Source organism: Agromyces bauzanensis (assembly GCF_014645655.1).
Taxonomy (GTDB): domain Bacteria; phylum Actinomycetota; class Actinomycetes; order Actinomycetales; family Microbacteriaceae; genus Agromyces; species Agromyces bauzanensis.
Window position 1 is genome coordinate 1 of the sequence record NZ_BMMD01000011.1, and the last position, 112924, is coordinate 112924.

Genomic DNA, 112924 nt, shown 5'->3' on the forward strand with positions numbered 1-112924 from the left:
CAGGACGGCGTCATGGACGCCGTCAAACTCGAGCGGCTCCACGCCGAACCGCGCGCACAGCTCGGCGTTGAACGCCGGAGTCGCCTTGACCCAGCGACCGTCGATTAGCATCTCGGTGTAGCCGTGCCAGGGGAACAGGTCGCTGCCTTGCATCTTCTCCCGCAGCGTGTCGGTCTGCAGGTGGTTGCGCACATCGGCGAAACCGAGTCGGGCGGGAATTCCCGCCGCGCGGGCTGCAGCCGTCAGAAGCACGGCCTTGGGCACGCAATACGCGCGCGTGGTCGTGGCCACGACGCTCGCGCGGAAGTCGCCGTCTGCCGCGGGAATCATGTACGGGTCGTACCAGATGCCGTCGCGCACGGCCANAGGAAGGTCGTCTCGGGTGATTCTGCGCTCATCACAACTCCTACGTCGTACGAGCGCCCTGGCAAGGGCGCCAATCAGCGCCACGCTACCAGACAGTCCGCTCCATGATCGTGGGCCCGAGTTCTGACCGTACGTGACCGACACTTGACGATGGATGACCGGATCGAGATCGAGACTGCTCGCTGTCGGGTCCTGGCAGCACGAGCGCCACAGCGCCGCAGCGCGGCCTAGATGCTCCTGTTTGCTCTCAAGCGGCGTGGGGTGGGCTGAGCCGCTCGCCGCAGCCCGCAAGACGCATCCGACCGCGTTCCGACGTCTTCCGGGGCGTGTCCTCATTAATGCCGAATGGCGCATGCCGTCCCGCGCGCGGATGATGTGAGAGATGTCAACGGCACCGATGGATACGAGGAGCGGGGACGCAGGGGGCTCCTTTCCCGGGCCGACGGCAGCAAGGGGCGACGGCCTCAGGGTCACCACCCTGAGGCCGCGTCGCACGCTCGGCTGGAGCATCGGATTGCCGGTGGTGGCGCTGGTGCTCCCGCTGCTTGCGGTCGAGCTGTGGCTGATCGATCCGCACGGCGGGTGGCCCATCGTCGCCGCCACCGCAGTCGTGATGGCGGCGCTCATCGTCGCCGCGTGGATCTCGTACCAGCGCACCCAGGCCGAGGTGAGCGGCTACGGCATCGTGGAACGCGGGTTCTTCGGCGGCACCTACACCGTCCCGGCGCGAGACATCGTGGGCGTACTGCGCATCCAGCTGTACCGCGGCAACAGTCTGGACACCAGCCAGGAGCTGTTCGTGGTCAATCGCGACGGGCGGGGCGCGTTCCGCATGCGCGGCCGGTTCTGGGACACCGAGACGATGGACCGGGTCGCCCGCATCCTCGGTGTGGAGGAGACGGTGCGGCCTGAGCCGGTGACGCTCGCCGAGCTGCGGCGCACCGACCCGAAGCTCCTCTACTGGTTCGAGCGGCGTTCCCTCAGCCGCTGAATCGTGGGCGGCGGCAGCGGCGCTTCGGCCAGCTCAGCGCACCCAGCGCGTGGCAATACCGAGCAGCGGCGCATCCGGGCGGCTCGACGGCAGCTCGTGGAAGCCCAGCCGTGAGTAGAACGCCCGGGCGCCCGTGTTCGCCGCGTCCATACCGAGGTGCACGGTGGCGACGCCGCGATCGGCGAGCGCGGCCCGCAACGTGTTGATGAGCCGCCGCCCGAAGCCCTGGCCCTGCAGCTCGGGCAGCAGGTCGATGTGCAGGTGCGCGGGATACTCGTCGACCTCGGCGATGAGCATGCGGTCGGGATCGGAGCCCGCGGCGACCAGCTGCTGCTCGGTGAAGCCCGGGTTGCGCCCGGTCGGCGGTCCGGGCGCCGGATGCCGCTCGCGGAAGCCCGGGCCCCATTCGCGCTTCCACCACTCGACGAACGCGCGCGTGTCGGCCACGCCGAGCACGTAGCCGAGCACGCGCCCGCCGCTGCCGTCGTCGACGACGAACGCGAGGTCGGGTGCGTACTCGAGGTACGGCAGCGCGAACACCTCGGGCATGAGCGAGTCGTCGGAGTAGACGCCGGTCGCGTCGCCGCCGCCGGCGGCGGTGCGCAGGCAGATCTCGAGCACGTCGTCGCGGTCGGACGGGCGGTACGGCCGGATGCACGGTTCGCTCATCGGCGACGCCGCGTGCCGAAGATGCCCTCCAGGACCCCGGTCAGCACCTTCTGCGTCGTGCGCGAGCCGAGCACCTCCTCGAGCGGTGACTTCTCGCGACGGCTCGACGAGCTGCGCGACCGCGGGCGCGACGAGCCCGACGTGCGCTTCATGAGCCGGTCGTACTCGGCCTGCGCCGCCTTCCGCTCCTTCTCCCGCTGCTTCTCGATCGCGGCCTGCTGCTTCGCGAACTCGGCATCGGCCTTCGCCCTGGCCTCGGCCTCTTCCGCGGCGGCGGCCGCGGCCGCGGCGGCGTTCATCTTCGCCGTCAGCAGCTCGTGGGCCGACTCACGGTCGATCGGCGCGCCGTACGTCGCCTGGAGCGCGGATGCTGCGACGGCCGCGTCGATCGCGGCATCCGGGCTCGGCGACATCGACGCCTGCGGCGCCCGCAACCGGGTCCAGGCGACGGGGCTCGGAGCGCCCTTCTCGTTCATGACCGTGACGATCGCCTCGCCGGTGCCGAGGATCGTGAGCGTCTCCTCGAGGTCGTAGCCCGAGTGGGGGTACGTCGACACCGTGGCCCGCAGCGCCTTCGCGTCGTCGGGCGTGAACGCCCGCAGCTGGTGCTGCACGCGCGAGCCGAGCTGGGCGAGCACGTCGCCCGGCACGTCCTTCGGGGTCTGGGTCACGAAGAAGACGCCGACGCCCTTCGAGCGGATGAGCCGCACGGTCTGCACGACCTGCGCGAGGAAGTCCTTCGAGGCGTCCGTGAAGAGCAGGTGCGCCTCGTCGAAGAAGAACACGAGCTTGGGCTGGTCGAGGTCCCCGACCTCGGGCAGGTCGTTGAAGAGGTCGGCGAGCAACCACATGAGGAACGTCGAGTACAGGGCGGGGCGGTCGGCGACGCCCGGCACCTCGAGCAGACTCACGATGCCACGTCCGTCGGACGCCACGCGGAGGAACTCCGCGGTGTCGATCTCGGGTTCGCCGAAGAACACGTCGGCGCCGGCCTCGGCGAACGCGACGAGCTCGCGCAGGATGACGCCGACGGTCGCCTTCGAGAGCCCGCCGAGGTGCTCGAGCTCGGCCTTGCCCTCGTCGCTGACGAGGTACTGCAGCACGGCGCGGAGGTCCTCGAGGTCGAGAAGCGCCATGCCCGCGTCCTCGGCCCAGTGGAAGACGAGCGCGAGGCTCGACTCCTGCGTGTCGTTGAGGCCGAGCGCCTTCGAGAGCAGCAACGGACCGAAGCCCGCGATCGTCGCGCGGATCGGCACGCCGCGACCGATGCCGCCAAGGGAGAAGAACTCGACGGGGAAGGATGCCGCGCTCCACGCCTGTCCGATGCCCTCGGTGCGCTCGAGGAGCTTCTCGCTGGGCGCACCGGGTGTCGCGAGGCCCGAGAGGTCGCCCTTGATGTCGGCCGCGAACACCGCGACGCCGTGTGCGGCGAACTGCTCGGCGAGCACCTGGAGCGTTCGGGTCTTGCCCGTGCCGGTGGCGCCGGCGACGAGCCCGTGTCGGTTCGTCATCGCGAGCGGGATGCGCACCGGGACATCCGGCATGGCCTCGCCGTTCACGAGCGCGCCCATCTCGAGCGCGGCGGCCTCGAACGCGTAGCCGTCGCGAATGGCGGCGACCTGCGCGTCGTCGAGGGGGCCGGATGCCGCGGGTTGAGGAGGCGACGAAGGAGCCGTCTCGAAACCCGCCTGCGCCGCGCCGGGGTCTCGAGACGCGTCCGGCTCCGCCGGGCGCTCCTCGACCCGCGATGCCGCCTTCGCAGCCCGCTGCGCGAGCGCCGCCGCCTCCTCCGCCTTGCGGATCGCCTCCTGCGCCTGTGCCTGCAGCGCCTCCGCCGCCGCGGCCGCTGCGGCGGCCGCCTCCTGAGCTTGCTTCACGGCGTTGTCGGACATGAGCCGATCCTAGCGACGGGCGGCGCGGCATCCGCTCGGCCCTGCTGCTACGGCTTCAGGCGCACCTTCGGACGGAACTTCGGCTCCCTCGGCGGCACCGGCAGCCCCAGGCGGACGGCCGAGTTGAGATAGAGCCAGGCGATCGCGGCGTACTCGAGCAGCGCGACGATCACGACCGGCACATCGGCCGCCGGCGCGGCTGCCGATGGCGCGAACACGGCGATGAACATCGTCGCCACGCTCATCACCGTCAGCACGAGGAAGAGGATGCCCAATCGTCGGCTCAGGGGCGGCCGTGCGGTCATCTGCCACCACGGCCGCGGAGGGTCGACCGGCTCGCCTCGGCCGCGGAAGATCCGAGCGCCGAGGAGGAGCCCCGCGACATCGGTGATCGCGCCGGCGATGATCTGGGCGAGGTATGGCGCGCCCATCGCGCCCACCACCCCTCCGACGATCCAGCCGGCGAGCAGCACCCCGAGGACGTAGAGCAGTTTCCATTGCCAGCGAGTGATGCGGAGATCCAGGATGCGCTGCATCGGCCCCCTGCCTTCCGTCGTCGTGGGTCGCGCCACCATACTGTGTCGGCAGGATACTGCCGAATCTGCGCGCGAACGAGCGACCGGCTCTTGCCGCCCAGCGAACTCGGCAGTATCCTGCCGCAACATGCCGAGTGAACACCGGTCGGGTGCGGTCCTACGGTAATCCGGCAGGATCCCGCCGAAAGGAGCTGTCCGATGGATGAGGCCTCACGCACCATCGGCGCGCGCATCCGCGAGGCGCGGAAGTCGGCGGGTCTCACCCAGGAACAGCTCGCCGAACTCGGCGGCACGTCGACGCGCACGGTGCGCGACATCGAGAAGGGCACGGGCACGACGGGCCTCGGCATCGTCGCCGGCGTGGCGGAGGTCGTCGGCCTGCGGCTGACGGTCGAGGGATGACCGAGGACCTCGAACGGCTGCGCTTCACCGCTGCTGCCGACGTGTACAAGGCCGGCGTCCTCGCCGGTCGCATCGAGCGGCGTCCCGACGGTTCGAACGTGTTCCGGTACCTCGTCGAGTACCTGAACCGCGCGCGCGACGACGAGCAGCCGCGATCGATCGCGACCTCGCTCCCCGTCGACGACCGCGAGGTCGTCACGCCCGGGGGTGCGCTGCCGCCGTTCTTCGCCGGGCTGCTGCCCGAGGGTCATCGCCTGTCGGTGCTGCAGCGCGCGGTGAAGACGAGTCCCAGCGACGAGCTCAGCCTGTTGCTCGCCGTGGGCCAGGACGTGCCCGGCGACGCGCAGGTCGTCGTCGCGGGCACGGCCCCGGCCGACCCGGCACCCCTGATCGGCGCCGTCGCGCCTGACGCCATGGACTTCGTCGAGCTCGTCGAGGGCATCGACCGGCACGCGATCCCGGGCGTGCAGCGCAAGGCCAGCGCGTCGATGATCAGCACGCCGCTCGCCACGCGCGAGGGCCGATTCATCCTCAAGGTGTCGCCACCGGAGTACCCGCTGCTGGTGCAGAACGAGGCCGCTCACCTCCGGGCGGCGAAGGCGCTGAAGGTGCCGGTCGAGCGTTCCACGCTGGTCCACGACCGGAACGAGGTCACGGGCCTGCTCGTCGAACGCTTCGACCGGGTTCCTCGGGCCGACGGCTCGTGGGACCGGCTCGCCCTCGAGGACGCGACCCAGGTGCTCGCGGTGCCGCCGGCCTCGAAGTACGCGATCCCCGCCGAGGAGGTCGTGCGGTCACTGGCATCCGTCGCCCCGGCGCCGCTCGTGGCGACACGCAACCTCTACCTGCAGTTCCTGTTCGCCTGGCTCACCGGCAACGGCGACCTGCACGCGAAGAACCTCTCGGTGCTCGAGACCCGGCCGGGAACGTGGACGGTGGCGCCGATCTACGACGTGCTCTGCACCCTCGTGTACGACGACACGTCGATGGCCCTGCCGATCGACGGCCGCACCCGCAACCTCCGCGCACGGCACTGGCACGCCTTCGCCGCAACCATCGGCCTGCCCGAACGCGCGGCCCGCTCGGCCGAGGCGGTGGCGCTGAAAGCGGCGGCATCCGTCGACCTCGCCGCGGTCGGCTTCGAGGGGTCGCCGCTGAACGGCGCCCTGCGCGAGCTCCGGCTGCGCCGCGGGGAACTCGCCTGACCTACGAGGGATCGATGGGCGGGATCGCCTCCCCCGTCTCGATCCACGACTTCAGGCTCGAGAGCACCATCGGCCAGCTCTCCACGGTGTCGGCGTGCGACGGATGCCCCGGGCTCCACTCATCGTTCGTGAACGTGAGCTTGGTGAGCCCGATGGCGGCCTGCTCGAGACGCCAGGTCATGCGGCTCGTGAGCTCGGCGTGGTTCTCGCGGGAGAGCGGGCCGGGGTGCTCGATGAGCCGCAGGATGTCGCCGGGATCGGCCTGCACCACGTCGCCGTAGACGTGCACGGTCTCGTCGCCGCCGACACCCGGCCCGACGTACTCGAAGTGGCCGCCGGGCACGAGGTCGCCGCGCAGCACCGATCCCCACATCACCGCGCGGTTGCCCTCGTCGCCCGTGATCGCGTTCCACACGACCAGCGGGTCGGCCTTGATGTAGATCGTCATCGCGAAGTCCTGCATGTCCGTCTCCTTCTCCATGCGTCGAACCTACGGATGCCGCGTGCCGCGCGTCTTGGAGAAACGCGACATCGGTGGTGCCCACGATACTGATCGCATGCCGACCAGGCGCACCTGACCCGCGAGTTCCGCGCCGTGATCGGCGAGACGCCGCGCCGGTACGCGCGCCGCGCGGCCGCAGGGGGTCCCGAATCCGCGTCCGCCGTCCTAGGGTGAATGGCGTGAGCCCCACGACGAGCAAGGCCACGACGCTGGAGATCGACGGCCGCGAGGTTCGGATCTCGAGCCCCGACAAGGTCGTCTTCCCCGAGCCGGGGATCACGAAGCTCGACCTCGTGCGGTACTACCTCGCGGTCGCCGACGGTGCGGTGCGCGGCGTCGCCGGCCGGCCCATGGTGCTGAAGCGGTTCGTGAAGGGCATCGAGGCCGAGGCGTTCTTCCAGAAACGGGTACCCGAGAACCGTCCCGAGTGGCTCGAGACCGCCACGTTGCACTACGCGTCGGGCACGTCGGCCGAGGAGGCAGTGGTTCGGGATGCCGCGGGGCTCGCCTGGGTCGTGAACCTCGGATGCCTCGACCTCAACCCGCATCCGGTGCGCGCCGACGACCTCGACCATCCCGACGAGCTCAGGGTCGATCTCGACCCCATGCCGGGCGTCGACTGGGCGCAGATCGTCGACGTCGCCATGGTCGTTCGCGACGTGCTCACCGACCACAGCCTCGTCGGCTGGCCGAAGACGTCCGGATCGCGCGGCATGCACATCTACGCGCGCATCGAGCCGCGCTGGAGCTATCGCGACGTGCGAATCGCGGCCGAGACCCTCGCCCGCGAGGTCGAACTGCGGGCGCCCGGACTCGCGACGGCACGCTGGTGGAAGGAGGAGCGCGGCGAGAGCGTGTTCGTCGACTTCAACCAGAACGCCAAGGACCGCACCGTCGCCTCGGCCTATTCGGTGCGTCCGCTTCCCGACGCGCGGGTCTCCACCCCGCTGGAGTGGAGCGAGGTGCGCGACAGCCATCCCGAGCGCTTCACGGTGCCGACCGTGCTCCGGCGCTTCACCGAGAGCGGCGACGTGGCAGCCGGCATCGACGATGCCGTCGGCGGCCTCGAGGGGCTGCTCCGGCTCGCCGAGGAGCTCGGTCCGGCCGAGAAGCCGCCGAAGTCGTCCGATGGCAGCGGACGACGGCAGTCCACGATGCCGCTCATCGAGATCGCCCGCGCCAAGACCAGGCCCGAGGCGTTCGAGGGACTCGAGCGGTGGAAGGCGAGGCATCCCGACGTCGTGCCGCTCCTCCAGCCCGCCGACGTGCTCGTCGACGGCATGCGCGGCTCGAGCTCGCTGTGGTACCGGATCCGGGTGAACCTGCAGCACGTGCCCGAGGTGCAGCGACCGGCGCAGGGGCCGCTCGAGGTGGACTACGACCCGTGGGCGGCGTACCGCAAGCCCGAGCGATCCGAACGTCCGGAGCGACCCGAGCGCCCGCAGTCGTGAGCGACCTCGGACCCGTCGATCCCGGACACGCGGCCGACGCCGCATGGCTCCGCCGCTGGCGGCTGCGCCAGGTCGGGGACCCGCACACCACCGCGTCGAGCACGCTCATCGCGGTCGTCACCGACGACGGCGCACCCGCGGTGCTGAAGATCGCGCACACCGAGGAGGAGGAACGCGGCGCCGAACTCCTCGTCGCCCTCGACGGGCACGGTGCGGCGCGGGTGCTCAGACGAGACGGGGAGGCCTCGCTCATCGAGCGTGCCACCGGGCCCGGCAACCTCGTCGAGCTGGTGCGGTCGGGCCACGACGACGAGGCCACGGTCATCCTCTGCGGCGCGGCGACGGCCGTGCACGCGGCATCCGACTCCGTGCTCGACGGCGACGCGCCGCCCCGACTCATCGAGCTGCGGACGTGGTATCGGCACCTCTTCGCGTATGCCGACGAGCTCGGACCGCTGCACCGGCGCGGTGCCGAGTTCGCGGCGGAGCTGCTCGACGGCCCGCGCGACGAGGTCGTGCTGCACGGCGACCTGCACCACGGCAACGTGCTCGACTTCGCCGAGCGGGGGTGGCTCGCGATCGATCCCAAGGGGCTCCTCGGCGAGCGCGCGTTCGACTACTGCAACCTGCTCTGCAACCCGTCGCACGAGCGCGCCCTCGCGCCCGGCCGCCTGGAGCGCCAGCTCGGCATCGTGGTCGCCGAGACCGGCCTCGAGCGGGGGCGTCTCGCGCGGTGGCTCGTCTCGTGGTGCGCGCTCTCGTCGACGTGGTTCGTGCTCGACGGGGATCCGGTGCACGGCGAGTCCGCCGCGGAGATCGGCGAGCTCGCGACCACGCTCGTGGAGTGACGACACCTCGCCCCGCCCACGTCGCCGATCCTGGCACGGAGATCAACGCGTGATGACCACGGGTTCCGCGGTGGCCCACGCCCGCACGAGCTCCCTGCGCACGGTCACGCCGGTGCCCGGGGCATCCGGAACCCTGAGCTGCCCGCGGTGCTCGCCCTCGCCGAGCACGAACGGCTCGGTGAGGTCGTCGGCGAAGTACCGCGACGAGGCCGACGTGTCGCCCGGAAGGGTGAAGCCCGGCAGCGCGGCGAGTGCGACGTTGGCGGCCCGCCCGACGCCCGTCTCGAGCATGCCGCCGCACCACACGGGCACGTCACGCGTGCGGCATGCGTCGTGCACGCGGAGCGCCTCGAGGTAGCCGCCCATGCGGCCGGGCTTGATGTTGACGATGTCGGTGGCACCGCGCTCGATGGCATCGACGGCCGTCGCGACGTCGAGGATGGACTCGTCGAGGCATACGGGCGTCTCGCAGGCCTCGGCGAGCCGCACGTGCGTGGCCAGGTCCTCCTCGGCGAACGGCTGCTCGATGAGCAGCAGCCCGAACGCGTCGAGGCTCGCGAGCAGCGGGATGTCGGCGGCGGTGTACGCCGTGTTCGCGTCGACCTGCAGCATCGCGTCGCGCCCGAGGAGCTCGCGCACGGCGCCTACTGGGATGAGGTCCCAGCCGGGCTTGATCTTCAGCTTGATGCGCCGGTAGCCCTGCTCGACGTAGCCCGAGACCTCGTCGAGCAGCTCGTCGAGGGTCGGCGCGATGCCCACCGAGACGCCGCAGTCGACCCACTCGCGCACGGCGCCGAAGCACTCCGCCATCGAGCGCCTCTGCGTGCGCAACTCGGCGTCGAGCACGGCCGCCTCGAGCGCGCCCTTCGCCATGCGGTGCCCGGCCACGAAGGCCAGTGTGCGGGCGACGGATGCCGCGAGCGGCACGCTCCCGATCGAGCCCGCCGCGCCGCCCGACGCCGGCCCCGAGGCATCCGGAACCTGCTGCTCGCGGTCGTCGACCCAGATGCCTGCCTCGTGGGACGGGTCGTCGATGAGCACGCCGCTCATGTGCCCGTCGTCCTCGACGCCCTGCACAGGCGACCGCAGCAATGCGGGTGCGAGGTACTGCTCGATGACGGATGCCGCACCGCCGACGTATTCCGAGGAGTAGAACGGATCGCGGCCCGCGACGCACTCGCCCCAGCCCTCGCCCGCGTCGGTCACGGCGTGCACGAGGAGCACCTCGCGCACGGTCTCGCGTCCGAACGAGGTCTCGAAGGGTCGCACGAGCGGCACCTCGAGGCGGTGGAGCTCGATGCGTTCGAGGGTCGGGGTCGGGGTCGGGGTCATCATGGCCTCCCGGTCTGGGTCGTCGACGCCTCCAGTCTGGCGCAGCCCGACCCTCCTCGCCGCCCCGCGTCAGGCGCGCACGAGCTCGTAGAAGCGCCAGAATCCGAAGCCGTCCTCGAGCACGTCGACGCCCGCGAACCCCGCTTCAGCCGCGTAGCGTCGCAGCGTCGACGGGCGCATGACCGTGCCGGTGGCGGCGCTCGGCCGGTGGAAGAGCCCATCGGGACGGCAGCTGAACAGGCTGAAGCCGTACATCACGCGGTCCAGGCCCTCGGTGTCCGGCGTGAACTCGTCGCCGACGGCCTCGTCCATGATGACGACGATCCCGTCGTCGCCGGTCGCCTCGTTCATCGCCGTCAGCACTGCCTGCGGGTGCGGCAGGTCGTGCAGGCACTCGAAGCCGACCGCGGCGTCGAAGCGTCCGTGGGCTGCGAGGTTCGCGGCATCCTCGACGTGGGCGTGCAGGACGCCGTCGGGCCGATCACGCAGCAGCGCCTACGCGCGTCGCAGCCAGGCCGTGCCAACGGTGACGTCGCCTCCGGTCAGTCGGAGGAGCGAGATGCGGAGCGCGGTCGCCGCCAGCCGAGCCCGTCGAGCTCCGTAGCCTCAGGCATGCCTGTATGGTAACGCGGTCGCCCCGGCCGGCGCGGGCGAAGGCATGGCTCAGGGTTCCCGGTCGGCGTCGTCGCGTGTGAGGACGTAGTCGCCGTCGGCGTCGAGCTCGACGCGCAGGCCGGGGTCGCGCGAGAGAGCGGCGAAGGCGTCCCGGGAGGCGTCCCGGAGGCGCGCGGCGACGCGCGGATCCTCCATGCGCACGCGCTCGTAGTCGGCCACGAGCGGCAGTCCGCCCTCGGCGCGCCACGCCGGCACGGGGCCGCGGGCGAGCGCTCGCGTCGAGCGCGGCGAATCGAGCCGCCACCGCACCTCGAACCGGTCGCTGCGATCGGCGCCCGTGATGGCGTCGCCGAGCTCGCCGTAGAAGTCGGGCAGGAACGCCGTGACCTCCGCGCCGAGGCGCACGAGGTTCATGCGGGCGTTCCGGCGGATGAGCGGGTCGTAGGTCCAGCGCATCTCGGTGACCCCATGCGCGAGGCACACGGCCCGCTGCCGCAGCTTCAGGGCGACACCGATGCCCCGGCCGCGCGCGGCGGGGTCGACGGCGTTCATGTGCGAGTGCAGGTGCAACCCGCCCGCCCAGCCGAGGAAGCCGAGGGTGGCGCCGAGGGGTGTCCCGGTCCCTGAGCCCGTCGAAGGGAGCGGCACCGCCACGAGCACGGTGTTGCCCGCGTGGTCGAGCGCCTGCACCATCGCCCGGTCCGGGCCGCGGCCCGCACCCCAGGTCGCGCCGAACCGGGCGAGCACGCCGTCGAGCTCGTCGGGATGCGCCGGGCGCGTGCGGATGCCGGCGCGCTCGTCCGCGGCATCCGCTGATTGCTCCGCGTCGGCGACGACCGACGCCGCCACCTCGCCCGCCGGCTCCGTCACGCCGACCGGTCTTCCACGTGCCAGGGCTGGCCGTATCCGCCGTCGGCGACGGGCCGCGCCATGAGCTCGAGGAACGGCGCCGCGTCGAACGCCTCGGGGCCGAGCACCCCGCGTCCCTCCCACTCGCCCGTCGCGAGCAACTCCAGCGCGATCACGGGGTTGAGCGCCGTCTGCCACACGACGCACTGCGACTCGTACTCGGCCATCGTCCACTCGTTGTCGGACACGTGGTAGAGGTACACCTCCCGTGGAATCCCGTCGGTGCCGGTGCCGGTGACCAAGAGGCCGGCGCACGTCCTGCCCGTCATGCGGGGGCCGATCGTCGCCGGGTCGGGCAGCGCCGCGGCCACGACGTCGCGCGGCGCGACGTGCACGGGCCCGTCCTCGCTGCGCACGCGGATCGGTGTCGTCGAGTCGAGGCCGAGCAGGTGCAGCGTGCGCAGCACGTTGATGAACTCCTCGCCGAGGCCGTACTTGAAGGTGACGCGCTTCGCGTCGACCCAGCGCGGCATGAGGAGCACCTCCTCGTGCTCGACGTTCACGCACTCGACCGGCCCGATGCCCTCGGGGAACTCGAAGACCTCGGGCTCCGAGAAGGGCGGCGTGGTGTACCAGCCGGCGTCCTCCTCCCAGATCACGGGCGGGTTCAGGCACTCCTCGATGGTGGTCCAGATCGAGAACGACGGGACGAAGACCTCGTTGCCGGCCTCGTCGCGCACCACGAGGTTCGCGCCGTCGCGCACGCCGAGCTCGTCGATCTCGCTGAACAGGTGGTCGGCGGCATAGCGGGCGAACACGTCGCTGAGCCCGGGCTCGACCCCCATGCCGACGAGCGCGAGGCGCCCCGCGGCATCCCAGTCGGTGGTCTGCGCGAACTGGTCGTCGCCGAGCTTCACGCCGGTCTGCGTGTAGGGATCGGTCGGATGCGGCTCCGACAGGCTCATGGCCATGTCGAGGTAGTCGGCCCCGGCGGCGAGCGCACCGGCGAAGATGGACGGCACGAACTTCGGCTCGACGGCGTTCATCACGTGGGTCGCGGCGTGCTCGCGGGCGACGGATGCCACGACGTCGGGATCCGACGCGTCGATCTGCGCCGTGGCGAAGCGGGCGGCAACGTCGTTACCGTGCCGGGCCCGGATCCAGTCGACCGTCCGCTGGGCGCGGGATACGTCGTAGTCGCTCACGACGACGAGTTCGAAGAAATCACGACGCGCCGCGATCTTCGCGATGGCGTCTCCGACGCCACCGGCGCCGACGAGGAGGATCCGCATCCCATGACGCTATCGCGGCCGGACTCGAAGAGTCGACGGACGGGTGTCGTGGCGTCGGGCGGATTCCGCACGAACTGTCGCCAGGCGCGGGCTACTGGCTGCGGGATGGTCGTCCGCCCCGCGACATCCGCCGAGCGTGCACTCCCTGCCCTCGCATGGGCGACTACTGCACTCTCGCGAGACTCCGCCGGCTACGGGCGCGTCCAGCCACGCAGTTCGCGCGCATCCGAGAGTTGACGCACGATCACCTCGAAATCCGAATGCCTGTTGACCCGAATGACCAACCAGCCGTTGCCCGCGAGTTCGTTCAACCGGTCGACGTCCTTCGCCCACTGCCCGTCGTCTTCGCGATGATGGTCGCCGTCATATTCGAGCAGCACCTTCCAGTGCCGGAAGACGAGGTCTCCGCGGGTCGAGCGTCCCGACCGCAGCGTGATGACGCCGTTCGACTCGGGCTCGGGGAATCCCGCTTCGATCACCCGGAGTCGCAGTTCAGTCTCCTTCGGCGACTCGGAGCCGACATCGAGATGCTCGCGTGCGGCTCGCAGCCCGCGGCATCCGCGGCGCTTCCCGTACCGCTCGATCGCCTCGTCGATCTCGTCGACGGCGGCGAGGGGTGCTGGACGGCCGAGCAGCCGATCACCCGCTTGGATCAGTTCGAGCTCGCTCAGGACCGTCGACAGCTGGCACCAGGCGTCGCTCGCCGCGACGAGCGGGAGCGCGCGGGGTTGCCGCGTCGGCGGCGCCTCGACAGTCCGGTGCCCGACGACGTTCCACACGCGTGGCGGATACTTCCCACCCCAGACCGTGAGGTGGAGCGTCTTGGACGACTCCAGACGCCGTGGAAGCGGGAGACCCCAGAGTGCGGCCGCCGTGACGTGGCTGAATGCCCACTCCCCATGGGTCATGTGCAGCTGGAGGGCATGGCAGCGCGCCATGAGCGACGTCTCCTCCGCGCGCGGGAGCCGCACGCCGCGCACTGGGATCACGAGATCCGACCCGCGAAGGCGCTTGACGGTGAGGCCCCGGGCGCGGGCGTCGTGCGTGGTGAACGGGGCGAGTGAGAAGTCGAGCGGGAGCGGGCGGCGCGGACTCATGTCCAGAGTCTCCCGTCCGCGAGATTCGGTGCGTCCTTCCCCGCGGAACCTGTCAAGGCTCCTCGTGGATCCCGGATGTTGAGGACGGGTGCGCGCTTGGGCCCGGGCGGCGGGCGCCGGGCTGCAAACAGTCGATCACACACAGGCGGGGCGGCGGGCGACGGGCTGCGGGCGCCGGGCGCCGGGCGGCGGCGCCCTCCGAGGTGGAGTGCACTCTCAGCGAGAGTGCACTCGGCGTCCGAAGAGGGGCGCGAAGTGCACACTCGGCGAAGGTGGGGTGGCGTTCGCGGGACGGGCGCGCGAGCGCCGGGCAGCGAAATCGAGAGTGCACTCGCCGCCCGAAAGAGGGCGCGGAGTGCACTCTCGGCGAGGATGGACGGCGAGGATGGACGGCGAGGATGGACGGCAACGACGGGCCGACGGGTCGCCAGAGGCGCGGGCTCGCGGCATCCGATCAGCAGAACCCGGCGATGCCCTCCCACGCGGCCCCCGGGCTCGCGACCCCCTCGCGCCCCACGGCCGCCTCGATGAGCCCGTACGGGCGGTCGGCCGCGAAGAACACCTCGTTCGGATTCTCGAGCCCGAACGGCGCGAGGTCGACGACGAAGTGGTGCTTGTTCGGCATCGAGAAGCGGATCTCGGCGATCTCGGGGTGCGCCTCGAGCACCGCGCGGCCCATGTCGAACAGGGTCGCCTGCAGCGCGGCCGAGTACCTCGCCGCGAACGCCTCGAGGAGCAGCGACCGCACGTTCGCGTACACCGCGTCGTAGTCGACGTCGCCCCGACCGTACCGCCACCTGGCGGCGACATCGGTGGCGAGGATGCGGTCGGATGTCTCGGCGAGCGTCGTGTACCGATCCTTCGGGTAGCCCTCGAAGCCCGACTGCGTGGTCTTCAGCACGGTGAGCTCCCGGAGCCCGGCGATGACATGCCGGTCGTCGCCGTCGGCGACGACGACCGCGGTGCGCACCTCCTTCCCGCTGCGCACGAACGCGTGGTCGTGCTCGGCGCCGTCCACCGGGATGCGCTGCCACGCGAACTGCTCGGCCTCCCAGCGGCCGCCGGTCACCCAGTCGAACGAGCCGGTGAAGTGCTCGGCGAGCCGCAGCAGGAACGCCTCGGGCGAGCCCACCCCGTCGCGCGCGAAGGCGAAGATCGTGTTCTTCTGCGTGTCGGTCGGCACGACGTGCGAGTTGTCGCCCGCGAGATGGGCCGCCGCGAAGTCGCCGCGAAGCTGCGACGTGACGTTGAGGTCCTCGATCTCGTGGCGGGCGGTGTCGCGCGTGACCTTCACGACGCGCACCTCGGCCTTGCCGTACTGGTTGGCTCCGAGGACGATGGCGGGCTCGGTCATCTCAGCTCCTTCATGGGGTGGAATACGAGAGCGGGCTCAAGAGGAGCGGCACGTGCACGTGCCGTCCGTCGTCGGTGACGAGGAACGTGACGACGGCCTCGGGGTAGGTCGTCGCGACGTTCCGGGCGCGGTACCACGCGCCCGTGTCGAAGCGGATGCGGTACTCCCCCGCGGGCAGGTCGTCGCCGCCGAGCCGCAGGACCCGGCCGTCGACGTCGGTCGTGGCCTCGGCGAGCACCCGCCACGCGGCCCCGTCGCGGCCGGAGAGCTCGACGTGCATGCCCACGGCGGGCACGCCGGTGGCGGCCTCGAGCACCTGCGTCGTGATCCTGGAACTCGTCATGTCGTAGCGTCTCCGCCCGTCGGCCGGAACGGGGCATCCGTCATCGCACCGCGTCCCGGCCGGTGAGCCGCACCTGGCGGTTCACGTCCTTGGAGAGCAGGTACCGGAACGGCCCGGGCCCGCCCGCGTAGCACGCCTGCGGACAGAAGGCGCGGAGCCAGGCGAAGTCGCCCGCCTCGACCTCGACCCAGTCGCCGTTCAGCCGGTAGACGCCCTGGCCCTCGAGCACGAAGATCCCGTGCTCCATGACGTGCGTCTCGGCGAACGGGATCTTCCCGCCCGGCTGGAACGTCACGATGTTCACGTGCATGTCGTGCGCGAGGTCGTCGGGGTCGACGAACTGCGTCGTGGCCCAGGCGCCGCCGGTGTCGGGCATCGGCCGCTGTGCCACGTCGGCGTCGCTCGTCACGAACGAGCCGGGCAGCCTGATGCCCTCGACGGGTTCGTACGCCTTGCGGATCCAGTGGAAGCTCGCGAACTCTGCGCCCTCGTTGGCGATCGACCAGGGCGTGCCCGGCGCGAGGTAGGCGTAGCCGCCCGGTCCGAGGACGTGCGTCTCCCCCTCGATCGTGAGGGTGAGCTCGCCCGCCGTCGCGAACACGACGCCCTCGACGCCGAGCTCCAGCTCGGGCCGTTCGGCGCCGCCGCCCGGTCCGATCTCGACGATGAGCTGCGAGAACTGCGCCGCGAACCCCGCGACCGGCCGGGCGAGGATCCACGACCGGGTGTTCGTGAAGCCCGGCAGCCGGCTCGTGACGATGTCGCGCAGCGCCCCCTTCGGGATGACCGTGTACGCCTCGGTCACGATGGCCCGGCTGATGATGAGCTCCGTCTGGTCGGGCAGGCCGCCCTGCGGCGTGAAGTAGCTCATGGCGTCTCCTTCGCAAGTCGGGGGTGGGCGGGTCGGGGGTGGGCGGGTCGGGGGTGGTCGAGCCGGGGGTGGGCCAGTGCGGTGATCGCGGACTCGTCGAGCCCGGTGTCCGCCGCGACCTCATCGCTGGAGATGGCGCCGCACCGGACGCCGCGCAGCACGAATCCGGCGAGTGCGCGCACGGTGGCCGGCTCGTCGAGCACCGCGGGGTCGGATGCCCCGGCGGGTCCGGCGACCCCGGCCCCGACGCCCCCGGCGACGACGTACTCGCGAAGGCGACCGGCCGCCTCGGGGTACCCCTCCCGGTAGAACGCGTAGGTCGCGAGGAACCGCGTGGGCAGCTGATGGGCGTGCAGGTCCCAGCCCTGGCTGAAGCCGCGTTCGAGCGACCGGCGCACGAGACGCGCGTGCAGCCGCCACGCCTCGGCGGCGCGGTCGCCGATCGGCAGGACGTTCGTCGACCCGTCGGAGAGGCGGATGCCGGTGCCCGCGACCGCAACCTGCATGATTCCCTTCGCGAGGTCGGCGGCCGGATGCTCCATCGACTGGTAGGGCCCCGCGATCTGCAGTGCCGCGCTGTAGTCGTAGGTGCCGTAGTGCAGCCCGCTGATGCGCCCGGGGGCCGCGAGCGGCAGCCGGGCGATCGGCGAGCTGCCGTCGGCCCCGAGGATGAGCTGCGGGGTCTCCATCTGGACCTCGAACCTGAGCCGGCCGTCGGGCAGGCCGTGCGCGCGCTCGAGCGCCGCGGTGACGTCCGCCATCGCCTCGACCTGCGCGACCGTCGAGACCTTCGGCAGCGTGAGCGCGAGGCCGTCGGGCAGGTAACCCTGCTCGAGCAGCGCGGTGACGAACAGGTCGAGGGTGCGGATGCCGCGTGCCCGCGTTCCCGCCTCGAACGACTTGAACCGGATTCCGATGAACGGCGGCGCGAATCCCGCGCCCTCGGCGGCGGCGACGCGCTTCGCGGCGCGGACCGCGTCGGCGTCTTCCGCGTCGTCGCCGCGGCCGTGGTAGCCGTCCTCGAAGTCGATGCGCAGGTCCTCGATGGGCTCGCGCACGAGCTTCTCGCGCACGCGCGGCGCGACGGCGGCCGCGAGGGCGTCGTCGAGCCCCGCCGTGACGGCGACCGCCTCGACGCCGCCGGCCGCGGCGACCGCGGCGAGCGCGGCACGGCCCCACACCGCGGGGAGCTCGGGCGCATACCGGTCGGCGGGCACGTACACGGTGTGCACGGGCTGACGTGATCCGTCGTCGCCGGGGTAGGCGCGGGCGAACAGCTCGTCGGTCTCGGCGAGGCGTGCGTCGACGGCGGCGAGGTCTCGGGGCGTGAGCGCGGTGCGCATGCTCACTCCAGCAGCTCGTAGGCCGGGAGGGTGAGGAAGTCGACGAGGGCGTCGGCGAGGCAGATCTCGGCGATGAGTCGCGCGGCCGGCTCGAAATGGGTGGTGAATCGGTCGGGCGGCACCTCCTCGCGCAGCCGCTCGGCCTCCTCCACGAGGTCGGGATGCGCGACCCACGACCCGTCGAAGCCGTCGTGCGCCTCGCGCTGCTCGTCGGCGCGCACCTTCTCGATCGCGGCCGCGGTGACCTCGGGATCGGCTCGATCCGGCACGAACGCGGCCATGCCGCCCATCGCCGCGGCGCCGCGGCGGTGGCAGGTCTTCACGAGGAGCTCGGCGTACGCGCGCATGAACGGCGCCGACATCGAGACCGATGCGCGATCGGGCACGACGAACTCGGGTCCCGCGTCGCGGAACACCTTGATGAGGCTGAACAGGTGGTCCCAGCCGCCGGCGTTGAGCCCCGAGGCATGGTCGCGCAGCTCGTGCAGGATCTCGTCCATCTCGAACGCCGCGGGGATGGTCTCGATGAGCACGGTGGCACGGATGCTCCCCGCCGGGAGCCCGAGGTGGTCCTCGGTGAACGTGAACACGTCGTTCCAGAGCCGTGCCTCGAGGTGGCTCTCGAGCTTGGGCAGGTAGTGGTACGGCCCGTGGCCGTTCGCGAGGAGCTGCCGGGCGGTGTGGAGCACGTGCAAGCCGAAGTCGACGAGCGAGCCCGACGCCCTGACCCCGTCGACGAGCACGTGCTTCTCGGGCAGGTGCCAGCCGCGGGGCCTGGTCACCACGATGGGTCGTCGGATGTCGCCGCGGTGCGCGTACGCCCTGCCCTCGGGCGACGTGTCGGCGAGCGTTCCACGTGCGGCGTCGCGGAGGTTGCGGATGCTCCACACGATGTTCTCCCACGTGGGGCTCGATGCGTCCTCGAGGTCGGCGAGCCACCCCCGGGCGCCGGAGTTCAGGGCGTCGATCGCCATCTTCGCCGGGTTCGCGGGACCGGTGATCTCAACGCGGCGGTCGGTGAGCGCCTCGGGCGCCGCCGGCACGTACCAGTCGTCGGGAGCGAGGATCTCCTCGCCGCCCGCGACGTCGGCGGCACGGGCGATCTCGATGGTCATGCGGTTGCCGCTCCCTTCCGGGGGTGTGGGTCCACACGCTCAGCCTCATCTTCGCGCACATGCGCACGCGGCGTAACCGGAACATGCCATGGAGCCCGGCGTAGACTCGCGAGACAAGGGGAGTTCGACCATGGATCACATCGCCGTGACGGTCAACGGGCAGCTACGCCCGTTGCGCGGGGTCTCCGCGCACACGGCGGCACTCGACTGGCTGCGCGAGATCGGCCTGACGGGGTCGAAGGAGGGCTGCGCCGAGGGCGAGTGCGGCGCCTGCTCCATACTGCTCGCGACGCCCGACGAACACGGCGGCACCAGGTGGACGGCCGTCAACGCGTGCCTCGTGCCGGCCGCGGCGCTCGACGGCCAGGAGGTCGTGACCGCGGAAGGCCTCGGCACTCCCGAGCACCTCCATCCCGTGCAGGCGCGGCTCGCCGAGGCCGGCGGGTCACAGTGCGGCTACTGCACGCCGGGCTTCGCGTGCAGCATGGCTGCCGAGTTCTACCGCGCGGACCGGGTGCCCTCGGGCGCGCCGGACATCGCATCGGGGGGGGATGCCGCGGCCACGACGATCTCGGCGGATGCCGCGGCCGACGCCGCGCACGGACCCAACGGGTTCGACCTGCACGCCCTCAGCGGCAACCTGTGCCGGTGCACGGGCTACCGCCCGATCCGGGACGCCGCCTACGCGCTGGGTGACCCCGAGCCGGACGACCCGCTCGCCGAACGGCGAACGCGGCCCGCGCCTGAGCCCCGCACGACGCTCCTCGAGGTCGACGGCGAGCGGTTCATCCGTCCGTCCTCGCTCGACGAGGCGCTCCGGGTGATCACCGAGGAGCCCGACGCCGTGGTGGTCGCGGGCTCGACCGATTGGGGGGTCGAGGTGAACCTCCGCGGCCGACGCACGCCGCTGGTGCTCGCGATCGATCACCTTCCCGAGCTGCGTGCCGTCACGTTCGGTGACGGCGTGCTGGAGATCGGCGCGGCCCTGCCGCTCACCGACGTGGAGCGCCGCCTGGACGGCCGCGTACCGCTGCTCGACGAGCTCTTCCCGCAGTTCGCGTCGCCCCTCATCCGCAACCGCGCCACGATCGGCGGAAACCTCGGCACCGCCTCGCCCATCGGCGACACCGCGCCCGCCCTGCTCTCGCTCGAAGCCCGCGTCGTGCTCGTCTCGGGCGAGGGCGAGCGGGAGGTCGACCTCGCGGAGTTCTTCACGGACTACCGGCAGACGCTCCGGCGTTCCGACGAGCTCATCCGCGCGGTGCGCATCCCGCTGCCGCTCGCGCGGTTCACCGCGTTCCACAAGGTCGCGAAGCGGCGCTTCGACGACATCTCGAGCGTGGCGGTGGGCTTCGCCCTCGAGCTCAACGGCGACATCGTCTCATCGGCGCGCATCGGGCTGGGCGGCGTGGCCGCCACGCCGCTGCGCGCCCGGGCGACCGAGGCGGCCCTGGCGGGACGCCCGTGGGATCTCGACACCGTGCGGGACGCGGCATCCGTGCTGGGCTCGGAGGGCAGCCCCATGTCGGACCACCGGGCGAGCGCGGAGTACCGCTCGCGCATGCTCGCCACGGCGCTCCTGAAGCTGTATCGCACCCGGCGGGGAACGCGCGCGGAGGAGCCGGCATGACCGAGCTCGCCGAACGCCCGGCGCACCCCGCCGTGGGTCAGCCGCTTCCCCATGAGAGCGCGGCGCTGCACGCCACGGGCGCCGCCGCGTACACCGACGACCTCGCCGCCCGGCGGCACGACGCGCTCACGGCGTGGCCCGTGCAGTCCGAGCAGGCGCACGCCCTCGTGTCCCTCGACGTGCGCGACGCCCTCGCCGTGCCCGGCGTCGTGCGGGTGCTCACCGCCGCCGAGGTGCCAGGCGTCAACGACGCGGGCGCCAAGGGCGACGAGCCGCTCTTCCCGAGCGAGGCGATGTTCCACGGGCACGCCCTCGCGTGGGTGCTGGCCGAGACCACCGAGTCCGCGCGGCTCGGCGCCGCCGCCGTGCGGGTCGCCTCCGAGCCGCTGCCGTCGATCATGACCGCGGCCGAGGCGATCGAGGCGGGATCGTTCCAGGGCATCCCCCGCACGATCCGGCGCGGCGACCCCGAGGGGGCACTCGCTGCCGCGCCGCACGTCTTCGAGGGCACCACGCTCATCGGCGGACAGGAGCACTTCTACCTCGAGACGCACGCGTCGCTCGCGCACGTCGACTCGGAGGGGCAGGTGTTCGTCGAGTGCAGCACGCAGCATCCCACCGAGGCGCAGCACGTCGTCGCGCACGTGCTCGGCGTGCCGAGCAACCGCGTCACCGTGCAGTCGCTCCGCATGGGCGGCGGGTTCGGCGGCAAGGAGGTGCAGCCGCACGGCTTCGCCGCGGTCGCCGCCCTCGGCGCGACGCTCACGGGCAGGCCCGTCCGGGTGCGGCTCACCCGCACGCAGGACCTCACGATGACCGGCAAGCGGCATCCGTTCCACGTCGAATGGAGGGCGGGGTTCGACGACGACGGGCGCATCCTGGCCCTCGCCGCGACGCTCACCTCCGACGGCGGCTGGTGCCTCGACCTCTCGGAGCCCGTGACGGCCCGCGCGCTCATGCACGTCGACAACGCGTATTGGATCCCCGACGTCGTCGTCCAGGGCCGCATCGCGAAGACGAACAAGACGTCGCAGACCGCGTTCCGCGGTTTCGGCGGTCCGCAGGGCATGTTCGTGATCGAGGACATCCTGGGGCGGGTGGCGCCGATCCTCGGGGTCGACGCGGCAGCGCTGCGGGAACACAACTTCTACGTGGCCGGCCAGACGACGCCGTACGGACAGCCCGTCCGCCACGCCGAACGATTGCACGAGGTGTGGAGGCGTGTGCGTCACGAGAGCGCGTTCGACGAGCGGCGCGCCCGGATCGTCGCGTTCAACGCCGAGCATGCCGACACGAAGCGCTCCCTCGCCATCACTCCCGTGAAGTTCGGCATCTCGTTCACGCTCACCGCCTACAACCAGGCCGGCGCGCTCGTGCACGTCTACCAGGACGGTTCAGTGCTCATCAACCACGGCGGCACCGAGATGGGGCAGGGTCTGCACACGAAGATGCTGCAGGTCGCGGCGACGGCACTCGGCGTCCCGCTCGAGTCGGTGCGCTTCGCGCCGACACGCACCGACAAGGTGCCGAACACGTCGGCGACGGCCGCGTCATCCGGTGCCGACCTCAACGGCGGCGCAGTCAAGCACGCGTGCGAGCAGATCCGCGACCGGATGGCCACGGTCGCCGGCCGGATGCTCGGCATCGACGCGCGCGACGTGCGCTTCTCCCGCGGCCGGGTGTCGGGGCTCGGCACCACCGGCCCGTCGGTGACCTTCGCCGAAGTCGTCAGCGCCGCCCACGAGCAACGCGTGCAGCTCTTCGCCGCAGGGTTCTACCGCACCGAGGGGCTGCACTGGGACACCGAGGCCATGCAGGGCTCGCCGTTCAAGTACTTCGCCTACGGCGCCGCCGCCTGCGAGGTCGAGGTCGACGGGTTCACGGGCACGTACCGCATCCGCCGGGTCGACATCGTGCACGACGTGGGCGACTCGCTCTCGCCGATCGTCGACCTCGGCCAGGTCGAGGGCGGCTTCGTGCAGGGGGCCGGATGGCTCACGCTCGAGGACCTGCGCTGGGACGAGACCGAGGGACCCGGGCGGGGACGACTGCTCACCCGGTCGGCCAGCACGTACAAGCTGCCGAGCTTCTCGGAGATGCCCGAGGTGTTCAACGTGCACTTCTTCGAGCGCGCCACCGAGGATGGCGTCGTCTACGGCTCGAAGGCCGTCGGCGAGCCCCCGCTCATGCTCGCGTTCAGCGTGCGCGAGGCCATTCGCGAGGCCGTCGCAGCGTTCGGCCCGGCCGGGCACAGCGTCGAGCTCGCCTCGCCCGCGACCCCCGAGGCCGTGTTCTGGGCGATCGAGGCCGCACGCGGCACCGCAGCGACGGCCGGCACGGTCGATGCTGCTGCCGGGCGATCGGACGCCCCGGGGCGTGCCGGTGCGGCCGACGCCGAGCGCCGTCTGGTGCCCTTCGACCGCTGACCGGGAGGCGAGCCGTGGATTGGGTGGACGCCCTGCAGCGCCTCCGGGCGCAGCGCACGCCGTCGGTGCTCGTCACGCTCGCGATGGTGCGCGGGCACGCGCCGCGCAACGGCGGGGCCAAGATGGTCGTCACGACCGACGGGCTGTTCGGCACCGTCGGTGGCGGCAACCTCGAGGCCACCGCGATCGCGCGCGCTCGCGAGCTGCTCGCCGACGGGGCATCCGAGCCCGAACTGCTGACGCTGACCCTCAGCGACAAGGCCACGACCGAGTACGGCGTGCAGTGCTGCGGAGGAGAGGTCACCATGCTGCTGGAACCTGTGCGCGTCGTGCCGACGGTCGCGATCTTCGGCCTCGGACACGTCGGGCTGGAACTCGCGCGCATCCTCGCGCGGCAGGCGCTCAGGCTCGAGTTGATCGACTCACGGCCGGCGATGCTGGCGCCCGATCGCCTCGGCGTGCCGGGCGAGCGCGGCATCCTCGGCGACGCGGTCGCCGACGTGCACGTGCATCACCTGCCGGTGCCGGAGTCGGCGCTCGCCGACCTGCCGCCGGGCGCGCACGTGCTCATCATGACCCACGACCATGTCGAGGACCTCGCCATCTGCGACACCGCGCTGCGCACCGACGGGTTGGGCTCGATCGGGCTCATCGGCTCGCGATCGAAGTGGGCGCGATTCCAGGCGCAGCTTCGGGATGCCGGACACGACGACGAGGCGCTGGGGCGCGTGACGACTCCGATCGGGATTCCGGGCATCCGCTCGAAGGATCCCGCCGCGATCGCCGTGAGCGTGGCCGCCCGGGTGCTGCAACTCGTCGAGGAGACGGTCGCGGTCAGAGGCCCAGCCGGGTGACCACGGGGATCGCGTACGGCGCGACGTTCAACAGGCGCGAGGCCTTCGCGAGCCGCGTCCCGAGCGTGTCGAGCGCGAGCGCCGCCGCGAGTGCCACGATGAGCTGGGCGGGGATCACGACGACCGCGTAGGCGGCGACCCGGGCCGCGCCGGTGGCGTGATGTGCGCCTGCGCGCGAGCCGCGTTGCGCGCCGAGACCTCCGCCAGCCGCGCCAGGCGCTCGCGCTCGAGCGGGGCAGCGAACGCGGCCCACATGAGCAACGCGGCGCCCACTCCGACGAGGATGCCGCCGATGGTGTCGGAGATCCAATGCGCGCCCAGGTACGTGCGGCTCGCGGCCATGAGGAGCGTGTACGCCGCCCCGACCACCCACACCCACGCGTGCGGCACGATGATGCCGAGCGCGACGGCGATGGTCGCCGCATTCGCCACATGCCCCGACGGGAATGACCCGAAGTCGCTCATCACGATGATGTCCTCGGGCCGCGCCCGTCCGAACAGGTTCTTCAGGAGCTGCACGACGCCGGCGCTCACCACCGACGCGACGATGAAGTAGAGGGCGGCCCACGGACGCCTCACGATGAGCAGGGCCACGGCCACCGCGATCGGCACGACGAACACGCCGACGATCCCGCCGCCCAGGCCGTCCATGAAGTACGAGATCACGTCGCCGATCGGCCCGCGGAGCTCGAGGACGTCCTCGGCCCACTCCTCATCGAACTCGAACGGCAGGTCACCGGACCGCACCGAGACGACGAGGCCGAGCAGGGCCGCCGCGATCACCGCCGAAACGCCGCTCACGACCGGGATGCGCCGGCCGAGGCGCTGCGCCTTGGCCTCGCGCTGCTCGGGTCGCAGGTCGTCGGCGACCGTCGGCGTCGCATCGTGGCCCGTGGCCTCCTGCGCGGTGTCGGGCGCCTGAGCGGGCGGCGTCGTGGGTTCGTCGCGTTCCGTCATCTCACCACGTTAACGAATGGCCGCGAGCGGATGCCGCGGCACGCGGCTCGCGGCATCCACGCGGCTCGCGGCATCCACTCGGCACGCGGCATCCGCTCGCCGTCAGTCGCTGAGCGGCGGCACGGTCTTCGGTCGCACGAGCGCCCACAGCGCGGCGATGGCGGTGACCGCCGCGAGCAGCATGACGAATGCCATGGGCACGGCGCTGCCGACGCCGAGCAGCCCGATGAGCGGCGAGATGAGGCCCGCGAGACCGAAGTTCAGCGCCCCGAGGAGTGAGGCGGCCGTGCCTGCCTCCGCACCGTGGTGCGCGAGCGCGAGCACCTGGACCGCCGGGAACGAGAACCCGCACGCGAGGATGTAGATCCAGAGCGGGATGGCGGTGCCCCAGAAGCCGGCGCCGTTCGAGTCGAGCACCATGATGGCGATCGCCATCGCGAGATGTACGAACGTGGTGGCCGCGAGGATCCACTGCGGCGGCACCGGGCCGCGCATCAGCCGTGAGCTCGTCTGCACGCCCGCGATGACGCCGATCGAGTTCACCGCGAAGAGCAGGCCGTACTCCTGCGCCGTGAAGGCGTACACCTCCTGGAACAGGAACGACGAGGTCGAAAGGTACCCGAACAGGCCCGTGAACGTCATGCCGCCGATGATCGCCGCGCCGAGATAGACGCGGTCGCGGAAGAGCGCGCCGTACCGGTCGCGCAACGTCGAGTGCCCCGCGACGTGCCGGCGCGACTCGGGCAGCGTCTCGACGATGAGGAACGCGACCGCGGCAACCACGACGAGTCCGTAGGCGCCGAGCACCCAGAACACGCCGCGCCAGTCCATGACCGCGAGCAGCTGCGAGCCGATGACGGGCGCGAGCACCGGCGCGAGTCCGTTCACGAGCGCGAGTCGCGAGAGCATGCGCACGAGCGGCCTACCGCCGAACAGGTCGCGCACCATGGCCATCGCGACCACGCCACCAGCGGCCGCGCCGAAGCCCTGCAGCAGGCGGAACGCGCTCAGCCAGACGATGTCGGGCGCGAGCGCCGCGCCGACGGATGCCGCGATGTGCAGCGCCGTTGCGAGGATCAGCGGGAGCCGGCGCCCCACCTTGTCGCTCCACGGACCGACGATGAGCTGGCCGAAGCCGAAGCCGACCATGGTGCCCGTGAGCGTCAGCTGCACAGCGGCCGCGGAGACACCGAGCTCGTCCTGGAGCACAGGGAACGCGGGCAGGTAGAGATCGACCGTGAACGGCCCGAGGGCCGTGAGCGCGCCGAGCACGAGCACGTAGACGAGGCGCTGGCGACGCGTGAGCAGGTCGCCTGGGTGCGCCGGCGCCGTGTAGTCGTCGGGCCGGATGATGGGGATGGAGGCGGTGGAGGACATGCGTGGTTCCCGGGCGTGCTGGAGTGCGGCGGCGCGCGCCGTCGGGCGCCGGGAGACGGAAACGACGGCGTCCGAGCGGGAGCGCCGTCGTTGGGCGATCTCGGCCAGGTGGCCTCGAATCGATTCGACTGCGGTTCAGTCTAGCGGCAGCGCCCGGTATGAGATCAAGTCCACCCCGGGGTCGGCGATCAGCGCCGCGAGCGCCGCTTCCGCAGCGCCGATCATGAGCCGATCCTCGCCGAGGGCTGCGACCCGGATCGAGACCTCCTCGAACGCCGCGGCGACGGTCTGCGCGCCGACGGCCTGCTCCAGGTCGGCGAGATCGCTCTCGGCGACGGTCGCGAGGAAGCCGCCGAGCACGACCAGCGACGGGTTCAGCACGTTGACGGCGTTCGCGAGCGCGGTCGCGAGGATGCGTCGCTGCCTGGCGAGCTCCGCCGCCACCTCGGGCGCGGCGGATGCCGCGAGCGCGGCGGCGAGCGTCGGCTCGTCGGCGCCGGTGAGCCCGACGACTTCGAGCAGGCGCGTCCGTCTGACCTCGTCCTCGAGTACGCCACCCTCGGCGCGACGGTCGTCGGGGTCTGCGATGCCCGGCCGGTTCTGGCCGAACTCCCCCGCGTAGCCGCCCGTACCGCCCACGGGCCGGCCGTGCACGACGAGTCCGCCGCCGATGCCGCTCGCGCCGCCGTTGAGGTAGACGAGGTCGTCGACGCCGCGCCCGGCGCCGAAGAGGTGCTCGGCGTGCGCGCCGAAGCTCGCGTCGTTGCCGACGGCGGCCGGCAACCCGGTCGCCTGCTCGACCAGCGCGCGGAGCGGGGCATCCGTCCACAGGAGGTGGGGCGCCCAGCGCACGAGGCCATCGGAGGCTCGGACCAGCCCGGGCACCGCGAGCCCGACGCCCACCAGCCTGGCCCGGCGCAGCTCACCGGCGACCCAGCGGTCGCGCGTGGCGGCGACGAGGTCGGCCGTCTCCTCGGGGCTCGGCGGGTGATCGACCTCGATGCGCTCACGAACCGAGATGCGGCCGTCGAGGCCGACCGCGGCCATGGTGACGGCATCGACCTCGGGGTTCACGGCGAGCGCCTGCACGTTCGGGTCGGCGGCCACCACCGGCGACGGGCGCCCGACGCGGTTGGTGGGATCCGGCGGCTGCTCCACCGCGAGTCCCAGGTCGACGAGCTCGGCCACGAGCGTTGCCACGGTGGAGCGATTGAGTCCGGTGAGCGCGGTGATGCGAGCACGCGACATGGCTCCCTCGAGGTGCACGAGACGCAGCACTTTCGAGAGGTTTCGACGATGCACCCCATCGAAGGTCCCGCCCCGGTCGTTCACGCGTCCACTCTAGGGGCGCCGCCGCAGCGGCGATTCCCGCAGTCCTACCTGCACGACCCGATGGCGTCGGTCGTGCCGCCGGTGCAGCGGCTCGTCGGCTACGGACGAGTCTCGCTCGAGCCCGGCGAGGAGGCCGAGGTGCGGTTCACCGTGCCGGCCGTCGATCGAGCCCGTGGTCTCGGCCGGCGGCCCGGCCTCGACGAGCATCGGCAGCGATCGTTCGATCATGTCCATCGTCGCCGAGCGAGATGCGGAAATGCCCGGGCTGGTCGAACGGCGTGCCCATCGAGGACGTGCTCAGCCTGAGGTGACGAGCACCACGGCGACGGCTCGCCCGGCGCACGGTCGTGAGTCGCGGAGTCATCCACTGTGCGAGCGGGATGTCGTCGTAGCCGACGATCGACACGTCCTCGGGCACCCGGAGGCCGAGCTCCCGTGCCGCCTCGATGGCGCCGAGCGCCTGCAGGTCGCTGCCCGCGAAGATCGCCGTGGGCCGGTCGGGCGACGACCGCGGCTCGCGCGCCCGGTCGCGCCCTCCGCTCATGTGGAAGTCGCCGAAGCGATCCAGCCGGGCCGGATCTCGAGGCCCGCGGAGTTCGTCGCCGAGCGGAGCCCGTCGAGTCGGGCCAGCGAGCACATCATGTCCTCGGGGCCCGTGATCGCGGCAATGCCGCGGTGCCCGAGTTCGATGAGGTGCCGTGTGGCCATGAGCCCGCCCGACCAGTTGGCCGAGCCGACCGAGGGGCGCATCGGGCGACGGGTCGCCCGCGGGGTCGACGATGGCGAACGGGATGGCGCGCGAACGCAGTCGTTCGCGGTACTCGGGCGCGAGGTCGGAGCGGCGACTTGCGCGCGGGTGTGCCGGCAGGTTATGTTTTCTATGCCAACAAATCATCGACGACGCTGAGAGGCGGATCATGGCCAGCGCCCCGACCCGTGACGACAAGTTCTCCTTCGGCCTCTGGACGGTCGGCTACAACGGCACCGACCCGTTCGGCGGCCCCACGCGGCATCCGCTCGACGTCGTGCACGTCGTCGAGAAGCTCGACGAGCTCGGCGCCTACGGCCTCACCTTCCACGACGACGACCTGTTCGCGTTCGGCTCCTCCGACGCCGAGCGGCAGAAGCAGATCGATCGCCTCACGGGCGCACTCGAGGCCACCGGCATCATCGTGCCGATGATCACCACCAACCTCTTCAGCGCCCCGGTCTTCAAGGACGGCGGCTTCACCTCGAACGACCGCCAGGTGCGTCGCTTCGCACTCCGCAAGGTGCTGCGCAACCTCGACCTCGCCGCCGAGCTCGGCGCGAAGACGTTCGTGATGTGGGGCGGACGCGAGGGCGCCGAGTACGACGCCGCCAAGGACATCCGCTCGGCCCTCGAGCGTTACCGCGAGGCCGTCAACCTGCTCGGCGAATACGTCACCGACAAGGGTTACGACCTGCGCTTCGCCATCGAGCCGAAGCCGAACGAGCCGCGTGGCGACATCCTGCTGCCGACGGTCGGCCACGCACTCGCCTTCATCGACTCGCTCGAGCGCCCCGACCTGGTGGGCCTCAACCCCGAGGTCGGCCACGAGCAGATGGCCGGCCTCAACTTCGCCGCCGGCATCGCGCAGGCGCTGTACCACGGCAAGCTCTTCCACATCGACCTCAACGGCCAGCGCGGCATCAAGTACGACCAGGACCTCGTGTTCGGCCACGGCGACCTGCACAACGCGTTCGCGCTCGTCGACCTGCTCGAGAACGGCGGTCCCGGCGGCGGCCAGGCCTACACGGGTCCTCGCCACTTCGACTACAAGCCTTCGCGCACCGAGGACGAGACCGGCGTCTGGGACTCCGCCGCCGCCAACATGCGCACCTACCTGCTGCTCAAGGAGCGAGCCGCGGCCTTCCACGCCGACCCCGAGGTGCAGGCGGCGCTCGAGGCCGCGAAGGTGTTCGAGCTCGCGCAGACCACCCTCGGCGAGGGCGAGTCCTACGACGACCTGCTCGCCGACCGCTCGGCCTACGAGGACTTCGACCCGAGCGTGTACCTCGGCGGCAAGGGCTTCGGCTTCGTGCGCCTGCAGCAGCTCGCCACCGAGCACCTGCTCGGCGCCCGCTGACCCGTCTCGTCCCCTCCCCCTCCCCTCCTCCCTTCCACCCTTCCACCCTTCCACCCGCCGAGTGTTAACGTTGGCCGCGCGCGCCCCGGAAAAATCGGTAACACTCGGCGGGCAACGTTAACCCTCGGCGAGAAATTCACGATCGGAGTCGACCACCAATGACCCTCGTCGCAGGCGTCGACTCGTCGACGCAGTCCTGCAAGGTCGTGATCCGGGATGCCGCGACCGGGGCGCTCGTGCGCTCGGGTCGCGCCGCGCATCCCGACGGCACCGAGGTCGACCCCGCCGCGTGGTGGGGGGCACTCCTCACCGCGTTCGCCGACGCGGGCGGGTTCGAGGGCGTCGAGGCCGTGTCGATCGGCGGGCAGCAGCACGGCATGGTCGTGCTCGACGCCGAGGGCCGCGTCATTCGCGACGCCCTGATCTGGAATGACACCCGGTCGGCGCAGGCCGCGCGCGAACTCATCGACGAGGTGGGCGCCGACGAGTACGCGCGCCGCACGGGCGTGGTGCCCGTCGCGTCGTTCACCGCGACGAAGCTGCGCTGGCTGCGCGACGCCGAGCCCGAGCACGCCGCGCGGGTCGCGGCCGTCGCCCTCCCCCACGACTGGCTGACGTGGCGCCTGCGCGGGTACGGGCCGCGAGGCGAGTCGCCGCTCGGGCCCGCGCTCGACGAGCTCACGACCGACCGCTCCGACGCGAGCGGCACGGCGTACTGGGGCTCGGCCGGCTACGACCGCGACCTCCTCGTGCGGGCGCTCGGGCACGACGCGATCCTCCCCCGCGTGCTCGGCCCCGGCGAGGCCGCCGGCCGCACGCCCGACGGCATGCTCGTCGGCCCGGGTGCGGGCGACAACGCGGCCGCGGCGCTCGGTCTCGACGCGGCATCCGGCGACGTCGTCGTCTCGATCGGCACGAGCGGCACGGTGTTCGCGGTGACGGATGCCCCCGTCGCCGACGTCTCGGGCACGGTGGCGGGCTTCGCCGACGCCACCGGCCGGTACCTCCCGCTCATCGCGACGTTGAACGCCGCTCGCGTGCTCGACGCCACCGCGGGCCTGCTCGGGGTCGACCACGCCGAGCTCGGACGCCTCGCGCTCGAGGCGGAGCCCGGGGCATCCGGAACCGTGCTCGTGCCGTACTTCGAGGGCGAGCGCACGCCGAACCTGCCCGACGCGACCGCCTCGTTCACAGGCCTCACGCTCGCGAACACGACGCGCCCGGCGATCGCCCGCGCCGCGATCGAGGGCATGCTGTGCGGGCTCGCCGACGGGCTCGACGCCGTGCGTCGCCAGGGCGTCGAGGCCGAGCGCGTGCTGCTCATCGGCGGCGCCGCGCAGAACCCGGCGGTCCGGCGCATCGCCGCGCAGGTGTTCGACGTGCCCGTGGTGGTGCCGGCACCCGGCGAGTACGTCGCCGACGGCGCCGCGCGGCAGGCGGCATGGGTGCTCACGGGCGATCGACCGGGCTGGCCCGTCGAGGTCGCCGAGGAGGTCGCCCCCGAAACGCGGCCCGAGATCCGCCGGCAGTACGCGGAGCGCGCCCGGGCTGCCGGGGCCGCGGCGGGCGCCTGACCGAAGAGGATCGACCCATGCTCCGGCGCGCCGCCGGGGCGGCCGGTCGACGACGGGCTCGCCTTCGCGGGGCTCATCGACACGTGGGACGCGATCGACGAGGTCGTCATCATGCCCGTGTCCGACAAGGAGGAGAACGCGCTGACCCGGCTCGCGCGGGAGCGCGGCCGCATCCCGACGATCCGGCTCGCGTTCGAGGCGGCCCTCGCCGCGAACCCGAAGGCGACGGCGCGTCGAGTCCCCGCCGCCGCCCGGTCACACGACCGTGCGCGCGAGCTCCGCGCCGGCTCGCTCGAGCCAGCGCAGGGGCTCCGCCATCGCCGCCGCACCGTCACCCGCGAGCTCGGCGAGGGCCACGGATGTCGCGAACCCCCGCGGCTCGGCCGTGATCGCGCCCGCCACCAGGGCGGTCGGCACGCCCGCGCCGCGCGCGAGCGACGCGACCACCGTGGGCGCCTTGCCCGCCTCGGACTGCCCGTCGAATCGCCCCTCCCCCGTGATCACGAGGTCGGCCCCGGCGATCGCGGCAGGGAGCCCCACGGCCCGAGCCACGAGTTCGGCGCCGCCGCCCATCTCGGCTCCCCAGGCGAGCAACCCGAACCCCGTTCCTCCCGCGGCGCCGGCGCCGGACGCCGTGGCGAGCGGCCGCGCCTCGTCGGGCATGAGCCGGGCGAGGCGCGCGAGGTGCCGCTCGAGCACCTCGACGGTCGTGGCATCCGCGCCCTTCTGCGGCGCGAACACGGCCGCCGCGCCGTGCTCGCCGAGCAGCGGGTTCGTGACGTCGCCGAGCACGAGCGCGCCGCCCGGCGGCAGCGGCCGGAGCCCCGAGAGGTCCACGTGCCGGAGGGCGCCGAGTCCGCGATTGCCGAGCGCGATCGGTTCGCCGGCGGCATCCACGAACCGTGCGCCGAGCACGGCGAGCGCGCCCGTGCCGCCGTCGGTCGAGGCGCTGCCACCGACGGCGAGCACCAGTCGGGAGACGCCGGCGTCGAGCGCCGCGGCGATGGCCTCGCCGAACCCGGCGGTGTGCGCGTCGAGCGGGGCGAGCGGGTCGAGCAGCGTGATGCCCGACGTGGCCGCGAGCTCCACGACGCCCGTGCCGTCGGGCAGCCGCAGCCAATGCGTCGCGACGGACTCTGCGGCGGGCACCGGCCCGCGCACGGCGACGGGCGTGCGCGTCGCGCCCGGCACGGCCGACTCGAATGCGTCGAGGGTGCCCTCGCCGCCGTCTGCCATGGGGCGCAGCGTCAGCTCGTCGGCCGGTCGCACCGTGCGCCATCCCGCGGCGATGGCGGCAGCGGCATCCGCAGCGCTCGCCGTGCCCTTGAACGAGTCGGGAGCGACGACGACGCGAGCGACGTGCGTCACGACTCGTCGTAGGTCGGCGCGGGCACCCGCGACAGCCAGTCGAGCGCGCGACCGAGGAGCTCGCGATGCGCCGCCGACTCGTAGGAGCGCACGTCGTGGCCGAGCGCGTCGTAGACGAGCCGGGAGTGGCCGAGCTCGCGAGCCCAGATGAGCGGATGCCGCATGCCGTCGTCCTCGTGTTCGGCGATCGGCTCTATCACGTCGTCGAGGCGCAGGCCCGAGTAGCGCTCGTCGAACACCGTGAAGTCGGCGAGGCCGTCGGCGATGGGGTGCGAGCCGACGACGTGCACGAGGGACTCGCCGATCGGCGGATGCCACGACACGCCCTCGATCCAGCGTGCGCCGAGCGCGTGGACGAAGGCGGGCAGCTCGGGCAGCGTCGCCGCCGCGGCGTGCACGGCGAGGATGCCGATGCCGCGCTCGAGGGCGGCGTCGAGGCCCGCGGATGCCGCGGCGATCTCGTCGTCGCGCGCGGGCCCGGGATCGGCCGCGCCCTCGGGCAGCGGCGTGTTCGGGTTGCCGGCGTTCACGACGACCAGGTCGGCGTCGCCGAGGTTCGCCAGCGTGCCGAGCAGGTCGTCGCTCACGTCCACGCGGTAGCCGGCGCCGGCGACGATGCCCGCGAGCGCGGCGCTGGTCTCGGCGTAGGGATGCCAGGGATCGGCGTAACGACCGGAGCCGCTGAGGACGACTGCGCGCATCTCGCCTCCTCCGCTCCTGCGTCGATCGTAACCTGCCATGGTGGTCGCCGTCATCGCTCGATCACCAGCGCCCAGTCGAACGCGCCCGCGTCGTCGGGCACGGTCGCGAGGTACCGGGCGCCTGATCTCCTCCGCGAGGAGCGTGCCGGTCTGCTCGGGCACGGACTCGCCCGCGAACCGCGCCTCGCACTCGCCCGGTGCGTCGGGTGCGGCATCCGGGGCGACGAGCACGCCGAAGTCCTCGAGGCGGATGCCGCAGAGCTCGTCGAGCTGGGCGAGGAACCCAGCGCCCGCCATCGACCGGCGCCACCACAAGGAGAGGATGCCGTCGGCGCCACGCCCGATCGCCTGGGCGCTGAGCGCGGCCAACGGTCGGTTCGGTGCAATTCGTACCAGCACCATGGGCCGGTGGCCATTCCTCACAGGTCGCCCGGCGACGCGCGCGGTAGAGTCGAGGCGACCGAGGGGTGGCGGAATGCGGGAGGACGGATGACCGACGACGGCGTCGGCACCGGCCGGAGCGCGCCCGCGACACTGCACGACGTCGCGCGCGAGGCCAATGTCTCGCTCGCCACCGCCTCGCGTTCGCTCAACGGCAGTACGCGACGCGTCAACGAGGAGTATCGCAAGCGCGTGCTCGAGGCCGCGGCACGGCTCGACTACTCTCCCAACCTCTCGGCGCAGGCCGTGGCTCGGGGCACGACCACCACGGTCGCGCTGCTCGTCGCCGACATCGCCGACCCGTACTTCTCCTCGATCGCGGCCGGCGTCGTCGCCGAGGCCGACACCGATCGCCTCATCGTGACGATGGCGGCGACCGAACGCGACCCCGAGCGCGAGCTCGAGCTGGTGCGCACCCTGCGCGGACAGCGTCCGCGGGTCATGATCCTCGCGGGCTCGCGCCCCGCGACCGACCCCACCGAAGGTGCACTCGCCGAAGAGCTCAGGGCCTACGAACGTTCGGGCGGGCGTGTCGTGCTCATCAGTCGCAATGAGCTCGGGCTGCGCACGCTGCTCGTCGACGACCGGGGCGGCGCCGAGGCGCTCGCCAGGGAGCTCGTCGCCATCGGCTACCGCCGGTTCGCCGTCATCACGGGCGCCGAGGGACTGCGCACCGCGGCCGACCGCGTCGACGGATTCCGCGACGGACTCGCCGCGACGGGCGGCACCCTCGACGACGACGTGATCCGCGATGCGTTCACACGCGACGGGGGCTACAGCGGCATGCGGGCCCTCCTCGAGCGGGGACTCCACGGCGTCGAACTGGTCTTCGCCGCCAACGACGTCATGGCGGTCGGCGCGCTCTCGGCGATCCGCGAGGCGGGTCTCGTGCCCGGCACGGATGTCGCGGTCGCGGGCTTCGACGACATCCCCACGGTGCGCGACGTCACGCCCGCGCTCACCACGGTGCACGTGCCGCTCGAGGAACTCGGCCGCCGTGCCCTGCGCCTCGCGCTCGGCGACGGGGAAGCCGCCGACGAGGGCGCCGTGCAGACCGAGGTGGTGCTGCGCGAGTCCACGCCGCGAATAACCCGCTGAGCCGCACGCCCGCGCGCTGAGCAGGACGCCCACGGCCGGTCCCGAAGTCCGCTCACCCGCGGGTCGAGGAGGCCGCCCGCGGCCGTTTCGAAACCCGCTGAGCCGCGGCATCCGTTCGGGGCATCCGCTCGCCCGCGGCATCGCGGTGCACAACCGGCGGTCATACGATCCGCCGCGCTGCGCAGTGCCCGCACAGGCCGGCGCGCACGATCGGATATCCGCCGGAATGGACGACCCAACCGGGCGGCGAGTGGATGCCTCGGGACCTGTGTTGCGCCATCGACTTCGCGGCGCTCACCCGCGCCGTCGAGGCGGGCGGGTACACGGGCGACATCGAGGTGGAGATCTTCAACCAGGAGATCTGGGATGCCCCGTGGCCCGAGGTGGTGGCCCGCACCGCCGAGGCGTTCGACACCGCGGTCGGCCCGCACCTCGCGGCATCCGTCACCGCCTGAGTGCTGCCGGCCGGCACGCCCCTGCGCCAGAATCATCACCTCTGCGCCACTTCGGCTGGCGCGGAGGCCGCGCAAGTGGCGCGGGCTGGCGCGGGAGCAGACAGACGGTGGCGCATGCGCGGGCGCCCACCGGCACGGCACGCTCAGCCGCGGCTCAGCCGATGCGCGTGATCGCCGGCATCACGTAGGATCCGTCGAACATCGCGGCGCGGGGCTGGTAGACGCGCAGCATCGGCCGGAAGTCGCCCTCGGGCGTCGGCAGCCAGTTCGCTGCGGCGATCTCGTCGTCGGGGCGCTCGTGCTGCATGCGAATGGCGAGCGAGCCGTCGTCGCCCATGACGATGCCGGGCGTGCGGTCGCCGATCGAGTACCGCCGGATCGGATTCGCGACGAGATAGAAGTCGGGCATCGAGTACATCGTGATCGACCAGAACGCGTCGGCGGGCGGCAGCTCGGCGAGCCGCAGCTCATAGGCGTGCGCACCGTTCAGCTGCTCGCCGGCGGCGTCGGCGTAGACGCCCGCGTAGTAGGCCTCGTACCCGTGGTTGCCCCAGAGCCCGCCGCGGGCGGAGCTCGCGCGCACCTCATACGACTTCTCGCGGTCGGCGATCTTCCACTCGGGCGCGTCGATCGTGCCGAGCCCGAGGTGGTCGACGTTGTAGTCGAAGACGTGCGGCATGCCCTGCCACCCGTTCACGGGGGCGTCCCCGCCCTCGCGCGCGAGTTCCTCGACCCGGTTGCGGCCCGCCGCGAAGGCGTGCTCCAGGTGCTCGTCGAGGTCGCGTGCCACGACGCCGTACGGGTTGCCGGGGTCGGTGAGGCCGTAGTCCGCGAACCGGGCGAGGTAGGCGCGATCCGCCTCGGACGGCGGGAACGCCTGGCTCCATCGCCGCAACAACTCCCAGAAGCGCAGGTGCTCGGTGATGCCGGACGCCTCGTGCGGGATGCCGCGCAGCGGCCCGTTGCCGTCCATCGGGGTGAGCGTGAGCTGCGCCTGCAGTGCGCGCACCCGCGGCACGTCGTCGTCGCCCTCGACCGCGAGGCGACCCACGATCGTCGTGATGTCCGTGGGCGACGCGATCACCGGCACACCGTCGGGCACCTCGCCCGACCAACCGGGCGGCGTGATGAGGAAGGTGCCCTCGGCCGTTCCGGTGGCGCGCCGACCGACGTAGGCGAAGTTGTTCGTCCACGCATCGACGAACTGCAGCACGTAGTAGGCGCCCCCGGTGTCGGGCACGTGCAGCACGAGCGGTCCGCCCGACAGGTCGAGCTGCGCGATCGAGTAGATGGTGTCGTTGTTGACGCTGACGAACGGTTCGTCGGGCGTGGCAAGCGACGTGCCGTGGGCGAAGGCGTTGAACCCGGCAGCGGGCAGCGCACCCATGCCGTGCTCGGCGATCGCGTGCAACGATGACACGTTGTAGACGAGCGGATAGCCGAACACGTACACGTCCACAAGGTGGCGCTCGGTCCAGTCCATGGAACCTCCCCCGTTCCGGCGCCCACCGGAACCGGGCACTCCCTCACAGGCTAGCGGCGCGCCGTCGTTCCAGCGAGACGTAGAACGCCGCGTACACGGCGGCCGAGACGACCATGCCCACCGCGAACATCGCGGCGCTCGGCCGCTCCCACGCGAGGTCGCCGAATCGCACCGCGATCACGATCAGGATGCACGCGAGACTCACGAGCTGCGCCTGGAAGACCCGCCGGAATGCCGACCACCTGGGGTCCCACAGCATCCACACGTTCACGAGGCCCGGGAGCGCCAGCACGGCGCCGACGATCCGCGCCGAGAGCGGGGCGACGTCCCACGCCCACGTGTCGACGAGGATCGACGGCACGGCGAAGAGCACCAGCCCGGTGAGTGTCGCGGCGGCGCCCACCAGCGCGAGCACGTACCGCCACGGCGGCGGGATCGAAACGTCCGGGGCCTCGGGCTCGCCGTCGTCCTCGCCCCGCTGCAGGATGATCGCGGCGAGCACGAGCACCGGCGTCGTGACGTAGAGCACGACCCATGTGATGAACGACAGGTGCCCGAAGTGGAAGCGGTCCCAGTGCAGGAACGTCGCCGCGCTCGCGAGGCTCGCGAACACGAGCACCGCCGGGAACCCGTGCCGCACCCGGTGCCACTTGCGCTGCACGGCGACCTGGGAGAAGAACCAGATGCCGCCCGCGTACGCCGACCCGAGCAGCATGGCCGTGATCGGCGGCTCGATCGTCCACGCGAAGTGCTGCTCGGTGCCGCCCGGCAGCACGAGCAGCAGGAACGCCGCAACGACGAGGAACGGGATGATGACGTAGGCGAGCACGCGCGTGTACGCCCGAATGCGGTCGAGGGCGCCCGCACGGTGCCGCTCGGCGGCGCCCGGGCCTCCACCTGGGTCGGGTGCGATGCTGCTCATCGGGTGCCTCCTCGGGTCGGGGCGGATGCCGCGGGGCGGCGATGTCAGGTCACGGGTGCCGTGGCGTCCGCGGTGCTTCGCTGCATCGCGTACGCGACGGCGTCGTCGACATGCAGCCGCCGCCCGCGCACGCGAGCTGCCTCGAGCGCGTCGCCGTCCGGGCCGGCGAGGATGCCGTCGACGAATTGCTGGTGGAAACTGAAGGACGGTGCGTTGTAGGTACCCGTGCGCTCACGCACGACTTGCGCCGCTCCGAGGAGCATTCCGGCGCGCTCCACGTCGCCCACGCCGGCGGCGACCGCGGTGAGGCCTTCGAGCCCGTAGGCGACGCCCTCGTCGTGATGCAGTTTCGCAGAGAGCGCGAGGCTCTGTTCGAAGCAGTCGCGCGCGACCGCGAGATCGCCGAGCAGGACCTCGGCCCACCCACGGTGGTGCAGGGCGATCGCCTCGCCCAGGTCGTCGCGCTGGCGCCGTGCCACGGCGAGGCTCTCGTCGAAGCGTGCGAGTGCCGCCTGCACGTCGTGCGTGAGGAGGGCGACGCGGCCGAGTGTGACGAGGGCCATCGCCTCGCCCCACGTGTCGCCGGCCTCCCGGAACAGGGCGACGCTTCCCTCGAGCGCGTCGTCGGCCCGGGCGGTGTCGGGTTCGCGTGCACCGAGGAGAGCGAGGGCGAGGGAGATGAGCGCGAGCGCCTCACCGGATCGCTCGCCCTCGCGCCGGAACAGTGCCGCACTCTCACTGAGCCCCGGCACGAGCCAATCGTCGGGGTCTTGCCAGAACGCGTTCGCTCGGTCGAAGTAGAGCGCCGTGGCACGGGTGAGATCATCGAGCTCGTCACCCGAGTCGAGCACCTCGCGCATCCAGCCCAGCACTTCCCCGAGGTGTCCGTCGACCCACCAGTAGACGTAGAGCGTCCACGCGAAGTGCGCGGCCGTGGCCCACTGACGCGTGTCGAGCAGGTGCCGCATCGCGGCACGGATATCGTCGCCCTCCTCGTGGAGACGCTCGATCCACCCGAGCTGGCCGGGGCCCTCGAGCTCGAACCGCGATTGCGCTCCCAGTCGCACGAAGTACTGGGCGTGACTGTCGCGGAGCGCGGCGGCATCCGGCCGTGTCCCCAACCGCTCGAGCGCGTACTCGCGCACGGTCGAGAGCATGGCGAACACCGCCCGGTCGCCGCGGTCCTCCTGTCGCACGAGGCTGCCGTCGACGAGCGCGCCGAGGTCGTCGAGGATGTCTGCATCGGGGATGCCCTCTGCCATCCACTCGGCGGCCTCGAGCGTGAAGCCGCCCGCGAACAGCCCCAGCCTGGTGAGCAGGTCCTGCTCCGACGCGCTGAGGAGCTGGGTGCTCCATTCGATCGTCGAACGGATCGTGCGCTGGCGCTCGGGCAGGTCGCGCACTCCACCGCCGAGCTCGAGCAGGCGCTCGTCGAGCCGCTCGAGCAGCTGCGCCGGCGTGAGAACCCGCCCGCGCGCGGCGGCGAGCTCGATCGCGAGCGGTACACCGTCGAGCGCGATGCAGATGCGCTCCACGTCCTCGACGTTCTCATCGGTGAGCTCGAAGTCGGGCTTCACGGCGCGAGTCCGCTCGACGAACAGGTCCACCGACGGTGCGGCGAGTGCGCGCGCCACGTCGGGTCCGCGCCGCAGGTCGGGCATCCCGAGCGGGCCGAGCTCGACGCCGTGCTCGCCCGTCAGCCGCAGGAGGATGCGACTCGTGGCGAGCACCGTGAGGTCCGGAGCATCCGTGAGCAGCGACCGGATCGCGGGGGCCGCGTCGAGGACCTGCTCGAGGTTGTCGAGCAGGAGGAGCATCCGGCGGTCGCGCACCGCCATGCGGAGCTTCTCGTCGAGCGTGCCGTCGCCGATGTCGCGGATGCCGAGGGCGTTCGCGATGGCCGCGGGCACGAGTTGCGGGTCCGTCACGGGTGCGAGGTCGACGAATGCGATGCCGCCGTGGAACCGGTCGCGCACCCGGCCTGCGGCCTCGATCGACAGTCGGCTCTTGCCGATGCCGCCGGCGCCGGTGATGGTGACGAGGCGCACGTCGTCGTCGGTGAGGAGGCTCACGACCGTCTCGAGTTCCCGCTCCCGGCCGACGAGGGCCGTGAGCGCCGCCGGCAGCTCGACCGTGCCGCCCATCCCGGCGTCGGGTTCGCCCGGCGCTCCGGTCGCCCGGGTGAACCGCTCGGCGAGCAGCGTCGCGAGGTCGCCGCGCACGAGCTCGGCGAGATGGTCGGCGTCGTTGAAGTACGCGTACGAGGCGCGATCGTCGCCCTTGATGCGAGCGAGCAGTTCCACGAGGCGCGGTTCGCGCTCGCCGTCCTCCTTCACGTAGACGAGCTTCGGCAGCTCCGGCGGTGCCAGACGATACTCGTCCTCCAGCCCGGAGACGTCGTCGCCGGGCGCCACCCACCCGTACCTCGCGCCGTAGAGTCCGAGGAAGATGTCGCTCTGCGCGAGGTAGGCGCGGTAGAGCTCGCGCGGTGGGTGCGGACGGGCGCCGAGTTCGAACATGACGGGCGCGAGGTGGAGCTGCTCGATCGCCGCACGGACGGCTCGGCGTTCCGGCGCGAGCTCCCGCAGCGTCGAGCTCACGAAGACGCGCAGACGCTGATCGGGAGTGCGGATGGCCGGGTCCGCCGGACTCATGCCTGAAGTCTGGTCCACGCGGCGCGCCGGTGTAAACCCCAGTCCGGGCGGGATCGCCGCGCTGGTGTCGCCCGGAGCGCGGCGGTACACTCGCCGCGTGGCGGCCCCGGCCGCCGCATCGTGCCGCTCCGAGAGGACGAACGCGTGGACGCCCGTGACCATCGGCAGCCGGCGATCCTCGTGGTCGCCGCCGACCCGGGCGCACGCGCCGCGGTGCTGGAGCCCCTCGGCCGACGGTACTCGGCCGACTACCGGATCCTCGACGCGGATGTCCCCGCGCGCGCCGTCGAGGTCATCGACGAGCTGCACGCGGCCGGCGGCGACCTTGCGCTCGTGCTCGCGGACGACGCGTCGCCCGTCGCGGGCCACGAGACCGCGTTCGCCGCGGCCCGTCGGCACTTCCCGGACGTGCGGCGCGGCCTCGTGATCGAGTGGGGCGCCTGGGCGGACCGCACGACCGCGCAGACGGTGCTCGAGCTGATGTCGCACGTGCAGATCGACTACTACGTCCTGCGCCCGGTGCACTCCCCCGACGAATCGTTCCACCGGGCGGTGACCGACTTCCTGCGCGAGTGGGAGGCGGCCGTGGGCAAGCGGCACCGTGGCTTCACGGTGATCGGCGACGACGTGCAGCCGCGCACGCACGTGCTGCGGAGCCTCCTCGCCCGGGGCGGCGTGCCGACCGAGCACCTCGAGCCCGACGCGGCCGACGCGATGGCGCTCCTCGCGGAGGCGGGCGTCGACTACGGCGGTGCGCCGCTCGTCCGCACCGCCGACGGGCGGGTGCTCGTGGATCCCGACGACGCGGCGCTCGCCCGCGCGTACGGCCTCGACACGTCACTGCCCGACGGGACGGTGGACCTCGCCGTCGTGGGCGCCGGACCCGCGGGTCTCGCCGCGGCGGTGTACGCGGCATCCGAGGGGCTCGACACCCTCGTACTCGAGGGCGAGTCGATCGGCGGTCAGGCCGGGTCGAGCTCGCTCATCCGCAACTACCTCGGGTTCTCACGGGGCGTCTCGGGCTCGGAGCTCGCGCAGCGCGCCTACCAGCAGGCGTGGGTGTTCGGCGCCCGATTCGCGCACACCCGCCGCGTGGCCGGGCTGCGCATCGTCGACGGCGGCTTCGAGCTCGACGTGGCGCCCGACGGCGACGTGGTGCGCGCACGCGCGGTCGTGCTCGCCACGGGCGTCAGCTACCGCCGGCTCTCGGCGCCCGGCCTTCAGCCCTTCGTCGGGGCATCCGTCTTCTACGGCGCCTCCTCCGTGGAGGCGCGTGCCCAGTCGGGTCGCGACGTGCTCGTGGTGGGGGGCGGCAACTCGGCCGGCCAGGCGGCGCTGCACCTCGCCCGCTACGCCCGCACGGTGTCGCTGGTGGTGCGCGGCGACTCGCTGGCCGCCAGCATGTCGCGGTACCTCATCGACCAGTTGGATGCCGCGGGCGTGGGGCTGATCACGGGTTCCCGGGTCGTCGATGCGGGTGCGGCCGAGGCCGACCGGCTCGACCACGTCGTGCTCGAGCGCGTGGACTCCGGCGAGCGCCTCGAGGTTCCCGCGGCGGCGGTGTTCATCACGATCGGCGCACGACCGCACACGGAGTGGCTGCCGCCCGAAGTGCTGCGCGACCGCTGGGGCTCGGTCATCACGGGACCCGACGTGCTCGCCGAGGGCGGGCGGCGGGCGTGGCTCGGCGACGAGGGCGGCCCGTCGCCGCTCGAGACGTCGGTGCCGGGCTGCTTCGCGGTCGGCGACGCGCGCCGCGGGTCGGTGAAGCGCGTCGCGTCGGCGGTCGGCGAGGGCTCGGTCGTCGTGTCGTCGGTGCACGCGCACCTCGGGCCGCACGCGGGCGGCTGAGCGGGCCGGGCCGCGAGTTCGCCGGGTCGGCGTCCCAGGCCGCCGGCGGGCTCCCCACTCAGGCTCGCTCGCTACGCTGGGTCGATGTCGTTCGATCCGCGAAGCATCCCGGTCGATCCCGCCGCCTCGTCGGCACTTGCCCGCCACGGACTCGAGTACCGACTGCTCGACCCCGACGACCACGACGCGATGCATGCCTGGATCGAGGCCGAGCATCGCGGCTTCCACCATGCGCGGCCGCGCGACGTGGAACGCGACCACGGTCTCACCGTGGCGGCAGAGCGCCGCGTGCACGGCGTCTACGATCCGCAGGCCGCCGAACCGGCCGTACCCGTCGCCACGGTCGCCGGCTGGCCGACGGGCCTCAGCGTTCCCGGCGGGCGGAGTGTCGACGCCTGGGCGGTGAGCGCCGTCACGGTCGCCGCGACCCATCGACGACGGGGCATCGCCCGGGCGCTCATGGAGGGCGAGCTCGCCAATGCGCACAATGCCGGCGCCGCCGTCGCCATGCTCACCGTCACCGAGGCCACGATCTACGGCCGCTACGGCTACGCGCCCGCCGCGAGGGCCGCGACCGTCACGGTGAATCGGCAGCGCGCGCACTGGGTCGGGCCGGATGCCCCGGGCCGCGTGCACTTCGTCGAGCCCGCCGACCTGCGCGAGACCGCGGCGGCGATCACTCGGCGCGCCGTCGCCCGCACGCCCGGAGAGATCGACCGGTGGCCCGGCATCCTCGACCGGGCGCTCGGCCTCGTCGACCCCCAGGGCGACGCCGCTCGTCGCGTGCGCACCGTGCGCTACGACGACGAGCACGGCCAGGCACAGGGGTTCGTCGCCTACCGCATCACACGCGAACCCAACGAGCCCGGCGTCGTCGAGTTCGACTTCCTCGTCGCCGCGACCGACGACGCCGAACGGGCCCTCTGGCAGTTCCTCGTGGAACAGGACTTCGTCACGGGAGTGCGTGGCCGGCTGCGTTCGGTCGACGAGCCGTTGCCCTGGCTCCTCGAAGATCCGAGGGCGGTCACGCTGACCGATGTCGTCGACCACCTGTGGGTGCGCATCCTCGATCCCGTCGAGGCGCTCGGCGCCCGACGGTACGGCATCGCGGGCACGCTCGACCTCGAGATCGCCGACCCGCTGCAGCACGCGAGCGGCCGATTCCGGCTCGTCGTCGGCGAGCGCGGCCGTGCCGAGGTGGAGCGCCTCGACGACACCGCGGCTCCGGCGCGCCAGGCGCTGAAGCTCGGCGTGCAGGAGCTCGGCGCGGTCTACCTCGGCGGCGTGCGGCCGTCGGTGCTCGCCCGCGCCGCGCGCATCACCGCGCCCGCCGCAGGCTCGCTCGCGCTCGCCGACCGCATGTTCGCGGCCGATCGCACGCCGCACCTCAGCATCTGGTTCTGACGCCGACCGACGGCCGGGCGGCGCGTGGCGTCACCCCATTTCGGGGGTCATCGTGAGAGCGCTCCCCCGAACACCCCGCATGAGCGCGGCATCCGCCGGACCGACCGGTCGGTGAGTTACCCAAATGTGATGAACCCATTTGTTCGGACCACTCACAATTGCGCGAGTATGGCTGTGCCGCCGCCAACGATGACGACGGCACCACGAGGGGTCGACCTCACCTCACAGAAGGGGAGCGCCATGAAGTCATCTTCACTGGTCTCTGCCGTCGCACTCGCGGGGCTGTCCGCGCTGGTGCTGGCAGGCTGTTCGGGCGGCGCGGGAGACGGCGGGGGCGACGCGGCAGCGACACGCGCCTGCGTCATCCTTCCCGACGCTGCGTCATCGCCGCGTTGGGAGAACAACGACCGTCCGTACCTCGAAGACGGCCTCGAGGCCGCAGGGTTCGAGACGGATATCCAGAACGCCCAGGGCGACGTCAACAAGTACGCCACCATCGCCGACCAGCAGCTCAGCCAGGGCTGCGGCGTGATGCTGCTCGTCGACTACAACGGCGCTGGCGCCGCGGTCGCCGAGAAGGCCACGGCCGAGGGCATCCCGGTCATCGCCTACGACCGGCCGATCGAGGGCGCCGACTACTACGTCTCATTCGACAACCTCGAGGTCGGCCGCCTCGAGGGCCAGTCGATCGTCGACGGCCTCGCCGCCGCGGGCAAGGACCCTGCCACCGCGATCGTCGTCTACATGGGCGGAGACCCGGCCGACGGCAACGCGAAGATGTTCCACGACGGTGCCGTGGAGGTCATGGAGGCCGCCGGCATCACGCCTGCCGCAGAGCCCCCGGGCGTGTGGGACGGCGAGAAGTCGGCGACGAACTTCGAACAGGCGCTCACGTCGCTCGGCGGCCAGGTCGACGCAGTCTGGGTGGCCAACGACACCAACGCGGCGGGCGTCATCACGATCCTCGACAAGAACGGCCTGACCGTGCCGGTGTCGGGCCAGGACGCGTCGATCGCGGGTCTGCAGAACGTGCTGCTCGGCAAGCAGACCGCCACGGTGTACAAGCCGATCAAGCTCGAAGCAGACGCCGCGGTCGAGCTGGCCATCGCGCTCCTCGAGGGCGAGACGCCGACCGCCGACCAGGAGCTCGACGACGGCACGCCGTACATCGCGGTCACGCCGGAGCTGGTCGGGCCCGACCGCGTCGTCGAGGTCGTCGACGCCGGCGACGCCGACCCCGCCGAGCTCTGCCAGGGCGAGGTCGAGGCCAAGTGCGCTGAGTACGGCATCGAGTAGCTCGCTCATCCACCGGGGCTCCGGGCCGAGGCGCACCAGCGTCCGGTCCGGAGCCCCGATACCCCTCCCGGTGCGGGCCGACGAGTGCCACACTGAGAACCGAGACAGCGTCGTCGAAAGGAACCGGCATGAATGCGAGCGTGAACGCGGTCGCGCCGATCATCGAACTGCAGGGGGTCGTCAAGAGCTTCGGTCCCGTGAGCGTGCTCAAGGGAGTCGACCTCAAGGCCTATCCCGGAAAGGTCACCGCACTCGTCGGAGACAACGGCGCCGGCAAGTCGACCCTCATCAAGGGCCTCGCGGGCGTGCAGCCCTACGATTCGGGCTCCGTGCGCTTCGACGGGCAGGAGGTCGCCCTGCACACGCCGCGCGACGCTGCGCACCTCGGCATCGAGGTCGTGTACCAGGATCTCGCGCTCTGCGAGAACCTCGACATCGTGCAGAACATGTTCCTCGGCCGCGAGGAGACGGAGTTCGGCACGTTCGACGAGGGGCGCATGGAGCGCCAGGCATCCGACACCCTCCGCTCGCTCTCGGTGCGCACTGTGAAGTCGGTACGGCAGAAGGTCGCGTCGCTGTCGGGCGGGCAACGGCAGACGGTCGCGATCGCCCGCGCCGTGCTCAAGAAGGCTCGCGTCGTCATCCTCGATGAACCGACGGCGGCACTCGGCGTGGCGCAGACCGAGCAGGTGCTGAACCTCGTGAAGCGGCTCTCCGAACAGGGCGTCGCGGTCATCATCATCAGCCACAACCTCGCCGACGTCTTCGCGGTGGCCGACCACATCGACGTGCTCTACCTCGGGCAGATGGTCGCGTCACTCGAGGCCGCCGAGACCACCCGCGACGACGTCGTCGGCTACATCACGGGCACCAAGGTGCAGCAGGGAGCGAACGCATGAGATCGCAGACGCCCTCCCCTGGCGTGGTCGCTCCCGACACCTCGGTCACCGATGTCGCATCGGACCTCATCGGCAGCGGGCAGGAGGGCTCGATCGGCGACCAGGTGCGCGGGTACTTCCAGCGCGTGCGCAGCGGCGAGATGGGCGCGCTGCCCGCCATCGGCGGATTCGTGGTGCTGACGATCCTGTTCAGCTTCCTCAGCCCGTTCTTCCTCACCGAACGCAACTTCGCGAACCTCCTGACCCAGGCGGCCACGCTGGTCATGCTCGGCATGGCGCTCGTGTTCGTGCTGCTGCTCGGCGAGATCGATCTTTCGGCCGGCGTCACGAGTGGCATGACGATGGCCCTGTTCATCGTGCTCGTCAACGTGTACGCCGTGCCCTGGATCCTCGCCCTCGCCGTCGCGTTCGCGGCCGGCATCCTCACCGGCACGTTCATCGGGTTCTTCGTCGCGAGGGTGGGCATTCCATCCTTCGTCGTGACACTGGGCCTGTTCCTCGGGTATCAGGGCATCACGCTCATGGTCATCGGCGCTGGCGGCCTCTACCGCGTGCAGATCCCCGAGATCAGGGCCATCCAGAACGCGAACCTGCCCGTCTGGGCCGGCTGGGCGATGCTCTGCGTCATCCTTGCCGTCTCGGCGGCGACCTCGTTCTGGGACCGGGCCCGTCGCACGAGAGCCGGCGTGCCGAATCGCACGATCACGCTCGTCTGGATCAAGCTCGGCGTGATCGCGGTCATCGGCGGCGCCGTGGTCGCCATCCTGAGCCGAAATCGCGGGCAGTCGGTCGGCGTCGTCGAGGGAGTGCCGATCGTGGTGCCGATCGTGCTCGTCATCCTCTGGATCGGCACGTTCGTGCTCGACCGCACGAAGTTCGGCCGGTACCTCTACGCGATCGGCGGCAACGCGGAGGCGGCGCGACGATCGGGCGTCAAGGTGATGCTGGTGCGGTGGAGCGCGTTCATCGTCTGTTCGACGCTCGCCGTCGTCTCGGGCCTGTTCTCGATCAGCAAGGTCGGTGCGGTCGATGCGGCGGCGGGTCGCGAGATCGTACTCTCGGGTGTCGCCGCGGCGGTCGTCGGCGGGGTGAGCCTCTTCGGCGGCCGCGGTCGCCTGCTGCACGCCGCGGTGGGCGCGCTCGTGATCGCGGTGATCACGAACGGCCTCGGCCTGCTCAACCTCCCCGCGGGCGTGAACCTCGTGGTCACGGGCGGCGTCCTCATCCTCGCTGCGACGGTGGATGCGGTCTCCCGCGTGCGCGCGGCGGCTTGATCCTGCGAACCTGACCGCGCGCGGTCGGGCGGATCCCGCGGCGAGCGCGTCGCGGCATCGCGCCTCGTGATGCGGTGCGTGGTACGGCAGGGACGCGTCGTGCGCGCCGGACGGCGTCGCGGTTCGCGCATGAAGGCAGTGTCTCCTCCGACAAGCGGGTGCCGAGGTGCCGACGTGCCGGGGTTCCGCGACGTGCGAAGGAACTGTCGTCCGCGTGATGCCGGAGATCCGCCGCGGACCTCAGCTCACAGCACGTCCTCAGCTCACAGCACGTCCTGGCGGGGGAACACCACCTTCTCCACGATGATGATGAGCGACGCCGCGACCGGGATCGCGACGAGCGCGCCGAGCACGCCGCCGAGCGTGCCGCCGGCGATCGCCGCGATCACCACGAGCGCGCCGGGCACGGCGACGGCGCGGCTCATGATGCGCGGGCTCAGCACGTAGGCCTCGACCTGCATGTAGACGAGGTAGTAGATCGCCGCGGCGAGCGCGGTCGCGGGCGACGCGGCGAAGCACACGAGGGTGATGATGATCGCGCCCGTGAGCGTGCCGATGAGCGGCACGAGCGAGCCGAGGAACGCGATGAAGGCGAGCAGGATCGGCGCCGGGGCGCCGATGATCGACAGGTAGATGAGGCTCAGCACGCCGTTCAGCCCGCCCAGGCTCAGCTGGCCGATGACGTAGCGTCCGACGGAACCCGTGATCTCCTCGGACACCGAGCGGAAGCCGGGCCGTGAGCTGGCCGGTACGAAACGCGCCGCGTAGCGCTTCATGGAGGCGAGCGACGCCAGGAAGTAGAGCATGAGGATGAGCACGATCGTCGCGCCCGTGAAGCCGCCGAGGATGCCGGCGCCCACGGCGAGCAGTCCGCCAGTGAGGCTGCCCAGGTTGTCGGGATCGGCCAGCCAGTCGCCCCCGGCCGTGATGGCCTGCTGGATGGCGTCGCCGCCCACGAGCGAGTTCAGCCAGCCGACGAAGTCGCTGTCCCTGACGCCTTCGACGATGGCGTCCCAGTCCTCGATGAGGATCTTCGTCTGCTCGATCACGATCGGCACGAGGGTGGCGATGAGCCCGACGAACAGCCCGACGACGGCCACGACGACGAGCAGGATGGCGAGCCAGCGCGGCAGGTCGCGGCGCTGCAGCCAGCTCACCACGGGGTCGAGTCCGAGCGCGAGGAAGAGCGCGAGCGCCACGTAGAGGATGACGGTGCCGAGCTGCCCGACGATGCCGCCGAGCAGCAGCGCGACGAGCACGCCGAGGGCGCCGACGAAGCCGATCCTGAACGCGCGGATCCGGATCTCCGGACCGCGGGACTCGGCGTTGCCCGTGACCTGGGCCGCCGGAGGCTCCTCGCTGGCGGCGAGGCGTCGCTTTCGTGTCCACATGCGACTGACGCTACGCGTTCGCGACGGCCGACGTGCGCGCCGCGCCGAGCCCGATTCGGGCCTCACCGTGGCGACTCAGAGCCCGCCGCCGGCCGGTGCCGCGACGACCGCGACGACGACCGCGCTTGCCGCGCCCATCGAGGATCATCGAGCGGATGACGTCGCGCAGCCCTCCGAGCAGCACCAGGCCGAGGAAGTAGACGTCGGTCGGCGGTCCGACCTCCTCGCCACGGGCCTGCTCGGGCGAGATGTACGCCGCGGTGCCCATGATGGCCCACGACGACGTAGCGACGCTCGTGACCTTCGTGCAGCAGGACGCCCGCATCGTGCACGCCCACCAGGCCGGGGTGGCTCATGACGCTCAGCAGCCGGATCTCCCGCTCGCGCCGCGTGAGATCGGCGACCGTGCCCGAGTCGTCGCGGAACACCTTGATGGCGACGTCGCGGCCGAATTCGGTGTCGCGCGCACGGTGGACATCGGCCATGCCGCCCGAACCGAGGTGCTCGCGGAACTCGTCGCGGAGCCGCGGCGGCGGGTCTCGCGACGATCACCGGGTGCCGGCCGCGTCCTGCCCGATGAACGGCAGGAGCGGGGAGCCCGCGCCCGGCGTGCCGGGCCGGCCCGCGGCATCCGTCGTGACGAACACCGACGGGTCCGACGTGCTCGTGCCTCCGCCGGCCGAACGCGCCGTGACGATCCAGGCATACGCGGTGCTCGGCTTCAGGCTCGCCCAGTCGACTGAGGCGACCTCGCCCGAGGCCACAATCTCCTCGCCGAGGACCGCGGTCGGCACGTAGAGCGCCACGGCGTCGGTGCTGAAGCTGGTCACCCGGCTCGTCAGGTCGATCGGCAGCACCATGTCGTCTTCGCTGCCGTCGTAGCGGTGACGGTCGTCGTACTCGGTCGCCCCGAACTCGTCGAGGAGCGGCGAGTACGTGTCGACGTTCATGATCGCCCGGTCCACGTCGATCTGCAGCATCCGGAAGAAGCTCGCGCCGAACCGGAGCTGGGTGTCGGGTGCGTAACCGCCGATCTCGGTCAGGCCGAGGCGGCCGGCCGACACGGTGTAGAACTGGTAGTCCGCGAGCAGCTCGACCACGCCGTGGTCGATCTCGCCGACGTTCGCCTTCACGTTGGTTCCCACCCCGTGCTCATGGCCCGCGAGGATCAGGAACACGTTGGGGTTGTCGGCGACGACCCGGTTGTAGAGCATCGAACCGTCGGGCGCCGTGAACGGGGCGTTCCGGCCGTCGGGCTGCGTGCTCGGCGCGAGGTAGTCGTGCGAGAGCAGGATGCCGTTGCGGTCGGGGAACTGCTTGAACACGCCGTCGGCCCACTCGGCCTCCTCGCGCGTCACGCCGTACGAGAGGCCGACCACGACGAAGTCCAGGCCGCCGGCCGAGAACAGGTCGTAGTGGTTCTGGTTGTCGCCGTCGCGCCACGGGCCGCCGTATTCCGCCTGCTGCCACGCGTCCGCGGCCGCCCGGTACCGGTCGGGCCCGAAGTAGCGATTGTAGATCGCCCCCGGGCCATTCTCGGTGCCCGACTGGTTGTCGTGGTTGCCCGCGATCACGCCGTTCGGCACGCCGGCGTCGTCGAGCGTCGCCTGCGCGTCCGACGACACCTCGAACTCGCCGGCGACCTGCTGCTCCATCTCCTCGCTCGCAGGCTGGCGGATGTTGTTCTCGATGAGGTCGCCGGTGTGCGCGACGTAGGCGATCTTGCGGGATTCGGCGTTCGCGGCGATCCAGTCGGTGACGCCGGCATACGCCGACTCCCAGATGGCACGCTCCTCGGGCGTCTCCTGCTCGACGGCGCCCTCGGAGAGGTACTGGGTATCGGTGAAGTGCGCGATGGAGAGGTCGTATTCCGCGGGGTCGGCGAAGCCGTTCGGGGCACCGGCTTCGAGGTCGTCGGCGAAGGGGTCCTCGCCGGTCACCATGACGTGCACCTGCTGCTCGTCGAGGTAGCGGTCGTCCACCTCGGCCGTGAGCTCGATCTCCCCCGCGGCGGCACCGCGGGCGCTCGCGAGCGCGTCCCACGCGGAGGTCTCCAGGTTCCACGCGCGCAGGGTCGCGATGCGGTCGGGGTCGATGGTGCCCGCCCAGCGGAGCGCCGGCGTGTCAACGTGACCCTTGACCATCACGTCGAAGCGCTGGAACGCGACATCACGCGACGCATCGGTGTCGAGCGTGATACCGTCACCCGGCAGGAGCGCCGGCGCGCCGGCCACGACCTGCTCGCCCTCCACGCGCAGGGTCGTCGGGATGCCCTGGAACGTGCCCTGCCAGACCTGATTGGGCGTGAGGATCTCGGCCTGCGAGAACGTCGCGGTCACATCGCCGCCGTCGGGCTCGGCGACCCGAGCCGAGAGCGTGGCCGAGTCGCCGACGTCCGCCGCGCCATATGCCGGCGCGAGCTCGGTCGGCACGTCGGGGATGCCCGCCGACGTGAACACGATCTCGCGCGTCGCGCCGTTGCCGAGGCCGTCGACCGCGGTCACGGCGATCGTGTGCTCACCGGCGCCGAGACCCGGGCCGACGAGGTCACCGGGTGCGACGGGCTGCCCGTCGAGGGTCATCTCCGGTCCCGAGAGGATGCCCGACACTTCCTCGAGCAGCACGTCGAGCGACACGGCCTTCGTGATCGTGGAGCCCGCGACGGGCACGCTCGACGCGACGGCCGGGCCTGAGTTGTCGGTGACGAGCAGGCGGGTGGCGACCTCGCCGGTCGTCGAGGCCGCGGCGATCTCGTGCTCGCCGTCGGCGAGGGTCGTCGTGTCGACGTCGGCGCGCAGGCCCTGTGCGGATGCGTCGACGGAGAACTCCAGCGCGGCCTCGCGCAGCAGGGTGGTGTTGCTGCCGCAACTGCCGTCGCCCATGCGGTACGTGCCGGCGAGGCCGACCCCCGCGGCGGTGCCTGCGGCCGGCGTCAGCGCGAACGCCGAGACGACGTAGTCGTCGCGGTTGGCGCCGCACGAGGTCTGGTAGGTGCCGGTGACGAAGTCGATGGTGTTCGATCCGGGTCGAAGCCACTCGTTCGGGAACACCACGTCGACCCGCTGGCTCACGTAGTCGCCGCCGAGGTCGAGCTTCATGCCGTTCACGACCACGTAGTTGTGGTAGCGCGCCTCGATCGAGTTCGATGCGACGCTGAAGCTCAGCACCGCGTCGCCCGCGCCGAGCACCGGAACGGTCCCCGCGTCAGCGCCGTCGATCGTGAGCGACGCGACGCCGCCGTCACCGGTCGCCCGTTGGGTGGCGAAGACCTGCTGCACGCCCCTGGCGATCGTGCCGTCGGCCGGGGTCACGTACGGCGCGCCGACCGGCGCGTTGTTCACGGTCACGGAGCGCGTCGCGGTCGCACCCGCCGTGGTCGTCGCGACGATGGTGTGCGCGCCGTTGGCGACCGTCGCCGTGTCGAGGTCGACCGAGAGGCCGGTCGTGCCCTGCGGGTCGCCGAGGATGAAGAACGACAGCTCGGCGTCGAGCAGCTTCGACGGGCTCGAGCCGCAGTTGCCGTCGCCGAAGTCGTAGCTGTACTCGTTCTCCTCGCCGTCGGCGACCTCACCGAGCAGTTCGAGGCCGATGTTCGAGAGCACGAAGTCGTCGTGATTGACGCCGCACGACGTGGTGATCGTGCCGGTCACGAACGTGATGGTGTTCTCGCCCTGCACGAGGAACTGATTGGGCACCTCGAGGTCGACGCGCTCGTTCACGAGGTCGCCGAGGTCGATGCGGTGCTCGCCGTTGACGAGCACGTGGTTGCCGTAGCGCTTCTCGATGGAGTTCGTGCCCACGTCGAAGCGCAGGTGCGAGACGCCCACGGTCGGGGTCGCGTCGAGCGCGGCGCCGTCGACCGTGAGCGACGCGACGTCGTCGTCGGCCACCACGGGCGTCGCCGCGATGGTCGCCGTGCCTTCGAGCCAGCTGCCGTCGGCGGGTTCCAGGAGCGGTGGCATGAGTTCGGCCGGCGCCGGCTTCTCCACGGCCGGCGGGCCGCCGACGGATGCGACCGATGCGACGGATGCCGCGGACGCCGCCTGCTCGGGCGCGATCGCCAATCCCAGCCCGAGCGTCGCGGTGACCGCGACCGCGAGCATCCCCGCGACCGGCCCGCCGCCGTCGCCTCGTTCGCTCCTCCAGCGCATGCCGGTGACCCTCCTGGTGTCGTCCGCGCCCCGCCTCCGCGACGGGGCGTTCCGGATGACAGGCTGGCCAGCGCGGGTGAACACCCGGGGTGCGATCGTCGACGCGCTGGGGACGGAAGGGAGAACGGTTCAGCGGCTGCGGCTCAACGCAGGCCCGCAGGCCCGATGACCTCGCGCTCGAACGTGCGCACCCATCGGTCCCCCGTGGCGCGGAACTCCGCTCGCGTCGAGAACCGGTAGTGGTAGGCGCGCGCACGAACCCACCGCGGGGTCGCCCCGTCGAACGGGTCGATCGCGAGCAGGCGCAGGGTCGGGGCATCCGCTTCGAGCAGGCGAGCGAGGAACACCTCGAACCATGGTTCCCACATCCGCCCGAGCGGCAGGAACCACATGAGCCAGTCGAGCCGCAGGTGGTACGGCGCCCACTGCCGCGGGATCGCGCGCACGTCGCCGGGCTTGCCCTTGAAGTGGTACTCGCGCCACTCCGAGTCCAGCTCCGGCACGTCGGCGAGGGTACCCTCGACGATGATCTCGATGCGCCGCTTCGTCACGGTGCCGAACGCGCCGTACGCGTTCACGAGCATCCACCTGTTGAAGCTCGCGTTCATGAGCTGGCGTCGCGAGAACAGGTTCTGCACGGGTCGCACGCTGAGTACGAGGATGAGCACGGCGACCGCCGCGACGATCACGAACCACCAGAGCGGCGTGGCCGCGGCATCCGTGCCGAGATCGGCCGGGATCGCCGGGATCAGCCAGTGCCACACCGAGTCGGAGATGGCGGATGCCCCCAGCACCACCGTGATCCAGTTCAGCCAGGCGAAGTTGCCGGTCACGATGAGCCAGAGCTGGGTGAGCACGATGACCGCGGCGGCGGCCGAGCCGACGGGCCCCGGCACGAAGAGGAGGAACGGCACGATGAGCTGTGCGAAGTGGTTGCCGAGCACCTCGCCCCGGTGGAACCACGTCGGCAGCAGGTGCGCCTGACGGCTGAGCGGACCGGGCATGGGCTGGGTCTCGTGGTGGTACATGAGCGCCGTGAGGTCGCGCCATTCGATGCCGCCGCGGATCTTGATCATGCCGGCGCCGAACTCGAGCCGGAACACGAGCCACCACACGGCGACGAGGATCAGGATCGACGGCGGCTGGTCGTTCGAACCGAGGAACGCCATGATGAACAGCGCCTCGCAGAGCAGCATCTCCCAGCCGAAGCCGTAGAACGTCTGGCCGACGTTCACGATCGAGAGGTACAGGATCCAGAGCGCGCCGAACACGAGCATCGGCACCCAGGGCGGCCCCAGCTGCGGGAGTCCGGCGACGACGGATGCCGCGAGCACGAGTCCGGCGACGGCGACCGCGACGAGGCGCCGGTCGGTGTAGCCCCAGCGGAACAGCGTCGGCCCGCGAAGCCTCGGCGCAATGCGGAGGAGCTCGGGCACGGGCAGCAGGCCGTGTTCGCCGAGGAGCGGACGGAACTGGTTCAGTGTCGACAGGAACGCGACGAACGCGAGCGCCGCGACCCCTCGCTGCAGCACTTGGCGGGCGAACTCGTAGTCGTGCGCGTCGAACCAGTTGAGCCAGTCCACGCCCTCACGCTACCGCGCTCACCCCCCGGTGCCGATGCCGAAGCGCTCGCGGAGCGCGAGCCGCGCCGCCCACCAGCCGTTCATGCCGTGCACGGCGGGCCCCGGCGGCGTCGCGCTCGAGCAGAGGTACACGCCGGGAACCGGCGTGCGCCACGGCGCCGTGGACACCACGGGCCGCTTCACGAGCTGCGCCATCGTCAGCTCGCCGGCGTAGATGTCGCCGCCGAGGTAGTTCGGGTTGTGCGCGGCGATCTCGGTCGCGCTGCTCGAGACCGACGCCAGCACGACGTCGCGGAACCCGGGCGCGAACCGCTCGATCTCCGCCGTGATGAGCTCGGTCGCGTCGAGCGTCGATCCCGCCGGCACGTGCGTGTACGCCCACAGCACGTGCTTGCCCGCCGGCGCCCGGGTCGGGTCCGCGACGCTCGGCTGCGTCACCAGCACGTACGGATGCCGCGCCGGCGCGCCGGCCGCACCCGGCTGGAAGCCGCGGCGCACGGCGTTCTCGGCCGTCGACATCTCCGCCCGCGACCCGCCGACGTGCACGGTCGGCGCGAGTCGCACGTCGGGGTCGGACCATGGCACGGGCCCGTCGAGCGCGAAGTCGACCTTCGCGACGCCCGACCCATAGCGGTAGCGGCGCAGGGCGCGGGCGTAGCGCGTCGGCAGGTCGGCCGTGAACAGGAGCTCGGGCGCGGTGTCGAGCAGGACGGCGCGGGAATCGGCGACCTCCGACAGGCTCGACACCGGGGCATCCGTCACGATCTCACCGCCGAGCGTCCGCAGCTCGTCGGCGAGCGCGTCGGCGATGGCCTGCGATCCGCCGGCCGGGAATCCCCAGCCCGCGCCGTGCGCGTGCATCGCGAGGAGGAGCCCGGCACCAGCCGACGGCAGCGACGGCATGCCGCCGGCGGCATGAGCGACGACCCCGGTGAACAGGGCGGGCGCGACGTCGCCATCGAAGCGCAGGTTCCACAGCGGGGTGCCCTGCTCGAGCGATCGCAGGCCGAAGCGGAACGCGGCGATCGGGTCGCGCGGCACGCGCAGCAGCTGCGACCCCGTGAACGACCCGACGCCCCGCTGCCGCGCGAGGAGCGGCGCGATGAGGCGGCGCCACGCGGGGCCATCGGCGCCGAGGGCGTCGACCGTGCGATCGAGGTCGCGCCAGGCGACCCCCGCGCGGCCGCCGTCGAGCGGATGCGCGTACGAGACCTCGGGCACGATCCAGTCGATCCGGTCGAGGAGACCGAGCTTGCGGAACACGGGTGACGCGAGCGCGGCCGGATGCACCGCCGAGCACACGTCGTGCCGAAAGCCCGGCAGGGTGAGTTCGGCCGTGCGCACGCCGCCGCCGATCGTCGGGGCGGCCTCGAGCACGCGCACCGAGAGGCCCGCCCGCGCGGCCACGACCGCGGCGACGAGCCCGTTGGGCCCACTTCCCACGACCGTGACGTCGATCACGTGATCAGGAGCCGGCTCAGAAGGATTTCAGGTAGACCCACGGCAGGCGGTCCATCATGAGCCGGTGGCGGTTGCCCTCGGCGTCGGGCGCGTCGTCGGGCACGTCGGGATCGCGTTCATTCCGTTCCTGATCGGCCCCGTACTCGTCGTCCTCCTGCCAGAGGATCATGGTGCGGTCGTCGCTGAACTGGGAGACGTACGGCCGGATGTCGCCCGTGCGCAGCTCGGCGAGGGCCTCATCGACGGATGCCGCATCCTTCAGCCCGTGCAGCGTCACCCACGTCGGCGGCCACAGGCTCATGGCGCCGGCGGTGTGGCGATCGATCGCGTCCATCGGCCGGATCCACTCGACCGCCATCACCTCGTTCGGGTCGGGGCGGATCTCGCCGTCGGGCACGCGCACCGCGAAGAACGTGGTGCTCAGGCGCTTCTGGGAGCTGGTCGCCGGGGGCGTCCAACGCGAGAACGCCACGAGCTCGCCGGCCTCGAGCTCGAGCCCGATCTCCTCGCGCGTCTCGCGCACGGCGGCGCGTCGCGCGGCCTCCTCGGTGTCGGTCGATCCACCCGCGGCGTCCTCCTCGTCGACGGCGCCTCCCGGGAAGACCCAGGCCCCCGCGAACGAGCCGCGGTCGCGCGGTCGCTCGGCGAGGAGCACTTCGAGGCCTCGTTCGCCGTCGCGCAGCAGCACGACGGTCGCGGCCGAGCCAGGAACCTTATCGTTCGTGAGTGATTCGAGGTCGCTGTCCATGGACTCAGACTAGGCGTGTCACGCCCCTCGCGCACCGGAATGGCGTGCCCATGGCCCGGCGCGCGGCTACACTGCGGACATGGCTGTGGCATCCGCAGGCGGTGACGCCGTTTCCCGATTCGCGACGCTCGTGCGGGCGCCGAACCCGGGACCGATGACGCTCGACGGCACGAACTCGTACGTGCTGCGGGCGCCGGGGTCGCCCGGCGTGGTCGTCGTCGACCCCGGACCATCGGATGCCGCGCACCTGCGCCGCCTCGCCGACGCGGGCCGCGTCGAGCTCGTGCTGCTCACGCACCACCACGTCGACCACAGCGAGGCGCTCGCGGAGTTCGCGGCCATGGCGGATGCCCCGGCGCGCGCGATAGACCCGGCGTTCTGCATCGGCGCCGACCCGCTCCACGACAGCGAGCGCATCGAGGCGGCGGGACTCGCGCTGCACGTGATCGCCACGCCCGGCCACACCGCCGACTCGGCGTGCTTCGTGCTCCCAGACGACGGCGAGCACGGCGCGGTGCTCACGGGAGACACGGTGCTCGGCCGCGGAACGACGATCATCGCCGACCCCGACGGCGCGCTCGGGCCGTACCTGCACTCGCTCGGACGGCTCCGCGCCCTCAGCGCGGTCGGTGCAGGTGACGGAGTGACCGTGCTGCCGGGCCACGGGCCGGTGCTCCCCGACCTCGCCGAGATCTGCGACGCGTACCTGGCGCATCGCACCGAACGGCTCCAGCAGATCCGCGCCGCCCTCGACCGGCTCGGTGCGGACGCGTCGACCGGGGCGGTGACCGATCTCGTGTACACCGACACGGATGCCTCGGTGCGCAGTGCAGCCGAGGCATCCGTTCGAGCGCAGTTGCGGTACCTCAGGGGCACCGCGTAGCGGTCACGCCGCGACGGCGAAGCCGCCCGTCCAGCCGACCTTCTCCTGCACGGCGAGCGTGAGCTGCAGGAAGCCGACGGCCTCGAGCTCGCGAGCGCGCTTGAGGCTGCCGGCGTCGACGGCCGCGACGCCGCCGGCGCGCACGACCTCGGCGAGCGCGTGCTTCGCATCGACGTCGTCGCCCGCGATGAGCACGGTGGTCGGCTCGCCGCCGATGGTCTTCGACGCCAGCGTCGCGGCGAAGTTCGTGTTGAAGGCCTTCAGCAGGGTCGACTCGGGCAGGGACTTCGCGAGCTCGCTCGCGCGCGAGCCGTCGGCGGGCGCGACGAGCGAGTCGAAGGTCTCGACGTCCAGCGGGTTCGTGATGTCGACCACGATCCTGCCGGCGAGCTGGGCGCCGCGCTGGGCGACGATCTCGTCGAGCGCGGTGTGCGGCACGGCGAGCACCACGAGGTCGCCCGTGATGGCGTCGGTGTCGCGCGTGACGTACTCGACGGTGTTGCCGCCCGCTGCGACGATGCCGCCGATGGCGCTGCCCATGTTGCCGTTCCCGATGATGCTGACGGTGGTCATGTCGTCCTCTCCGCGCCGTTCGACGCGATTGGTTGTGGGTACAACCAACACCCTAGCGTGATTCGGTTGTCGCGTCAACCAATGCGGTAGACTGGCGACATGAGCGCCGACACGAGATGGCTGAGCACCGAGGAATCCGCCGCCTGGGTGCGCCTCGTCGCGCTCGCCGAACTGCTCCCCGGCGCGCTCGACGCGCAACTGCAGCGCGACGCAGGCCTCACGCACTTCGAGTACGTGGCGCTCATGTCGCTCGCGGAGGCCCCCGAACGCACCATGCGCATGACCGAGCTCGCCTCCCGCACCAACGCGACCCTCCCCCGCCTCTCGCACGTCGCGCGCCGCCTCGAGGAGCGCGGTCTCATCCGCCGGTTCCCGTGCCCGACCGACCGGCGCGCCACGAACGCGACGATCACCGAGGCCGGCCTGCAGCTCATCGCCGACGCCGCCCCCGGCCATGTCGAGACGGTGCGCGCCAGCGTGCTCGACGCGCTCACGCCCGAGCAGCTCGAGCAGCTGTACGCGATCGCGGGAGCCGTGCTCGCTCGGCTCGACCCCGACGAGCGACTCGCGGCCACCTCGTGCCAGTTCAGCGAGGGCCCGACCCTCGCGCGCGCCGGCTGAACCGGCGAGCGTCCCGCGGTCGAGGTCGCACCTCTGCGCCTTCCAAGCCTGTCGAAAGCTGCACGACTGCGACCTCTGACGAGTCCGCCGACGTGCGGCCACGCTGCCTGGGGTGGGCTGGGATCGAAGTCGCAGTCGTGCGCATTCCGAGGCTCCGAAGCCTGCACGACTGCGACTCCTGATGCGTCCCGTTGACCGCGGTCCCCCTACGCGGGTGCGTTGTCGGGATCGACCGTCTCGATCGTCTCCTCCTCGACGGCGTTGTCGGCCTCCATATCGTTGACGCCGGGGCCCTCGCGCGGTGTCTTCTCGACCTCGGCGTCGTGCCCGAGGCCCGCTTCGTCGCCCTCGTTGGGATCGCTCATCGGATACTCCTCGCTCGTGGCTGCTCACCCGAGACTCTGCCGGGGTCGCGGCATCCGTCAACGGCTTGACTCGGTCACGAGTTCGATGCCCACGTGCGCCGCCGCGCCGATCGGCACTGGAGGGCGGGCCGTCGCGCATACCAGAATGGGCCCGAGACACCTGGAGGTGCGCGATGCCAATCGAATCCGTCATCTGGTCGATCCTCGGCGTGATCGCCGTCGTCGTCGGCGTGTTGGGACTCGCCGCGCTCTGGTCGCTGGTCAAGGCGCCGCGCTGAGCAGGGGTCGCGCCTCGCGCGACCCCTCCAGTTCCCCGCGGAGCATGCGCAGTTCGGCCGTGATGCGCCGGAGCACGTCGCCGTGCCGGGCAGCCAGGTCGTGCGCGAGCGGCTCGCGCGACCGACGTGCGGCGGCGGCCTTCGCCGCACCCTCGGCGGTGAGCGTGAGGAGCGAGGCGCGGCCGTCGTGCGGCGAGCCCTCCCGACGAACGAGCCCCATGGCCTCCAATCGCGAGACCAGCCGGCTCGGATGTCCCGACTCCGCCACCAAGTGCTGCGCGAGACCGCTCAGCGTCGCGGGCTGGCGTTCCTCGAGCGCCATGAGCGCGTCCGCCTGGACGCACGACAGCCCGATCGGGTGGAACACCTCCGCCAGCGCGGCGTTGAGTGCGGGCACGAGCGCCTTCACCTCATAGGCGAACTCGATCGCGTCGGCCGAGGGGCTTGCGTTCTGTGACATGTCATGTATCTTAGTCGAATCAGTTACGTGACATGTCACAGAATGGTGGAGACCATGGAACGCACCCTCGTGGGCCGTTTCGGCGGGCCTGAGGTCGTCGAGCACGTGTCCCACCCTGATCCGGCTCCGAGCCGCGGTCGCGTGAGCGTCCGTGTGACGCACGCCTCGATCGGATCGACCGACGTGCTCGCCCGTCGCGGCGGCTATCTCCTGCAGCCGAGGCCCGGCTTCGCACCCGGCTACGACTTCGTCGGGGTGCTCGAGACGACGACACCGGATGCCGCGGCCCGCGGCCTCGCCGTGGGCACCCGTGTCGCGGCGTGCCTGCCGCGCATGGGCTCGCACGCCACGTCGATCCTCGTGCCGCCGCGACTGCTCGTGCGGGTGCCCGCCGCCCTGCCGTCCGAGATCGCGGCCGCACTCCCGCTCGACGCCATCACCGCGGGCCTCGCCCTCCGGCTCGCGCGCCTCCGCCCCGGTGATCCCCTCCTCGTGCAGGGGGCCAGCGGACCGGTCGGTTCCCTCATCACGCAGCGCGCCGTCGCCGCGGGGCATCCGGTCATCGGCACGGCGTCGGCGGCCAATCGCGGCACCGTCGCGGCGCTCGGCGCGACCTGGCTGGACTACCGCGACCCCGAGCTCGTGACGCGAGTACATGACGCCACGGCGGGTGGCGCCGCCGCCGCCATCGACCACACCGGCTCGAACGGGGTGCGTGCGGCCGTGGCATCCGGCGGCACCGTGGTGCGCCTGTCGTTCGTCGGCCGGCCCGGCCGCGAACGTCGGGACACGTTCACGGGCGGTCTCGCGACGCTCTCGCGTGTCGTCGCCCGACCCCGCGAGCGGCTCGTGTCGGTGCCCGCGTTCGTCGCGGCGCGACCCGCCCGCGCGCGGGAGTTGCTCGCCGGCGAGCTCGATCGCGTCGTGAGCGGCGAGCTCCGTGCCCCGGCCGTCGAGGTCGTGCCGTTCGCCGATGCGCGCGCGGCGCACGACCGGCTCGACCGCGGGCTCGCGGGCACCAAGCTCGTGCTCGCGATGTGAAGCCCGACGCGCATCAGCCGGACGCGGGCGGCACGCCGACCTCGTCGTGCCGGCGGCGCCTGAGGTGGTACGTCTTGCGCTGGTCGAGCGAGGGGTCGGGCGCGTCCCAGACCTTGATGATCGCCCAGACGACCGCGGTGAGCGGCACCGCGAGCACCGCCCCCGCGATGCCGCCGAGGATGGTACCTGCGGTGAGGGCGATGAGGATGACGAGCGGATGCAGCTTCAGCGATTGCGCCATCACCACCGGTTGCAGCAGGTCTCCCTCGAGCTGGTTCACGAGGATGACGATCGCGACGACGATGAGCGCGACGATCGGCCCGTTGGCCACGAGGGCGACGAGCGCGGCGAGGGTGCCCGCGAGCGTGGCGCCGACGAGCGGGATGAACGAGGTGAGGAACACGATCACCGCGAGCGGCAGGGCGAGCGGCACCTGCAGGATGACGAGCCCGAGGCCGATGAAGAACGCGTCGACGAAGGCCACGATCGCGGTGCCGCGCACGTATCCGCCGAGCACCTTGACACTCGTGACGCCCACACGGCGTCCGCGCTCGAGGTGTGCGCCGCGGTACGGGCGCATGAAGAAGGCCCAGATCTTGTCGCCGTCCTTCAGGAAGAAGAAGAGCACCACGATCATGAGCAGGAGCCCCGTGACGAACTCGGTCGCCCGCGAGACGCCAAGGAGGGCGCTCTGGCCGAACTCGGCGCTCGTCACGAAATCGACGATCGCATTGCGAGCGTCGTCGATCTGCTGCTGGTCGAACGGGATCGGAAGCGTCTGCACCCACGCGAGCAGGTCGTCGAAGCCCTGGGTCGCCGACTCGACCAGGTCCGCCCACTGGCTGCGCACGGCGAAGACGACCCCGGTGATGATGCCGCCGAGCACGAGGATGCTGCCGAGCAACGTGATCCACGCGGCGAGTATTGGCGAGACGCGATGCCGGCGCAGCCATCCGACGAGCGGCGCCGCCGCCGCCGCGAGGATGAGCGCGACGAGCACGGCGATGACGAGCACCGTGACCTGGACGAGCGCCCAGATGGCGAGCGCGGCGAGGGCCACGACGATGAGGATCTGGAGGCTCCGGGTGGCCCAGCGGCCGAGGCGGTCGTTCCAGATCGACCCGAGGTTGCTGCGAGGCACCCCGTGCGCATCGGGTGCGTCAGTGGTGGAAGCGACCGACTCCGGGGCGGGCCCCTGGTCGGTGCTGCGTCGGAAGACCATGCCACGACCCTAGGGGCGCGGCCCGGCTTCGCACAGGCCTTGACGCGGCGCGCCCCCGCTCCGGGGGTCGCGACACGGACGGGCCGGACACGGTCCCACGCCGCCCAGGGCGCGAGCCGCCGCTTCCGCCGGGTGAACGGGAGTCTCGTTCGCAGACTGATCCCCCGCCTCGCGATCAGGCGCGTCCCGCCAGCACCTCGTCGACCCACGCCGGCACCACGAGGCTCGCCGGGCCGTGCCGCACCTCCTCGAACAGCGGCGTGATCTCGCTCGCGGCGAGATTCAGCTCGATCGTGCGGGCGCCGAATTCCGCCGCCGTCATGACGAAGCCGGCGGCCGGGTAGACGGCACCCGAGGTGCCGATCGCGGCGAACGCGTCGCACGCGAGGAGCGCCTCGTCGATCTCGTCGAGGTGGTACGGCAGCTCGCCGAACCACACCACGTCGGGACGGAGCATCCGCTCGCCGCATTCCGGGCACCGGGGACGCTCGATGAGATCGGCCGCGATCGGCGACCGCGCCTCGCACGCCGTGCAGCGCGCCGTGAGCAGGTCGCCGTGCATGTGCAGCAGCCGGCGCGACCCGGCGCGCTCGTGCAGGTCGTCGACGTTCTGGGTGATCACGAGCAGGTCGTCTCCGAGGGCGCCTTCGAGCCGGGCGAGCGCGTCGTGCGCGGGGTTCGGCTCGACCTGCGCGACGGCGTGGCGGCGGGAGTCGTAGAAGCGGTGCACCGTGTCGGGATCGCGGCCGAACGCCTCGGGCGTCGCCACGTCCTCGACGCGGTGCCCCTCCCACAGGCCGCCCGCGTCGCGGAACGTGGGCACGCCGCTCTCGGCGGATATCCCGGCACCGGTGAGCACGACAAGTCGCATGCCTCCATTGAACCGTGCGCGGGCGTACGTGAGGTGATGCGGGCGAGCGGATGCCCCCGCCGCACGCCGTCGGCATCGTGGAGGTCGTGAGCGGCATCGCGACGACCACCACGACCACGCGCCCTCACACAGCGGCAGGGCCCCGCGTCATCCGGCTGCGCCTGTTCGATCAATCGTCGGACGGACGCACGAGCGCCCGCAGCACGAAGAACACCACCACCGCGACCACGGCGACGATCGCGAGCTTCACGATGAACCACAGCACGCTGAACACCACGTCGACGATGAACCAGGCGAGAAGCACGGCGACGATGACGCCGATGACGGTCCAGACGGTGCGGCTCATGCTTCGAGGCTAACCGACGAGGTCATCCGCCTTCCCACCGCCGAGCCGCGCCGTCGGCGCCGCACGGCGACGACGTGACGACGGGCTGAGCGGACGACAGCGGGGATACGCTGGCGAATGCGAGCGGCCGCGGCCGCGACATCCACTCGCCCACGATGCCACGGAGGTACGAACGTGCACGACGCGAACACGACCGAGCCGGCGCTGCACCCCGACACGATCGCGATCACCGCGGGCCGCCCGCCGCACGGCCCGGATGCGCCCATGAACGTGCCCGTGCACCTCACCTCCACCTACGGTGCGGGCGGCGCGCTCGAGTACGGGCGGTACGGCAACCCGTCGTGGACCGCCTTCGAGGACACTCTCGGCGCACTCGAGGGCGGCCGCTGCGTGGCGTTCGCCTCGGGCATCGCCGCGATCGCCGCGGTGCTCGACCTCGTCGAACCGGGCGGCACGGTCGTAGCGCCCCGCCATTCGTACACGGGCACCTTCGGCCAGCTCGAGGAGCTCGAGTCGAAGGGGCGCATCCGCGCGGTCTTCGTCGACATCACCGACACCGCGGCGGTGACGGATGCCTGCGCGGATGGCGCGATGCTGTGGTTCGAGTCGCCCACGAACCCGGCGCTCGAGATCGCCGACATCCCCGCGATCACGCGCGGCGCGCACGAGCACGGCGCGCTCGTGGCGGTCGACAACACGTTCGCCACGCCGCTGCTGCAGCGCCCGCTCGAGCACGGCGCCGACCTCGTCGTGCACTCGGCCACGAAGTACATCTCGGGCCACAGCGACGTGGTCATGGGCGCGGCGATCGCGGCATCCGACGACCTCGCCGCAGCGCTCGTGCACCACCGCTCGCTGTTCGGGGCGATCCCCGGTCCGCTCGAGGTGTTCCTCGCGCTGCGCGGCCTGCGGACCCTGCCCGTGCGCCTCGAGCGTGCGCAGGCGAACGCGCAGGAGCTCGTGCGCCGGCTCACCGGTCACCCGGCGCTCGACGAGGTGCGCTACCCGGGATTCGGCGCCATCGTGTCGATCGTCGTGCGCGGCGGTGCCGAGCCGGCCGACGCGCTCATCGAGCGCACGTCGCTCTGGGTGCACGCAACGAGCCTCGGCGGCGTCGAGTCGACGTTCGAGCGCCGCCGACGGTGGCCCGCGGAGGCCCCGACGATCCCCGAGGGCCTCGTGCGCCTCTCGGTCGGGCTCGAGCACGTCGACGACGTGCACCACGATCTCGCCTCCGCGCTCGACTCGCTGCGGTGACTCGTGGCCTTCGCCGCGTGGTCAAGCCGGCGCCTCGCGGCGGTGCCCACTCTAGGCTGGGCGGGTGGCACGGTTGGCGGGGGTTGCGGGCGGGTTCTTCACCGGCGTCGGCATGCTCCTGCACGGGTTCGGCCTCTGGGCGAGGCGGCCGGGCATCATGCTGCTCGGGCTCATCCCCGCGGCCATCGTGTTCATCGGCGTCATCGGTGCGCTCGTGGCGCTGGGCTTCGGCATGCCGACCCTGACCGACTGGCTCACGCCGTTCGCCGACGACTGGGTGGCGCCCTGGCCCGACGTCCTCCGCGCCGCGGTGGGCGCGATCCTGTTCGCGGCGGCGATCGTGCTGGCCGCGGTCACCTTCACGGCGCTGACGCTCGCGGTCGGCGACCCGTTCTACGAGCGGATCTGGCACGCGGTCGAGCTCGAGGTCGGCGGCTCGGTGCCCGATCACGGCCTCGGCTTCTGGCGGTCGGTGCGCGACTCGCTGAAGCTCATCGGCCTGGGCTTCGTCGCGGCGATCGGCGTGGCCCTCAGCGGACTGGTGCCGGTGGTGGGTGCCGTGCTCGCGCCCACGCTCGGCGTGGTCCTGTCGGGCCGGCTGCTCGCCCTGGAGCTGAGCTCCCGGCCGTTCGAGGCACGCGGCATCGCGGGCCCCACGCGCCGCGCGATCCTTCGCGGGCATCGTGCACAGGTGCTGGGCTTCGGCATCGCCACGCAGCTGTGCTTCATGGTGCCGCTCGGCGCGGTGTTCGCGATGCCCGCCGCGGTGGCCGGTGCGACGCTGCTCGCGCGGTCGGCGCTGGACGCGGCCGTGGCGGCGGCGGCGAGCGCACCCCAGCCGACACGCTCGGCGCAGGGCTAGCCGCCCGGCGCGCGGCCGTCGAACAGCAGCATCGGCACCGGCCCGAACGGCGCCGACCGCACGCGCAGCCGACGCACGTCGTCGCCGGTGAAGCCCGCCTCCACGAGGGCCTGTTCGGTGTCGCGGTCCCAGTGGCATCCGTGGCAGAACCGCTTCGAGAATGGGGTCGCGACCCGCTGCACCGCGCGCTTCAACGTCCTCGACGGCGCGACGACGTGATCAACGAAGACGACCCGCCCGCCGGGCACCAGCACCCGCCGGATCTCGGCGAGCGCGGCGGCCGGGTCGGTGACGGAGCAGAGCACGTAGGTGCCCACGACCGCGTCGACCGAGGCATCCGGCAGCGGAATCGCCTCCGCGACCGCGTCGAGCGGCTCGGCGGCGTGCCGCCATTCCCGTGCGCGCGTCGCGAGTTCGGCGCGCCGGTTCGCGTCGGGCTCGAGCCCGACCCACTCCACACCGGGATCGAAGGCACCGAAGTTCTCACCGTCGCCCGCGCCGATCTCGAGCACGCGGCCGCGAACGCGCCCGACGAACTCGCGCTCGAGCCCGTCGAGTTCGTCGTCGTCGATGAGCGGGATGGTCACCCTCGCACGCTAGCGCGCCTTCGCGCCGACGTCAGCCCTGCACGCGACCGGAAGTCGCGGCGATGCGCTTCAGGAGCGGCGGCTTCGCGAGCACCCAGACGACGACCATGACCACGACGGATGCCGCGAAGATCGCGAATCCCACCCAGTCGTCGGCATCGCGGCCCGCGTACATCTGGTTGAGCTTGCGAAGCGCCCCGGTGGTGAACACGAGCACCACGTGCACGAACGTGAAGACGAGGAACACAAGCATCACAGGGTAGTGCACCGCGCGGGCGAGCTTCTCTGGGACGGCCCGTGCGAGCGGCCCCTCCAGCGGCCACACCGACGACAGCCGCAGCCCCGAGAGGATCGCGAGCGGCGCGGCGATGAACACGATCGCGAAGTACACCAGCTGCTGGAGCGAGTTGTAGACGATCCAGGAGTCCTCGGTCGGCCAGTCGAGCGAGGCGTACTGCAGCGCCGCCGACACCGCGTTGGGAACCACGGCCCAGTCGGTCGGCACGAGCCGAAGCCACTGGCCGGTGGCGAAGAGCACGACGACGTAGATCACGCCGTTCACGATCCACAGGGCGTCGATCCAGAGGTGGAACCAGAGGTGGATGCCCATGCGCCGTGGGGCGCGCTTGGTGCGCGGCCAACGCGTGTTGTCACGCGTCCAGAAGCCGGGCGGCCGCCTCTTGGAGCGCAGTTGGTAGCCGGTGCGCACGAGGAGCAGCAGGAACAGGGAGTTGAGGAAGTGCTGCCAGCCGAGCCACACCGGGATGCCCACCGGCGTGCCCTCGGGCGGCGACACGATGCCGGGATACGCCTCGAGGAACGACTCGACGCCTGGCAGCCCGCGAAGCCAGCGCGCCACGAGCACCCCGACCACGAGCAGCACGACCGCGACGAGCGTGGTCCAGAGCACCTGCTTGCGCTTGGCCCTCCACCATTCGGCGGCGCGAGCGGACTTCGGCGAGGTCACGGTCATCTCGGGAGGCGGTTCCTTCTCCGGCGGCGGACCGGGGCATCCGTACGACCGGCGGTGCGAGACGCACGCGACGGTCGCAGCGGCGGATTGCGGATGCCTCGACGATATCGCCGGCGGCTGGGAGCGCGAAGTCCGCGCGCAACAGGACGCCACGCACGACCGCACACGACCGCACACGACCGAACCCGCTCGATTCACAGCGGGCGGCAGTAGGGTTGCGACCACGGGGCCGGCCAGGCTCCCGATCAGAGGACGTCACCGTGTCAGACAAGTCACCGAAGAAATCGTCCGGCAAGACCCCCGCCGCGAAGTCGCTCAAGGAGAAGCGCGCCGACAAGAAGGCGAAGGTCGCGAACCGCGCGGGCAACGACGTCACCGACGCCACGCACCGCAAGTAGGCCGCCCTCGACGGCGGCGCCGCCCGCGAGTCGGGGCCGGCGCCCATCGTCGCGCCGCACTGGCCGATGCCGACCGGATACTGGTCGGATGCCACCACTGCGGCGGGCTCCGTCGCGCCGTCATCGGCGCCTGAACGCCGGAAGCATTGGACGAGGACGGCGGCGGTGCAATGCCACCGTCCTCGATTTCGGATCGATCCTCGCCCGAAACGAGTCCGCACCGCCAGTCCCCTCTTCGGCGGACTTGACGAGACCCTGCGAATGCGCGTCTCCGCTTGCGGTGCCCGCCGCCGTGCCCGCGGCGCTTGACACCCACGCACCGTCGGCGCGATGCTCGCTCCGTGTCATGCGTCGCCGCGAACCTCGCGAGGGGAGGCACCGGATGCCGCAGCGGGATGGCACCGCGACGCCGCGTACATCGCGAGCCCGGGCGAACCGGACCATCGCGGCACTCTGCGCCGGCACGACCCTCAGCGCGCTCAACTCGGGCATGATCGCGAGGGCTGAGGGCTACCTGCTCGGTTCGCACCGCATCGCCACTGCGCCCGAACCGAACTCCTGTCGGCTCACGAGCTTCAGGTGGACCTCGGTCGAGAGCCCCGCGAACAGTGTCGGGACATGGCCCGCAAGTCTGGGATGCACGATGATCGCAGCACCCGTCCAATGCGACGTTGATGGAGGACCGAATCGGTCGCATTTCGCAAGCGTACGCCGGGGTGCCGGCGACGAGCACGGGTTCATCGCGCACCCGATCCGTCTCGAGAACGGGACATCCGTCACCTCCGGTTCTTCCCGTCGTCACCCATCGCGCCTAACGTGGAGCCGTCCGCGTCACGCACCGCCAATGAAGGAGCGCGCATGTCCACGAGACGTCGCCTGACCACAACCCTCGCCGCCACCGCCCTAGGGGCGCTCGCCGTCACGACCCTGGCCGCCGGCCCCGCCGCCGCCTCGCCGCCCGACCAGGCGAACGACCCCGTCGCCCTCCGCGTGGCGACCTACAACCTCTCGCTGAACCGCAACGCCCCGGGGCAGCTCGTCGACGACCTGACCACGGGCACGAACGCGCAGGCGAAGACGGTCGCCGAGATCATCCAGCGCGCGAACCCCGACATCGTGCTGCTCAACGAGTTCGACTACGTCGACGACGGCGTGGCCGTCGACCTGTTCCGCGACAACTACCTCGAGGTGTCGCAGAACGGCGCCGGCCCCGTCGAGTACCCGTACGCGTTCGTCGCCCCGTCGAACACCGGCGTGCCGAGCGGCTTCGACCTCAACAACAACGGCGTGATCGCCGGCGGCGACGACGCCTTCGGCTTCGGCCTCTTCGAGGGCCAGTACGGCATGGCTGTGCTCTCGAAGTACCCGATCGCCACCGACGACGTTCGCACGTTCCAGCACTTCCTCTGGAAGGACATGCCAGGGGCGCTGCTGCCCGACGACCCGGCGACCCCCGAGCCGGCCGATTGGTACTCGGCCGAGGAGCTCGAGGTGTTCCGCCTGTCGAGCAAGTCGCACTGGGACGTTCCCGTCGAGGTCGGCGGCAACACCGTGCACGTGCTCGCCTCCCACCCGACGCCGCCCACGTTCGACGGCGCCGAGGACCGCAACGGCACGCGCAACCACGACGAGATCCGCTTCTGGGCCGACTACGTCACGCCCGGCACGGCCTCCCGGTACATCTCCGACGACGCCGGCGCGACGGGTGGCCTGAAGCCGGGCGAGTCGTTCGTGATCCTCGGCGACCAGAACGCCGACCCGCTCGACGGCGACTCGACCGCTGACGCGATCCAGCAGTTCCTCGAGCACCCGCGCATCACCGACCCGCTGCCCACCTCCGAGGGGGCCGTCGAGGCATCCGTGCTGCAGGGCGGAGCCAACCTCACGCACGAGGGCGACCCGGCCTACGACACGGCCGACTTCGCCGACGGCGCGCCGGGCAACCTCCGCGCCGACTACGTGCTGCCCTCGCGCGACCTCCGGGTCACCGACGCCGGCGTGTTCTGGCCCGTCCAGGCCGACCCGCTGTCGGCGCTGACCGGGGTGTTCCCGTTCCCGTCGAGCGACCACCGGCTCGTGTGGGTCGACCTCCGCAAGCACGGCTGAGCTCGGCGGCCCATCCGCGCGGTGGCCGCCGCCGCGAGCACACGAGAGCGGATGCCCCGGGCGAGGCGCTCGGGGCATCCGCTCGCTCGTCGACAGAAGACTCGAGCGAATCTCGAATCCGTGGGACCAAAGACCCGAAGCCGTCCCTTGCGGGGTGCGAACGTGATGTCGGTGCAGTGGAGCCCGAAACTTCAGGCATCAGCGTGAGTCGATGATCGCCCTATCGGGGGATGGGCCGACCTCCTCACCGGCGGGCGGTGGACCGGGAATGGGCCACCGCCCAGTTGATTGCAGCTGCGCGACGAGATCCGGCGCATCCAGCTGCGGCTCGGCATCACCTCGCTTCTCGTGACCCACGATCAGGAGGGGGCGCTCGCCGTCTCCGACCGGATCGCGGTCATGCAGGCGGGTCGCATCGACCAGGTCGGCACGCCCGAGGAGCCGTACCTCCGACCCGCCACCGCACACGTGGCCGAGTTCGTGGGGCTGTCGAGCGTGCTGCCGGCCGTCGTCGCGGGCGGGGAGGCATCCGTGCTGGGCGTGATCATGCCGCTCATCGACGACGTGCCCGACGGCCCCGCCGAGGTGTTCGTGCGCCCCGAGAACGTGCACGTCGGCGGGCCGGTCGCGGCCGTGGTGCAGGAGAGCACGTTCCTCGGCAGCATGCGCCGCACGTTGCTGCGCACCCAGGACGGCGCGCTCATCCGCATGCAGCATCCGGCACCCGAGCGGCAGGAGTTCGGCGAGCGCGTCGACGTCGGGTTCGACCCGGTGCCCGTGGCGGTGCGGCCGGCGGGCTGAGGGCCGCCGGTTCGACAGGGGCCGCTCGCCGGCGCCGGGCGCGCCTACGCCGAGCGGGGCAGCCCGACGCGGTCGGGCACGGCCCCGACCACGCGCGGCAGCCAGTCCTCCACGTCGGGCCAGGCCCGGCCGGTCGGCAGCCGTCGCAGCAGCCGGGCGAGCGAGTCGTCGGCGTCGGGCCACGGGATGACCCGGGTCGGCGAGGCGCTCGCGAGCACGCCGAGCCACCAGTGCTTCCACGTCGTCGGCAGCTCCTCTGGATGCAGCACGACGTAGTAGTCGGGCACGGCGATCGCGTGCCGCTCGGCCGCCGCGATCGCGCGTTCGATCTCGAGTTCGAGCACGCCGAACGTGGACTGGTCGTCGAAGAACTCGACCCAGGCGGCCGCGACGTGACCGAGCGGATCGTGGTCGTGCACGACGTAGGGCGAGTCGGCCGCGGCGGACCAGCGGGCCACCTCGTCGTCGGGCGCGTCGTCGAAGGTCGCCGCCCGGACGTTCGCGAACCGTTCGAGGGCGTGGATGGCCGACGTCGACTCGTCGCCGACGACGACCAGAGTGGTGCTTGTCGGTGCCTCCATTTTCGAATTCTACTTCGCTCCGGCGCGAGCGCGGCCTGACGCGCCCGGTCGGGTCTGCGCGCAAGACGCTCGTACGCCGCAGGTGTCAGTTCCGGCGGAAATGTGTGCACCCGCGGCAATGGCGGTCAGGCGATGCGGAGCACCACGTTGCCGCGCTTGCGGCCCGTGTCGACGTAGCGGTGCGCCTCGACCACGTCGAGGAGGTCGTAGCTGCGGTCGACGACGGGGCGGAACTCCCCCGCCTCGGCGAGCGCGGTGAGCTCGGCCAACTCGGCGCCGCCGATGGTCGCGCCGCGCATCGTCACGAGCGTGCCGGTCCGCTTGGTGTGGCGGGCCGCGGTGATCGCGCCCTTCAGGCCGGTGATGACGAGGAGCAGCGCCCCGCCCGGCCTGATCGAGGACTCGACCCGCTCGAACGGCGCGTTGCCCACGCACTCCACGATGACGTCGTACCGCCGGCCCTCCGCGGCGAAGTCCTGGGTCGTGTGGTCGATCACGCGGTCGGCTCCGAGGGAGGCGACGAGCTCGGCGTTGCTCCCGCTGCACACCGCGGTGACCCGGGCGCCCCGGTGCTTCGCGAGCTGCACGGCCGCCGTGCCCACGGCCCCGGATGCCCCGTTGACGAGCACCTCGGTACCCGGCCCGATCTCGGCCATGCCGAGGTACGCGAGGGCGGTGTGTCCGCCGAACACCAGCGCGGCGGTCTCCTCCATGGTGAGGTTACGCGGCTTCGGCGCGATCGCGCCGTCCTGCTTCACCGTCACGTACTCGGCGTGCCCGCCGTACGCGGCGCCGAGCATGACCATGACCTCGTCGCCCGGGGCGAAGCGGGTGACCTCGCTGCCGACGGCCTCGACCGTGCCCGCGGCATCCATGCCGAGGATGGGGTGGCGCGGCCGGAACACGCCGAGCGAGATGGGGATGTAGAACCAGAGCCCTTTCGGCAGGTCGCGGGCCCGCGTGCGGTGGTCGGCGATGCTCACGGTGCTCGCATGCACCCGGATGAGCACCTCGTCGGCCCGGGGCACGGGCTTCGGCACCTCTTCCACCTGCACCACCTCGGGGCCGCCGAAACGGCGGAGGACCGCGGCTCGCATCCTCGTGGCGGCCTTCACTCGTGTGTCGCTCATGTCGGAATTCCTCACCTTACGTTGTACGACTTACAATGTAAGATACCCTGGATTCAGAGATCTGTCGAGGGTTCGACGGCAACGGATGCCTCGCACGCTTGTAGCGTGGGGACGGAGGGGAGGTCCCACCGCATGTCATCGACGGCCGAATCGCGCACCGCGCGCCGCGCCCCACTGACGCGCGACCGCGTGCTCGAGGCCGCGGTCGAGCTCGCCGACACGGCCGGCATCGACGGACTCACGATCCGCCGCCTGGCCGTCGAGCTCGGGGTCGAGCCGATGTCGCTCTACTACCACGTGCCCAACAAGGAGGCGATCCTCGACGGCATCGTCGACCTCGTCTTCCGCGAGATCGAGGAGGCGGTCGGCGGGTTCGTCGTCGCCGAGACGGATGCCGCGTGGAAGACCACCCTCCGCACCCGCATCCTCACCGCTCGCGAGGTGATGCTGCGGCATCCGTGGGCCCCTGGCGTCATGGACACGCGCACCGAACTGGGCCTCGCCAACGCGCGCTACGTCGACGCCGTCGTGGGCATTCTCCGGTCGGGCGGGCTCTCGTTCGACCTCATCCACCACTCACTGCACGCACTCGGCAGCCGCATGTACGGGTTCTCGCAGGAGCTGGGTGCCGCCGACGACGGAAGCGCGCCCGACCCCGAGGTGCTCGCGCAGATGACCGAGCACGTGCCGCACCTCGCCGCGATGCTCTCGGTCGTCGCGCACGACGACCCCGACTCCACGCTCGGCTGGTGCGACGACCGATTCGAGTTCGAGTTCGGCCTCGACCTCATCCTCGACGGGATCGAGCGGCGAGCCCTCGGCGGCTGACGGGGCGCTCAGCCCGCGAGCCGTGCCGGGTCCACGGGCCCGTCGAGCCCCCGCCGCACGTCGGCGAACTCCGCGCCGCCGACCGTGAGCACCTGCCACGAGGCATCCGTGAAGCGCAGCATCGACGACGACGCGTTGTCGAGCCGCGGATAGTGGCGCGCATCGTGCCCCGTGATGGCGGCGAGCGCGTGCCGGATGAGCGTGCCATGCGCAACCGCGAGCAAGCGGACACGCCCGTGGTCGCGAGCGATGCGCTCGAGGGCCCGGATGCCGCGTGGCCCCACCTCGTGGTCGGGTTCCTTGTCGGCGAAGTCGCGGTCGGGCCACCGCGCGTCGAGCTCGGCCACGAGCGTGCCCTCTGCGGCGCCGAAGTCCTGCTCGATGAGCTCGTCATAGGGGCTGCCGAGGGGCACGCCGATCGTCGACGCGATGATCTCGGCGGTCTCCCGCGCCCGCCCGAGCGGGGAGCTCACGACGGCGTCCCACGGCTCGGCCGCGAGCGCGGATGCCGCGACGCGCGCCTGCTCGCGCCCCGTGTCGTTGAGGGGGATGTCGGTGCGGCCCTGCATGCGCCCCGCGAGGTTCCAGTCGGTCTGTCCGTGGCGGATGAGGGCGAGCAGCATGACGCCCAGCCTAAGCGAGCCCGGCTGGATGGCTGCCGATGCCCGGCCCCGCGGGGCCGCGAGCCTCGGTGCGAACCCTGAGGAAATCTCGGTGTCCGGCACTGATGTGTCGGGGGCCGCGGGAGCGCACGCTATGGCAGTACCCCGATCCATCCGATCCGTCGAGGAGACGACCGATGACCGACACCGCAGTACCCGCCGCCACCGCAGTACCCGCCGCCACCGACGCCGACCGCGCGTTGAAGACCAAGCATCGCGCGATGTGGGCGTCGGGCGACTACCCCACCCTCGCCTCCGAGCTCATCTGGGAGCTCGGCCCACGGCTCGTCGCGGCCACCGACGTGCGACCCGGCCAGCGCGTGCTCGACATCGCCGCGGGCACCGGCAACGTGGCCATCCCGGCCGCCCTGCGCGGCGCGTCCGTGGTCGCGAGCGACCTCACGCCCGAGTTGTTCGGGGTGGGCCGCCGACTCGCCGCCGAGGCCGGGGCGGAGCTCGAGTGGCGTGAAGCCGACGCGGAGGCGCTGCCCTTCGCCGACGACTCGTTCGACGTCACGGTCTCGAGCGTTGGCATCATGTTCGCGCCCCACCATCAGGCGGCCGCCGACGAGCTCGTGCGCGTCACGACCCCCGGCGGACGTCTCGGCCTCATCAGCTGGACGCCCGAGGGCTTCATCGGCCGGATGTTCAAGGTCATGAAGCCGTTCGCCGCGCCGCTGCCCGAGGGCGCACATCCCGCGCCGCTCTGGGGCGACGAGCAGCACGTGCGCGACCTGTTGGGCGACCGGGTCGCCGACGTGGCCGCCGAGCGCCAGACCGTCGACATCCGGTTCGAGACGGGCGCGGCGTTCCGCGACTACTTCAAGCGCAACTACGGCCCCACGATCGCGGTCTACAACCGCATCGCCGACGACCCCGACCAGGTCGCCGCCCTCGACGCGGCACTGGCCGCCCATGGCAACGACGCCCTCGACGCCCCCGGCGTGATGCAGTGGGAGTACCTCCTGCTCACCGCCCGCCTGCGTTGAGAGGGCCCGAACGGAAGATCCATCGTGTACCAATCCGCAGATCACGTCGTCTGGGAGCTCCACCGGCTCGGCGAGCAGCGCATGCTCGAGGAGCTCGAGCGGCGGCGCGTCGTCGCTGAACGGCTCGCCGAGACCCGGGACGCCGAAGCGGGGGTGACGGATGCCGCGAGCTCCCGCCGGGGCATCCGTGCCCTGCTTCCCCGGAAGCTCCGCCCGCTGACGCCACCGCGCACGGCCGAGAGCTGACGACGCACTGCACCGCCCGGGTCCGCCCCCTCCCCACCGGAGGGGCGGACCCGAGTCCGGCCGATCGGACGAGGCGATTCGAGCCGATCGGCCGAGCCGCGGGCGAGCCCGCCTCGAGAGCATCGAGGCATGAGCGAATCATCCGTCACGCGCCCGTCACCCATCGCCCACGAGACCGGTCCCCGGTCGACCGCACCGCGTCCGGCCCGATCGAGGCCGGCCCGCGCCTGGCTCGCCGTCACGGGGCCCCTCCTGCTGAGCCTCGTGCCGGTCGTGGCCGGAGCCGCACGGCTCACGGAGTTGTCGAGCGGCGCGGCCGTCACACCCGACAACGCGCGGTTGTTCGAGGCGCCCGTGCCCGTGGTGCTGCACATCGTGGGCGCGACCGTGTTCAGCGTGCTCGGCGCGTTCCAGTTCGTGCCCTCGCTGCGCCGCCGCCGCTGGCACCGGCTCGCCGGGCGCGTCGTCGTTCCTGCCGGGTTCGTCGCGGCGCTCTCCGGGCTCTGGATGAGCGCATTCTTCCGCCTTCCCTCGATCGACGGCGAGGCGCCCGGAACGGATGCCTCGACGTCGGTCGCGGTGGCGCTCGCGGCGAACCCGTACCTGCTCGTGCTCGACAACGTCGACCGGGTCGGTCCCGCCGTCGGCGAGATCGTGGCGAGGGCGCAGTCCGTCGCCCCCGACCTCCGCGTGCTGACGACGTCGCGAACCCCCATCGGCGACCCCGCCGAGGGCGTGTTCCCGCTGGCCCCGCTCACGACCGAGGGGCCCGATGCCGCAGCCGTCGCGATGTTCCTCGACCGTCTCGGCGCGGCCGGTCGTGCGGCGGCGGCACCGATGACGCTGTCGGCCGCCGAACCCTCGCCCGCGACTTCGCCGCCCTCGACCGGGCCGCGCCCGAAGGCCGTCACCGCACGCTCGAGACCGCGTTCGACTGGACCTGGGACCTGCTCAGCGACGAGGAACGCGACGTGCTCTGCCGGCTCGCCGCACTCCCCCGCACCTTCGACGTCGACCTCGCAGTGGCGGTCACGCACCCGGGGGCCGAGGGCGTGCTGGTTCGTCTCCTCGACCACTCCTTGGTCGTGCCGGCCGGCGGGCGGCCGCGCCGATTCCGGCCGCTCGCCGTCATGCGCGAGTTCGTGCGGGCGCGAACCGATCCCGCCGTGATCCGAGAGGTGCTGCAACGGCACGCCGAATACCTCGACGAGGTCGTGACCGAGTTCGTGCGGCACGCGCGCACCGACGACAGCGCCGAGGCGGTGCACACCTCGGAGACGCTCTGCCCCGAGGTCAACACGGCCGTGCGTTGGGCGCTCGCGGCGGGGCATCCATCGGCCGTCTCCCTCGCCGCCTCGCTGGCCGTGGGTGTCGAGCAGTACGGCTCGGACGTCGACAGCGTGCGCACGCTCGCCATGGCGGCGAAGGACGAGCGGGTGCGTGCCGAGGCATCCGCCAGACAGCTGCTCGATCTCGGCATCGGGCTCGCCTTCGTCGACGTGCATCTCGTCGACGAGCTCGCACAGCGTGCGCTCGCCCGAGCCGACGACCCGCGGTCGCGCCTCGCCGCCACCCACCTCGCAGGCCTCGCCGACGCCTACCTCGACCGGATCCCCGATGCGCTGGCCCACCTCGACGAGGCCGAACAGCTCGCCGTCGAACTCGACGACGCATGGCAGCTCGCCGCGGTGCATCAGATGCGCGGGGTCGCGTACCGCCACGCCTCGCCGCCGGACTCCGCCCGCGCACGCGAACAACGCGCGATTCATGATGGGGTTCTCGGCAGCGGAGGACCGGCTCGGGCCCGAGCGGGCGGCGAGATTGGCGGCCGAGTGCGCCGACTACGCCCAGCGCACCGGCAACGTGCACGAGCTCGCGCACGCCCACCTCGTGCAGGCCATGCTGCGAACGGATGCCGCGACCGCGAGGGCGACCGAGCCGGGCCGACGACCCGGCAACGCGACCGATGCGGCCGACCGGGACGACCTCCTCGAGCTCACGGCCACCTTCCGGCGCCTCGGCGACCTGCGGTGCATGACGCGCTGCCTCCTGCTTCGGGAGCGGCTCGCCCGCCCCGACGAACGCGCCGAGCTCCTCGAGGAGGCGGTCGGGGTGGCGCATGCCGCCGGAGATCTCACCAACCAGGTCACCGCGCTCACCCGCATGGTCCGCGCGCACCGGCAGCGCGTCGACGACTCGGGACCGGTGTCCCGTGACAGCGGGACACGTCGGCTGACACGATGTTCCGATGACCGTCGCCACGAGCCGCACCACGGCAGCCTCCGCGTCGGCGTCACCCGACGCACTCGCCCGTCAGCCGGGCTCGCCGAGCGGCCCGGTGCCGGTACCGTCGGGCACGGTGCGCACCTCGATGAGCTCCTCGCGCCCTGATCCACCGGCCACGTCGAGGGCGAGCAGCGGTCCGAGGTCGCGCGCGTAGAACTTGTACTCGACGACCTCCGGTTCGAGCGCGTTCGTGTCGCTCGTGACGAGCACGTCGTCGAAGGCCCCGTAGGGCGCCTCGGCCCGTTCGCCGACGCGGAGCACCTCGCCGACGTCCTCGGCCTCGCCCTGCAGGTACTCCTGCCGGTACGACTGCCCCGGCTTCGGGTCGGCGGGCAGCAGCACGCCCGCCTGGGCGCCGTCGACACCGGCCTCGAACGACCCCTCGGTCGTGACGATCTCGCCGTCCTCGAACTCGGCGGTGGCCTCGCCGAGGTACCAGACCGAGCCGTCGTCGCGCTGCGCGTACCAGTCGAAGGTGTCCTCGACGATCTCGTGGCCGCGGTAGACGGTGTCGCGCACCACTCGCGCGGTGATGCCGTTCGCGATCTCCCTCGTGTCGGTGGTCGCCGTGACGACCACGCTCAGCTCCTCGCCGTCGGCGCCGACTTCGCGGTACTCCCACTGCGTACCGGGCGACATCGGCCAGTACGGATGGTCGATGTCTGCACTGAACTCGTCGGGGTCGAGCTCGACGATCTCGCCGCCCTGGGGGAGCGACGACTCGTCGGCGGTGGGGGCGCCCGTGCACGCGGCGAGCGCGAGCGTGCCGGCCACGAGGGCCACCGCCGCGTGCGCCACCCGGCGCAGGCCCCCCGGCCGGCGCCGTGCATCCCCTGAGCCCATGAGCCACCTCCTGGCGAAGCCCCGCGAGATCCGAGCGGATGTCGCGTTCCGGCGAGCCAGCCGGCCCAGCCCGACGATGCGACTGTACGCCGGTCCTCGGGCGGCGGGAACCCCGCGCCGGCCCCGACTGCTGAGCAGGATCTCGGCACGCGCGGGACTCAGCAGCGCACCGAGCGAGCGCGACGCACCCTCGGAGTCGCGCGCCCACGTCTCGGTCACGCCCTGCGCCGGGCCGACCGGCTTCGACTCCGACGATCCCCGTTGGCGGAGGAAGATCGACAATGCGATCATGCTGCCGACCGCGAGGAACTCGGACTGCCAGTTCTGCAGCGTGCGGTTCCAGAAATCGGCCGAGACGAGGTACTCGGCCCATGAGATCGCGGCCTGGCTGTGCTCGACCTGTTCCGAGTTGAACACCACGACCCCCGCGAGCGACTGCGCCAGCCGCGACAGCAGGAAGATCGCGCCCATCACGAGGAGCAGCAAGTTCGAGAGGACGGCGCGCCGTCAGTCGGCGGCCTTCGCCCACTTCGGCGAGTCGGGGCGGGCATGCTCGCCCACCAGCTGCTCCTCGTCAGTGCCGAGGCCCTCCTCACCGGGCTTCTTGGATTCGGGAGAGCCCTTCTGCACGAGCCAGATCGTGGCGAGGATGAACAGGAAGAGCTGCAGATACTCGTACTGCCGGTTCTCGGCCACGTCGACGACGAACTCCGACGACGTGATGAACTCGCCCCAGCCGACGGGCGGCGCGCCGTGCGACGCCTCCTTCTCGTTGAACTCGATCGGGCCGGTGATCGACTGGCCGATCAGGGCCAACACGAAGAGCGAGCCGAAGGCGGTGCTGAGCTCGTGCTGTCGCATGCGCATGTCGCTCACCTGCCCATCAACCCGATGGCGAGCATGTTCGCCAAGACCACCCGGATCGCCGCGAGCCACGACGCTGTCAACGGGTGCGGGTACCACTCTGCACGGGTGAGTGGGATGTCCGACCCCTCGGGCCGCCTCGAGGACGAGTTCGGCACCCCGCTCTTCTCACGCACCACGCGTCGCGTCGAGCCGACCGACCGGGCTCGAGCTGCTCCCGTACGCCCGCGCGATGCTCGCCCAGTCGGCGGCGGCCCGCGACGCCGTCGTGCAGGCCACCCGGCAGCTCTCGGGCGAGCTTCGGGTCGGTGCCGAGCAGTGCCTCGGAGTCGTGGATGTGCCGTCGCTGCTCGAACGGTTCCGGCGCCGCCACCCGCTCGTCGACATCCACTTCGCGCAGTGCGGGTCGCACGACGCGTGCACGGCCGGTACGGCCGCACCGGGCTGTGCCGACGGTTCGGGGCACACGTCTGCACCAGTTCGGGGGGCAGGAGCGGGTCTGGGATGGCGGGAGTCCGCCCCGCCGACAGGTGAGAATGTCCGGGTGGGAATCCTCTCCAAGCGTTCCGCCGACGGGGCGTCATCGCGGCTGCCGCGCCTGCGCGACATCGGCGACCCCGAGCGCGAGTGGATCGCCGCCCACACCGAGATCGTCACGCGAACGGGCGCGGACCTCGACGACGTGCATCAGATCCGGGCCTTCTACGATCAGGCGGCCGCTCGCTGGCGACGCATCAATCCGCCAGAACGGTCGGACCCGAGGGTGCTGATCAACGCGATCGGCACGGCGCTCGGCGAGCACCTCGTGCGCAGCACCCCGCTGAGTTGGATGCTCGCCGACGACGACCACGGCACGGAGCTCGCGGTCTTCGAGCCTCGGCACAAGACGCTGCTCTACCCGGTGAAGCTCGTCGCGGAGCGGTGGCTGGCCGAGCAACCCGGCGAGTTCCTCACCGCCACCACGGAGCAGGTGGTCGCGCGCTTCTCGCGTGGTCGCCGGCGCCATCCGCGCGAGGCACGCTAGGTCTTCTACCCGCGCAGCAGCCCGCGCAACGTCTGGATCGTGTCGGCGTCTTCTGGGCGCTTGTCGTCGCGGTACCGCTTGACGCGCGCGAACCGCAACGCGACGCCGCCCGGGTAGCGGCTCGACCGCTGCACGCCGTCGATCGCGATCTCGACGACCGTCGTCGGCGCCACCCACACCGTGTTCGTCGTGCGGCGCACCTCGATCTGCGGGAAGTACTCGGTCTGCCACCGCAACAGCTCGTCGGTGAGCCCCTTGAAGGTCTTGCCGACCATCACGAAGGCGCCGGGCTCGCCGAACTCGCCCGCCGGGTCGAGCGCGCCGAGGTGCAGGTTCGAGAGCCATCCGGTGCGGCGCCCCGACCCCCACTCGCACGCGAGCACCACCAGGTCGTAGGTGTGCACGGGCTTGACCTTGATCCAGCTCGACCCGCGGCGACCGGCGGCATACGGCGACTCGATGGCCTTGACCACGACGCCCTCCTGCCCCGCGGCGAGTGCGTCGCGCGAGACCCGCTCGGCGACCCCGGGGTCGGCCGTGACCTCGCCGGGGATGCGGTGGGCCGAGGCGATGCGCTCGAGCTCGCCGAGGCGCGTCGCCAGCGGCTCGTCGAGCAGGTCGCGGCCGTCGACGTGCAGCACGTCGAAGAACCAGGGATGCAGCAGCGTCTCGCGCGCGGCATCCGCACCGAATCGCGACATCGTCTCCTGGAACGGGCGCGGCGCGCCGTCTTCGTCGAGCGAGAGCGTCTCGCCGTCGAGGATGACATCGCGCACCGGCATCCGCCGCACGACCTCGACGACCTCGGGCAGGCGGTGCGTGATGTCGGCGAGGTTGCGGGTGAAGACGCGCACGTCGTCGCCCGCCCGGTGCACCTGGATGCGCGCGCCGTCGAGCTTGTATTCGACGGATGCCTCGCCCACGGCCTCGATCGCGGCCGTCGGCGTCGCGGCGGTCGCGGCGAGCATCGGCAGCACCGGTCGGCCCACCACGAGCCCGACGCCGGCGAGCTCGGCCTCGGTGCCGGTGAGGGCGAGGCGCGCCGTCTCGCCGAGGTCGCCCGAGAGCATCGCGGCTCGGCGTACCACCTCGCCCGGGCGACCCCGCTGCCCGGGCGATCGCGTCGTTGACGACGCCCTCGAGCGCGCCCGTGCGCATCTCGCCGAGGAGCACGCGACTGATGAAGCCCTGCTCGCGCTCGGTGGCCCTGGCGGTGAGCTCGCGCAGCACGCGGCCGCGCTCGCTCGCCGACCCGGCGCCCGAGGTCGCGGCCAGCCGGTCGAGCAGGTCGTCGAACTCGGCGACGGTCAGCGTGGCGGCCGCGGCGTGCTCCCCCACCGCCGCGCTCACCCCGCGCCATCCGACCCCGACGCGACCCTGCCGCGGCTTGCCCACGAAGAACCCGACGGCCGGGGCGATCTCGTCGGGCTCGAGGCGTGCGAGCAGCGCGGCCAGCGCGTCGACCTTCGCCAGCCGTGAGCGGGTCGCGGTGACGGCCTCGGCGGTGGTCACGAGCTCGTCGAGCAGCACGGGGCCAGTCTGCCACCGGCCACCGACGCCCGGCTGTCGGATCCCCGGCATAGTCTCGGGCGTATGGACGACCGAACCCGTGGTCGGGAGCGGCTCGACGAGCTCGCGCCCGACCTGCTCGGCTTCAAGGAGTCGTGGCGGCAGGCGATCGCCGACGTCGAAGAGGCGGGCGGTACGCCGTGCCCGATCCCGGCCGGGGCATCCGACCACCCCCTCGGCGGGCTCGGATTCGCGAACTGCGCGCACGGGGTCACCGCGCAGGGGGCCGAGCTCGGTGTGTCCTTCGACACCATCGTCGTGTGCTCGGTCATCGGATCGACGCACGCGGGCATGATCGCCGGGTTCGCCGACCTCGAGCAGAACTTCGGCGGACGGCAGCGGCGCGTCATCGGCATCGACGCGCCCGCGAAGGTCGACGAGACCCGCGACCAGGTCGCGCGCATCGCGCGCCGCACCGCCTCGCTGATCGGGGTCGGCCGCGAGCTGCGCGACGACGAGATCACGGTGCTCGAGGGCTGGGCGGGCGATCGCTACGGGGTCCCGGTCGAGTCGACCGACGAGGCGATGCGGCTCACCGGCCGACTCGAGGGCGTCATCCTCGACCCCGTCCACGAGGCCAAGTCCATGGCGGGGCTCATCGACCTCGTCTCGAGCGGCGAGATCCCGACGGGCTTGAACGTGCTCTACGCGCACCTCGGCGGACAGCCGGCGATCAACGCGTACAGCGGCGGGTACCACTGAGCGGATGCCGCTGGCGCGACTGGGAAGTGCAGGAGATCGGCGGATGTGCAGGACGATTCCGCGGCATCCGTCCTGCACATCGTGCGATTTCCTGTTGGCGGGTGCCGCCGTGCCGAATGGGCCTGACAGAGTTGACTCATGCAGCGAACCGAATGGGACGTCATCATCGTGGGCGGCGGCAGCGCGGGCCTCAGCGCCGCGCTGATGCTCGGCCGGTCGCGGCGCCGTGTGCTCGTGGTCGACGGGAGCGAACCGCGGAACCGCTTCTCCGCGCACATGCACGGCGTGCTGGGCCACGACCACTCCTCGCCGCTCGACCTGCTGGCCGCCGGGCGCGCCGAGCTCACGCGCTACCACGACGTCGCGGTCGAGTCGGGCACGGTCGCCTCGGCGAGCCCGCTCGACACCGACGACATCGGCTTCGAGGTCGTACTCGAGTCGGGCGAACGGCACACGGCACGACGGATGCTCCTGGCCACGGGCCTGCGCGACGAGCTTCCCGACATCCCCGGCCTCACCGAGCAGTGGGGCCGCAACGCCGCGCTGTGCCCGTACTGCGACGGCTGGGAGGTGCGCGACCGGCGCATCGCCGTCATCGCGACGGACGCGACGAACGCACACCAGGCGCAGCTCATGCGGCAGCTGTCGCCGCACGTCACGTTCTACACCCAGGGCGTGAACCTCCCCGACGCCGCGCGCGTCGGCCTCGAGGCGCGCGGCATCGCGATCGAGTCGCGCACGGTCGTGGAGGTCGTCGGCGACGAGACGGGCGACCTCCGCGGCATCCGCCTCGACGACGGAACCGAAGACGAGGCCGACTCGATCTTCGTCGCCCCGCGCCCCGTGCCGAACGACCGCCTGCTGCGCCAACTCCGTGCGCGCACCATCCGCCAGAACGGCGTCGACTGGGTGCTGGTCGACGCGTCGGGTCGGACGAACGTTCCGGGGCTCTGGGCCGCGGGCAACATCGCGACCGCGCAGTCGTCGGTCCCCGTCGCGATGGCGGCCGGGAACCTCGCGGGCAGCGGCATCAACGCGGATCTCGTGGAGGAGGACATCCGCGAGGCGATCGCCGCGGCGCAACGCGACGACGGCTGACCGCGCTGCCGGCACTCCTGGTCGCGAGCCACCGCCCGGACCGGACGACGTATCCTCGTTGCGTGACGTCCCGCGGCGCGCGGTGAGCGACATCCGATCGAGGACTTCCTCTTCACATACTACTCGTACTCGCCGAGCCTCGTCAGGCGGTGGCATCCGGGCGACCGCGCCGCCATGGCGCGCGAGAAGGCGCCCATGCTCCGGGTACCGGGTCGTCGACGTGCTGCGTGCGCTCGACTACTTCCGGGAGGCGGGCGGGCGGCCGATCCCGCGCCTCGGCGACGAGGCGCCCGAGGGCGAGACCAGCCGGTGGAACACCCTGCGCGCGCTGCGGGGTGCTGCAGTGGTCGGAGGCCGATGCATCCCCTCGCCGCCCCGAGCGCTGACAGCTCCCGGTGTTAGCATGCGCCAACGACGCCGTGTCGCTCATGACCGCGTCGGCTTCGAGGGGAGGCTCGTTTGCCCGGACCCGAAGACCTCGTGCCGGGAGCGCCGGCGTGGGTCGACCTTGCCACCACGGATGTCGAAGCGGCATCCGCCTTCTACGCCTCGCTCCTCGGGTGGCAGGTCGAGGACATCATCGACGAGCGATACGGCGGCTACCGGTTGTTCACCTCCGAGGGCCGACGCATCGCCGGCATCGGTCCGCGGACGGACGAGGATCCCGCACCACCGCATTGGACGGTATTCCTGCTGACGTTCAACGCGGCGACCACGGGCGAGCTCGTCGCCGAGACCGGCGGCACGGTGCTCTTCGAGCCGACGGCGATCCCCGAGCTGGGGGTCATGGGCATGGCCATCGATGCGACGGGGGCCGTGATCGGCTACTGGCAGCCCGGCGGAATGGAGGGCTTCGACGCGTTCGGCGAGCTCGGCACCGCGGTGTGGTTCGAGCTCGCCGCGAGCGACTTCGAGGCGGCCGAGCGCTTCTACGCACACGCCTTCGACTGGAGCGTCACGCGCAATGACGACGAACCCCGTCGGGCGACCTTCACGCGTGGCGAGAGCAGCTTCGCCGGCATCCTCGACGCGAGCGCGACGCTCGGCCCCGATGTGCCGCCGTCGTGGAGTGTCGCGTTCGGGGTGGCCGATGTCGACGAGACCGTCGGTCGTGCCGTCGAGGCCGGCGCGACCGTGTCGATGTCGCCGCAGGATGCGCCCCCCGGACGACGCGCAGGCCTCATCGACCCCACCGGCGCGCCGTTCCTCGTCGCGTCGGTCGCGTCGGTCTGATCCTGGTCGTGACCGGCCGCCCCTCGACGACGGCGCGCCCTCAGCTCGTCGCTTCGGGGTCGGGACCGTACGCCGCGCGCCCGCCGTCGACCGGGATGACGGCTCCGCTCACGAATCCCGATGCCTCGACAGCAGGAATGCGACGACCTCCGCCGCCTCCGCCGCGGTGCCGACGCGTCCGAGCGGGTGGAGCGCGGCCATCTGGGCGGCCACTTCGGGGCGGTCGGCCAGCAGTCGGTCGTACCGCTCGGTTTCGATGGAGCCGTGCGGTACGACTTTGGCGCGGATGCCGATCGGCCCGTGATCGACGGCGACCGCCCTGGTGAGCCCCTCGATCGCCGCCTTGGCGGTGGCATACGGCAGCGCGCGCACCGGTCGCTGGGCCTGATGCGACGACACGTTCACGATCGCGCCGCCGCGCGAGTGCGCGTGGAAGTGCCGCACCGCGGCGTGGCATCCGGTGACCGCCATCGCCAGGTTCGCAGTGATCAGGTCGAGGATGTCGCGGGCGGTGCCATCGAGCAACCCGGCATCACCGAACACGGCGGCGTTGTTGACCCATCCGACCAGCCTGCCGCGGCCCTCGGCCAGGCGGGCGGCCTCGGCCGCGACCTCGGGATCGGCGGCGTCTCCGGTGACGAGGCGAACACGCTCCGGCAGATCCGCCGACGGGCGCCGGTCGATGACGACCACGTGGCCCACGGCAGCGAGGCGATCCACGATCGCCCGACCCACTCCTCCGAGCCCACCGGTCACCACGAACGACGCTCCGAGCTGCGACTCACTCATCCGCCCATCCTCCTCGCGCACGGCCCGCAGCAGGTGGATGCCCCGCTGGCGTCGACCCGTCGAGTTGCACGCGTTCCCACCGTGGAGCTCGACGACTCGCCTCGAGGAGGTCGCCGAGGCCGCCTGAGCGGGTGCGCCATGCTGCCTGAACGCCCGGCCTGTGCTTCGCAGGCCGGGCGTTCGGCGTCGTCGGCCTGGCCCATCGAACCCCCCGCGATTCAGTCGCGGTGTGGGAACTCCGCGACCATCGAAGGCTCCATACCAACGTCGCCGTCATGCGCCCACGTCGGGGTGAGATCAGGCGGTGGGCGCCGGTCCGAGCTCGAGCATCATGAATACGCTGTTCGGGTCGAGCACGTAGTCGCCGAACGGCCCGCACTCGCGGAACCCGTACTTCGCGTAGAGGGTGCGCGCCGGGCGGAAGAACTCATGCGATCCTGTCTCGAGGCTGACCCGTCGGTATCCGCGGCGAGCGGACTCGGCGAGGACGTGCTCGAGCAGGCGAGCACCGAGCCCGCGGCCGCGCGCCGCGGCATCGGTGCGCATCGACTTCAGTTCGCCATGCCCCGGCTCGAGCTCCTTCAGGGCGACGCAGCCGAGGACCCGGTCGCCCTGGGCGATCGTCCAGAACGTCACCTCGGGCACCGACAGCCCCGAGACGTCGAGCGCGTGGACGCTCTCGGCGGGCGACATGGCGAACATGTCGTTCAGGTGGTCGGTGAGCAGGCGGATGACCCGCTCGTCGGCGAGGTCGCCCAGCTGGATGTCGGTCGCAGTCGTCACCCGACCATTCTGGCAAGTCAGCCGAGGGCGGCGATGACCACGTCGACGAGTCGCACGAGCATCGGAACCGCACCCGCGGGGTCGCGCTCGGCGTCGAGGAGGCCACACCTCCGACGGTACCCGCGGGTTGCTCCGCGCGGCTGGGGATGGGCTGACAGCTCGCGACAGCGCGCCGGGGGCGGCCGGCCGTCACACGGTCAGCGACCCCCGGTCTCCCGACGCATCCGCGGAGTAGACCGCGAGGCGTTCGCGCAACGATCCCGCGTGGAGCTCGAACAGGTGGCCGTCGTCGTCGTGGAAGGAGATCGAGTCGCCCTCTCCGTCGACGCGTAGTCAGCGCCCTGAGTCGGGGAGTCCGACGAGGTCGGAGCTCACCTGCCGCAGGCGCCCCGCGGCCTCGAGGTCGTACGAGACCTTGTTGGACTCCTTGGCGGTGCGGTTGGCGAAGTACCTGCCCGGCGTCGGAGTGGACACCGTCATCGCCGAGTCCGGGGTGGCCAAGGCAACGCTCTACAAGCACTTCCCACGCAAGGACGCGCTCGTACTCGCCTACCTGGACAGAGTCGACCAGACTTGGTTCGGGCAGTTGCGAGCGGCCGCCCGCGACGCCGGCGACGATCCTCGTGCCCAGCTGGTCGGCATGTTCGATGCCCTCGACAGCGCCGCCCGCCGTGAGGGATACCACGGCTGCGCGTTCATCAACACCGCCGCCGAGTCCACGACCGGCAGCGACGTGCACGCCCGCACCGTCGAGCACAAGCGGGTCGTTCGCGCGTGGGTCACCGACCTGGCCCGCCGCGCCGAGGCCACCGATCCCGACCTGCTCGCCCGCCAGCTGACCATGCTCATCGACGGCGGCCTGGCCATCGGCGTGCTCGATGCCGATCCCGCGGCATCCCATGCCGCGAAGGCCGCCGCCCAGGCGCTCGTCGACGCATCCTGTCCGCGCTGACCTCGCCAGCGGGTCGACCTCGCGCCGGTCGCCGGGCCGCGGGCGCTCGTCTCACCGTCCGAGGAGGTCGTTCAGCCAGCCCGGCCCGGTCGCGAGCACCCCGTCGGAGAGCCGCGCGCGCAGGCCGCGGTCGGCGGTGACCACCACGACGCGCGCCCCCGTGCCGACGTGCTCGGCCGCCGTCGACACGATGGCGCTGTCGCCGTCGTGCGGGGCTCGCACCAGGGTCACCTCGTCGGGCGCGGTGGCCGACGTCGCAGCGCCCTCCACCACGGCCACGATCCGCTCGATGCGCACGCGTCGGGCTGCGACGTCACCGGCGTCGACGGATGCCTCCCGCCCGAGCAGCCCGGGCAGGCTTGCCAACAGCCTGGTCGCCGCCCCGGCGCGTTCCCGCCACCAGCCGTCGGGCCGAGAGCCCACCACGTTGGCGACGTCGACCACGACGCACACGGGCACGGTTGCGGATGACGGGTCGTTGCCGCTCATGCGGCGATCCTCCCACGCGCCGCCGGCTCACACCGGACGGACCGGCTGCCGCAGGATCGTACGGAGCTTCTCCGGCGCTGTGCGGCGGGCGTCGCTCAGGTAGATCTCGTGATGGTCGCCGTTGAAGGCGAGGCCGTGCTGCGGCATCCACTCGTGATGGAGCCGCGCCAGCGTCGGCGCCTCGTCGTCGTACGAGCCGACGTGCAGGATCTGCGCCGACCGCCCCTCGCGAAGCTCCCGCAGCTCCAGCCGGTCGAGGGCGGGCACGGGCCGGTCGCTCTTCGCACGCACGGCCGTGACCTCGTCGGCGACCATCGCCTCGTCGATCCATTCGGGCTGGCCGATGAGCATGGTCCAGCTCCACGCTTCCTTGTCGCGCGTCACGAACGTCTCGGGGTCGTCGGCGCGCCAGAGCCCCTCGAGCGGCGCGACCACGAAGTCGCGGCCGAGCTGCCGTTTGCTGCGGAACTTCAGCGCATACGCGACGCCGAACAGCGCCTCGACGGCCTCGGCGTACTCGGCGGCCGTGTTCGGGTCGCCGTGCCCGTCGACCGCGAGGTACATCATCGGCGGCACGTCGACGATCGTGAAATCCCGGGCGGATGCCCCGTACAGCTCACGTCGGTCGCGCTTGACGTCGTACTTGTCGGTCACACGTGTGCCCATGCGCGTACGTTACGACAGCGAGCGGTCATCCGCTGACCCGGATGCCGCGGGTTGCGCCGAGCCGATCTCGCGTCAGAGCGGCGACGAGGTCTTCGAGCGCGGCCACGGCTGGCTGCTCGACGGACTCGTGTCCGACGCCGCTACGCGCCGCTGACGGCCCCGCCCTCGCGGAAGTGTCGAACCCGCGCGCCGCTCAGACGGGCTCGCCGCTGCCCGCGTCACGCCGCCGGGTCAGCCGGCGCATCCACCCCGCAACCGCCGCCGGGTCGTCGCACATGGGGAAGTGGTTGCCACCGTCGACCTGCTCCTGGCGCGCGCCCGGGAATCGCTCGAGCCATCGCGGTTGGAAGCCGAAGTAGTCGTTGCGGCGACCGAACACCGTGAGCAGCGGGCGCTCGGCGAACGGGCCTCGCAGCGCGGCATCCGCGGCTCCCGTCACGTCTGCGGCGCGACGTGCGTCGGCGAAGTACCGATGCACCGAGCGGCGATCGACCCCGTGCCGGAACACAGCACGGGTCTCGGCGTCCCAATGACGGCCCACGCCGAATCGGGTCGAGCTCGCCGCCGCGAAGAATCCCGTCGCGGCGTCGAGCTCCCGCATGGGCGCACCGCCCATGAACGACAACCCGAACTTCAGCAGGCGAGTGTCGGGTGTCCACGCGAAGGTGTTCACCGCGACCAGTGCCGCGACTCGGTCAGCGCGTGCCCCCATCGCGGCGACCGCGGCCGACCCGCCGAGATCGTGGAACACGAGCGTCAGGTCACGCAGGTCGAGCGCGTCCACGACGGCGCCCACGGCATGGGATGCCGCGGAGAGGGTGACGCCCGAGGCATCCGATCGCGTGCTCAGGCCGTTGCCAGGAGCGTCGATCGTGATGCAGCGGTGATCGACGGCGAGGTCGAGCATGAGGTCCCGCCAGACGAAGCTCCACATGCCGGCGTGCACGAGGAGCACGACGGGGCCGTTGCCGCCGGTGTCGGTGTAGGCGATGGGCCCGTCGGGAGTCGTGAGCGCCGAGACCGGCCACGGCCAGGCGTCCTCCGTCAGCCAGGCGGGGCGATCGATCGTCGCGGTGGGTGTCGTGTTCATGCCGTGGTCCTTTCGGTCGTGTCGTTTCCGGCGACGCGTGCGGCCGGAGCTTCGAGTCCTGGTGCGAGGAAGCCGACGAGGCGGTCGAGTTGCCCGTCGAGGCCGTCGACGCCCTCGACGCCCATCGGGCCGGGCTCGCCCGGATCGCCCGCCCGGGCGAACTGCAGGGTGATGACGGAGACCACGAGGTCGATGCGAGCGCGGAGTTCCCGCTCGCCCAGGTGCGGGATCGCCGCCGCGAAGCGCGGCAGGAAGGCGCGCGCGATCGGGGCGAACTGGCGCTGCATCATGGCGCCGACCTTGGGCGAGGGCAGGGTGTAGGCGCGGCCCATCATGCGTGCCAGTTGCGCCCGACCGGTGTGGCGCATCTCGTCGATGACTTCGAGGTCGGGTCGGGCGAACGCGACGAGGAGGTCACGCACCGTCGGATCCGCCTGTGCGGCAAGCAGCGCGTCGAGCAACTCGAGCCGCCGCGCGTTCAGGGGTTGCAGGCGGCGGTCGACGATCGCCTCGATGAGTCCGTCTCGGTCGCCGAAGTGATAGTGGATCGCGGCGACGTTGACGTCGGCTTCGCGGGTGATCGCACGGAGCGAGGTCGCATCCTCCCCGCCCGCGGCGAAGAGCCGCTCACCTGCGTCGATGACGCGCTCACGAGTCTCGTCGGTGGCCATGTGGCTCAGCGTATCAAACAATGTTTGAAATGTCGATTGAATGACGAGGACGGCGAGCCGGTGGGCACGCCCTCATCGTCGCGAGCGCGCCCGCGTCGTGGGGATCATCACCGAGAAGCAGGATGCCGCGGCGACGCCCTCCGACGTGCTCGGCTCATGCTCGGGCCGCTCACCACGTGGGCCGGCGGCGAATCCACCAGCCATCGAGTCGTCAGCGTCCCGTAAGGAATCGCCCTTGCCATGCGCGGGCGCCCGAGCATTGAATGAGAGCGTCCGAGAGGGGGCCGCCGATGACTGTCGCGACGCAAGCGCCGCCAGCCGATCCGCTGGCGTCGTCGCTGTCGCGTGCGCTCATGGCGATCGTACGCATCGGCGTGGCGCTCATGTGGATCCAGAACGTGGCATGGAAACGGCCGCCGGATTTCGGCCGCACGAACGACGACGGCCTCTTCTTCTGGGCGAGCCAGGCGGTCGAGTACCCGGTGTTCACGCCGTACTCGGCGTTCGTCGAGTCGCTCTTCCTGCCGAACATCGAGTTCTTCGGCTGGATCATCCTGCTCGTCGAGGGCGGCCTCGGCGCGTTCCTGCTCGTCGGCCTCGCGACGCGCTTCTGGGCGGTCGTGGGCCTCGCGCAGACGCTCGCGATCGCGCTGTCGGTGCTGAACGCGCCGCACGAATGGCACTGGTCGTACTACCTGATGTTCTTCGCCCACCTCGCGATCTTCGCGACCGCGGCCGGCCGCTGGTTCGGGCTCGACGGCGTGCTCCGCCCAGGGTGGATGAGGTCGTCGAACCCCTTGGCGAAGGCGATGGTGAGACTCTCGTGAGCGAGGAGCTCGGGGGGTACGACCGCTCTGCAATCTTCCTCGGCGCCGCGAGCCTGGTCTCCGCAATCTTCGCGTTCGGTGCCGACGCCCCCACACCGATCGACTTCGCGCACGTGGGCGCCGGTGGAGCGATCGTGCTCGCCGGGTTCGGTGTCGTCGGCCTATTGGGAGGGCTGCTGCACCGCGGCATCCTGAGCGTCATCGCCGGTGCCGGCCTCACCATCGCGGCCGTCGTGCAACTCGTCACGCTCGCGATCTCGCCCCGGCCGCTCGGCGGCGACGCGACGGCGATGGCCCTGTTCGGCGCGTTCGGCATCGGCCTGCTCCTCGTCGGGTTCGCCCGCCGCCAGGCCTCGACCCCCGCTCCGACCGACGACAGCGCCCCCACCACCACCACTCCGACCGACGACCGGAAGGCCTGACGCTCATGGACCTGCACGACCGACTCGACCCGGTGCTCGCGATCGCCGCCGAACACGCCCATGACGTCGACCAGCGCGGCCGTTTTCCCGTCGAGGCGGTCGCCGCGCTGCGCGAGTCGGGCCTGCTCGGGCTCACCCTGGCGCCCGAGCACGGCGGGCTCGGGGGCGGCCCCCAGGACCTGGTCGACATGCTGAGCGCCCTCGCCGGCGCGTGCGGATCGACCGCGATGATCACCCTCATGCACGTCTCGGCCGCCATGCCCCTCGCGTCCGCTCCCCCGGCCGGCGCTCCGGGGCTGCTCGGCGACCTCGCCTCGGGTCGCGTGCTCGCATCGCTGGCCTTCTCCGAGGCCGGATCGCGCTCGCACTTCTGGGCGCCGGTCTCGCAGCCGGCCCGTGACGGCACCGGCCTCCGCGTGCGCGCCAAGAAGAGCTGGGTCACGTCAGCAGGGCACGCCGACCTCTACGTCATCTCCACGAACACCGCGGATGCCTCCGGCGTCGACCTCTACGCGATCGCCGCCGGCACTCCCGGTGTCACGGTGGATCGCCCGTGGTCCGGCATGGGGTTCCGCGGCAACGCGTCGAGCCCGATGACGTTCGAGGTCGCACTCGGCGACGCGCAACGACTCGGCGACACGGGTGCGGGCACCGACCTGATGCTCGGCGTGGTGCTGCCCTGGTTCAACCTCGGCAACGCCGCGGTCTCGCTCGGCCTCAGCCGCGCTGCGGTCGACGCCGCGCTGCGGCACACCGCCGGCGCCCGCCTCGAGCACCTCGACCAGAGCCTGTCGGCCCTGCCCACGATCCGCGCACAGTTGGCGAAGATGTCGATCGACCTCGCCGCGACATCCGCCTACCTCGACCGGGCCGCGGACCGCATCGCCGAACCGGCCGACGACACGCCCCTGTTCGTGCTCGGGAGCAAGGCGGCATCGAACGACGCCGCCCTGCGCATCACCGACGCCGCCATGCGCGTCTGCGGCGGCGCCGCGTTCTCGCAGCACCTGCAGATCGACCGGTACTTCCGCGACGCGCGCGCCGGGCACGTCATGGCACCGACGGCCGACGCGTTGTACGAGTTCTACGGCCGCGCGGTCACGGGGCGTCCGCTGTTCGACCCGCCCGCCGAACGGGCTGCCGAGGGAGCGGCGAGCGCCACGACGGATGGGACGACATCCGCTGGAGCAGACGGAGCCGCGGGAGCCGCCGCGTGAGCGACACCGCCGAGCCCCTGATCATCGGGTCCGTGGCGTACACGCCGAACGTCGTGACGATCTGGGAGGGCATGCGCGACTATTTCGCCACGACCGACACTCCGATCGACTTCGTGCTGTTCTCGAACTATGGTCGGCTCGTCGACGCACTCATCGCGGGCACCATCGACGTCGCGTGGAACACCAACCTCGCGTACGTGCGCACCGTCGCCCAGACCGATGGCCGGTGCCGCGCACTCGCCTCCCGTGACACCGACGTGGTGTTCAGCACCGTGTTCGTGTCGAGGGCGGGCGCAGGCTTCGACGGCATCGAAGCGGTGCGTGGCCGGCGCCTCGCGCTCGGCTCGCGGGACTCCGCCCAGGCCGCCATCCTGCCCGTACAGTTCCTGCGCGAGGCGGGGATCGCCGCCGGCGACGTCGAGCTGCTGCGCATCAACAGCGACGTCGGCAAGCACGGCGACACCGGGCGCAGCGAGCTCGACGCGCTGCGCGCGGTGCTCGATGACCGAGCGGATGCCGCGGCGATCGGCCTCAACACATGGGAGGCGATCGCGCGCGGTGACATCATGGCGGGCGCGCTGGGGGCGTTCTGGACCTCGCCCGAGTACAGCCACTGCACCTTCACGGCGATGCCGTCGCTGTCGGATGAACGCGCCGAGGCGTGGCTGGCGAACCTCATGGCGATGGACTGGGAGCGGCCGGAGCATCGCGCCATCCTCGAGCTCGAGGGGCTGCGCCGCTGGGTGCCACCGAAGCTCGACGGCTATCGCGGCCTGTTCGAGGCCGTTGCAGCGCAGGGGGTGTCGGACCGATGGTGAACCATGGGCTCCTCCTCGACCTCGTCGAGCGACTCGCCGCGACACCGGTGGGGTCGACGGTGGAGCTCGACGTGTCGGCGTCCGCGGCGGGCGGGGCCGCAGCGTCGGACGCCTCGAGCGCCACGAGTGCCACGGCCGCGTCGCGCGCCGAAGAGGCCGCCGCGAACATCGACCTGATCGCCCGGTGGTGCCGTGCGAGCGGCAACGAGCTCGCCGAGGTGCGCGCCGAGTCGGTCGTGGTGCGGCACGGGCGCCGGCGCGATCCGCTCGCCTTGCTCGACCCGTCGCAACTGCCGGGCACGCGGCTCTGGATGTATACCAACTTCGACTGCAACCTGCGATGCGACTACTGCTGCGTCAGCTCCTCGCCGCAGACCGACCGCCGGGCGCTCGGCGTCGACCGCGTCGCCCGGCTCGCCGACGAGGCCGCCGACGCCGGCGTGCAGGAGCTCATCCTCACGGGTGGCGAACCGTTCCTGCTGCCAGACATCGACGAGGTCGTCGCGTCGTGCACGACCCGCCTGCCCACGACGCTCCTCACGAACGGCATGCTGTTCCGCGGCGGGCGGCTCGAGCGGCTGCGCCGCATGGACCGCGACCGGCTCACGTTGCAGATCAGCCTCGACTCGGCGACGCCCGAGCTGCACGACGCGCACCGCGGCCCCCGCGCGTGGGAGCGAGCGGTGGGCGGCATCCGACTCGCGCTCGACGAGGGGTTCGACGTGAAGGTCGCCGCGACGCTGCCGGCCGACCAGGCTCACGAGGTGGCGCCGTTCACGCAGTTCCTCGGCGGACTCGGTATCCGTCCCGAGAACCGGGTGATCCGGGCGATCGCGCATGAGGGTGCCGCCGACTCCGGCGTCGAGCTGACCGTCGACTCACTCATCCCCGAGGTGACGGTGACGGCAGAGGGAGTGTGGTGGCATCCGGTTGCGGCGACTGACGAGTCGCACTTCGTGCGGGCAGAGATCTTCCCGCTGGCCGACGCGATCGCCGACGTGCGGGAACGCTTCATCCGGCACCGGGAGGCCGCCGATCGCGCGGCCGAGTGGTTCCCCTGCTCGTGAACGCACCTTCCCAGGCAGCCCGGTGACGGCCGCACCGCGCAGGGCTTGGACGGGAAGGGTCACCCGTCGGCGACGGCCGGATCGAGCTCGAGCGTCATGAAGCCCAAACCGGATGTCGATCGCAGTCGTCACCCGACCATTCTCGCCGCTCGCGCGGCCTGTCCGGGCGGCCGAACCAGCCCATTGCGGTCACCGCGCGTTCGCGCCATTGTGAGGTCATGCAGATCCTATTGCGGGGCGGGCGCGGATGAACCACCTCAGCGACCTGCGTGGGATCTCGCGGGCGTTCGCATCGGATGCCGCGTCCATCGATCCCGAGGCGGCGGTGCGTTCCGAGATCTGGCCGACCGCCGGGCGCATCATCGACCATCTCGGGAACATCCAGCGCTGGGTGACGGAGATCGTGCGCACGGGCATGCCGCAGGATCGCCGTGAGTTCCGCCGCCCTGCTGAACTCGATCGCATCGGATGGTTCGTCGACGTGAACGCGCACCTGGTCGCCGAGCTCGAGTCCAACGATCCGGCCCGCCCCTGCTGGGCGCTGTACGACACGTCCGGCGACGTGGCGTTCTGGCGGCGGCGCATGGCGCACGAGGCGGGCAAGCACCTGTGGGATCTGCGCACGGCACGCGAGCAGGCGCCACCGCTGCCCGCCGAGATCAGCGTCGAGGGTCGGGGCGACATCATCGACGAGTTCGGCGACGTGTTCATGGCGCAGGCGCGACGTCGCGGCATCGAGCCGCTTCCGGCACCGGTGGATCTCGTCGCCGACGATACGTCGCGCCGTTGGCGGGTCTCGCCGACGTGGGGGTTGAGGTCGGATGTCGCGGGCGCGACATCCGACGCGACATCCGTCGAGGCACCCGGCGTCACAGTGACCGGCTCGGTGGGCGACCTCGTGCTGTTCATCTGGGGCAGAGCCGATCCGCTGGCGCTCCCTGGGCGGTTCTCGATCGACGGCGACGACCGGGTGTTTCGCGCGTTCCGTGACACCCCGGTGCATCTCTGAGGCGGGAGCGCGGTGGGCCGGGGCAGCGTGGCCCATTCGGCGGCCGTGCCCCACCCGAACCCGTCGGGGTCGGCGAACGACCCGCCGTCGCCGTTGAGTCGGAGCCGGGTGCGACCCGGTGCGACCCGGTGCGACCCGGTGCCCTCGGGCGGAACCCCGGCGTCCTTGGCGAGGGCGCGCCGCTTGTGGAGTCCGAGGCCGATCGGGCTCGACGGTGTGGAGAATTCGACGTAGCCGCCGAAGCTCTTGGCGGCGGCGAGTCCCCCCGTCGACGTAGAAGGCAGATCGCGCTGCTACACCCCGGTGCGATCCACGTCGTCGGCGTGCGGCGCCTCGGCGTGCTGCGCCTCGGCGAGTTCCTCCTTGGTCGGCGAGAAGACGCTGCGGATGACGCGATCGACGGCCCGGTCGGGAAGCACGCGACGCAGGCCGACGATGACCTTCGCGCTGAGCGGCGTCGCGTACCGGGTTCGCGGACGTCGTGCGCCCGCGGCCTTCGCGATGGTGGCCGCGACGACGTGGGGTTCGGTCGCACCGGTCGACCGGTCTGCCGCCTCGAGCGCGCGCACGAGTGCCCGCGCCTGTGCGGCGTAGGCGGTGGAACCGGAACGCTCGATGGCGCTGCGACGGGAGATGGCGCTCCACTCGGTGCGGATGGCGCCGGGCTGGATGACGACCACGCGGATGCCGTGCGGCTCGAGCTCGACGCGCAGCGAGTCGCTGAGCCCCTCGACCGCGAATTTCGTGGCGTGATACCAGGCTCCGAGCGGCTCGTAGATGCGCCCGCCGATGGAAGAGATGTTGACGATGGTGCCGGAGCGACGCGCACGCATGCCGGGCAGCACGAGTTGGGTGAGGCGGGCGAGGCCGAACACGTTCACCTCGAACTGCCGCCGCGCCTCGTCGATGGGCACGTCCTCGAGGGCACCGTACGATCCATAGCCGGCGTTGTTGACGAGCACGTCGATGCGTCCATGCGCGGCGAGGATCTGCTCGACGCCGGCGCGCATGGATGCGTCATCCGTCACGTCCATGGCGATGGCGTGCCCGCCGGCACCGACGATCGCGGCCATGCGGTCGGCCCGCCGTGCCGCCCCGTAGACGACGAAGCCATGGCGAAGGAGCTCGAGCGCGGTCTGCTCGCCGATGCCCGACGAGGCTCCGGTCACCAGGGCCACCTGTTGTTCCATCTCAGTCGTCCTAACCGGTTGGTTACTTGGGATGTCCCAGTGTCGCACGACGCGGAGGAGAATGCAACTAACTGGTCATATACTGCTCGAATGGCCAGAAACGCCGACGAGACCCGCGCCCGCATCCTCGGGGCCGCGACCGCCGAGTTCTCGGCGCGCGGCATCGCCGGCGCGCGGGTCGATCGCATCGCCGACGCCGCCTCGTGCAACAAGGCGCTGCTCTACTCGTACTTCGGCAACAAGGAGCAGCTGTTCGACGCCGTGTTCGCCGCCCTCGTCGCGCGACTCGTCGCCGAGCACCCGGTCGACGCCGAGCACCTCGACGAGTACGCCGGCGCCCTCGTCGAATCGTACCTCGCGAGCCCCGAGCTGGTGCGCCTGGCGCTGTGGGACCGCCTCGAGCGCGGCGGTTCCGGCATGCGCTCCCCCGACCTGCTGGCGACGGATGCCGCGAAGGTGACCGCCATCGCGGAGGCGCAGGCCTCCGGCGCGGTCTCGACGCGGTTCACCCCCGCGGAGTCCCTCGCGATCGTGACGGTGCTCGCGTCGATCCTGCCGCTCCTGCTCGACGACACCGCCGAGGCGCGCGTGCGCGAGGTGGTCACGTCGGCGGTCACGCGGCTGCTCGGCTGATCGCGTCCGAGCGCGGCCGCAGCACCGGGGCCGAGGTCCGCGAGACCATCGACGCAGTCCGCGACCACACACCGGCGACCCCGCTGGCCCTGCCGGATCGTCCTCACCGGACTCCTCTTCGGCCTCGGCGCCCTGCCCGAGAGTGCACGGAAGCGCCGGCTCGCCGCCGCGCTCGACAGCTTGATGGCCCTGTTCCCCGGCCGGATCCTGCCCTTCGACCAGCGGGACATCCCGTGCTCCGCGTCTGCGCCGTTGAAACACATCGGGCGATCAGCCGGCTGAGGCCTCCGCTTCGACGACGTGCACCTCGACGCTGGCCCGCTGGCCGTTCACCACGACCTCGACGGTGCCGGTGCCGGGCGCGATCGCGTTCACCTCACCGGTGGCGGGGTTCAAGCGAAGCACGCCGGATGCCGCGACCGCGCGCTCGGCCGTGCCGACGCCGCCGTCCTCCACCGTGATGCCGTCGCCGCCCCAGATCGCGCTCATCGGCCAGCGCACCGGAACGACCCGGCCGTCGTCCTGGGTGACCGTCGCCGAGATCGGCGCGGTCTCGCCCACGAGGAGCACCTCGGGCACGTCGAGCGCGATCGAGTCGACGCGTGCGTGCACCTCGGCCTGAAGCCAGCGAGTACGGTCCTCGACGATGCTCGCGGGCTGGGGGCCGACCTTGCCGTGCGACGGGTCGATGCCGAGCATCGTCCAGCCCGTGAAGCCGCCCGTCTCGGGCGTGCCGGCCGGAGCCTTGCCCGAGTTGCCGTTGATGAGCTGCGAGACGCCGTCGGTCGAAGTGGCGTGGAAGACACCGACGTGGGCGTTCACGACGGCAACCGACTTGCCGGTGTCGGCGCGGAACTGTGCGAGCGCCTCGGTGAAGGCCGCCGCTTCGTACCGGTCGCTGAGCTGGCTCGCCTTCGACGGCAGCGGGTCGTCGGCCGGGTGATGCGCGAACACCACGACTCCCGACTTCGACGCGTCGGCGGCGGCCGCGGCGAGCTCCTGCTCGAGGAACACGAGCTGGTCGCGGTCCGACAGCCGGAAGGATCCGGCGGACGAGTTCAGGGTGACCAATTGCGTACGCCCGAGGGCGATGCTGCGGGATGTCTCGCCGAATGCGGCCTCGAAGTTCGCGATCGGCCCGCCCATGATCTCGTGGTTGCCTGGCACGTACACGTACGGCAGGCGATCGCCGATCTCCTCGTCGAGGATGCGCTTCGCGAAGGCGATGTCGGCCTCGCTCGCCTCGTCGACGAAGTCGCCGTCGATGACGAGCAGGTCGGGCTCGGCGGCGAGAATCTCGCGCAGCGTGCGCCGCGCTCCCGCGACCTGCCCGCTCTCGGGCGAACGGGCGACGAACTGCGAGTCGCTCATGACCGCGACCAGCTGCGGCCGATCCTCCACCGTGCCGTTCGTCGTGATGACCGGGTCGTACACGACGGGAGCGGCCGGCTGCGCGACATCCGGAGCGACGATCGACTCCAGTCCGGCGATCTCGACGTGGCCGTGGTACTGCACCGCGGAGCGGATCTCGAGCATGCGGATGCGCTGCAGGTGCAGCGGGTACGGCGTGCCGGCGGGCACCGCGAAGCGCGCCTGCCGCCAGCCCGTCCAAGTCACGTTCGGCCCGTCGAGGTTGATCGTGGTGCCGGCGCCGTTCTTCATCTGGATCCGCGGCCAGACGCCGCTGCCGTCGCCGTTGATCCAGAGGGTGAGGGCCTGCGGCTGGCCATCGAGCCTGCGGCCGAGGCTGCCCGGGGTCGACATCTCGGGCACGACGGCGTAGTAGCCGCGGGTTCCGGTGCTCTTGGTGAAGTCGTAGTCGAGCGCGAGCGCGGGCACTCCGTCGGGTCCGGTGGCGGGCGTCAGGGTTCCGGTGGCCCGGTCGGATGCCGCGGTCCACTCGCTGCCGTCGGCGAAGTCGGCGACCGTCAACGAGCGATGGCCGATCGTCACCGCGACATCCACGCTGCGCCCGTCGGCGGTGAACGTCACGGTGGCGGAGCCGCTCTCGACGGTCGGGGTGATGACGAAGGCATCGCGGCCATCGGCGGTCACGGTGACGTCGGCACCGCTCTCGACCGAGACATCCGCGGTCTCGATGGGGGCCGTGAACCCGTCGGCATCGAGGCCGGTCACCGTCAGCCGCGCGGTCTGGCCGGGGTCGGGCAGGGCGACGACGGTGGTGCTGGGCCGGATGCGCCGCAGCTCCCCGAGCACGCGGATGCTCGCGTCATCCATGAGGCCGCCGACCCGGAAGTCGACGCGGCTCTCGCCGGTGCGGACTCCGCGTAGCACCGCGGTGGCCCCGTCGATCGGCTCGACGGCGAGGCCAGGGAGGGCTCGGAACTCACCCTCGACCGGCACGCCGGTGAGGTTCGCGTCGAGGCCGATCGCGCTGACCGTTCGGCCGAGGCGAGGGAACACCGCGTCGGCGTCGGCGGCGTCGATCGCGGGTGCCACCGCGACATCCGTCACTTCGCCCCCCGGTGCCGTCGAGAAGAACGCGAGGCTGTTGGCGACGACGCGCTCATTGCCGTCGGAGGGCCGATTGACGATCTCGGCCTCGAAGGTGCCGGGGCGGCGGGCGGCGAGCGTGGTGGAGCCGCCCCCGTCGAGGTTCACCGCGTTGTGCACGCCGAGGTCGTGCATGAGGTCGCCGAGCTCCTGGATCGTCATGCCGCGGCTGTCGCCGGCGCGTCCGTCGATGGAGACGACGGTGATCTCGGTGCCGTCGCGATTCACCCCGACCGCCGTGCGGGCGGCCTCGATCTGGTCGTCGGGTGTCTGCACGCCGTCGACGATCATGCGCTGGGCGCCGCTGACGGCGAGGTCGACGTCCTCGTTCACGCCGACGGTCACGTCGACGGCCTGGCCGACCCGGAGCGCCGCGAGCGTCGCCGCCGCTCCATCGCGCGCGACGAGCACGCCGGTGCCGTCGGCGATCGCGGCGGGCGCCATGACGGCTTCCCGGTCGGTGGTGACCGACTGCACCACGCCGTCGGCGACGACGACCATGGCGACGGATGCCGCGAGCGAACCCGGTCCGCCCAGCGGGCGGCTGAGCGGGTGCGTGCCCCACGCCGCCGTGTACCAGCCGATCGAGTCGACCGACAGCCCCGGCGTGTTGACGCCGCGGATCGGGGTCTCGACGCCGTCGACCGTGAGCACGCCCTCGACCATGAGCTCCTGCACGGCAGCGAGGCCGTCGGTCATCGTGAAGGCCTGGCGGGGCGCGCTGCTCGCGGTGCGCAGCCCGTTGCTTGCCGACACGTTTGTGCCGACCGGTGCGCCCGACGCGTTCAAGTCGAAGTAGTCGCCGTTGATCGCGGCGACCGCGCCGGTGCCGTCGATCTGCTGCGACACCGTGGCGCCGCCCGTGACCGTGCCCGAATCGAGCACGTCGAGCTCGAGCGTGGGCGTGGTGAGGTCGGCGCGCATCACGTGGCCGGTCACCCATCCGGCGGGCTGCAGCCGGCGGAAGTCGGTGAGCACGAGCCCCGGGGCGAGCGTCTCGGTCTCTGCGGTGAGCAGCGACGAGTCGCCGCCGCCGAGGTCGAGGCCGCCGGCGTCGGGGGCGGCGACCGCCGGCGACGCCTGACGCGCATCGTCGACGGCGATGCCGCCGGCCGCGATGGCGGCGGCGAGCGCGATGACGAGGACGCGTCGACGACGCTGCCCTCCGATTCCTGGGCTGGTGGGCAGTGGTGACATGACGAAGTACCTCGCGGGTCTCGTTCCAGGTGCTGCGCGTTTGCGGCGTCGGCAACGATATGCAGGCACGAGAGCCGCGAGTCGTCGCCGAGCGGTCGTACGGGTTGCCGCCCGGTGAACAACGGATGCCTCGCCCGCCGGCGCACTGGGTCGCCGAGCTCCCCGACCGGTCGCCGCCGACTCGGTCGTGAACCGGCTCGCGAACAACGCGAGAACGATCGACTCGGCCAAATCGCGGCGGCCCGGTCACCCAGACCGGGCCGCTACCGCCTCCCCAGAACGCTGCAAACCAACTACCCGGACTCGCGCTGCCGAGAAGCGCCAAGCGCCACGGGGCTCCGAACCACACCGGTACTTCGGTACCGCGTTCCGGGACGCCTCTGCCGCCTGCTCGAGCGACACCGTGGCGTTCGGCACGGATGCCACGACGAACTCGCCGCCCGCGGCATCCACTCGCACGCCCTCGCCGTCGCCGAGCGCGCCGCTCACGAACAGGTCGCTGATGCGGTCGTCGATCTCGCGCCGGATCACGCGGCGCAGTGGGCGGGCACCGTACTCGGGCTCGTAGCCGCGCTCCGCGAGGAGGACCGGGCCCGCACCCCCGATGGGACCGACACGCAGGCGCGGCCGGACTCGGAAGGCTCAGCTCACGGTTGCGCGCTGCACCGACGAGAGCGCCTTGATGCCGTGCACGATGCCGCCGCCCGCACGAAGCGCCGCGGTGATGTAGGTGGTCTCCGCAAGCTCCTCCTCGGTGGCGCCGTGGTCGACAGCCGCGCGGGCATGGCCCTTCAGGCAGGCGTCGCACTGGGTGGTGAGGGCGACACCGAGTGCGATCAGCTCACGGTACTTACGGGGAATCTCTCCCGGCTCCGAGAAGACGGCCGCGTCGAAGGCGACGAATGCCGCCCCCATTCCGCCTGCAAGTTCGCCGAGGGGTGCCGGATGCGTGTGCTCAGCCATGTGTCTCGTTCTACTTTGCGGTGCCCGGTCGGTGGTCGTGGCCGCGGTCAGTGGTCGTGGGCGAGCGCGGCAGGCCCCGCCACGGTGCGCGACGGCAGCGCCTCGAGGTCCGGATACGGGTCGGGTGAGAACGGCACGCCGAATGCCACGACCAGCATCGGCCGCCCCAGGCAGGCGAGATCGACGGCGGGGTCGCCCGCGACGCCGATGAGGTCGGCCGCCATGCCCGGCTGCAGCACGCCCGTGATGTCATCGAGACCCATCGAGCGGGAGGACACGGCCGTCGCGGCGAGCAGGACGTCCTCGATCGGCATGCCCATGGCGGAGAGCACCTCGAGCCCGGCGGAATACGCGTGGTGCGGCGCGAGGTCGATGCCCGCGTCGGTGCCGGTCACGATCGGGACGCCCCGCTGACGAAGCTCGCGCACGACCATGGCGAGGTGATCGACGAACCCACCGGAGTCGCCGCGCAACATCTGCCATGCGAGCACGTTGAGGGTGAACGAGACGTAGACGCCGCGCTCCGCGATCTCATCGGCGACCTGCGCGTCGAAGCCCAGACTGCCATCGGATGCCACGAACGTGCAGTGCTCGAGGGCGTCGATCCCGGCGCGCACCGCGTGGCGGATGCCTTGGATGCCGTGAGCATGGGCGACGGCCTTCTTGCCGAGCCGGTGCGCGTCATCGATGGCGAGCCTGAGCTCGTCCTCGCGGTACTGCGCGAACCAGGGCGCGCTGCCTTTCGTCATGAAGCCGCCGGTCGACATGATCTTGATCGAGTCGACGTCGTGCTCGTGGTGCCGGCGCACAGCCGTGCGCAGCTCGTAGCCGCCGTCGGCCTCCCCACCCATGAACCAGCAGTGCCCGCCCGTCGGGGTCAGCGGAGCCCCGGAGACGATCATTCGCGGGCCTCGCGCGTCGCCGCGCACGATGGCGTCGCGCACGACGACGTCGAGGTATCCACGCGCACCGAGGTCCCGGGCGGTCGTGACGCCAGCGCTCAGCAACTCGCGTGCGTTGCGCAGCATGAGTACCAGCTGCTCGGGATCGGACTCGGCGTTCATCCGATCGACCGGCGCCGGGCCGCCGTCGAATCCCAGGTGCACGTGGGTGTCGATCAGTCCGGGCATGATCGTGCCGTCGACGTGGCGGCGCGGGGCATCACGGTGGGCCTGCGGCAGGTCCGCGAGGGGGCCGACCCAGGCGATCAGCCCCTCGTCGTCCACGACCACGCACGCCGCGTCGATCGTGCCGGCCTCGGTGTGCGTCCGAACGCGGGTGGCGGTGTAGACGATCATCGGGCGCCTTCCTTCTCGCCGGCAGTCATGGAGTCCCGGGCGCGCACGTAGTCGGGATCGGGATCGGGGACATCGAGCGGATCAGGCGCGAACTCCTCGCCGCGGGCCAACACGAGCCGCAGTCGACGCAGGGCCGAGACGTCGGCGAGCGGGTCGCCGTCGGCGACGACCAGGTCGGCTGACGCGCCCGTGCGAAGCTCTCCGGTCTCGCCGGCGACACCGAGTGCCTCTGCGGCAAGCGAGGTGGCGCCGACGAGCACCCGCTCGATGGGCACGCCGAGGATCACGGATGTCTCGAGCCCGCCGACGTAGTTGCGGTGCGGAACGCCGTCGATGCCCGCGTCGTTGCCCGCGATGAGCTTCACGCCTCGCTCGTGCATCAGCCGCACGGGCGGCTGGAACTCGGGGTTGTCGCGCATCATGGCGGGCAGGTTCCAGGTGGCCGTCGCGCAGACGTGGATGCCACTGGCCACGATCTCGTCGATGACCGAGAGGTCGGGCGCGATGCGCGTCCCCTCGGATACGAACGTGCAGTGCTCGATCGTGTCGACGCCCGCAGAGACGGCGCGCTCGATGCCCTCGACACCGTGGGCGTGCGCGGCCACCTTCTTGCCGAGCCGATGTGCCTCGTCGACGATGGCCGACATCTCCTCGAGCGAGAACTGCGCGAACCACGGGGCACTCTTCGCGGTCATGAACCCGCCGGTCGCGTTGACCTTGATCAGGTCGACGCCCGCCTTGTGCTGCGTGCGCACGAGCTTGCGCAGTTCGTCGGGCGAGTCGGCGCGTGCGTGGTTCTGCCACGTGTGCCCCCCTGTCGTGGTGATCTGCGCACCGGCGACCAGGATGCGCGGCCCTCTCACGACGCCCTCGTCGACGAGGTCGCGCACCTCCACGCTCAGGTTGTCGCGCGCACCGAGGTCCCGCACAGTCGTGACCCCCGCGCTCAGCAACTCGCGCGCCGAGGCGATCATGACACCCACGAGGCTCGGCGCCGAGCGTGCGAAGGAGCGGCGCTTCGTCCCCTCGCCGCCGTCGTACGACAGGTGGGCGTGCGACTCGATCAGTCCGGGCAGGATCGTGCCTCCGGCGAAGTGGCGTGTCGGGGCATCCGCATGGCTTATGGGCAGTTCCGCTGCCGGCCCGACCCACGCGATCCGGTCGCCGTCGACGACGACCGCGCCGTCGGCGATGCGCGATCCCTCCGTGCCGAGCCACACAGTGTCGGCGGTGTACACGTGCGCGTCGGTCATGCCACCAGTTCCTTTCCTGGGATCGCGGCGAGCAGCTCCCGGGTGTACGGATGCGTCGGGTCGCTGAAGATCTGCTCGACCTCGCCGAGTTCTCGCAGCACACCGAACTGCATCACCGCGACTCGATGCGACAGCTGGCGTACGACGGCGAGGTCGTGCGAGATGAAGAGCATGGTCACGCCGAGGTCCTGCTGCAGTTCTGTGAGCAGGTCGAGCACCTGCGCCTGCACCGACACGTCGAGGGCGCTGGTGGGCTCATCGCAGACAAGCAGCTCGGGCGACAGGGCGAGCGCCCGGGCGATGGCGACACGCTGCCGCTGGCCGCCCGAGAGCTCCTCGGCCCGCCGCCTGGCGGTGTCTGCCGGAAGCGAGACGCGGTCGAGCAGCTCGACTACCCGGGTGCGCTGATCCCGTCGCGAGCCGACGCGGAACGCCCGAAGGGGCTCCTCGATGATCGCCGAGACGGTGTAGCGCGGGTCGAGCGATGCGTAGGGGTTCTGGTACACCACCTGCATCCGTCGACGGAGAGCGCGCAGTCCCCTTGTGCCCTGCTCCGACATCCGCTCGCCGTCGATGAAGACCTCGCCGCTCGTCTGCTTCTCGAGCTGGAGCACGATCCGGGCGAGCGTGGACTTCCCCGACCCCGACTCGCCCACGACGCCCAAGGTCTCGCCCCTGCGGATGTCGAGGCTGACATCGTCGACCGCGGTCAGCGTGCCGCCGGCCGGCAGCGCGAACTGCTTGGTTACGTGCTCGAGGCGCACGACGCGGTCGTCGGCCGACGAGCCCTCGGCCAGCACCGGCGGGCGGCGTACCGAGGGGGTCGACAGGCTGGGAGCTGCGGCGAGCAGCTTCTGCGTGTACGGGTGGCCTGGCCGCGACAGGATGTCGTCGGCGCGTCCCTCCTCGACGATCTCGCCCCGGCTCATGACGATGAGGCGCTGCGCCCGGTCCGCGGCGACCGCGAGGTCGTGGGTGATGAGCAGCATCGCCGTGTCGTGCACCGAGATCAGCTCGTCGATGTGATCGAGGATGTGCCGTTGTACCGTCACGTCGAGCGCGCTGGTGGGCTCGTCGGCGATCACGAGGCGGGGCGTGCACGCGAGCGCCATGCCGATGAGCACCCGCTGGCGCATGCCGCCAGACAGCTGGTGCGGGTACTGCTCGGCGCGCGCTTCGGGGTCGCTGAGACCGGCTTCCCGCAGGATGCGCACGGCCTCCTGCGCGGCATCCGACTTCGACATGTTGCGGTGGATGCGCAGCGGTTCGGCGACCTGCGAACCGATCTTCATGACGGGGTTCAACGAGACCGTGGGGTCCTGGGGGACGAGGCCGATCGACTCCCCGCGCAGCCCGCGCCAGGCACGATCGCCGAAGCGCGTGACGTTCAGGCCGTCGAACTCGATCGACCCCCCGGTGATCGCGCCGTTGTGCGCGAGCATGCCGATCAGCGACTGTGCGACGGTCGTCTTCCCCGAGCCGGATTCGCCGACGATCGCCACGACCTCACCGGCCGCGATGTCGAACGAGACCCCGTGCACGGCTTCGCGGATTACACCGCGCGAGGTGTACGAGATGCGCAGGTCGCGAACGCTGAGCAGGGATGAGGTGATCACTGGCGGCCGCCTTTCTCGAGCGCGCGGGCGACGCGGTTGGTCGCGAGCACGAGCAGGGTGATGACGAGGCCGGGAAAGGTGATGAGCCACCAGGCCGTGGCGATGAAGTCGCGTCCCTCGGACACGAGGCGACCCCACTCCGGCGTCGGCGCCGGCGCGCCGTAGCCGAGGAAGCTCAGCGCGGAGACGGCGAGGACGGCGGTGCCGAACTCGAGCGCCGCGACGGCGACGACCGACCCGGCCGAGTTGGGCAGCACGTGGCGGAAGAGGATGGTCCACCAGCGGCATCCGGCGGCCTTCGCGGCCTCGACGTAGAGCGAGGTGCGCACCCGCAGCACGTCCGCACGCATGAGGCGCGCGAAGTTCGCGACGCTGGCGAGTCCCACCGCGATCGCCACGTTGACGAGTCCATAGCCGAGGATCGTGATGAGCGCCATCGACAGCAGCAGGGGCGGAATGGCGAGCACGACATCGACGACGCGCATGAGGATGTCGTCGAACCAACGGCCGAAGAACCCTGCGGCGAGGCCCATGAGCGAGCCGACCACGAGCGCGACGCCGACCGCGATCATGATGGCCTGAATCGAGTTCACCGCGCCGAACACGACCCGTGCATACAGGTCGCGCCCGAGGGAGTCGGTTCCGAACGGGTGCGCGCCCGACGGTGGCAGCAGTCGGTCGGCGACCTCACCCGTCAGCGGGTCCGAGGAGGTGAAGATGCCGGGTACCACGACCCAAGCTGCGATGACGGCGATGAAGGCGATCGCGAGCAGCAGTCCAGGCTGGCGTGCGGTCCACCCGACCACGCGGCCGGCGGCCGAGGGCTCGCGGGGTGCGGTGATCGCGGTAGGGCCCACATGGTCGACCGCGGTGGCGGTGGTTGCGTCCGTTATCAGCGAAGTCACGATCAGGCCGCCTTCACGAGGAGTCTGCGCGGGGGCCGGAGGGTCTGCCGGATCCGTGGATCAAGCAGCGGGTAGAGCAGGTCGACCACGAGTGTGGCGACCACGAAGACGATGGCGCTGAACACGACGACCCCCATCACCACGGGGATGTCCTGCGCATTCACGGCTTCAACGGTCATCCGGCCGAAGCCCTGCCGGCCGAAGACGGTCTCAATCACCACGGCGCCGCTGAGCAGGGCGCCGAGGAGCATGCCGACCATCGTCAGCACCGGAAGCAGGGCGTTGCGCGCGGCGTGCACGGCCATCGCCCGCAGACGGGAGGCACCCTTGGCACGAGCCGTGTCGAGGAAGGGTTCGGCCATCATGGTGCGCAGGCTCTTGCCGAAGACCTGCGCGATGATGGCCGAGACCGGGATGGCCAGCGCGATGGCCGGGAGGATCGTCGACGTCCAGCCGTCGTTCCCGAACGCCGGCAGCAGCCGGAGGCTGAACGAGAACACCTGGATGAGCAGCAGCGCCGACCAGAAGGTCGGGATGCTCGCACCCACCGAGGGCAGCGAATACAGCAGCTGTCGCAGTGGACCGAAGCGCGTGTAGGTCGCGACGAACCCGAGGAGCATGCCGACGACCACGGCGATGAGCAGGCCCTGCACAGCGATCGCGAACGTGGGCGGCAGGTTGTCGGCGAGCATCTCGGTGACCGGGCGCCCGGTCTGGTACGACGTGCCCCAGTTGCCGGTGGCCGTGTCGATGAGGCGGGTGACGTACTGGACGACGACAGGCTGGTCGAGGCCCATCTGGGCGCGCAACTCGTCCAGCTGCTGTTCGCTCGCCTCGCTGCCGGCGTCACCCTGCAGTCCGCCGCTGGCGATGATCTGGGCGGGGTCGGACGGCATCAGGTACAGGATGATGAAGGCCAACGTGAAGGCCGCCCAGACCACCACGATGGCCTGGCCGATGCGGCCGGTGAGATAGCGGCTCACCGGGTCTCCTCTCGTCGTGTGGAACCGGGGTGGTTCCCGGGGCGGCCGGCCGTTCGACGCGGCCGCCCCGAGAATGGCTACGGCACCATCCAGGTGTCGTAGAGCCAGAGCCGGCTCGACGCCTCGAACTGCAGGTCGTTCACCCCGTCGCGCACCGCGTAGGCGGCGGCGAGCGCGTGCAGCGGCACCACGTAGGCGTTCTCGAGCACGCTCTCCTGGATGTCGCCTGCGATCTCGACGCGCGTGGCGGGGTCGGGTTCGGCGGCCTGCGCCTCGAGCAGCGACTGCAGATCTGCGTCCGCCAACGAGTAGTAGTTCGTCCCGGTGTTGCTGAGGGTCGATCGCAGCACGTCGATGTCGGCGCGGGTCAGGTTCCCCACCGTGGCGTCGAACGAGTCGGACTCGAGCGCGACGAGGAAGTCGGCGACCACCATCTGCGAGGTGTTCAGGCGGATGCCGATCTCGGCGTATTGCTGCTGAAGGAGTTCCACGACCGGCCCGTCGAAGAAGTATGGGAACTCCAACTCGAGCCGCACGCCGTCCTTCTCGCGGATGCCGTCGTCGCCCTCGGCCCAACCTGCATCTTCGAGCAGTTCGACGGCGCCCTCGGGGTCGTACTCGAGGAACTCGCTGAAGTCGTCGGCGCCCGGGGTTGTCGGCGTCAGTACGCCGAGCGTCTCAGCGCCGGTCGGACCGAGCACGGTGAGCACGTCGGCACGGTCGACGCCCATCATCATCGCCTGCCGCACGGCGGGGTCTGAGACGACCTCCGAATCGAGGCGGAACATCACGGACACGGCGAAGCCCGGGTTCGCGCGGGTGACCATGCTGAAGCCGTTGCCGGAGAGGGAACCCTCGTCCTGCTGCTGCACGCTGTCCATGGCGTCGATCTGCCCGGAGAGGAGTGCACCGGTGCGCACGCTGTTCTCGGGAAGCACCTGGAACGTCACGCTGTCGAGGTAGGCATCGCCGTCGTGGTCGGCCGCGGGCGGAGCCCAGTCGTAGCCCTCGCGCTTGGTGATGACCGTCGCGTCGTTGGCGGTGTAGCTCTCGAGCACGAAGGGGCCCGTGCCGACGACTCCCGCGGCACACCGCTCGTCGGCGGTCATGGCAGCCGTCTCGCTCGAGACCATGCCCATGGCGATGTTCGCCGTCGCCTGCAGGAATTGCGCGTTGGGCCGCGAGAAAGAGATCTCGATCGTGTGGTCGTCGATCACCGTCGCCGCCTCGAGGCCGGCCACGTAGGGCCCGGCGATGGGGGCCTTCGCGCCGAGCGCCACGATCCCGTCGATGTTGTCCTTGACCACTTGGGCGGTGAACTCCGATCCGTCGCTGAAGGTGACGTCGTCGCGCAGCGCGAAGGTGAACGCCGAGCTGTCTTCGTTCACTTCCCACGACTCGGCGAGCCAGGGTGTGACCTCGCCGGTCTCGGGGTCCTGCTCGGTCAGCGAGTCCACGAGCTGGCGCGTGATGCTCAGCGATACGTTGGTGCCGAGCTGCTGGTTGTCGATGCACGTGGGGTCGAGGTACGTGCCGATGATGAGGTCGCCGCCGGGGGTGGGTTCCGCGGTCGCCGACGTTTCGGGGCCGTCGGCGCTTCCGGCGCATCCGGCGAGTGCGACGCCGACGGCGAGGGTCGCGCCGGCGACGGCGGTGAGCCTCCCGCCGCGGTGACCGCGGCGAGATGCGAGATAGGGATTCATGGACTACTCCTCGGGCTACAGGGACAGTTCGAAGTGCGGGGGTGTTCGAAGTGCGCTGGTTGACGAGAGTGGCGCCTCAACTCAACAGTTGGTTCAAGCTAGCCGCGCAGAGCCCTACGTTCTTCAACTTCGTGTTGGTTTTACACGCTCTTTACATGCGTGCAACACGTGATTGAATGCACTCACACAAGTTGAATGGATCACTGAGCTTGCTGGAAACATCCGCTGATCAGCCGTTCCCTAACCGCATAGAGCCGCCGACGATAGCGAGGATGACGCCGTTGTCCGTGGTGGGGTAGAACCAGACCACAACTCTGTGTTGAGATATTGCTTGTCACGGCCACCCGGCCTTCGTACTTGAGGAGAGAATCCATGAATGAACAGTCGCGTGCGCTCGACGATGAGCACACCGGTGATCGCGCGCCGCGCCGCACGATCGACGGTGAACGGCTGATCACGGTCTTCTCGCGGCTCGTCGAGCCGATCGGGCGGGCGCTCCCCACCTCGAGCGAGGTCGTACTGCACGACCTGAGCCTGCTGCCGAACTCCATCGTTGCCGTGTTCGGCGACGTGACCGGCCGTCGCATCGGCGATCCGGCCACCGACCTGTTGCTCCAGCAGGCGGTCACGGGGTTCCAGGAGCACGACCTCGGGTACGAGACGGTGCTCTCCGACGGCCGGCGCATGCGCTCGTCGACCATGATCATCCGGGATGTCGCCAACAACCCCGTCGCCGCGTTGTGCATCAACACCGACATCTCGGCATGGATGGCGATCAAGCAGATCGCCGACGTGATGGTCTCCGTCGCCGGTGTGCGCCCGGGCGATCCGCCCGTCGCGCTGGCGAGCCCGGCGGAGCCGAAGGAGACCTTCGTGCGCGACGTCGACGAACTCGCCTCCTACCTCATCCACAGGACGATCTCGGCAGTGGGTCTGCCGGTCTCGCGGATGAAGAAGGAACACAAGCTGCAGGTCGTGGCCGAGTTGAAGGCCCGCGGGCTCTTCCTGCTGCGTGAGGCGGTCGAGATGATCGCCGAATCGCTCGAGGTGAGCCGCTTCACGATCTACAACTACCTGAACGAGCTGTCGGGCTCCGACGAGGGCGTGGCAGAGGCCACGGCCGAGGGCGCCAACGACGAATGACCGAACACCCCGAGAGGAAAGACCCATGGTGACCGTTGACTTCGATTCCATCTCCGAAGGCGAGCTCCGCGACGCGGGCAGCGTGAAGTGGACGATGTTCCCCGACATGATCGGTGCGTTCGTCGCCGAGATGGACTTCGGACTCGCCCCCTCGATCAGCACCGCTCTGAAGTCCGCACTCGACCGCGGCCTGACGGGGTACCTCCCCACGCAGCTGGCGGCCGACCTGGCTCAGGCGACGGCCGACTGGTACGCCGACGCATACGGGTGGCAGGTGCCTGCCGACCGCGTGCACCACGTGCCCGACGTGATCGCCGCGTTCGAGTTGACGATGAAGAGCTTCACCGGGCCGGATTCGGCCGTGATCGTGCCGACCCCCGCGTATATGCCGTTCCTGATGGTGCCCCCAATGCTCGGACGCCGCGTGATCGAGGTGCCGAGCCTCGAAGTCGACGGCCGCTGGGTGATCGACCCCGAAGGGCTCCGCCGGGCGTTCGACGATGGCGGCGAGCTGCTTGTGCTCTGCAACCCGCACAACCCGCTCGGCACCGTCGCGACCCGCGACGAGCTGCTCGCCATCGCCGACATCGTCGCCGAGAAGCAGGGCCGCGTGTTCTCCGACGAGATCCACGCCCCCATCGTCTACTCCCCCGCGGTGCATGTGCCCTACGCATCGGTCTCCGAGACTGCTGCCTCGCACACCATCACCGCGTCATCCGCATCGAAGGCGTGGAATTTGGCTGGCCTCAAGTGCGCCCAGGTGATCCTCTCCAACGACGCGGATGCCGCGATGTGGGAGTCGTTCGGATTCTGGGCCGGCCACGGCACCTCCACCCTGGGCGTGCTCGCCAACACTGCCGCCTACTCTGCCGGAGGCCGCTGGCTCGAAACGGTCGTCGACTACCTCGACGGTAACCGCCGACTGCTCACGGAGCTCGTCGCGGAGCACCTGCCCGACGTGCGGCTGGTCATGCCCGAGGGCAGCTACATCGCCCTCCTCGACTTCCGTGCGACTGGACTCACCGGCGATCTCGGCGAGTGGTTCCGTGACCACGCAGGCGTCGCGATGACTGACGGGGCCGCCTGCGGCGAGGCGGCGATCGGTCATACCCGTTTCATCTTCGCGATGCCGAGGCCGATCATGCGCGAGGCGATCCTGCGGATGAGCAAGGCCCTCGTCGAGCGCGGCCGAGACGCGTCGGCGGATGGGGACCGGGTCGCGGTGGCGTAGTTCGGCCTGGAACGTCAGGTGTGGAGGCTGTCGAGGGTGGCTCGCAGCATCCCGCCGATCCGCTCGGCCACGGGCAGCATGGCGTCGTTTCCCGTGAGCTCATGCATCGTCGCCGGATCGATGGTCTCCACGGCCGTGGTCTCGGTGTCGACTGAACGCACGACCACATTGCACGGCAGCAGCAGCCCGATGGACTCCTCCGCCTGCAAGGCTTCGTAGGCGCTGGGCGGATTGCAGGCGCCGAGTATCACCTGGGGTGCGATGTCGACGTCGAGCTTCTTCTTCAGAGTCGCGGCCATGTCGATCTCGGTCAGTACCCCGAATCCGTGGGCGGCCAACGCCTCGCGGGTCGCAGCAAGTGTCGTGTTGAACGGCTGGTGGACGGTCGTGCTGAGGGCGTAGCCCATCGTTTCCTCCTGTGCCCGTGCGGACGGTATCGACCTGAGATCACCCTACTCGCGACGTCGGCAGTGGGCGGCTTGCGGGGGGTGGGGGCGGAGCGCCGCCCCCACGTAGATGACGATGATCGCCGCAGACGCATCAGGCGGCCTCGATGTGTCGTCGGGTCGAGCCCACGGTCGCCGATTTCATCCGGGCCGTCCACGCTTTCCTTGCTCGTTGTGAGTTTCTTGTGACGTTCGGCGCTCGAGCGCCGTCTCACTTGTAGAGCGTTGTCTTTCGCTCGTTGGATGGTGCGGCCCTCGGGGTTGTGCAACCACAGGCACTTGTTGTCGCAGTTGGAGTGCTCGCGGCGGTAGCCGGGATCGTTCTCGTCTGTCTCGCACTCGGCCCAGGGCGGCGACCGATGCATCAGCTTGGAGTCTCCTCGCACGCGGTGGTCGTGGACAACGGGGTGATCGTGTCCTCGATCGCGGAGCAGGTGCGGCGCGAGTTGGACCTGTCCAAAGGCGCGGTGGTCGTGGGTATCAGCCACCGGGGCGCGGATGTGACTGTTCGGCCCGAGCCGGGGCAGTTCGTGGAGAAGAGTCAAGTGCGCTCCGTCGTTGAGTCGGAGCTTGCCGGCTATGACCTGTCGCCCCGTGTGAAAGTGCGGGCGCGGGTCCAGCGCGCCGCTGACGTGGAGGGTGTGTCATGAATGCCACGAACGCATGCGGGTATCGTCTGGAACCCCTCCAAGACCGACCAAGGAAGACCTCGAAACCGCGCTGCGGGACGCGCAGCAGAGTGCGGGCAGGAGAGTGTCGTGGTTCGAGACCAGAGTCGTCGATCCAGGTCGTAGACCTGACCTGGCGTTCCACGCGCCGAACGCCTCGGCCCTGACATC

At 71.5% G+C, this 112924-nt stretch carries 105 protein-coding genes and 6 pseudogenes; 48 read left to right on the forward strand and 63 right to left on the reverse strand.

Features of this window, described 5'->3' with window-relative positions; all coding sequences use genetic code 11:
• Positions 1-360, reverse strand: a 360-nt coding sequence (locus IEX31_RS18860; protein ID WP_229662259.1) for a transglutaminase domain-containing protein, incomplete at its 3' end; no start/stop codon positions are given.
• A 529-nt stretch (positions 361-889) separates the two neighbouring features.
• Here IEX31_RS18860 and IEX31_RS10355 point away from each other — a divergent pair.
• Positions 890-1357, forward strand: coding sequence for a hypothetical protein (locus IEX31_RS10355; RefSeq protein WP_188743360.1), 468 nt, complete (start codon positions 890-892; stop codon positions 1355-1357).
• Positions 1358-1390: 33 nt separating this feature from the next.
• On the opposite strand, the gene IEX31_RS10360 is transcribed toward IEX31_RS10355, so the two are convergent.
• Genes IEX31_RS10360 through IEX31_RS10370 form a run of 3 tightly spaced genes read right to left on the reverse strand, consistent with a single transcriptional unit; the run spans position 1391 to position 4454 of the window.
• A complete protein-coding gene (locus IEX31_RS10360; protein WP_188743361.1) occupies positions 1391-2026 on the reverse strand; it encodes a GNAT family N-acetyltransferase in 636 nt (211 codons plus the stop codon).
• Complete coding sequence (locus tag IEX31_RS10365) at positions 2023-3918, reverse strand: helicase HerA-like domain-containing protein (RefSeq protein WP_188743362.1); 1896 nt, start codon at positions 3916-3918, stop codon at positions 2023-2025. Before IEX31_RS10365 ends, IEX31_RS10360 begins: the two co-directional genes overlap by 4 nt.
• 47 nt (positions 3919-3965) lie before the next feature.
• Entirely contained in the window at positions 3966-4454 is a 489-nt protein-coding gene (locus IEX31_RS10370) for a hypothetical protein (RefSeq protein ID WP_188743363.1), read from the reverse strand.
• 198 nt (positions 4455-4652) lie between these two features.
• Between IEX31_RS10370 and IEX31_RS10375 the strand changes: the two genes are divergently transcribed.
• Positions 4653-4856: a helix-turn-helix domain-containing protein gene (locus tag IEX31_RS10375; RefSeq protein ID WP_188743364.1), complete on the forward strand. Its 204-nt coding sequence runs from the start codon at positions 4653-4655 to the stop codon at positions 4854-4856.
• Positions 4853-6061: a type II toxin-antitoxin system HipA family toxin gene (locus IEX31_RS10380; RefSeq protein ID WP_188743365.1), complete on the forward strand. Its 1209-nt coding sequence runs from the start codon at positions 4853-4855 to the stop codon at positions 6059-6061. The genes IEX31_RS10375 and IEX31_RS10380 overlap by 4 nt, the downstream gene beginning before the upstream one ends.
• Position 6062: 1 nt before the next feature.
• On the opposite strand, the gene IEX31_RS10385 is transcribed toward IEX31_RS10380, so the two are convergent.
• The gene (locus IEX31_RS10385) at positions 6063-6542 is read right to left on the reverse strand and encodes an SRPBCC domain-containing protein (protein WP_229662260.1); all 480 of its coding nucleotides are present in this window, start codon (positions 6540-6542) and stop codon (positions 6063-6065) included.
• A 200-nt stretch (positions 6543-6742) separates the two neighbouring features.
• Here IEX31_RS10385 and ligD point away from each other — a divergent pair, with 200 nt between their 5' ends.
• The gene (gene ligD / locus IEX31_RS10390) at positions 6743-8014 is read left to right on the forward strand and encodes a non-homologous end-joining DNA ligase (protein ID WP_188743366.1); all 1272 of its coding nucleotides are present in this window, start codon (positions 6743-6745) and stop codon (positions 8012-8014) included.
• The gene (locus IEX31_RS10395; protein ID WP_188743367.1) at positions 8011-8862 is read left to right on the forward strand and encodes an aminoglycoside phosphotransferase family protein; all 852 of its coding nucleotides are present in this window, start codon (positions 8011-8013) and stop codon (positions 8860-8862) included. Before ligD ends, IEX31_RS10395 begins: the two co-directional genes overlap by 4 nt.
• 42 nt (positions 8863-8904) lie before the next feature.
• Here IEX31_RS10395 and menC read toward each other — a convergent pair whose 3' ends face one another.
• From menC to IEX31_RS10445, 10 genes and pseudogenes are all read right to left on the reverse strand, one after another.
• Complete coding sequence (gene menC / locus IEX31_RS10400) at positions 8905-10194, reverse strand: o-succinylbenzoate synthase (RefSeq protein WP_229662261.1); 1290 nt, start codon at positions 10192-10194, stop codon at positions 8905-8907.
• Positions 10195-10263: 69 nt separating this feature from the next.
• Complete coding sequence (locus IEX31_RS10405) at positions 10264-10686, reverse strand: methyltransferase domain-containing protein (protein WP_345001722.1); 423 nt, start codon at positions 10684-10686, stop codon at positions 10264-10266.
• Between the two features lie 171 nt (positions 10687-10857).
• Positions 10858-11679: a GNAT family N-acetyltransferase gene (locus tag IEX31_RS10410; RefSeq protein WP_188743369.1), complete on the reverse strand. Its 822-nt coding sequence runs from the start codon at positions 11677-11679 to the stop codon at positions 10858-10860.
• Positions 11676-12950, reverse strand: a complete 1275-nt coding sequence (locus tag IEX31_RS10415) for a saccharopine dehydrogenase family protein (protein WP_188743370.1) — start codon at positions 12948-12950, stop codon at positions 11676-11678. The genes IEX31_RS10410 and IEX31_RS10415 overlap by 4 nt, the downstream gene beginning before the upstream one ends.
• A 191-nt stretch (positions 12951-13141) precedes the next feature.
• Positions 13142-14047 (reverse strand): putative endonuclease domain-containing protein, encoded by a 906-nt coding sequence (locus IEX31_RS10420; protein WP_188743371.1) that lies wholly within the window; start codon positions 14045-14047, stop codon positions 13142-13144.
• A gap of 454 nt (positions 14048-14501) precedes the next feature.
• Complete coding sequence (gene pucL / locus IEX31_RS10425; protein WP_188743372.1) at positions 14502-15401, reverse strand: factor-independent urate hydroxylase; 900 nt, start codon at positions 15399-15401, stop codon at positions 14502-14504.
• 10 nt (positions 15402-15411) lie between these two features.
• Entirely contained in the window at positions 15412-15744 is a 333-nt protein-coding gene (gene uraH, locus IEX31_RS10430; RefSeq protein ID WP_188743373.1) for a hydroxyisourate hydrolase, read from the reverse strand.
• Between the two features lie 40 nt (positions 15745-15784).
• Positions 15785-16615 carry a bifunctional allantoicase/(S)-ureidoglycine aminohydrolase gene (locus IEX31_RS10435; protein ID WP_188743374.1) on the reverse strand — a complete coding sequence of 277 codons (831 nt, stop codon included), beginning with the start codon at positions 16613-16615 and terminating at the stop codon, positions 15785-15787.
• Complete coding sequence (locus IEX31_RS10440) at positions 16612-17958, reverse strand: DUF6986 family protein (protein WP_188743460.1); 1347 nt, start codon at positions 17956-17958, stop codon at positions 16612-16614. The genes IEX31_RS10435 and IEX31_RS10440 overlap by 4 nt, the downstream gene beginning before the upstream one ends.
• A gap of 2 nt (positions 17959-17960) precedes the next feature.
• Positions 17961-19010: pseudogene (locus IEX31_RS10445) on the reverse strand (malate synthase); the annotation flags it as partial.
• Positions 19011-19203: 193 nt separating this feature from the next.
• Between IEX31_RS10445 and IEX31_RS10450 the strand changes: the two are divergent.
• From IEX31_RS10450 to xdhC, 3 genes are read left to right on the forward strand one after another with little or no spacing between them, the layout of a single operon-like run.
• Positions 19204-20703 carry a xanthine dehydrogenase small subunit gene (locus IEX31_RS10450; protein WP_188743376.1) on the forward strand — a complete coding sequence of 500 codons (1500 nt, stop codon included), beginning with the start codon at positions 19204-19206 and terminating at the stop codon, positions 20701-20703.
• Positions 20700-23129: a xanthine dehydrogenase molybdopterin binding subunit gene (gene xdhB / locus IEX31_RS10455; protein ID WP_188743377.1), complete on the forward strand. Its 2430-nt coding sequence runs from the start codon at positions 20700-20702 to the stop codon at positions 23127-23129. Before IEX31_RS10450 ends, xdhB begins: the two co-directional genes overlap by 4 nt.
• Before the next feature lie 14 nt (positions 23130-23143).
• Positions 23144-23983: a xanthine dehydrogenase accessory protein XdhC gene (xdhC, locus tag IEX31_RS10460; RefSeq protein WP_188743378.1), complete on the forward strand. Its 840-nt coding sequence runs from the start codon at positions 23144-23146 to the stop codon at positions 23981-23983.
• On the opposite strand, the gene IEX31_RS10465 is transcribed toward xdhC, so the two are convergent.
• The 4 genes from IEX31_RS10465 to IEX31_RS10480 all read right to left on the reverse strand — a co-directional run bounded on the left by IEX31_RS10465 (position 23964) and on the right by IEX31_RS10480 (position 27649).
• The gene (locus IEX31_RS10465; RefSeq protein ID WP_188743379.1) at positions 23964-24101 is read right to left on the reverse strand and encodes a hypothetical protein; all 138 of its coding nucleotides are present in this window, start codon (positions 24099-24101) and stop codon (positions 23964-23966) included. The genes xdhC and IEX31_RS10465 overlap by 20 nt on opposite strands.
• Positions 24098-24940 carry a phosphatase PAP2 family protein gene (locus IEX31_RS10470; RefSeq protein ID WP_188743380.1) on the reverse strand — a complete coding sequence of 281 codons (843 nt, stop codon included), beginning with the start codon at positions 24938-24940 and terminating at the stop codon, positions 24098-24100. Before IEX31_RS10470 ends, IEX31_RS10465 begins: the two co-directional genes overlap by 4 nt.
• Before the next feature lie 102 nt (positions 24941-25042).
• Positions 25043-26317: a multidrug effflux MFS transporter gene (locus IEX31_RS10475; RefSeq protein WP_188743381.1), complete on the reverse strand. Its 1275-nt coding sequence runs from the start codon at positions 26315-26317 to the stop codon at positions 25043-25045.
• A gap of 135 nt (positions 26318-26452) precedes the next feature.
• Positions 26453-27649, reverse strand: coding sequence for an ROK family protein (locus IEX31_RS10480; RefSeq protein WP_229662262.1), 1197 nt, complete (start codon positions 27647-27649; stop codon positions 26453-26455).
• Between the two features lie 60 nt (positions 27650-27709).
• Here IEX31_RS10480 and IEX31_RS19580 point away from each other — a divergent pair.
• A pseudogene (locus IEX31_RS19580) lies at positions 27710-27754 on the forward strand (hypothetical protein); the annotation flags it as partial.
• 40 nt (positions 27755-27794) lie between these two features.
• Here the strand turns inward: IEX31_RS19580 and IEX31_RS18870 are convergent.
• Both IEX31_RS18870 and IEX31_RS10490 read right to left on the reverse strand, forming a co-directional pair.
• Positions 27795-28193, reverse strand: a complete 399-nt coding sequence (locus IEX31_RS18870; protein ID WP_229662263.1) for a substrate-binding domain-containing protein — start codon at positions 28191-28193, stop codon at positions 27795-27797.
• Entirely contained in the window at positions 28190-28399 is a 210-nt protein-coding gene (locus IEX31_RS10490) for a type 1 periplasmic-binding domain-containing protein (RefSeq protein WP_188743472.1), read from the reverse strand. The genes IEX31_RS18870 and IEX31_RS10490 overlap by 4 nt, the downstream gene beginning before the upstream one ends.
• 167 nt (positions 28400-28566) lie before the next feature.
• Between IEX31_RS10490 and xylA the strand changes: the two genes are divergently transcribed.
• The 3 genes and pseudogenes from xylA to IEX31_RS18875 form a co-directional block, all read left to right on the forward strand.
• Complete coding sequence (xylA, locus tag IEX31_RS10495; protein WP_188743383.1) at positions 28567-29757, forward strand: xylose isomerase; 1191 nt, start codon at positions 28567-28569, stop codon at positions 29755-29757.
• Positions 29758-29915: 158 nt separating this feature from the next.
• Positions 29916-31331 carry a xylulokinase gene (xylB, locus tag IEX31_RS10500; RefSeq protein WP_188743384.1) on the forward strand — a complete coding sequence of 472 codons (1416 nt, stop codon included), beginning with the start codon at positions 29916-29918 and terminating at the stop codon, positions 31329-31331.
• Between the two features lie 63 nt (positions 31332-31394).
• A pseudogene (locus tag IEX31_RS18875) lies at positions 31395-31559 on the forward strand (endo-1,4-beta-xylanase); the annotation flags it as partial.
• Between the two features lie 27 nt (positions 31560-31586).
• Here the strand turns inward: IEX31_RS18875 and IEX31_RS10505 are convergent.
• Positions 31587-32699: a glycerate kinase gene (locus IEX31_RS10505; protein WP_188743385.1), complete on the reverse strand. Its 1113-nt coding sequence runs from the start codon at positions 32697-32699 to the stop codon at positions 31587-31589.
• Entirely contained in the window at positions 32696-33769 is a 1074-nt protein-coding gene (locus tag IEX31_RS10510) for a ThuA domain-containing protein (RefSeq protein WP_188743386.1), read from the reverse strand. The genes IEX31_RS10505 and IEX31_RS10510 overlap by 4 nt, the downstream gene beginning before the upstream one ends.
• A gap of 120 nt (positions 33770-33889) precedes the next feature.
• Here IEX31_RS10510 and IEX31_RS10515 point away from each other — a divergent pair, with 120 nt between their 5' ends.
• Both IEX31_RS10515 and IEX31_RS10520 read left to right on the forward strand, forming a co-directional pair.
• Positions 33890-34939, forward strand: coding sequence for a LacI family DNA-binding transcriptional regulator (locus IEX31_RS10515; RefSeq protein WP_188743387.1), 1050 nt, complete (start codon positions 33890-33892; stop codon positions 34937-34939).
• 254 nt (positions 34940-35193) lie between these two features.
• Entirely contained in the window at positions 35194-35394 is a 201-nt protein-coding gene (locus IEX31_RS10520) for a hypothetical protein (protein ID WP_188743388.1), read from the forward strand.
• A gap of 154 nt (positions 35395-35548) precedes the next feature.
• On the opposite strand, the gene IEX31_RS10525 is transcribed toward IEX31_RS10520, so the two are convergent.
• The 3 genes from IEX31_RS10525 to IEX31_RS10535 are packed head-to-tail and all read right to left on the reverse strand — an operon-like array spanning position 35549 to position 40453.
• Positions 35549-36877: a DUF1254 domain-containing protein gene (locus IEX31_RS10525; protein ID WP_188743389.1), complete on the reverse strand. Its 1329-nt coding sequence runs from the start codon at positions 36875-36877 to the stop codon at positions 35549-35551.
• Positions 36878-36920: 43 nt separating this feature from the next.
• A complete protein-coding gene (locus IEX31_RS10530; RefSeq protein WP_229662264.1) occupies positions 36921-37799 on the reverse strand; it encodes a hypothetical protein in 879 nt (292 codons plus the stop codon).
• 44 nt (positions 37800-37843) lie between these two features.
• Positions 37844-40453: an ATP-binding protein gene (locus IEX31_RS10535; protein ID WP_188743390.1), complete on the reverse strand. Its 2610-nt coding sequence runs from the start codon at positions 40451-40453 to the stop codon at positions 37844-37846.
• A 144-nt stretch (positions 40454-40597) separates the two neighbouring features.
• On the opposite strand from IEX31_RS10535, the gene IEX31_RS10540 reads away from it, so the two are divergent.
• The 5 genes from IEX31_RS10540 (at position 40598) to IEX31_RS10560 (ending at position 47177) form a co-directional block, all read left to right on the forward strand.
• Positions 40598-42304 carry an NAD(P)/FAD-dependent oxidoreductase gene (locus IEX31_RS10540; RefSeq protein ID WP_188743391.1) on the forward strand — a complete coding sequence of 569 codons (1707 nt, stop codon included), beginning with the start codon at positions 40598-40600 and terminating at the stop codon, positions 42302-42304.
• Positions 42305-42388: 84 nt separating this feature from the next.
• Positions 42389-43708 (forward strand): GNAT family N-acetyltransferase, encoded by a 1320-nt coding sequence (locus IEX31_RS10545; protein WP_188743392.1) that lies wholly within the window; start codon positions 42389-42391, stop codon positions 43706-43708.
• Between the two features lie 240 nt (positions 43709-43948).
• Positions 43949-45004, forward strand: coding sequence for a sugar ABC transporter substrate-binding protein (locus tag IEX31_RS10550; protein WP_188743393.1), 1056 nt, complete (start codon positions 43949-43951; stop codon positions 45002-45004).
• Positions 45005-45132: 128 nt separating this feature from the next.
• Complete coding sequence (locus tag IEX31_RS10555) at positions 45133-45903, forward strand: ATP-binding cassette domain-containing protein (RefSeq protein WP_188743394.1); 771 nt, start codon at positions 45133-45135, stop codon at positions 45901-45903.
• Positions 45900-47177 (forward strand): sugar ABC transporter permease, encoded by a 1278-nt coding sequence (locus IEX31_RS10560; protein ID WP_188743395.1) that lies wholly within the window; start codon positions 45900-45902, stop codon positions 47175-47177. Before IEX31_RS10555 ends, IEX31_RS10560 begins: the two co-directional genes overlap by 4 nt.
• A gap of 263 nt (positions 47178-47440) precedes the next feature.
• Here the strand turns inward: IEX31_RS10560 and IEX31_RS10565 are convergent, their stop codons facing one another.
• The 6 genes from IEX31_RS10565 to IEX31_RS10590 form a co-directional block, all read right to left on the reverse strand.
• Positions 47441-48568 carry an AI-2E family transporter gene (locus IEX31_RS10565; protein WP_188743396.1) on the reverse strand — a complete coding sequence of 376 codons (1128 nt, stop codon included), beginning with the start codon at positions 48566-48568 and terminating at the stop codon, positions 47441-47443.
• Positions 48569-48578: 10 nt separating this feature from the next.
• Complete coding sequence (locus tag IEX31_RS10570) at positions 48579-48893, reverse strand: hypothetical protein (RefSeq protein WP_188743397.1); 315 nt, start codon at positions 48891-48893, stop codon at positions 48579-48581.
• A 223-nt stretch (positions 48894-49116) separates the two neighbouring features.
• Positions 49117-52719 carry a metallophosphoesterase gene (locus tag IEX31_RS10575; RefSeq protein ID WP_188743398.1) on the reverse strand — a complete coding sequence of 1201 codons (3603 nt, stop codon included), beginning with the start codon at positions 52717-52719 and terminating at the stop codon, positions 49117-49119.
• 143 nt (positions 52720-52862) lie between these two features.
• Positions 52863-54302, reverse strand: coding sequence for a lipase maturation factor family protein (locus tag IEX31_RS10580; protein ID WP_188743399.1), 1440 nt, complete (start codon positions 54300-54302; stop codon positions 52863-52865).
• Positions 54303-54320: 18 nt separating this feature from the next.
• Positions 54321-55763: a phytoene desaturase family protein gene (locus tag IEX31_RS10585; protein WP_188743400.1), complete on the reverse strand. Its 1443-nt coding sequence runs from the start codon at positions 55761-55763 to the stop codon at positions 54321-54323.
• A 16-nt stretch (positions 55764-55779) separates the two neighbouring features.
• Entirely contained in the window at positions 55780-56511 is a 732-nt protein-coding gene (locus IEX31_RS10590) for an NUDIX hydrolase (RefSeq protein ID WP_188743401.1), read from the reverse strand.
• A gap of 79 nt (positions 56512-56590) precedes the next feature.
• Here IEX31_RS10590 and IEX31_RS10595 point away from each other — a divergent pair, with 79 nt between their 5' ends.
• Positions 56591-57394 (forward strand): MBL fold metallo-hydrolase, encoded by an 804-nt coding sequence (locus IEX31_RS10595; protein ID WP_188743402.1) that lies wholly within the window; start codon positions 56591-56593, stop codon positions 57392-57394.
• 3 nt (positions 57395-57397) lie between these two features.
• On the opposite strand, the gene IEX31_RS10600 is transcribed toward IEX31_RS10595, so the two are convergent.
• Positions 57398-57967, reverse strand: coding sequence for an NADPH-dependent F420 reductase (locus tag IEX31_RS10600; protein WP_188743403.1), 570 nt, complete (start codon positions 57965-57967; stop codon positions 57398-57400).
• A 99-nt stretch (positions 57968-58066) separates the two neighbouring features.
• Here IEX31_RS10600 and IEX31_RS10605 point away from each other — a divergent pair, with 99 nt between their 5' ends.
• On the forward strand, positions 58067-58588 hold the full coding sequence (locus IEX31_RS10605) for a MarR family winged helix-turn-helix transcriptional regulator (RefSeq protein ID WP_188743404.1): 522 nt from the start codon (positions 58067-58069) through the stop codon (positions 58586-58588).
• Between the two features lie 206 nt (positions 58589-58794).
• Here the strand turns inward: IEX31_RS10605 and IEX31_RS10610 are convergent, their stop codons facing one another.
• Both IEX31_RS10610 and IEX31_RS10615 read right to left on the reverse strand, forming a co-directional pair.
• Positions 58795-58953, reverse strand: a complete 159-nt coding sequence (locus tag IEX31_RS10610) for a hypothetical protein (protein ID WP_188743405.1) — start codon at positions 58951-58953, stop codon at positions 58795-58797.
• 261 nt (positions 58954-59214) lie between these two features.
• Positions 59215-59691, reverse strand: coding sequence for a MarR family winged helix-turn-helix transcriptional regulator (locus IEX31_RS10615; protein WP_188743406.1), 477 nt, complete (start codon positions 59689-59691; stop codon positions 59215-59217).
• Between the two features lie 54 nt (positions 59692-59745).
• On the opposite strand from IEX31_RS10615, the gene IEX31_RS10620 reads away from it, so the two are divergent.
• Positions 59746-60732 (forward strand): quinone oxidoreductase family protein, encoded by a 987-nt coding sequence (locus tag IEX31_RS10620; protein WP_188743407.1) that lies wholly within the window; start codon positions 59746-59748, stop codon positions 60730-60732.
• A 13-nt stretch (positions 60733-60745) separates the two neighbouring features.
• On the opposite strand, the gene IEX31_RS10625 is transcribed toward IEX31_RS10620, so the two are convergent.
• The 3 genes from IEX31_RS10625 to IEX31_RS10635 form a co-directional block, all read right to left on the reverse strand.
• A complete protein-coding gene (locus tag IEX31_RS10625) occupies positions 60746-61873 on the reverse strand; it encodes an AI-2E family transporter (protein ID WP_229662265.1) in 1128 nt (375 codons plus the stop codon).
• A gap of 256 nt (positions 61874-62129) precedes the next feature.
• Complete coding sequence (locus IEX31_RS10630) at positions 62130-62825, reverse strand: NAD-dependent deacylase (protein WP_188743409.1); 696 nt, start codon at positions 62823-62825, stop codon at positions 62130-62132.
• A gap of 169 nt (positions 62826-62994) precedes the next feature.
• Positions 62995-63171, reverse strand: coding sequence for a hypothetical protein (locus IEX31_RS10635; protein ID WP_188743410.1), 177 nt, complete (start codon positions 63169-63171; stop codon positions 62995-62997).
• Positions 63172-63345: 174 nt separating this feature from the next.
• On the opposite strand from IEX31_RS10635, the gene IEX31_RS10640 reads away from it, so the two are divergent.
• On the forward strand, positions 63346-64428 hold the full coding sequence (locus IEX31_RS10640) for a trans-sulfuration enzyme family protein (RefSeq protein WP_229662266.1): 1083 nt from the start codon (positions 63346-63348) through the stop codon (positions 64426-64428).
• A gap of 64 nt (positions 64429-64492) precedes the next feature.
• Entirely contained in the window at positions 64493-65290 is a 798-nt protein-coding gene (locus tag IEX31_RS10645; RefSeq protein ID WP_229662267.1) for an EI24 domain-containing protein, read from the forward strand.
• On the opposite strand, the gene IEX31_RS10650 is transcribed toward IEX31_RS10645, so the two are convergent.
• Positions 65287-65877, reverse strand: a complete 591-nt coding sequence (locus tag IEX31_RS10650; RefSeq protein WP_188743412.1) for a class I SAM-dependent methyltransferase — start codon at positions 65875-65877, stop codon at positions 65287-65289. The two genes, IEX31_RS10645 and IEX31_RS10650, sit on opposite strands and share 4 nt — an antisense overlap.
• Positions 65878-65908: 31 nt before the next feature.
• Entirely contained in the window at positions 65909-66850 is a 942-nt protein-coding gene (locus IEX31_RS10655; RefSeq protein WP_188743413.1) for a cytochrome b/b6 domain-containing protein, read from the reverse strand.
• Between the two features lie 260 nt (positions 66851-67110).
• Here IEX31_RS10655 and IEX31_RS10660 point away from each other — a divergent pair, with 260 nt between their 5' ends.
• The 3 genes from IEX31_RS10660 (at position 67111) to IEX31_RS10670 (ending at position 70155) form a co-directional block, all read left to right on the forward strand.
• Complete coding sequence (locus IEX31_RS10660) at positions 67111-67248, forward strand: hypothetical protein (protein WP_188743414.1); 138 nt, start codon at positions 67111-67113, stop codon at positions 67246-67248.
• 858 nt (positions 67249-68106) lie between these two features.
• A complete protein-coding gene (locus IEX31_RS10665) occupies positions 68107-69354 on the forward strand; it encodes an endonuclease/exonuclease/phosphatase family protein (protein ID WP_188743415.1) in 1248 nt (415 codons plus the stop codon).
• A gap of 288 nt (positions 69355-69642) precedes the next feature.
• Positions 69643-70155 (forward strand): TOBE domain-containing protein, encoded by a 513-nt coding sequence (locus tag IEX31_RS10670; protein WP_188743416.1) that lies wholly within the window; start codon positions 69643-69645, stop codon positions 70153-70155.
• A gap of 44 nt (positions 70156-70199) precedes the next feature.
• Here the strand turns inward: IEX31_RS10670 and IEX31_RS10675 are convergent, their stop codons facing one another.
• Together IEX31_RS10675 and IEX31_RS10680 are read right to left on the reverse strand one after the other, a co-directional pair.
• On the reverse strand, positions 70200-70736 hold the full coding sequence (locus tag IEX31_RS10675) for a hypothetical protein (protein WP_188743417.1): 537 nt from the start codon (positions 70734-70736) through the stop codon (positions 70200-70202).
• Between the two features lie 125 nt (positions 70737-70861).
• Positions 70862-71866 (reverse strand): NAD(P)-dependent alcohol dehydrogenase, encoded by a 1005-nt coding sequence (locus IEX31_RS10680; protein ID WP_229662268.1) that lies wholly within the window; start codon positions 71864-71866, stop codon positions 70862-70864.
• 132 nt (positions 71867-71998) lie between these two features.
• Here IEX31_RS10680 and IEX31_RS10685 point away from each other — a divergent pair, with 132 nt between their 5' ends.
• Positions 71999-72694: a TetR/AcrR family transcriptional regulator gene (locus tag IEX31_RS10685; protein ID WP_188743418.1), complete on the forward strand. Its 696-nt coding sequence runs from the start codon at positions 71999-72001 to the stop codon at positions 72692-72694.
• 8 nt (positions 72695-72702) lie between these two features.
• Here the strand turns inward: IEX31_RS10685 and IEX31_RS10690 are convergent, their stop codons facing one another.
• Complete coding sequence (locus IEX31_RS10690; RefSeq protein WP_188743419.1) at positions 72703-73317, reverse strand: histidine phosphatase family protein; 615 nt, start codon at positions 73315-73317, stop codon at positions 72703-72705.
• A 176-nt stretch (positions 73318-73493) separates the two neighbouring features.
• Between IEX31_RS10690 and IEX31_RS10695 the strand changes: the two genes are divergently transcribed.
• The 4 genes from IEX31_RS10695 (at position 73494) to IEX31_RS10710 (ending at position 76982) form a co-directional block, all read left to right on the forward strand.
• Positions 73494-74345: a class I SAM-dependent methyltransferase gene (locus IEX31_RS10695; RefSeq protein WP_188743420.1), complete on the forward strand. Its 852-nt coding sequence runs from the start codon at positions 73494-73496 to the stop codon at positions 74343-74345.
• 24 nt (positions 74346-74369) lie between these two features.
• Positions 74370-74591: a hypothetical protein gene (locus tag IEX31_RS10700; RefSeq protein WP_188743421.1), complete on the forward strand. Its 222-nt coding sequence runs from the start codon at positions 74370-74372 to the stop codon at positions 74589-74591.
• Between the two features lie 129 nt (positions 74592-74720).
• A complete protein-coding gene (locus IEX31_RS19450; RefSeq protein WP_188743422.1) occupies positions 74721-75761 on the forward strand; it encodes a DUF2306 domain-containing protein in 1041 nt (346 codons plus the stop codon).
• 597 nt (positions 75762-76358) lie between these two features.
• Positions 76359-76982 carry a hypothetical protein gene (locus IEX31_RS10710; protein WP_188743423.1) on the forward strand — a complete coding sequence of 208 codons (624 nt, stop codon included), beginning with the start codon at positions 76359-76361 and terminating at the stop codon, positions 76980-76982.
• Here IEX31_RS10710 and IEX31_RS19455 read toward each other — a convergent pair.
• A pseudogene (locus tag IEX31_RS19455) lies at positions 76905-78587 on the reverse strand (DUF6766 family protein). The gene IEX31_RS10710 and the pseudogene IEX31_RS19455 overlap by 78 nt on opposite strands.
• A 229-nt stretch (positions 78588-78816) precedes the next feature.
• Between IEX31_RS19455 and IEX31_RS18885 the strand changes: the two are divergent.
• A complete protein-coding gene (locus IEX31_RS18885; RefSeq protein WP_229662269.1) occupies positions 78817-79608 on the forward strand; it encodes a DUF3806 domain-containing protein in 792 nt (263 codons plus the stop codon).
• A 5-nt stretch (positions 79609-79613) separates the two neighbouring features.
• Here IEX31_RS18885 and IEX31_RS10730 read toward each other — a convergent pair.
• Positions 79614-81138 (reverse strand): annotated as a pseudogene (locus IEX31_RS10730) (ATP-dependent DNA ligase).
• A 90-nt stretch (positions 81139-81228) separates the two neighbouring features.
• Here IEX31_RS10730 and IEX31_RS10735 point away from each other — a divergent pair.
• The 3 genes and pseudogenes from IEX31_RS10735 to IEX31_RS10745 all read left to right on the forward strand — a co-directional run.
• A pseudogene (locus IEX31_RS10735) lies at positions 81229-81879 on the forward strand (pyridoxal-phosphate dependent enzyme); the annotation flags it as partial.
• A 138-nt stretch (positions 81880-82017) separates the two neighbouring features.
• Positions 82018-82977 carry an NAD(P)/FAD-dependent oxidoreductase gene (locus IEX31_RS10740; protein WP_188743425.1) on the forward strand — a complete coding sequence of 320 codons (960 nt, stop codon included), beginning with the start codon at positions 82018-82020 and terminating at the stop codon, positions 82975-82977.
• A gap of 459 nt (positions 82978-83436) precedes the next feature.
• Positions 83437-84210 (forward strand): VOC family protein, encoded by a 774-nt coding sequence (locus IEX31_RS10745; protein ID WP_188743426.1) that lies wholly within the window; start codon positions 83437-83439, stop codon positions 84208-84210.
• Between the two features lie 108 nt (positions 84211-84318).
• On the opposite strand, the gene IEX31_RS10750 is transcribed toward IEX31_RS10745, so the two are convergent.
• The 3 genes from IEX31_RS10750 to IEX31_RS18895 all read right to left on the reverse strand — a co-directional run bounded on the left by IEX31_RS10750 (position 84319) and on the right by IEX31_RS18895 (position 86283).
• Positions 84319-84999, reverse strand: coding sequence for an SDR family NAD(P)-dependent oxidoreductase (locus IEX31_RS10750; protein ID WP_229662270.1), 681 nt, complete (start codon positions 84997-84999; stop codon positions 84319-84321).
• 297 nt (positions 85000-85296) lie between these two features.
• Positions 85297-85782, reverse strand: coding sequence for a GNAT family N-acetyltransferase (locus IEX31_RS10755; RefSeq protein ID WP_229662271.1), 486 nt, complete (start codon positions 85780-85782; stop codon positions 85297-85299).
• A 333-nt stretch (positions 85783-86115) separates the two neighbouring features.
• Complete coding sequence (locus IEX31_RS18895; RefSeq protein ID WP_229662272.1) at positions 86116-86283, reverse strand: hypothetical protein; 168 nt, start codon at positions 86281-86283, stop codon at positions 86116-86118.
• Between IEX31_RS18895 and IEX31_RS10765 the strand changes: the two genes are divergently transcribed.
• Positions 86276-86734, forward strand: coding sequence for a TetR/AcrR family transcriptional regulator (locus IEX31_RS10765; RefSeq protein ID WP_229662273.1), 459 nt, complete (start codon positions 86276-86278; stop codon positions 86732-86734). The two genes, IEX31_RS18895 and IEX31_RS10765, sit on opposite strands and share 8 nt — an antisense overlap.
• A gap of 51 nt (positions 86735-86785) precedes the next feature.
• On the opposite strand, the gene IEX31_RS10770 is transcribed toward IEX31_RS10765, so the two are convergent.
• Both IEX31_RS10770 and IEX31_RS10775 read right to left on the reverse strand, forming a co-directional pair.
• Positions 86786-87223: a hypothetical protein gene (locus IEX31_RS10770; RefSeq protein ID WP_188743428.1), complete on the reverse strand. Its 438-nt coding sequence runs from the start codon at positions 87221-87223 to the stop codon at positions 86786-86788.
• A gap of 27 nt (positions 87224-87250) precedes the next feature.
• Positions 87251-87889 carry a GyrI-like domain-containing protein gene (locus IEX31_RS10775; protein WP_188743429.1) on the reverse strand — a complete coding sequence of 213 codons (639 nt, stop codon included), beginning with the start codon at positions 87887-87889 and terminating at the stop codon, positions 87251-87253.
• Between IEX31_RS10775 and IEX31_RS10780 the strand changes: the two genes are divergently transcribed.
• Positions 87888-88043, forward strand: a complete 156-nt coding sequence (locus IEX31_RS10780) for a hypothetical protein (protein ID WP_188743430.1) — start codon at positions 87888-87890, stop codon at positions 88041-88043. The two genes, IEX31_RS10775 and IEX31_RS10780, sit on opposite strands and share 2 nt — an antisense overlap.
• Before the next feature lie 39 nt (positions 88044-88082).
• On the opposite strand, the gene IEX31_RS10785 is transcribed toward IEX31_RS10780, so the two are convergent.
• Both IEX31_RS10785 and IEX31_RS10790 read right to left on the reverse strand, forming a co-directional pair.
• On the reverse strand, positions 88083-88979 hold the full coding sequence (locus IEX31_RS10785) for an alpha/beta fold hydrolase (RefSeq protein ID WP_188743431.1): 897 nt from the start codon (positions 88977-88979) through the stop codon (positions 88083-88085).
• Positions 88976-89650, reverse strand: a complete 675-nt coding sequence (locus tag IEX31_RS10790) for a TetR/AcrR family transcriptional regulator (protein WP_188743432.1) — start codon at positions 89648-89650, stop codon at positions 88976-88978. The genes IEX31_RS10785 and IEX31_RS10790 overlap by 4 nt, the downstream gene beginning before the upstream one ends.
• 290 nt (positions 89651-89940) lie before the next feature.
• Here IEX31_RS10790 and IEX31_RS10795 point away from each other — a divergent pair, with 290 nt between their 5' ends.
• The 6 genes from IEX31_RS10795 (at position 89941) to IEX31_RS10820 (ending at position 95010) form a co-directional block, all read left to right on the forward strand.
• A complete protein-coding gene (locus IEX31_RS10795) occupies positions 89941-90477 on the forward strand; it encodes a DoxX family protein (RefSeq protein WP_229662274.1) in 537 nt (178 codons plus the stop codon).
• Complete coding sequence (locus IEX31_RS10800) at positions 90474-90899, forward strand: Rv1678 family membrane protein (protein WP_188743433.1); 426 nt, start codon at positions 90474-90476, stop codon at positions 90897-90899. The genes IEX31_RS10795 and IEX31_RS10800 overlap by 4 nt, the downstream gene beginning before the upstream one ends.
• A 5-nt stretch (positions 90900-90904) precedes the next feature.
• On the forward strand, positions 90905-92116 hold the full coding sequence (gene fadE16, locus IEX31_RS10805) for an Rv1679 family acyl-CoA dehydrogenase (RefSeq protein WP_188743434.1): 1212 nt from the start codon (positions 90905-90907) through the stop codon (positions 92114-92116).
• Entirely contained in the window at positions 92113-92934 is an 822-nt protein-coding gene (locus tag IEX31_RS10810; RefSeq protein WP_229662275.1) for an Rv1680 family SBP-like protein, read from the forward strand. The genes fadE16 and IEX31_RS10810 overlap by 4 nt, the downstream gene beginning before the upstream one ends.
• The gene (locus tag IEX31_RS10815; protein WP_229662276.1) at positions 92931-94001 is read left to right on the forward strand and encodes an Rv1681 family radical SAM protein; all 1071 of its coding nucleotides are present in this window, start codon (positions 92931-92933) and stop codon (positions 93999-94001) included. The genes IEX31_RS10810 and IEX31_RS10815 overlap by 4 nt, the downstream gene beginning before the upstream one ends.
• 247 nt (positions 94002-94248) lie before the next feature.
• Positions 94249-95010 carry a maleylpyruvate isomerase N-terminal domain-containing protein gene (locus tag IEX31_RS10820; RefSeq protein ID WP_188743436.1) on the forward strand — a complete coding sequence of 254 codons (762 nt, stop codon included), beginning with the start codon at positions 94249-94251 and terminating at the stop codon, positions 95008-95010.
• A gap of 293 nt (positions 95011-95303) precedes the next feature.
• Here the strand turns inward: IEX31_RS10820 and IEX31_RS10825 are convergent, their stop codons facing one another.
• Positions 95304-96200, reverse strand: coding sequence for an oxidoreductase (locus tag IEX31_RS10825; RefSeq protein WP_188743437.1), 897 nt, complete (start codon positions 96198-96200; stop codon positions 95304-95306).
• 90 nt (positions 96201-96290) lie between these two features.
• On the opposite strand from IEX31_RS10825, the gene IEX31_RS10830 reads away from it, so the two are divergent.
• Positions 96291-96833 (forward strand): TetR/AcrR family transcriptional regulator, encoded by a 543-nt coding sequence (locus IEX31_RS10830; RefSeq protein ID WP_188743438.1) that lies wholly within the window; start codon positions 96291-96293, stop codon positions 96831-96833.
• 270 nt (positions 96834-97103) lie between these two features.
• On the opposite strand, the gene IEX31_RS10835 is transcribed toward IEX31_RS10830, so the two are convergent.
• From IEX31_RS10835 to IEX31_RS10875, 9 genes are all read right to left on the reverse strand, one after another.
• Complete coding sequence (locus IEX31_RS10835) at positions 97104-100544, reverse strand: phosphodiester glycosidase family protein (RefSeq protein WP_188743439.1); 3441 nt, start codon at positions 100542-100544, stop codon at positions 97104-97106.
• A gap of 246 nt (positions 100545-100790) precedes the next feature.
• Entirely contained in the window at positions 100791-101165 is a 375-nt protein-coding gene (locus IEX31_RS10840) for a ClpB D2-like domain containing protein (protein ID WP_188743469.1), read from the reverse strand.
• Between the two features lie 21 nt (positions 101166-101186).
• Positions 101187-101507: a carboxymuconolactone decarboxylase family protein gene (locus IEX31_RS10845; protein WP_229662278.1), complete on the reverse strand. Its 321-nt coding sequence runs from the start codon at positions 101505-101507 to the stop codon at positions 101187-101189.
• A gap of 47 nt (positions 101508-101554) precedes the next feature.
• Positions 101555-102805 (reverse strand): metal-dependent hydrolase family protein, encoded by a 1251-nt coding sequence (locus IEX31_RS10850; RefSeq protein ID WP_188743440.1) that lies wholly within the window; start codon positions 102803-102805, stop codon positions 101555-101557.
• Entirely contained in the window at positions 102802-104058 is a 1257-nt protein-coding gene (locus IEX31_RS10855; RefSeq protein WP_188743441.1) for a metal-dependent hydrolase family protein, read from the reverse strand. The genes IEX31_RS10850 and IEX31_RS10855 overlap by 4 nt, the downstream gene beginning before the upstream one ends.
• Entirely contained in the window at positions 104055-105674 is a 1620-nt protein-coding gene (locus IEX31_RS10860; RefSeq protein ID WP_229662279.1) for a dipeptide ABC transporter ATP-binding protein, read from the reverse strand. The genes IEX31_RS10855 and IEX31_RS10860 overlap by 4 nt, the downstream gene beginning before the upstream one ends.
• On the reverse strand, positions 105671-106579 hold the full coding sequence (locus IEX31_RS10865; protein ID WP_188743442.1) for an ABC transporter permease: 909 nt from the start codon (positions 106577-106579) through the stop codon (positions 105671-105673). Before IEX31_RS10865 ends, IEX31_RS10860 begins: the two co-directional genes overlap by 4 nt.
• Positions 106580-106581: 2 nt before the next feature.
• The gene (locus IEX31_RS10870) at positions 106582-107562 is read right to left on the reverse strand and encodes an ABC transporter permease (RefSeq protein WP_188743443.1); all 981 of its coding nucleotides are present in this window, start codon (positions 107560-107562) and stop codon (positions 106582-106584) included.
• Between the two features lie 77 nt (positions 107563-107639).
• Positions 107640-109265 carry an ABC transporter substrate-binding protein gene (locus IEX31_RS10875; RefSeq protein ID WP_188743444.1) on the reverse strand — a complete coding sequence of 542 codons (1626 nt, stop codon included), beginning with the start codon at positions 109263-109265 and terminating at the stop codon, positions 107640-107642.
• Positions 109266-109637: 372 nt separating this feature from the next.
• Here IEX31_RS10875 and IEX31_RS10880 point away from each other — a divergent pair, with 372 nt between their 5' ends.
• Positions 109638-110408 carry a helix-turn-helix transcriptional regulator gene (locus tag IEX31_RS10880; protein ID WP_188743445.1) on the forward strand — a complete coding sequence of 257 codons (771 nt, stop codon included), beginning with the start codon at positions 109638-109640 and terminating at the stop codon, positions 110406-110408.
• Positions 110409-110433: 25 nt separating this feature from the next.
• Positions 110434-111639, forward strand: a complete 1206-nt coding sequence (locus IEX31_RS10885; protein ID WP_188743446.1) for a MalY/PatB family protein — start codon at positions 110434-110436, stop codon at positions 111637-111639.
• Between the two features lie 14 nt (positions 111640-111653).
• Here the strand turns inward: IEX31_RS10885 and IEX31_RS10890 are convergent, their stop codons facing one another.
• Positions 111654-112046 (reverse strand): DUF302 domain-containing protein, encoded by a 393-nt coding sequence (locus IEX31_RS10890; RefSeq protein ID WP_188743447.1) that lies wholly within the window; start codon positions 112044-112046, stop codon positions 111654-111656.
• A 428-nt stretch (positions 112047-112474) separates the two neighbouring features.
• Between IEX31_RS10890 and IEX31_RS10895 the strand changes: the two genes are divergently transcribed.
• Positions 112475-112735 carry a hypothetical protein gene (locus IEX31_RS10895; protein ID WP_188743448.1) on the forward strand — a complete coding sequence of 87 codons (261 nt, stop codon included), beginning with the start codon at positions 112475-112477 and terminating at the stop codon, positions 112733-112735.
• Positions 112736-112924: the final 189 nt, after the last annotated feature.

Excerpts from the sequence above, each read along its gene's own strand:
- IEX31_RS10360 (WP_188743361.1), bottom strand. The coding sequence starts at position 2,026 with ATGAGCGAACCGTGCATCCGGCCGTACCGCCCGTCCGACCGCGACGAC.
- IEX31_RS10365 (WP_188743362.1), bottom strand. The coding sequence starts at position 3,918 with ATGTCCGACAACGCCGTGAAGCAAGCTCAGGAGGCGGCCGCCGCAGCG.
- IEX31_RS10370 (WP_188743363.1), bottom strand. The coding sequence starts at position 4,454 with ATGCAGCGCATCCTGGATCTCCGCATCACTCGCTGGCAATGGAAACTG.
- IEX31_RS10375 (WP_188743364.1), top strand. The coding sequence starts at position 4,653 with ATGGATGAGGCCTCACGCACCATCGGCGCGCGCATCCGCGAGGCGCGG.
- IEX31_RS10380 (WP_188743365.1), top strand. The coding sequence starts at position 4,853 with ATGACCGAGGACCTCGAACGGCTGCGCTTCACCGCTGCTGCCGACGTG.
- IEX31_RS10385 (WP_229662260.1), bottom strand. The coding sequence starts at position 6,542 with ATGGAGAAGGAGACGGACATGCAGGACTTCGCGATGACGATCTACATC.
- menC (WP_229662261.1), bottom strand. The coding sequence starts at position 10,194 with ATGACCCCGACCCCGACCCCGACCCTCGAACGCATCGAGCTCCACCGC.
- IEX31_RS10415 (WP_188743370.1), bottom strand. The coding sequence starts at position 12,950 with ATGCGGATCCTCCTCGTCGGCGCCGGTGGCGTCGGAGACGCCATCGCG.
- IEX31_RS10420 (WP_188743371.1), bottom strand. The coding sequence starts at position 14,047 with ATGAGTCCGCGCCGCCCGCTCCCGCTCGACTTCTCACTCGCCCCGTTC.
- pucL (WP_188743372.1), bottom strand. The coding sequence starts at position 15,401 with ATGACCGAGCCCGCCATCGTCCTCGGAGCCAACCAGTACGGCAAGGCC.
- uraH (WP_188743373.1), bottom strand. The coding sequence starts at position 15,744 with ATGACGAGTTCCAGGATCACGACGCAGGTGCTCGAGGCCGCCACCGGC.
- IEX31_RS10435 (WP_188743374.1), bottom strand. The coding sequence starts at position 16,615 with ATGAGCTACTTCACGCCGCAGGGCGGCCTGCCCGACCAGACGGAGCTC.
- IEX31_RS10440 (WP_188743460.1), bottom strand. The coding sequence starts at position 17,958 with ATGCGCACCGCGCTCACGCCCCGAGACCTCGCCGCCGTCGACGCACGC.
- IEX31_RS10450 (WP_188743376.1), top strand. The coding sequence starts at position 19,204 with ATGGATCACATCGCCGTGACGGTCAACGGGCAGCTACGCCCGTTGCGC.
- xdhB (WP_188743377.1), top strand. The coding sequence starts at position 20,700 with ATGACCGAGCTCGCCGAACGCCCGGCGCACCCCGCCGTGGGTCAGCCG.
- IEX31_RS10470 (WP_188743380.1), bottom strand. The coding sequence starts at position 24,940 with ATGACGGAACGCGACGAACCCACGACGCCGCCCGCTCAGGCGCCCGAC.
- IEX31_RS10475 (WP_188743381.1), bottom strand. The coding sequence starts at position 26,317 with ATGTCCTCCACCGCCTCCATCCCCATCATCCGGCCCGACGACTACACG.
- IEX31_RS18870 (WP_229662263.1), bottom strand. The coding sequence starts at position 28,193 with ATGAGCGGAGGGCGCGACCGGGCGCGCGAGCCGCGGTCGTCGCCCGAC.
- IEX31_RS10490 (WP_188743472.1), bottom strand. The coding sequence starts at position 28,399 with ATGCGCCCCTCGGTCGGCTCGGCCAACTGGTCGGGCGGGCTCATGGCC.
- xylA (WP_188743383.1), top strand. The coding sequence starts at position 28,567 with ATGGCCAGCGCCCCGACCCGTGACGACAAGTTCTCCTTCGGCCTCTGG.
- xylB (WP_188743384.1), top strand. The coding sequence starts at position 29,916 with ATGACCCTCGTCGCAGGCGTCGACTCGTCGACGCAGTCCTGCAAGGTC.
- IEX31_RS10515 (WP_188743387.1), top strand. The coding sequence starts at position 33,890 with ATGACCGACGACGGCGTCGGCACCGGCCGGAGCGCGCCCGCGACACTG.
- IEX31_RS10520 (WP_188743388.1), top strand. The coding sequence starts at position 35,194 with ATGCCTCGGGACCTGTGTTGCGCCATCGACTTCGCGGCGCTCACCCGC.
- IEX31_RS10525 (WP_188743389.1), bottom strand. The coding sequence starts at position 36,877 with ATGGACTGGACCGAGCGCCACCTTGTGGACGTGTACGTGTTCGGCTAT.
- IEX31_RS10530 (WP_229662264.1), bottom strand. The coding sequence starts at position 37,799 with ATGAGCAGCATCGCACCCGACCCAGGTGGAGGCCCGGGCGCCGCCGAG.
- IEX31_RS10535 (WP_188743390.1), bottom strand. The coding sequence starts at position 40,453 with ATGAGTCCGGCGGACCCGGCCATCCGCACTCCCGATCAGCGTCTGCGC.
- IEX31_RS10545 (WP_188743392.1), top strand. The coding sequence starts at position 42,389 with ATGTCGTTCGATCCGCGAAGCATCCCGGTCGATCCCGCCGCCTCGTCG.
- IEX31_RS10550 (WP_188743393.1), top strand. The coding sequence starts at position 43,949 with ATGAAGTCATCTTCACTGGTCTCTGCCGTCGCACTCGCGGGGCTGTCC.
- IEX31_RS10555 (WP_188743394.1), top strand. The coding sequence starts at position 45,133 with ATGAATGCGAGCGTGAACGCGGTCGCGCCGATCATCGAACTGCAGGGG.
- IEX31_RS10560 (WP_188743395.1), top strand. The coding sequence starts at position 45,900 with ATGAGATCGCAGACGCCCTCCCCTGGCGTGGTCGCTCCCGACACCTCG.
- IEX31_RS10565 (WP_188743396.1), bottom strand. The coding sequence starts at position 48,568 with ATGTGGACACGAAAGCGACGCCTCGCCGCCAGCGAGGAGCCTCCGGCG.
- IEX31_RS10570 (WP_188743397.1), bottom strand. The coding sequence starts at position 48,893 with ATGCGGGCGTCCTGCTGCACGAAGGTCACGAGCGTCGCTACGTCGTCG.
- IEX31_RS10575 (WP_188743398.1), bottom strand. The coding sequence starts at position 52,719 with ATGCGCTGGAGGAGCGAACGAGGCGACGGCGGCGGGCCGGTCGCGGGG.
- IEX31_RS10590 (WP_188743401.1), bottom strand. The coding sequence starts at position 56,511 with ATGGACAGCGACCTCGAATCACTCACGAACGATAAGGTTCCTGGCTCG.
- IEX31_RS10595 (WP_188743402.1), top strand. The coding sequence starts at position 56,591 with ATGGCTGTGGCATCCGCAGGCGGTGACGCCGTTTCCCGATTCGCGACG.
- IEX31_RS10600 (WP_188743403.1), bottom strand. The coding sequence starts at position 57,967 with ATGACCACCGTCAGCATCATCGGGAACGGCAACATGGGCAGCGCCATC.
- IEX31_RS10605 (WP_188743404.1), top strand. The coding sequence starts at position 58,067 with ATGAGCGCCGACACGAGATGGCTGAGCACCGAGGAATCCGCCGCCTGG.
- IEX31_RS10610 (WP_188743405.1), bottom strand. The coding sequence starts at position 58,953 with ATGAGCGATCCCAACGAGGGCGACGAAGCGGGCCTCGGGCACGACGCC.
- IEX31_RS10615 (WP_188743406.1), bottom strand. The coding sequence starts at position 59,691 with ATGTCACAGAACGCAAGCCCCTCGGCCGACGCGATCGAGTTCGCCTAT.
- IEX31_RS10620 (WP_188743407.1), top strand. The coding sequence starts at position 59,746 with ATGGAACGCACCCTCGTGGGCCGTTTCGGCGGGCCTGAGGTCGTCGAG.
- IEX31_RS10630 (WP_188743409.1), bottom strand. The coding sequence starts at position 62,825 with ATGCGACTTGTCGTGCTCACCGGTGCCGGGATATCCGCCGAGAGCGGC.
- IEX31_RS10635 (WP_188743410.1), bottom strand. The coding sequence starts at position 63,171 with ATGAGCCGCACCGTCTGGACCGTCATCGGCGTCATCGTCGCCGTGCTT.
- IEX31_RS10655 (WP_188743413.1), bottom strand. The coding sequence starts at position 66,850 with ATGACCGTGACCTCGCCGAAGTCCGCTCGCGCCGCCGAATGGTGGAGG.
- IEX31_RS10665 (WP_188743415.1), top strand. The coding sequence starts at position 68,107 with ATGTCCACGAGACGTCGCCTGACCACAACCCTCGCCGCCACCGCCCTA.
- IEX31_RS10675 (WP_188743417.1), bottom strand. The coding sequence starts at position 70,736 with ATGGAGGCACCGACAAGCACCACTCTGGTCGTCGTCGGCGACGAGTCG.
- IEX31_RS10680 (WP_229662268.1), bottom strand. The coding sequence starts at position 71,866 with ATGAGCGACACACGAGTGAAGGCCGCCACGAGGATGCGAGCCGCGGTC.
- IEX31_RS10685 (WP_188743418.1), top strand. The coding sequence starts at position 71,999 with ATGTCATCGACGGCCGAATCGCGCACCGCGCGCCGCGCCCCACTGACG.
- IEX31_RS10690 (WP_188743419.1), bottom strand. The coding sequence starts at position 73,317 with ATGCTGCTCGCCCTCATCCGCCACGGACAGACCGACTGGAACCTCGCG.
- IEX31_RS10695 (WP_188743420.1), top strand. The coding sequence starts at position 73,494 with ATGACCGACACCGCAGTACCCGCCGCCACCGCAGTACCCGCCGCCACC.
- IEX31_RS19450 (WP_188743422.1), top strand. The coding sequence starts at position 74,721 with ATGAGCGAATCATCCGTCACGCGCCCGTCACCCATCGCCCACGAGACC.
- IEX31_RS10710 (WP_188743423.1), top strand. The coding sequence starts at position 76,359 with ATGATGGGGTTCTCGGCAGCGGAGGACCGGCTCGGGCCCGAGCGGGCG.
- IEX31_RS18885 (WP_229662269.1), top strand. The coding sequence starts at position 78,817 with ATGCTCGCCCAGTCGGCGGCGGCCCGCGACGCCGTCGTGCAGGCCACC.
- IEX31_RS10740 (WP_188743425.1), top strand. The coding sequence starts at position 82,018 with ATGCAGCGAACCGAATGGGACGTCATCATCGTGGGCGGCGGCAGCGCG.
- IEX31_RS10750 (WP_229662270.1), bottom strand. The coding sequence starts at position 84,999 with ATGAGTGAGTCGCAGCTCGGAGCGTCGTTCGTGGTGACCGGTGGGCTC.
- IEX31_RS10770 (WP_188743428.1), bottom strand. The coding sequence starts at position 87,223 with ATGAGCGGCAACGACCCGTCATCCGCAACCGTGCCCGTGTGCGTCGTG.
- IEX31_RS10780 (WP_188743430.1), top strand. The coding sequence starts at position 87,888 with ATGCGCGTACGTTACGACAGCGAGCGGTCATCCGCTGACCCGGATGCC.
- IEX31_RS10775 (WP_188743429.1), bottom strand. The coding sequence starts at position 87,889 with ATGGGCACACGTGTGACCGACAAGTACGACGTCAAGCGCGACCGACGT.
- IEX31_RS10785 (WP_188743431.1), bottom strand. The coding sequence starts at position 88,979 with ATGAACACGACACCCACCGCGACGATCGATCGCCCCGCCTGGCTGACG.
- IEX31_RS10790 (WP_188743432.1), bottom strand. The coding sequence starts at position 89,650 with ATGGCCACCGACGAGACTCGTGAGCGCGTCATCGACGCAGGTGAGCGG.
- IEX31_RS10795 (WP_229662274.1), top strand. The coding sequence starts at position 89,941 with ATGACTGTCGCGACGCAAGCGCCGCCAGCCGATCCGCTGGCGTCGTCG.
- fadE16 (WP_188743434.1), top strand. The coding sequence starts at position 90,905 with ATGGACCTGCACGACCGACTCGACCCGGTGCTCGCGATCGCCGCCGAA.
- IEX31_RS10820 (WP_188743436.1), top strand. The coding sequence starts at position 94,249 with ATGAACCACCTCAGCGACCTGCGTGGGATCTCGCGGGCGTTCGCATCG.
- IEX31_RS10825 (WP_188743437.1), bottom strand. The coding sequence starts at position 96,200 with ATGGAACAACAGGTGGCCCTGGTGACCGGAGCCTCGTCGGGCATCGGC.
- IEX31_RS10830 (WP_188743438.1), top strand. The coding sequence starts at position 96,291 with ATGGCCAGAAACGCCGACGAGACCCGCGCCCGCATCCTCGGGGCCGCG.
- IEX31_RS10835 (WP_188743439.1), bottom strand. The coding sequence starts at position 100,544 with ATGTCACCACTGCCCACCAGCCCAGGAATCGGAGGGCAGCGTCGTCGA.
- IEX31_RS10845 (WP_229662278.1), bottom strand. The coding sequence starts at position 101,507 with ATGGCTGAGCACACGCATCCGGCACCCCTCGGCGAACTTGCAGGCGGA.
- IEX31_RS10850 (WP_188743440.1), bottom strand. The coding sequence starts at position 102,805 with ATGATCGTCTACACCGCCACCCGCGTTCGGACGCACACCGAGGCCGGC.
- IEX31_RS10855 (WP_188743441.1), bottom strand. The coding sequence starts at position 104,058 with ATGACCGACGCGCACGTGTACACCGCCGACACTGTGTGGCTCGGCACG.
- IEX31_RS10875 (WP_188743444.1), bottom strand. The coding sequence starts at position 109,265 with ATGAATCCCTATCTCGCATCTCGCCGCGGTCACCGCGGCGGGAGGCTC.
- IEX31_RS10880 (WP_188743445.1), top strand. The coding sequence starts at position 109,638 with ATGAATGAACAGTCGCGTGCGCTCGACGATGAGCACACCGGTGATCGC.
- IEX31_RS10885 (WP_188743446.1), top strand. The coding sequence starts at position 110,434 with ATGGTGACCGTTGACTTCGATTCCATCTCCGAAGGCGAGCTCCGCGAC.
- IEX31_RS10890 (WP_188743447.1), bottom strand. The coding sequence starts at position 112,046 with ATGGGCTACGCCCTCAGCACGACCGTCCACCAGCCGTTCAACACGACA.